General features: G+C 29.6%; 113 protein-coding genes, 2 riboswitches and 2 other annotated features (2 of these 117 running past the window's edge). Of the genes, 94 read left to right on the top strand and 19 right to left on the bottom strand.

The window, feature by feature from the left end:
- Positions 1-77, top strand: partial view of an aminomethyl-transferring glycine dehydrogenase subunit GcvPB gene (gene gcvPB / locus ACUSRV_RS01385; RefSeq protein ID WP_490140117.1) — the 3' end only. Its footprint begins 1,375 nt before the window's first position; only the last 77 of its 1,452 coding nucleotides appear in the window; its start codon lies off the left edge, out of view; the stop codon is at positions 75-77.
- Between the two features lie 47 nt (positions 78-124).
- On the opposite strand, the gene ACUSRV_RS01380 is transcribed toward gcvPB, so the two are convergent.
- Positions 125-748, bottom strand: a complete 624-nt coding sequence (locus ACUSRV_RS01380) for a TetR/AcrR family transcriptional regulator (protein ID WP_490140116.1) — start codon at positions 746-748, stop codon at positions 125-127.
- Between the two features lie 239 nt (positions 749-987).
- Between ACUSRV_RS01380 and ACUSRV_RS01375 the strand changes: the two genes are divergently transcribed.
- Positions 988-5,265 (top strand): acyl-CoA dehydratase activase-related protein, encoded by a 4,278-nt coding sequence (locus ACUSRV_RS01375; protein WP_490140115.1) that lies wholly within the window; start codon positions 988-990, stop codon positions 5,263-5,265.
- Positions 5,266-5,332: 67 nt separating this feature from the next.
- Here ACUSRV_RS01375 and ACUSRV_RS01370 read toward each other — a convergent pair whose 3' ends face one another.
- Complete coding sequence (locus ACUSRV_RS01370; RefSeq protein WP_490140114.1) at positions 5,333-5,686, bottom strand: DUF2512 family protein; 354 nt, start codon at positions 5,684-5,686, stop codon at positions 5,333-5,335.
- Between the two features lie 162 nt (positions 5,687-5,848).
- On the opposite strand from ACUSRV_RS01370, the gene ACUSRV_RS01365 reads away from it, so the two are divergent.
- The 16 genes from ACUSRV_RS01365 (at position 5,849) to ACUSRV_RS01290 (ending at position 23,089) form a co-directional block, all read left to right on the top strand.
- On the top strand, positions 5,849-7,879 hold the full coding sequence (locus tag ACUSRV_RS01365) for a thioredoxin domain-containing protein (RefSeq protein ID WP_490140113.1): 2,031 nt from the start codon (positions 5,849-5,851) through the stop codon (positions 7,877-7,879).
- A 110-nt stretch (positions 7,880-7,989) separates the two neighbouring features.
- A complete protein-coding gene (gene rnhB, locus ACUSRV_RS01360; protein WP_490140112.1) occupies positions 7,990-8,760 on the top strand; it encodes a ribonuclease HII in 771 nt (256 codons plus the stop codon).
- Between the two features lie 101 nt (positions 8,761-8,861).
- Positions 8,862-9,215, top strand: coding sequence for a YraN family protein (locus ACUSRV_RS01355; RefSeq protein WP_490140111.1), 354 nt, complete (start codon positions 8,862-8,864; stop codon positions 9,213-9,215).
- Between the two features lie 10 nt (positions 9,216-9,225).
- Complete coding sequence (locus tag ACUSRV_RS01350; RefSeq protein ID WP_490140110.1) at positions 9,226-10,752, top strand: YifB family Mg chelatase-like AAA ATPase; 1,527 nt, start codon at positions 9,226-9,228, stop codon at positions 10,750-10,752.
- A 76-nt stretch (positions 10,753-10,828) separates the two neighbouring features.
- Positions 10,829-11,854, top strand: coding sequence for a polysaccharide deacetylase family protein (locus ACUSRV_RS01345; RefSeq protein WP_490140109.1), 1,026 nt, complete (start codon positions 10,829-10,831; stop codon positions 11,852-11,854).
- Positions 11,855-11,983: 129 nt separating this feature from the next.
- Entirely contained in the window at positions 11,984-13,081 is a 1,098-nt protein-coding gene (gene dprA / locus ACUSRV_RS01340) for a DNA-processing protein DprA (RefSeq protein ID WP_490140108.1), read from the top strand.
- 33 nt (positions 13,082-13,114) lie between these two features.
- Entirely contained in the window at positions 13,115-15,193 is a 2,079-nt protein-coding gene (gene topA, locus ACUSRV_RS01335; protein ID WP_490140107.1) for a type I DNA topoisomerase, read from the top strand.
- A 150-nt stretch (positions 15,194-15,343) separates the two neighbouring features.
- On the top strand, positions 15,344-16,129 hold the full coding sequence (codY, locus tag ACUSRV_RS01330; RefSeq protein WP_490140106.1) for a GTP-sensing pleiotropic transcriptional regulator CodY: 786 nt from the start codon (positions 15,344-15,346) through the stop codon (positions 16,127-16,129).
- A 149-nt stretch (positions 16,130-16,278) separates the two neighbouring features.
- Positions 16,279-17,541, top strand: coding sequence for a replication-associated recombination protein A (locus ACUSRV_RS01325; RefSeq protein ID WP_490140415.1), 1,263 nt, complete (start codon positions 16,279-16,281; stop codon positions 17,539-17,541).
- 115 nt (positions 17,542-17,656) lie between these two features.
- Entirely contained in the window at positions 17,657-18,427 is a 771-nt protein-coding gene (locus tag ACUSRV_RS01320) for a GNAT family N-acetyltransferase (RefSeq protein WP_490140105.1), read from the top strand.
- Positions 18,428-18,525: 98 nt separating this feature from the next.
- Positions 18,526-19,464, top strand: coding sequence for an ROK family protein (locus tag ACUSRV_RS01315; RefSeq protein WP_490140104.1), 939 nt, complete (start codon positions 18,526-18,528; stop codon positions 19,462-19,464).
- A gap of 154 nt (positions 19,465-19,618) precedes the next feature.
- Positions 19,619-20,062 (top strand): RrF2 family transcriptional regulator, encoded by a 444-nt coding sequence (locus tag ACUSRV_RS01310; RefSeq protein ID WP_490140103.1) that lies wholly within the window; start codon positions 19,619-19,621, stop codon positions 20,060-20,062.
- A 30-nt stretch (positions 20,063-20,092) separates the two neighbouring features.
- Positions 20,093-21,280, top strand: a complete 1,188-nt coding sequence (gene nifS / locus ACUSRV_RS01305; RefSeq protein WP_490140102.1) for a cysteine desulfurase NifS — start codon at positions 20,093-20,095, stop codon at positions 21,278-21,280.
- 15 nt (positions 21,281-21,295) lie between these two features.
- Positions 21,296-21,742 (top strand): Fe-S cluster assembly scaffold protein NifU, encoded by a 447-nt coding sequence (nifU, locus tag ACUSRV_RS01300; RefSeq protein ID WP_490140101.1) that lies wholly within the window; start codon positions 21,296-21,298, stop codon positions 21,740-21,742.
- A 49-nt stretch (positions 21,743-21,791) separates the two neighbouring features.
- Positions 21,792-22,877, top strand: coding sequence for a tRNA 2-thiouridine(34) synthase MnmA (gene mnmA, locus ACUSRV_RS01295; RefSeq protein WP_490140100.1), 1,086 nt, complete (start codon positions 21,792-21,794; stop codon positions 22,875-22,877).
- 77 nt (positions 22,878-22,954) lie between these two features.
- On the top strand, positions 22,955-23,089 hold the full coding sequence (locus ACUSRV_RS01290) for a hypothetical protein (protein ID WP_490140099.1): 135 nt from the start codon (positions 22,955-22,957) through the stop codon (positions 23,087-23,089).
- Between the two features lie 80 nt (positions 23,090-23,169).
- On the opposite strand, the gene ACUSRV_RS01285 is transcribed toward ACUSRV_RS01290, so the two are convergent.
- Positions 23,170-23,589, bottom strand: coding sequence for a hypothetical protein (locus ACUSRV_RS01285; protein ID WP_490140098.1), 420 nt, complete (start codon positions 23,587-23,589; stop codon positions 23,170-23,172).
- A gap of 151 nt (positions 23,590-23,740) precedes the next feature.
- Positions 23,741-23,962: a binding site (T-box leader), on the top strand.
- Positions 23,963-24,034: 72 nt separating this feature from the next.
- Here ACUSRV_RS01285 and alaS point away from each other — a divergent pair.
- The 8 genes from alaS to ACUSRV_RS01245 all read left to right on the top strand — a co-directional run bounded on the left by alaS (position 24,035) and on the right by ACUSRV_RS01245 (position 32,748).
- Entirely contained in the window at positions 24,035-26,680 is a 2,646-nt protein-coding gene (gene alaS, locus ACUSRV_RS01280; RefSeq protein WP_490140097.1) for an alanine--tRNA ligase, read from the top strand.
- Positions 26,681-26,735: 55 nt separating this feature from the next.
- A complete protein-coding gene (locus ACUSRV_RS01275) occupies positions 26,736-26,993 on the top strand; it encodes an IreB family regulatory phosphoprotein (protein ID WP_490140096.1) in 258 nt (85 codons plus the stop codon).
- Positions 26,994-27,003: 10 nt separating this feature from the next.
- Positions 27,004-29,169 carry a hypothetical protein gene (locus ACUSRV_RS01270; RefSeq protein WP_490140095.1) on the top strand — a complete coding sequence of 722 codons (2,166 nt, stop codon included), beginning with the start codon at positions 27,004-27,006 and terminating at the stop codon, positions 29,167-29,169.
- Positions 29,170-29,209: 40 nt separating this feature from the next.
- Positions 29,210-30,160, top strand: a complete 951-nt coding sequence (locus ACUSRV_RS01265; RefSeq protein WP_490140094.1) for an aldo/keto reductase — start codon at positions 29,210-29,212, stop codon at positions 30,158-30,160.
- 8 nt (positions 30,161-30,168) lie between these two features.
- The gene (gene ruvX / locus ACUSRV_RS01260) at positions 30,169-30,594 is read left to right on the top strand and encodes a Holliday junction resolvase RuvX (protein WP_490140414.1); all 426 of its coding nucleotides are present in this window, start codon (positions 30,169-30,171) and stop codon (positions 30,592-30,594) included.
- A 126-nt stretch (positions 30,595-30,720) separates the two neighbouring features.
- Positions 30,721-31,002 (top strand): DUF1292 domain-containing protein, encoded by a 282-nt coding sequence (locus tag ACUSRV_RS01255; RefSeq protein ID WP_490140093.1) that lies wholly within the window; start codon positions 30,721-30,723, stop codon positions 31,000-31,002.
- 131 nt (positions 31,003-31,133) lie between these two features.
- Positions 31,134-32,195, top strand: a complete 1,062-nt coding sequence (locus ACUSRV_RS01250) for an LCP family protein (RefSeq protein WP_490140092.1) — start codon at positions 31,134-31,136, stop codon at positions 32,193-32,195.
- Between the two features lie 109 nt (positions 32,196-32,304).
- Positions 32,305-32,748, top strand: a complete 444-nt coding sequence (locus ACUSRV_RS01245) for a Fur family transcriptional regulator (RefSeq protein ID WP_490140091.1) — start codon at positions 32,305-32,307, stop codon at positions 32,746-32,748.
- A gap of 134 nt (positions 32,749-32,882) precedes the next feature.
- On the opposite strand, the gene ACUSRV_RS01240 is transcribed toward ACUSRV_RS01245, so the two are convergent.
- On the bottom strand, positions 32,883-33,623 hold the full coding sequence (locus tag ACUSRV_RS01240; RefSeq protein ID WP_490140090.1) for a metal-dependent hydrolase: 741 nt from the start codon (positions 33,621-33,623) through the stop codon (positions 32,883-32,885).
- A 224-nt stretch (positions 33,624-33,847) separates the two neighbouring features.
- On the opposite strand from ACUSRV_RS01240, the gene ACUSRV_RS01235 reads away from it, so the two are divergent.
- From ACUSRV_RS01235 to scpB, 8 genes are all read left to right on the top strand, one after another.
- Positions 33,848-35,524, top strand: a complete 1,677-nt coding sequence (locus tag ACUSRV_RS01235; protein WP_490140089.1) for a ribonuclease J — start codon at positions 33,848-33,850, stop codon at positions 35,522-35,524.
- Between the two features lie 98 nt (positions 35,525-35,622).
- Positions 35,623-35,958: a YlbF family regulator gene (locus ACUSRV_RS01230; RefSeq protein WP_490140088.1), complete on the top strand. Its 336-nt coding sequence runs from the start codon at positions 35,623-35,625 to the stop codon at positions 35,956-35,958.
- A gap of 25 nt (positions 35,959-35,983) precedes the next feature.
- Complete coding sequence (locus tag ACUSRV_RS01225) at positions 35,984-36,469, top strand: QueT transporter family protein (protein WP_490140087.1); 486 nt, start codon at positions 35,984-35,986, stop codon at positions 36,467-36,469.
- Positions 36,470-36,574: 105 nt separating this feature from the next.
- Positions 36,575-37,756, top strand: coding sequence for a CapA family protein (locus ACUSRV_RS01220; protein ID WP_490140086.1), 1,182 nt, complete (start codon positions 36,575-36,577; stop codon positions 37,754-37,756).
- Between the two features lie 75 nt (positions 37,757-37,831).
- Complete coding sequence (locus tag ACUSRV_RS01215) at positions 37,832-38,980, top strand: D-alanyl-D-alanine carboxypeptidase family protein (protein ID WP_490140085.1); 1,149 nt, start codon at positions 37,832-37,834, stop codon at positions 38,978-38,980.
- A 184-nt stretch (positions 38,981-39,164) separates the two neighbouring features.
- Positions 39,165-39,764, top strand: a complete 600-nt coding sequence (locus ACUSRV_RS01210; protein WP_490140084.1) for a site-2 protease family protein — start codon at positions 39,165-39,167, stop codon at positions 39,762-39,764.
- 23 nt (positions 39,765-39,787) lie between these two features.
- Positions 39,788-40,504 (top strand): segregation and condensation protein A, encoded by a 717-nt coding sequence (locus ACUSRV_RS01205; protein WP_490140083.1) that lies wholly within the window; start codon positions 39,788-39,790, stop codon positions 40,502-40,504.
- A gap of 5 nt (positions 40,505-40,509) precedes the next feature.
- Positions 40,510-41,067 (top strand): SMC-Scp complex subunit ScpB, encoded by a 558-nt coding sequence (scpB, locus tag ACUSRV_RS01200; protein ID WP_490140082.1) that lies wholly within the window; start codon positions 40,510-40,512, stop codon positions 41,065-41,067.
- Between the two features lie 19 nt (positions 41,068-41,086).
- Here scpB and ACUSRV_RS01195 read toward each other — a convergent pair whose 3' ends face one another.
- Entirely contained in the window at positions 41,087-41,626 is a 540-nt protein-coding gene (locus ACUSRV_RS01195; protein WP_490140081.1) for a helix-turn-helix domain-containing protein, read from the bottom strand.
- A gap of 201 nt (positions 41,627-41,827) precedes the next feature.
- Here ACUSRV_RS01195 and ACUSRV_RS01190 point away from each other — a divergent pair, with 201 nt between their 5' ends.
- The 6 genes from ACUSRV_RS01190 (at position 41,828) to ACUSRV_RS01165 (ending at position 46,699) form a co-directional block, all read left to right on the top strand.
- A complete protein-coding gene (locus tag ACUSRV_RS01190; RefSeq protein WP_490140080.1) occupies positions 41,828-42,487 on the top strand; it encodes a hypothetical protein in 660 nt (219 codons plus the stop codon).
- On the top strand, positions 42,438-42,899 hold the full coding sequence (gene ytfJ, locus ACUSRV_RS01185; RefSeq protein WP_490140079.1) for a GerW family sporulation protein: 462 nt from the start codon (positions 42,438-42,440) through the stop codon (positions 42,897-42,899). Before ACUSRV_RS01190 ends, ytfJ begins: the two co-directional genes overlap by 50 nt.
- 184 nt (positions 42,900-43,083) lie before the next feature.
- Positions 43,084-43,530 (top strand): MarR family winged helix-turn-helix transcriptional regulator, encoded by a 447-nt coding sequence (locus ACUSRV_RS01180; protein ID WP_490140078.1) that lies wholly within the window; start codon positions 43,084-43,086, stop codon positions 43,528-43,530.
- Positions 43,531-43,778: 248 nt separating this feature from the next.
- Positions 43,779-45,251: a leucyl aminopeptidase gene (locus ACUSRV_RS01175; protein WP_490140077.1), complete on the top strand. Its 1,473-nt coding sequence runs from the start codon at positions 43,779-43,781 to the stop codon at positions 45,249-45,251.
- 130 nt (positions 45,252-45,381) lie between these two features.
- Positions 45,382-46,035 carry a hypothetical protein gene (locus ACUSRV_RS01170; protein ID WP_490140076.1) on the top strand — a complete coding sequence of 218 codons (654 nt, stop codon included), beginning with the start codon at positions 45,382-45,384 and terminating at the stop codon, positions 46,033-46,035.
- A gap of 19 nt (positions 46,036-46,054) precedes the next feature.
- Positions 46,055-46,699: a hypothetical protein gene (locus ACUSRV_RS01165; RefSeq protein ID WP_490140075.1), complete on the top strand. Its 645-nt coding sequence runs from the start codon at positions 46,055-46,057 to the stop codon at positions 46,697-46,699.
- 23 nt (positions 46,700-46,722) lie between these two features.
- Here ACUSRV_RS01165 and ACUSRV_RS01160 read toward each other — a convergent pair whose 3' ends face one another.
- The gene (locus ACUSRV_RS01160; RefSeq protein ID WP_490140074.1) at positions 46,723-47,427 is read right to left on the bottom strand and encodes a TMEM164-related integral membrane acyltransferase; all 705 of its coding nucleotides are present in this window, start codon (positions 47,425-47,427) and stop codon (positions 46,723-46,725) included.
- Positions 47,428-47,589: 162 nt separating this feature from the next.
- On the opposite strand from ACUSRV_RS01160, the gene ACUSRV_RS01155 reads away from it, so the two are divergent.
- From ACUSRV_RS01155 to murI, 5 genes are all read left to right on the top strand, one after another.
- Positions 47,590-48,120 (top strand): hypothetical protein, encoded by a 531-nt coding sequence (locus ACUSRV_RS01155; RefSeq protein WP_490140073.1) that lies wholly within the window; start codon positions 47,590-47,592, stop codon positions 48,118-48,120.
- A 222-nt stretch (positions 48,121-48,342) separates the two neighbouring features.
- A complete protein-coding gene (locus tag ACUSRV_RS01150) occupies positions 48,343-48,639 on the top strand; it encodes a hypothetical protein (RefSeq protein ID WP_490140072.1) in 297 nt (98 codons plus the stop codon).
- A gap of 257 nt (positions 48,640-48,896) precedes the next feature.
- On the top strand, positions 48,897-49,862 hold the full coding sequence (locus ACUSRV_RS01145) for a sulfide/dihydroorotate dehydrogenase-like FAD/NAD-binding protein (RefSeq protein WP_490140071.1): 966 nt from the start codon (positions 48,897-48,899) through the stop codon (positions 49,860-49,862).
- Entirely contained in the window at positions 49,855-51,138 is a 1,284-nt protein-coding gene (locus ACUSRV_RS01140; protein ID WP_490140070.1) for an FAD-dependent oxidoreductase, read from the top strand. Before ACUSRV_RS01145 ends, ACUSRV_RS01140 begins: the two co-directional genes overlap by 8 nt.
- Before the next feature lie 228 nt (positions 51,139-51,366).
- Positions 51,367-52,149: a glutamate racemase gene (murI, locus tag ACUSRV_RS01135; RefSeq protein ID WP_490140069.1), complete on the top strand. Its 783-nt coding sequence runs from the start codon at positions 51,367-51,369 to the stop codon at positions 52,147-52,149.
- A 101-nt stretch (positions 52,150-52,250) separates the two neighbouring features.
- Here murI and ACUSRV_RS01130 read toward each other — a convergent pair whose 3' ends face one another.
- On the bottom strand, positions 52,251-54,128 hold the full coding sequence (locus ACUSRV_RS01130) for a sigma 54-interacting transcriptional regulator (RefSeq protein ID WP_490140068.1): 1,878 nt from the start codon (positions 54,126-54,128) through the stop codon (positions 52,251-52,253).
- A gap of 436 nt (positions 54,129-54,564) precedes the next feature.
- Here ACUSRV_RS01130 and ACUSRV_RS01125 point away from each other — a divergent pair, with 436 nt between their 5' ends.
- From ACUSRV_RS01125 to ACUSRV_RS01110, 4 genes are read left to right on the top strand one after another with little or no spacing between them, the layout of a single operon-like run.
- Entirely contained in the window at positions 54,565-55,977 is a 1,413-nt protein-coding gene (locus ACUSRV_RS01125) for a DASS family sodium-coupled anion symporter (RefSeq protein WP_490140067.1), read from the top strand.
- Positions 55,978-56,013: 36 nt separating this feature from the next.
- A complete protein-coding gene (locus ACUSRV_RS01120) occupies positions 56,014-57,153 on the top strand; it encodes an amidohydrolase family protein (RefSeq protein ID WP_490140066.1) in 1,140 nt (379 codons plus the stop codon).
- 44 nt (positions 57,154-57,197) lie between these two features.
- Positions 57,198-58,181 (top strand): hydroxyacid dehydrogenase, encoded by a 984-nt coding sequence (locus tag ACUSRV_RS01115; protein ID WP_490140065.1) that lies wholly within the window; start codon positions 57,198-57,200, stop codon positions 58,179-58,181.
- Positions 58,182-58,217: 36 nt separating this feature from the next.
- Positions 58,218-58,916, top strand: a complete 699-nt coding sequence (locus ACUSRV_RS01110) for an RraA family protein (RefSeq protein ID WP_490140064.1) — start codon at positions 58,218-58,220, stop codon at positions 58,914-58,916.
- A gap of 371 nt (positions 58,917-59,287) precedes the next feature.
- Here ACUSRV_RS01110 and ACUSRV_RS01105 read toward each other — a convergent pair whose 3' ends face one another.
- Positions 59,288-59,740, bottom strand: coding sequence for a helix-turn-helix domain-containing protein (locus tag ACUSRV_RS01105; protein WP_490140063.1), 453 nt, complete (start codon positions 59,738-59,740; stop codon positions 59,288-59,290).
- A 42-nt stretch (positions 59,741-59,782) separates the two neighbouring features.
- Here ACUSRV_RS01105 and ACUSRV_RS01100 point away from each other — a divergent pair, with 42 nt between their 5' ends.
- The 4 genes from ACUSRV_RS01100 (at position 59,783) to ACUSRV_RS01085 (ending at position 63,421) form a co-directional block, all read left to right on the top strand.
- Entirely contained in the window at positions 59,783-60,031 is a 249-nt protein-coding gene (locus tag ACUSRV_RS01100; RefSeq protein WP_490140062.1) for a hypothetical protein, read from the top strand.
- Positions 60,032-60,244: 213 nt separating this feature from the next.
- On the top strand, positions 60,245-61,636 hold the full coding sequence (locus ACUSRV_RS01095) for a [FeFe] hydrogenase, group A (RefSeq protein WP_490140061.1): 1,392 nt from the start codon (positions 60,245-60,247) through the stop codon (positions 61,634-61,636).
- 391 nt (positions 61,637-62,027) lie between these two features.
- Positions 62,028-62,528 (top strand): acyl-CoA thioesterase, encoded by a 501-nt coding sequence (locus ACUSRV_RS01090; RefSeq protein ID WP_490140060.1) that lies wholly within the window; start codon positions 62,028-62,030, stop codon positions 62,526-62,528.
- A 29-nt stretch (positions 62,529-62,557) separates the two neighbouring features.
- Positions 62,558-63,421: a pentapeptide repeat-containing protein gene (locus ACUSRV_RS01085; RefSeq protein WP_490140059.1), complete on the top strand. Its 864-nt coding sequence runs from the start codon at positions 62,558-62,560 to the stop codon at positions 63,419-63,421.
- 65 nt (positions 63,422-63,486) lie between these two features.
- Here the strand turns inward: ACUSRV_RS01085 and ACUSRV_RS01080 are convergent, their stop codons facing one another.
- Positions 63,487-64,179 carry a cyclase family protein gene (locus tag ACUSRV_RS01080; RefSeq protein ID WP_490140058.1) on the bottom strand — a complete coding sequence of 231 codons (693 nt, stop codon included), beginning with the start codon at positions 64,177-64,179 and terminating at the stop codon, positions 63,487-63,489.
- 249 nt (positions 64,180-64,428) lie between these two features.
- Between ACUSRV_RS01080 and ftcD the strand changes: the two genes are divergently transcribed.
- The 21 genes from ftcD to ACUSRV_RS00975 all read left to right on the top strand — a co-directional run bounded on the left by ftcD (position 64,429) and on the right by ACUSRV_RS00975 (position 84,617).
- Complete coding sequence (gene ftcD, locus ACUSRV_RS01075; RefSeq protein WP_490140057.1) at positions 64,429-65,373, top strand: glutamate formimidoyltransferase; 945 nt, start codon at positions 64,429-64,431, stop codon at positions 65,371-65,373.
- A gap of 22 nt (positions 65,374-65,395) precedes the next feature.
- The gene (locus ACUSRV_RS01070) at positions 65,396-66,943 is read left to right on the top strand and encodes a dihydroorotase (RefSeq protein ID WP_490140056.1); all 1,548 of its coding nucleotides are present in this window, start codon (positions 65,396-65,398) and stop codon (positions 66,941-66,943) included.
- Between the two features lie 22 nt (positions 66,944-66,965).
- Positions 66,966-67,577: a cysteine hydrolase family protein gene (locus tag ACUSRV_RS01065; RefSeq protein ID WP_490140055.1), complete on the top strand. Its 612-nt coding sequence runs from the start codon at positions 66,966-66,968 to the stop codon at positions 67,575-67,577.
- Positions 67,578-67,658: 81 nt separating this feature from the next.
- A complete protein-coding gene (locus ACUSRV_RS01060; protein WP_490140054.1) occupies positions 67,659-68,213 on the top strand; it encodes a UbiX family flavin prenyltransferase in 555 nt (184 codons plus the stop codon).
- A gap of 5 nt (positions 68,214-68,218) precedes the next feature.
- Positions 68,219-69,565: a UbiD family decarboxylase gene (locus ACUSRV_RS01055; protein ID WP_490140053.1), complete on the top strand. Its 1,347-nt coding sequence runs from the start codon at positions 68,219-68,221 to the stop codon at positions 69,563-69,565.
- Positions 69,566-69,579: 14 nt separating this feature from the next.
- Positions 69,580-69,843, top strand: a complete 264-nt coding sequence (locus ACUSRV_RS01050) for a BMC domain-containing protein (protein WP_490140052.1) — start codon at positions 69,580-69,582, stop codon at positions 69,841-69,843.
- Between the two features lie 20 nt (positions 69,844-69,863).
- Positions 69,864-70,172, top strand: coding sequence for a hypothetical protein (locus ACUSRV_RS01045; protein WP_490140051.1), 309 nt, complete (start codon positions 69,864-69,866; stop codon positions 70,170-70,172).
- A gap of 11 nt (positions 70,173-70,183) precedes the next feature.
- On the top strand, positions 70,184-70,540 hold the full coding sequence (locus ACUSRV_RS01040; protein WP_490140050.1) for a BMC domain-containing protein: 357 nt from the start codon (positions 70,184-70,186) through the stop codon (positions 70,538-70,540).
- 1 nt (position 70,541) lies between these two features.
- Positions 70,542-70,820: a BMC domain-containing protein gene (locus tag ACUSRV_RS01035; protein WP_490140413.1), complete on the top strand. Its 279-nt coding sequence runs from the start codon at positions 70,542-70,544 to the stop codon at positions 70,818-70,820.
- Positions 70,821-70,841: 21 nt separating this feature from the next.
- On the top strand, positions 70,842-71,231 hold the full coding sequence (locus ACUSRV_RS01030; RefSeq protein WP_490140049.1) for a hypothetical protein: 390 nt from the start codon (positions 70,842-70,844) through the stop codon (positions 71,229-71,231).
- A 12-nt stretch (positions 71,232-71,243) separates the two neighbouring features.
- Positions 71,244-71,516 (top strand): EutN/CcmL family microcompartment protein, encoded by a 273-nt coding sequence (locus ACUSRV_RS01025; protein ID WP_490140048.1) that lies wholly within the window; start codon positions 71,244-71,246, stop codon positions 71,514-71,516.
- A 2-nt stretch (positions 71,517-71,518) separates the two neighbouring features.
- The gene (gene ade / locus ACUSRV_RS01020; RefSeq protein WP_490140047.1) at positions 71,519-73,333 is read left to right on the top strand and encodes an adenine deaminase; all 1,815 of its coding nucleotides are present in this window, start codon (positions 71,519-71,521) and stop codon (positions 73,331-73,333) included.
- A gap of 102 nt (positions 73,334-73,435) precedes the next feature.
- Complete coding sequence (locus ACUSRV_RS01015) at positions 73,436-73,903, top strand: nucleoside deaminase (protein ID WP_490140046.1); 468 nt, start codon at positions 73,436-73,438, stop codon at positions 73,901-73,903.
- A 435-nt stretch (positions 73,904-74,338) separates the two neighbouring features.
- Complete coding sequence (locus tag ACUSRV_RS01010; protein ID WP_490140045.1) at positions 74,339-75,673, top strand: APC family permease; 1,335 nt, start codon at positions 74,339-74,341, stop codon at positions 75,671-75,673.
- Positions 75,674-75,972: 299 nt separating this feature from the next.
- Positions 75,973-77,346, top strand: coding sequence for an APC family permease (locus ACUSRV_RS01005; protein ID WP_490140044.1), 1,374 nt, complete (start codon positions 75,973-75,975; stop codon positions 77,344-77,346).
- 224 nt (positions 77,347-77,570) lie between these two features.
- Positions 77,571-78,428 (top strand): thermonuclease family protein, encoded by an 858-nt coding sequence (locus ACUSRV_RS01000; protein WP_490140043.1) that lies wholly within the window; start codon positions 77,571-77,573, stop codon positions 78,426-78,428.
- Between the two features lie 261 nt (positions 78,429-78,689).
- Positions 78,690-78,938 carry a hypothetical protein gene (locus tag ACUSRV_RS00995; RefSeq protein WP_490140042.1) on the top strand — a complete coding sequence of 83 codons (249 nt, stop codon included), beginning with the start codon at positions 78,690-78,692 and terminating at the stop codon, positions 78,936-78,938.
- A gap of 324 nt (positions 78,939-79,262) precedes the next feature.
- Positions 79,263-79,364, top strand: a riboswitch (purine riboswitch).
- A gap of 350 nt (positions 79,365-79,714) precedes the next feature.
- Positions 79,715-81,046, top strand: coding sequence for a uracil-xanthine permease family protein (locus ACUSRV_RS00990; RefSeq protein ID WP_490140041.1), 1,332 nt, complete (start codon positions 79,715-79,717; stop codon positions 81,044-81,046).
- Between the two features lie 27 nt (positions 81,047-81,073).
- Complete coding sequence (locus ACUSRV_RS00985) at positions 81,074-81,871, top strand: FAD binding domain-containing protein (RefSeq protein WP_490140040.1); 798 nt, start codon at positions 81,074-81,076, stop codon at positions 81,869-81,871.
- Positions 81,862-82,311 (top strand): (2Fe-2S)-binding protein, encoded by a 450-nt coding sequence (locus ACUSRV_RS00980; RefSeq protein WP_490140039.1) that lies wholly within the window; start codon positions 81,862-81,864, stop codon positions 82,309-82,311. The genes ACUSRV_RS00985 and ACUSRV_RS00980 overlap by 10 nt, the downstream gene beginning before the upstream one ends.
- Positions 82,312-82,313: 2 nt before the next feature.
- Positions 82,314-84,617, top strand: a complete 2,304-nt coding sequence (locus tag ACUSRV_RS00975; protein WP_490140038.1) for a xanthine dehydrogenase family protein molybdopterin-binding subunit — start codon at positions 82,314-82,316, stop codon at positions 84,615-84,617.
- A 52-nt stretch (positions 84,618-84,669) separates the two neighbouring features.
- Here the strand turns inward: ACUSRV_RS00975 and ACUSRV_RS00970 are convergent, their stop codons facing one another.
- Positions 84,670-85,503: a peptidoglycan-binding domain-containing protein gene (locus ACUSRV_RS00970; protein WP_490140037.1), complete on the bottom strand. Its 834-nt coding sequence runs from the start codon at positions 85,501-85,503 to the stop codon at positions 84,670-84,672.
- Positions 85,504-85,741: 238 nt separating this feature from the next.
- Positions 85,742-85,906, bottom strand: coding sequence for a hypothetical protein (locus tag ACUSRV_RS00965; RefSeq protein ID WP_490140036.1), 165 nt, complete (start codon positions 85,904-85,906; stop codon positions 85,742-85,744).
- 193 nt (positions 85,907-86,099) lie between these two features.
- On the opposite strand from ACUSRV_RS00965, the gene ACUSRV_RS00960 reads away from it, so the two are divergent.
- From ACUSRV_RS00960 to ACUSRV_RS00945, 4 genes are all read left to right on the top strand, one after another.
- A complete protein-coding gene (locus tag ACUSRV_RS00960) occupies positions 86,100-88,574 on the top strand; it encodes a heavy metal translocating P-type ATPase (RefSeq protein WP_490140035.1) in 2,475 nt (824 codons plus the stop codon).
- A gap of 27 nt (positions 88,575-88,601) precedes the next feature.
- Positions 88,602-89,240, top strand: coding sequence for a hypothetical protein (locus tag ACUSRV_RS00955; RefSeq protein ID WP_490140034.1), 639 nt, complete (start codon positions 88,602-88,604; stop codon positions 89,238-89,240).
- 274 nt (positions 89,241-89,514) lie between these two features.
- Entirely contained in the window at positions 89,515-89,901 is a 387-nt protein-coding gene (locus ACUSRV_RS00950) for a (deoxy)nucleoside triphosphate pyrophosphohydrolase (protein WP_490140033.1), read from the top strand.
- 200 nt (positions 89,902-90,101) lie between these two features.
- The gene (locus tag ACUSRV_RS00945) at positions 90,102-90,791 is read left to right on the top strand and encodes an ATP-binding cassette domain-containing protein (RefSeq protein WP_490140032.1); all 690 of its coding nucleotides are present in this window, start codon (positions 90,102-90,104) and stop codon (positions 90,789-90,791) included.
- 29 nt (positions 90,792-90,820) lie between these two features.
- On the opposite strand, the gene ACUSRV_RS00940 is transcribed toward ACUSRV_RS00945, so the two are convergent.
- On the bottom strand, positions 90,821-91,537 hold the full coding sequence (locus ACUSRV_RS00940) for a DUF434 domain-containing protein (protein ID WP_490140031.1): 717 nt from the start codon (positions 91,535-91,537) through the stop codon (positions 90,821-90,823).
- Between the two features lie 134 nt (positions 91,538-91,671).
- Between ACUSRV_RS00940 and ACUSRV_RS00935 the strand changes: the two genes are divergently transcribed.
- The 7 genes from ACUSRV_RS00935 to ACUSRV_RS00905 all read left to right on the top strand — a co-directional run bounded on the left by ACUSRV_RS00935 (position 91,672) and on the right by ACUSRV_RS00905 (position 99,079).
- Positions 91,672-92,661, top strand: a complete 990-nt coding sequence (locus ACUSRV_RS00935; protein ID WP_490140030.1) for a D-cysteine desulfhydrase family protein — start codon at positions 91,672-91,674, stop codon at positions 92,659-92,661.
- A gap of 95 nt (positions 92,662-92,756) precedes the next feature.
- A riboswitch (SAM riboswitch) is annotated at positions 92,757-92,868 on the top strand.
- A gap of 90 nt (positions 92,869-92,958) precedes the next feature.
- Complete coding sequence (locus ACUSRV_RS00930; protein ID WP_490140029.1) at positions 92,959-95,424, top strand: homocysteine S-methyltransferase family protein; 2,466 nt, start codon at positions 92,959-92,961, stop codon at positions 95,422-95,424.
- Positions 95,417-96,097, top strand: a complete 681-nt coding sequence (locus tag ACUSRV_RS00925) for a hypothetical protein (protein ID WP_490140028.1) — start codon at positions 95,417-95,419, stop codon at positions 96,095-96,097. The genes ACUSRV_RS00930 and ACUSRV_RS00925 overlap by 8 nt, the downstream gene beginning before the upstream one ends.
- A gap of 15 nt (positions 96,098-96,112) precedes the next feature.
- Positions 96,113-96,580 (top strand): S-ribosylhomocysteine lyase, encoded by a 468-nt coding sequence (locus ACUSRV_RS00920; RefSeq protein WP_490140027.1) that lies wholly within the window; start codon positions 96,113-96,115, stop codon positions 96,578-96,580.
- Position 96,581: 1 nt separating this feature from the next.
- Entirely contained in the window at positions 96,582-97,913 is a 1,332-nt protein-coding gene (locus ACUSRV_RS00915) for a Na+/H+ antiporter NhaC family protein (RefSeq protein ID WP_490140026.1), read from the top strand.
- Positions 97,914-98,090: 177 nt separating this feature from the next.
- Positions 98,091-98,684: an FMN-dependent NADH-azoreductase gene (locus ACUSRV_RS00910; protein WP_490140025.1), complete on the top strand. Its 594-nt coding sequence runs from the start codon at positions 98,091-98,093 to the stop codon at positions 98,682-98,684.
- Positions 98,685-98,707: 23 nt separating this feature from the next.
- Positions 98,708-99,079, top strand: a complete 372-nt coding sequence (locus tag ACUSRV_RS00905; RefSeq protein WP_490140024.1) for a NifB/NifX family molybdenum-iron cluster-binding protein — start codon at positions 98,708-98,710, stop codon at positions 99,077-99,079.
- 118 nt (positions 99,080-99,197) lie between these two features.
- Here ACUSRV_RS00905 and ACUSRV_RS00900 read toward each other — a convergent pair whose 3' ends face one another.
- Together ACUSRV_RS00900 and ACUSRV_RS00895 are read right to left on the bottom strand one after the other, a co-directional pair.
- Positions 99,198-99,656, bottom strand: coding sequence for a hypothetical protein (locus tag ACUSRV_RS00900; RefSeq protein WP_490140023.1), 459 nt, complete (start codon positions 99,654-99,656; stop codon positions 99,198-99,200).
- A 150-nt stretch (positions 99,657-99,806) separates the two neighbouring features.
- Positions 99,807-99,998: a hypothetical protein gene (locus ACUSRV_RS00895; RefSeq protein ID WP_490140022.1), complete on the bottom strand. Its 192-nt coding sequence runs from the start codon at positions 99,996-99,998 to the stop codon at positions 99,807-99,809.
- A gap of 133 nt (positions 99,999-100,131) precedes the next feature.
- Positions 100,132-100,392, top strand: a binding site (T-box leader).
- Between the two features lie 67 nt (positions 100,393-100,459).
- Between ACUSRV_RS00895 and hisS the strand changes: the two genes are divergently transcribed.
- The 3 genes from hisS (at position 100,460) to ACUSRV_RS00880 (ending at position 102,570) form a co-directional block, all read left to right on the top strand.
- The gene (gene hisS / locus ACUSRV_RS00890; RefSeq protein WP_490140021.1) at positions 100,460-101,776 is read left to right on the top strand and encodes a histidine--tRNA ligase; all 1,317 of its coding nucleotides are present in this window, start codon (positions 100,460-100,462) and stop codon (positions 101,774-101,776) included.
- A gap of 66 nt (positions 101,777-101,842) precedes the next feature.
- The gene (locus ACUSRV_RS00885) at positions 101,843-102,151 is read left to right on the top strand and encodes a hypothetical protein (RefSeq protein WP_490140020.1); all 309 of its coding nucleotides are present in this window, start codon (positions 101,843-101,845) and stop codon (positions 102,149-102,151) included.
- A 107-nt stretch (positions 102,152-102,258) separates the two neighbouring features.
- Entirely contained in the window at positions 102,259-102,570 is a 312-nt protein-coding gene (locus ACUSRV_RS00880) for a hypothetical protein (RefSeq protein ID WP_490140019.1), read from the top strand.
- A gap of 38 nt (positions 102,571-102,608) precedes the next feature.
- Here ACUSRV_RS00880 and ACUSRV_RS00875 read toward each other — a convergent pair whose 3' ends face one another.
- The 3 genes from ACUSRV_RS00875 to ACUSRV_RS00865 are packed head-to-tail and all read right to left on the bottom strand — an operon-like array spanning position 102,609 to position 105,454.
- A complete protein-coding gene (locus ACUSRV_RS00875; protein WP_490140018.1) occupies positions 102,609-103,385 on the bottom strand; it encodes an ABC transporter ATP-binding protein in 777 nt (258 codons plus the stop codon).
- A 12-nt stretch (positions 103,386-103,397) separates the two neighbouring features.
- Entirely contained in the window at positions 103,398-104,447 is a 1,050-nt protein-coding gene (locus ACUSRV_RS00870) for a FecCD family ABC transporter permease (RefSeq protein ID WP_490140017.1), read from the bottom strand.
- The gene (locus ACUSRV_RS00865; protein ID WP_490140016.1) at positions 104,447-105,454 is read right to left on the bottom strand and encodes a FecCD family ABC transporter permease; all 1,008 of its coding nucleotides are present in this window, start codon (positions 105,452-105,454) and stop codon (positions 104,447-104,449) included. Before ACUSRV_RS00865 ends, ACUSRV_RS00870 begins: the two co-directional genes overlap by 1 nt.
- A 182-nt stretch (positions 105,455-105,636) precedes the next feature.
- Between ACUSRV_RS00865 and ACUSRV_RS00860 the strand changes: the two genes are divergently transcribed.
- Positions 105,637-106,587, top strand: coding sequence for an ABC transporter substrate-binding protein (locus ACUSRV_RS00860; protein WP_490140015.1), 951 nt, complete (start codon positions 105,637-105,639; stop codon positions 106,585-106,587).
- A gap of 67 nt (positions 106,588-106,654) precedes the next feature.
- Here the strand turns inward: ACUSRV_RS00860 and ACUSRV_RS00855 are convergent, their stop codons facing one another.
- Complete coding sequence (locus tag ACUSRV_RS00855) at positions 106,655-107,398, bottom strand: hypothetical protein (RefSeq protein WP_490140014.1); 744 nt, start codon at positions 107,396-107,398, stop codon at positions 106,655-106,657.
- Position 107,399: 1 nt separating this feature from the next.
- Complete coding sequence (locus ACUSRV_RS00850) at positions 107,400-107,921, bottom strand: RNA polymerase sigma factor (RefSeq protein WP_490140013.1); 522 nt, start codon at positions 107,919-107,921, stop codon at positions 107,400-107,402.
- Positions 107,922-108,149: 228 nt separating this feature from the next.
- Between ACUSRV_RS00850 and ACUSRV_RS00845 the strand changes: the two genes are divergently transcribed.
- The 5 genes from ACUSRV_RS00845 to ACUSRV_RS00825 form a co-directional block, all read left to right on the top strand.
- A complete protein-coding gene (locus ACUSRV_RS00845; protein WP_490140012.1) occupies positions 108,150-108,848 on the top strand; it encodes a response regulator transcription factor in 699 nt (232 codons plus the stop codon).
- Positions 108,820-110,994 (top strand): HAMP domain-containing sensor histidine kinase, encoded by a 2,175-nt coding sequence (locus ACUSRV_RS00840; protein ID WP_490140011.1) that lies wholly within the window; start codon positions 108,820-108,822, stop codon positions 110,992-110,994. Before ACUSRV_RS00845 ends, ACUSRV_RS00840 begins: the two co-directional genes overlap by 29 nt.
- Before the next feature lie 23 nt (positions 110,995-111,017).
- Entirely contained in the window at positions 111,018-112,178 is a 1,161-nt protein-coding gene (locus ACUSRV_RS00835) for a M20 family metallopeptidase (RefSeq protein ID WP_490140010.1), read from the top strand.
- A gap of 144 nt (positions 112,179-112,322) precedes the next feature.
- A complete protein-coding gene (gene recQ / locus ACUSRV_RS00830; RefSeq protein ID WP_490140009.1) occupies positions 112,323-114,467 on the top strand; it encodes a DNA helicase RecQ in 2,145 nt (714 codons plus the stop codon).
- Positions 114,468-114,813: 346 nt separating this feature from the next.
- On the top strand, positions 114,814-115,343 hold the 5' portion of the coding sequence (locus ACUSRV_RS00825; RefSeq protein ID WP_490140008.1) for a DeoR/GlpR family DNA-binding transcription regulator. It continues 232 nt past the right edge of the window; only the first 530 of its 762 coding nucleotides appear in the window; its start codon is at positions 114,814-114,816; the stop codon falls past the right edge of the window.

Genomic DNA, 115,343 nt, shown 5'->3' with positions numbered 1-115,343 from the left:
CACCACATAATACTTTAGTAAGAAGAGTAGATGATGTGAAAGCTGCGAGAAATCCAGTACTAAAATGGAATAAGTAGTTTTGTATATTAAACATCCTAAAAATCAAATTGAACAGGTTTGATTTTTAGGGTGTTTTTTTATTGTTTTTTAGTCCTATTACTCCAAACGGACCAAGTAAAAAGAGCTTTGTTAAGATTAATGCCATATCCTTTGGGGATTTTTTCATACCGCTTTCAATCCACTGTTGTACTACTCCTAAATGTGCTGAAAGTACGTAAGAAATAAAATATTCTTCTGGGACCAACATATTATCTTTATTAAATGTTTTTATTAGCGTTTTTTCAAATAAATTAGTCTCTATAAATTTTTTGATTTTATTATGAAATATAGGGTCTCCTTTTGGGCCTAAGATAGCCTTCATAAAATTAGAGTTTTCTTTAAAGTATTCAAAAAGCTTTATCATAAAGGGGAGAGGTTCATTTAGGGCATCTATATTTAACAGATTTATTGAATCAATATCTTTTGTCTGTTCTTGAATTTCTTGTATTACTTCATTTTCAACCTTTTCTAATAAATCATACTTATCTGTGTAGTGAAGATAAAATGTTCCCCTGTTTATATCAGCTCTTTTAGTTAAGTCAGTAATGGATATATCGTTAAATCCCTTTTCTTCAATTAACTCTGATAAGGCATTTCTTATCATCTTTTTAGTTCTTATTGTTCTTCTGTCATTAAGTACTTTTGCCATTTTAATTTCCCCATTTTCTATTTATATTTATAAAATTTAATAGACAGTTTCTTTAATAATGTTCAATAATAAACGTTTTAAGTTGTAATGTTTATTGCGTGAAATCATATATTTATTATAATATACATATAAATAATTAATCAACAAAGTGTTTATAAAGTAATTTTTATTTTATATATAATTTTAAAAAATAAATTAAAAACTAGGGAGGAGAGCACAGCATATTTGCTGTGGAATTTATGAACAATTTATTTCACGTTGGCATTGATATTGGGTCTACAACAGTTAAGGTAGTTGTTTTAGACAGTGAAAAAGAGATAATATATAGTAAATATGAAAGGCATTATTCTGACATTAAGAAAAAACTTCAGCAAATACTACAAGATGCATATAAAATTCTAAAGGATGCACGTTTAACTATAATGGTTACTGGTTCTGGTGGAATGAACATTGCAAATAGTATTGGAGCTTCTTTTACACAAGAAGTTGTTGCATCTACAAAAGCAATAAAAACATATTATCCTAAAACTGATGTAGCAATTGAACTTGGAGGAGAAGATGCAAAGATTACTTACTTTAATGATGGAGTAGAGCAAAGGATGAATGGTACTTGTGCAGGGGGTACAGGATCATTTATAGATCAGATGGCATCTTTGCTAAAGGTAGATGCTATTGGGTTAAACGAATTAGCTAAAAATTATAGTGAGATTTATCCTATAGCAGCAAGATGCGGTGTTTTTGCAAAAACCGATGTTCAGCCTCTTTTAAATGAGGGTGTTGCAAAAGAAGATATTGCCGTATCTGTACTTCAGGCTATTGTAATTCAAACTGTTAGTGGATTAGCTTGTGGAAGACCTATTAAGGGAAATGTAGCATTTCTAGGAGGACCATTGTTTTTCCTTTCTGAGCTAAGAAAAAGATTTATTGATATGTTAAAATTGGAAGAACATCAAATTATTTTTCCAGAAAATTCACAGCTTTATGTAGCAATTGGAGCTGCCTTATCTTCTGTAGATGAAAAGTCATTATTATTTAATTCATTAGTAAGTAAAGTTGAAGAGTTTGGAAATACATCTGAGACTGAATCAAATAGATTAGAACCACTTTTTTATAATAATAAAGAATATGAAGAATTTAAATCAAGACATAATAGAAATCTGGTAAAGAAAAGAAAGTTATCAACCTTTGATGGAGAATGCTTTTTAGGGATAGATGCAGGTTCTACTACTACAAAAGCTGCTCTCATTGATAGTGAAGGTTCACTTCTTTATACATATTACGGAAGTAACGAAGGAAGTCCTATTAATTCTACTATTAAGATACTTAAAGAATTATATAATATATTACCATCAAAAGCAAAAATAGTAAACTCAACTGTTACAGGTTATGGAGAAGGATTATTAAAGTCAGCATTAAATGTAGACATTGGTGAAATAGAAACAGTGGCTCACTACAAAGCAGCAGATTTCTTCTGTCCAGGAGTGGATTTTATATTGGACATTGGTGGGCAAGACATGAAATGTCTAAAGATAAAAGATGGAGTTATAGAGAGCATACTTTTAAATGAAGCTTGTTCTGCTGGGTGTGGCTCGTTTTTAGATACTTTTGCAAGTTCACTTAGTATGAGTATAGAAGACTTTGCTTCAAAAGCTCTAGTTTCAGAAAAACCAGTTGATCTTGGTTCAAGATGTACTGTGTTTATGAATTCAAGGGTTAAACAGTCACAAAAGGAAGGAGCAACAGTAGGGGATATTTCTGCAGGATTATCATATTCAGTAATAAAAAATGCACTTTTTAAAGTAATTAAAGTAAAAAATCCTAAAGAATTAGGAGAAAAAATTGTTGTTCAAGGTGGCACATTCTATAATGATGCAGTTCTTAGAAGTTTTGAAATATTATCTGAAAGAGAAGCCATAAGACCAGATATTGCTGGAATAATGGGAGCCTTTGGAGCAGCTTTAATATCAAGAGAAAGATATGAAGAAGGTTATGAAACAAAGTTATTAAATAAAAGTGAGTTAAATGAATTTGATATAAAAACTAATGTTTCAAGGTGTAGATTGTGCTCTAATAACTGCTTACTAACCATAAACAAGTTTGGAAATGGGGAAAGATTTATATCGGGTAATAGATGTGAAAGAGGATCTGGCAAACAAAGGGGACAGCAATCTTTACCAAATCTATTTGAATATAAATATGAAAGAATTTTTAAATACAACCCTTTATCAAGGTTAGAAGCAAAAAGAGGTACAGTAGGTATACCTAGAGTTTTAAATATTTATGAAAATTATCCTTTTTGGTTTACCTTATTTACCGAGTTAGGGTTTAGGGTAGAACTATCTGACAGATCTTCAAGTAGTTTGTATGAAAAGGGAATTGAAACAATACCTTCAGAGTCTGTATGTTACCCTGGAAAACTTGTCCATGGTCATGTTATGGATCTTGTAGACAAAGGAGCAAAATTTATTTTTTATCCTTGTATTTCTCATGAGCAGAAGGAACAAAAAGATGCAGATAATCATTTTAATTGTCCTATAGTTGTTTCATATCCTGAGGTTATAAAAAATAATATGGATGTTTTAAGAGAAAAAAATATTATATATATAAAACCATTTTTGCCTTTTGACAATGAAAAAAAGATGATAAAGAGATTGTATGAAGAGTTAAAGATGTTTAATATTGATGAAAATGAAATTAAACAAAGTGTAGATAAAGCATATAAAGAACAAGAAACTTTTAAGAAAGATATTCAAAAATCTGGAGAGGATACACTTAAGTTTATTAGAGAAAATGGTCTTAAAGGAATAGTCCTCGCTGGAAGACCATATCATATAGATCCACAAATAAACCACGGCATACCAGAGATGATAAATTCACTAGGAATGGTAGTACTAACAGAAGATTCTATATCTCACTTAGGAGAAATTGAAAGACCAATTAGGGTAGTAGATCAATGGGCATACCATTCAAGGCTCTATTCTGCAGCTAGTTTTGTATCAAAGGAAAATGATTTAGAACTAGTGCAATTAAATTCTTTTGGATGTGGTCTAGATGCTGTTACAGCAGATCAAGTACAGGAAATACTAAATGGAAATTCAAAGGTTTATACAACTCTTAAAATAGATGAAGGAAATAATTTAGGGGCAGCAAGAATAAGACTTCGCTCTTTAAAGGCTACAATTTTGGAAAGAGAAAAAAATGGATTTAAACTTAAGAAGGTAGATAATAAATATAAAAAAATACAATTTACGAAAGAAATGAAAAAAAACAATACTATTTTAGCACCAGAAATGTCTCCAATACATTTTCAATTTGTAGAAGAATCATTTAGACAATCCGGATATAATCTAGTAATTCTGCCATCGGTAGATAATAAAGCTACAGATGTAGGGTTGAAATATGTAAATAACGATGCTTGTTATCCTGCAGTAATTGTTATAGGGCAGATTATAGAAGCTCTACAATGTGGCAAATATGATTTGAATAATACATCGGTTATGATAACTCAAACTGGTGGAGGCTGTAGAGCTACAAATTATATAGGATTTTTAAGAAAAGCATTAAAGGATGCTGGGTTTGAAAATGTACCTGTAATATCACTAAATGCCAATGGAATGGAGAAAAACCCAGGTTTTAAGTTTTCTCTGAATTTTTTAAATAGGGTTATGATGGCCTTGATTTATGGTGATTTGCTTATGAATGTATTGTATAGAGTTAGACCATATGAAAAAATTAAAGGGTCTACTAATGCACTATATGAAAAATGGGCTAAAATAGGCAAAGACTCTTTAAAACGTGCTAATAAAAAGGATTTTAAGGAAAATATTAGTGCTATAGTAAAGGAGTTTGATGAGTTAGAAATAACTAATGTGATTAAACCAAAGGTGGGATTAGTAGGAGAAATACTTGTTAAATTTCATCCAACAGCAAACAATAATGTCGTTAATATAGTGGAGGCAGAAGGTGCAGAAGCAGTAATGCCTGGCCTTACAGATTTTTTATTATATTGTGCTTATAATACTGATTATAAATATAAATATTTATCAGGAAGTAAGCGTTCTCAAATTTTAGGGAAAGTTGCTATTAATATTATTGAGATGTATAGAGATACTTATAAAGAAGCATTAAGTAATAGCAATAGATTTCATCCTCCAAAGTCAATAAAAGATATAGCAAAAGGAGCATCTACAGTTGTTGACTTAGGTCATCAAACTGGAGAAGGTTGGTTTTTAACAGGTGAAATGGTTGAACTTATTGAAAGTGGAGCTAAAAATATTATTTGTATGCAGCCATTTGCATGTTTGCCAAATCATGTAACTGGAAAAGGAATGATAAAGGAATTAAAAAGAGTTTATCCTGGAACCAATATAGTAGCTATAGACTATGATCCAGGTGCGAGCGAAGTAAATCAGTTAAATAGAATAAAACTTATGATTTCTACAGCATTTGAAAATATTAAAAATATTGAAACTTGCGAAGAAGATGAGAAATATAATGTTAAATCATATAGTTTTTAAATAAAGTAAATAAAATAGTATGTTTCAAAAAAATTTGAAACATACTATTTTTAATTTAAAGATATTATTAAGGAACAAATTTATTGTTATTTAATAAGTATCCATGGAAGAAATATTCACCAATAGTTACCAAAATTCCAAGAACAACTAAATTAGTTACTGTAGTATCAAATGTAAAACTCATTAAGTCTAAAATGTATGCAAGAACTACAGCAAGAGCACTATCACCTATAGCTGCACCTATATTTCCTAAGCCAGGTAAAACTAAAAGGTCTCCAATTAAATAATTAGCTATTGTTCCTATTACAGCAAATGCTAAAATCCAGCTAAATGGGTTATTATCTAAAAATCCAAAAGCTACCCAACCTATTATTAAAGTCATTAAAAATTTAAATAATAATGACTTTGCCGTATCGCTCATATTACACCTTCCTTATAAATAAATCTATTCAAATATACCATATAGCAATTTTACTAACATATCTTATGTAATATATATATTTGTTATACATTTAAGCTATATATTAAAAGTACAAATGGGGAATATATATAATAATCTACTAATTAAAAAAGGATGAATTATATGAATAAAAATGAAAAATCAAATAGATTGATTAATGAAAAATCTCCATATCTTTTACAGCATGCATATAACCCTGTTGATTGGTATCCTTGGGGTGAAGAAGCATTTGAAAAGGCAAAAAACGAGGATAAGTCTATATTTTTAAGTATAGGATATAGCACATGTCATTGGTGTCACGTTATGGAGAGAGAATCATTTGAGGATGAAGAAGTTGCAGAAATACTTAATAAACACTTTGTATCCATAAAAGTGGATAGAGAAGAAAGACCTGATATAGACACTATTTATATGACATTTTGTACATTATATACTGGGTCTGGTGGTTGGCCTTTGACTATAATAATGACTCCTGATAAAAAACCATTTTTTGCAGGAACATACATACCTAAATACAATAAATATGGAAGGACAGGAATTATAAATCTTCTTAAAAATATAGAAGAGTCATGGGTAGATAAAAGGCAAGATTTATTAGAATTTAGTGAAAAATTTAAAACTAAAGTAACTAATTATATAGAATTTGATAAATCTAGTGAATTAAAAGATGAGATTATAGAAAAAGCAGTTGATGATTTGAAATATAGCTTTAATAGCAAGTACGGTGGATTTGGAGAAGTTCCTAAATTTCCAACACCTCATAATCTGAATTTTTTAACTAAATATGCATATATTAAAAACGATAATGAAGCTTTAAATATAGTAAATTACACACTTGAATCTATGTATAAAGGTGGAATATTTGACCATATAGGATATGGATTTTCTAGATACTCTACAGATGAAAAATGGCTAGCACCCCATTTTGAAAAAATGTTATATGACAATGCTCTTTTAGCACTTGCATATAGTGAAAATTATTCACTTACAAAAAATGAAATTTATAAAGAAGTAGTAGATAAAATATTTACTTATATATTAAGGGTTATGACATCTCCTGAAGGTGGATTTTATTCAGGGGAAGATGCTGACAGTGAAGGAGTAGAAGGGAAGTTTTATGTATGGACTCCTAATGAAATAAAAGAAGTTTTAGGAGAGAAAGAAGGAGAAGAATTTAATAAAAGATACGATATTACAGAAAGTGGGAATTTTGAAGGAAAGAATATACCAAATCTTATAAACAATAACCTAGATATATCTAGAGAAGAAAAATTAAAATGTAATAACTATATAGATAAATTATTTAAAGTTAGAGAAAGTAGAATTCATCCCCACAAAGATGATAAAATACTTACTTCTTGGAATGGCCTTATGATAGCTGCCTTTACTTATGGTGGAAGGGTTTTGAAAAATAAAGAATATATAAATTCAGCAAAAAAATCAGCAGACTTTATTATTAACACTATGATAGATAAAAGTGGAAGATTGTATAGTAGATATAGAGATGGTGATATAGCTAATAAAGGATTCTTAGAAGATTATACATTTTTTGTATATGGACTTATAGAAATATATCAATCTACATTTGATACAAAGTATTTATCAAAGGCATATGAACTTACAAAAGATATGATAAAATATTTTTATGATAAAGAAAATGGCGGATTTTATATATACGGAGAAGACAGCGAACAATTAATTATGAGACCAAAAGAAGTATATGATGGAGCAATGCCTAGTGGGAATTCTGTAGCCATATATAATTTATTAAGACTTGCACAACTAACTGATGATTTAACTTTTATAGACTATGCTGATAAATCATTTAAAACATTCGGCAACGAAATAGATAGATTTCCTAGAGGATATACTATGTTTCTAAGTTCTTACTTATACAATGTATCTTCTAAAGTAGATGTGAAAATAGTTGGAAGCTTGGAAGAAAGCAAAGAAATAATAGATATGTTAAATAAAAAATATCACCCATTTTTAAATATAATATTGGCTGATGATGGGGAAATAAGAAAATTAAATAAGAGTGTTAAGGATTTATCTAAGATAGAGAATAAACCAACAGCTTATATATGTAAAAATTTTAATTGTCTTCCTCCTATAACTGATATACAACAAATTATAAATACAATATATAGTTAGTTTGAATGATAAATAAATTGTTTAAGGTTAGAGGCCTAAGTCTCTGACCTTTTGTTTTTATTGAAATAATTACATAGTAGATGTTATTATTAATTGAAGGAGATGATGATATGTTTGAAAATAAAAGTGTCAAAGAAATAAATGAAATGATATTAAATATTGAAGAAGATGAGTATTTGAGATATATAGAAGTATTAAAAAACGACAATAGAAAGTCAGTTCAAAATATAGCTATGAAACTTGCAAAAAAATTAGATGCTATGAGAAAAGAAGAACAACGATTAGAATTAATTAGATATTTTGAAAAAGAAGGGCACGAGAAGGGTTATTTATATATAGGAGGTATAGATGAAGCTGGCAGAGGTCCACTTGCAGGACCAGTTGTTGCAGCCGTTGTTGTATTTGATAAATACACTAAAATAGAAGGCATAAATGATTCAAAAAAACTTAGTGAGAAAAAAAGAGATGAATTATTTGAGATAATAAAAGAAAAAGCTCTAGATTATGGAATAGGTATAGTGAATAATGAAGAAATAGATGAGTATAATATACTAAATGCAACTTATATGGCTATGAAAAAGGCTTTAAATTGTCTTAAAAAATCTCCTGATTATTTACTTATAGATGCAGCAACAATACCTAATGTACACATACCACAAAATCCTATAATAAAAGGTGATTCTAAATCAATTAGTATAGCAGCAGCAAGTATATTAGCAAAGGTTACAAGGGATAGTATAATGTATGAATATGATAAAATATATCCCGAATATGGATTTGCAAAGCATAAGGGATATGGAACAGCAGATCACTACAAAGCTATAGAGGAAAATGGTATAACTCCTATACATAGAAAAAGTTTCTTAAAAAATATTTTATAAAGCAAAAAAGGTAGCTACATATAGCTACCTTTTTTATGTATAAATATATATTTAAATAGGAATAATTCAAATTGTAAGATTTATTACAAAGGAGAATATATATGAATAATAGACAAATAGGGGCTATAGGTGAAGATATAGCTAGAAATTATTTAATTGAAAATGGATTTATTATACTAGAACAAAATTATAGAAATAAAATAGGAGAAATAGATTTAATAGCAAAAAAAGAAGATAAAATAGTATTTGTAGAAGTAAAATCTAGAAATAATTTAAATTATGGATATCCATCAGAAGCAGTAAATATGAAAAAACAATTTAAAATACTAAATACGTCTAAAGTATATATATTAGCTAATAAGTTAAATAACAGTAAATTAAGATATGATGTAATAGAGGTCTACTTAAGAGACAATAACATAAATCATATAGAAAATGCATTTTGGAGTAATTAAGGAGGAATAAATGCTAAGTATAATAAAAAGTAGTGGAATAGTAGGAATAGATGGATTTATTATAGATACAGAAGTTGATATATCAAATGGTATACCTACATTTAATATAGTAGGACTTCCTGATGCATCAATAAGAGAATCTAAAGAAAGAGTAAAATCTGCCATATTAAATAGTGGGTTTAATTTTCCAAACTCTAGAATAATAGTTAATTTATCTCCAGCTGATATAAAAAAGGAAGGATCTTATTTTGATTTAGCAATAGCAATAGGTATATTGAAAAATACTACATTAATAGATGATACATTTATAAATGAAAGTTTATTTATAGGAGAGCTATCATTAGATGGTAAATTAAAAAAGGTAAAAGGAGTACTTCCTATTATAATAAATGCTAAAAATAGTAGTATAAAAAGAGTATTTTTACCATCTGAAAATGCAAAAGAAGCTTCATATATAAAAGGAATAGAGATATATCCATTAAACAATCTAAAAGAGTGTATAGAACATCTAAGTGAAAATATAAGTATATCTTCATATATAAATGATAACAACAATATAATCATAGATAACTATAAAGACGATTTTTCAGATGTTAAAGGAAATTATTTTGTTAAAAGAGGGGCTGAAATATCTGCAGCTGGGAACCACAATATTATAATGATCGGTCCACCTGGTTCTGGAAAAACAATGATTGCAAAAAGAGTAGTATCTATACTTCCAGATCTAGAAGAAGATGAAATAATAGAGGTAAGTAAGATATACAGCGCATCAGGGCTTATAGATGGAAATATAGGCATAATGAAGCAAAGGCCATTTAGATCTCCTCATCATACTACAACAAAGACTTCTCTTATTGGTGGTGGAGCAGATGCTAAGCCGGGAGAAGTTGTACTAGCTCATAGAGGAGTTCTTTTTTTAGATGAGATTGCTGAATTTAATAGAAATATACTTGAAACGCTTCGCCAACCTATAGAGGATAGATATATAAATATATCAAGGCTTAGAATGAATTTAAGGTATCCTTGTAGCGTTTTATTTATAGCATCTATGAATCCGTGCCCCTGTGGCTTCTATTTGTCTGATAAAGAATGTAAATGTAGAACACATGAGATAAATAGATATCTAAATAAGATATCTGGACCTCTTTTAGATAGGTTTGACATATTTACAGAAGTAAATCCTGTAAGCTTTGATGAGTTTGAATCTAAGAATAATACTGAAGCTTCAGTTGATATAAAAAAAAGAGTAAAAAGTGCACGTGAGATACAAATGAAAAGATTTGAAAAAGATGATATATATACAAATAGTGAAATAAAAGCATCTCAAATAGAAAAATATTGTATAATGACTAATGAAGCTAAAGACTTTGTAAAAAGTGCATTTAATAAATATAACTTTAGCTCTAGAAGCTATTATAAACTTCTAAAAACATCTAGAACAATAGCAGATTTAGAAAATAGCGATTATATAGATATAAATCATATATCAGAGGCGTTGTCATTTAGAAAAGCATATTATAACTATTTTGGTAAATAATAAAAATTCGTTCTTTTTAATAAAAGAGCGAATTTTTTTTATTTATGTAAATAGGATATAATAAGGGGGGATGAAAATGGAAAAAGTTATAATGATAACTAATGACCTTGATGTTAGAAGTGGACCTGGAACTAATTACGATATAATAAAAACTATTTCAAAACACTCTAAATGGTATGTCAAAGATCATACGGATGGATGGATAAAGTTAGGATCAAGAGAATGGATATGTGCCGAAGATACAAAAATATCTGCTATATTAAAAACTGTTATAACTACAGCCAAACTTTTAAATGTTAGAAAAGAAGGCACTCATAAAGCTCATATAGGTAAAGTATTAAAACAAAATTCTATAGTAGATGTATTAGAAGTAGATAATGGGTGGTACAAAATAGGAAATAATGAATGGATATGTGGTTACTATACTAAAATTTTTACTTCACACTGTGCTGTAAGTACTACACCTTATTCTTGGTATTATATAGAGCAATATAATAATAAAGAACCGGAGATAAAAACACCAATAGACGTAGATAATTACAATTTATATTATGTTGGGAATACCTACGATAAAGTTACATACTTAACTTTTGATTTAACTAATGAAGAAGGATACACAGATGTAATATTAGATACTTTAAAGGCAAATGATGCTAAAGCTACTTTTTTTGCAACTGGATTATATATAAATGAAAACCCAGATATGATAAAGAAAATATTAAAAGAAGGACATATAATTGGAAGTTATTCAAAATCATATAAACCACTTACAGACATGATGAGTGACTTGCTAGAATTTTACGAAGAACTTACAGAAGTTGAGGAAGGTTTTCAAAAACTGACTAATAAAAAGCTAAGTAAAATAATAAGACCTCCTTATGGTATGTATAGTGAAAAAATGTTGTGTTTAATAAAACAAATGGGATATAAAATAATCTTTTGGAGCTTGGCATATAAACATGATAATGTAGATAAAATAAAATCTTCAATTCATAATGGAGCTATAATAAGATTAAATACAGTATGTAATAAAAATGTATTGCAGAATATTATAGATATTATAAAAGAAAAGGGATATAAACTGGATATTTTGGATATATAAAAAATAGAGGTTAAGGCCTCTATTTTTTTCTTGTTTTAAAAAAGGTTTTGAATATTCTCAATGGTAATGTATAATCTAACTTAAAACAGGTATATAATTAATTTGAAAACTAATTAAGGAGAAATAATAATGAAAAAAGACGATATATACTTGTTGTTATGGTCTATAAATGGAGTTGGAAGCAAAACAATAAATAAAATAGAAGAACATGTTGGAAATATAGAATATTTTTTAGATATTTCAGAGAAAGATATATATGAGATAAAAAATATAAATTTAAATACTAAGAAAAATATAGTAAAATATAAAAGTTGTCATTATTTAGAAGAAATAAAAGAAAAACTAAATAAAAGTAATATTAACTATATGACAATAGATAATGAAAGTTATCCAATTAAGTTAAAGAACATTCATAATCCTCCACATGTGTTGTTTTATAAAGGCAATATAGATATACTTAATGATATGTCTATAGCAGTGGTAGGATCTAGAAAACCAACTCCATATGGAGTATGGGCTTCTAAAAATTTAAGTGAGCAGTTATCTAATGCAAATATAAATGTAGTTAGTGGGCTTGCATTAGGAGTAGATTATTACTCTCATGTAGGTTGTATAAAAGGAAAAGCAAAGACGATAGCAGTACTTGGGTCTAGTGTTGATAAACCTTATCCAAAGCAAAATGAACATTTAGCTAAGTATATATTAGATGATGGTGGACTTATAATATCGGAATATAATTTAGATACTCAGGTGACACCTAGTAACTTTCCTATGAGAAATAGAATAATAAGTGGCATTAGCGATGGGGTATTAGTTATTGAAGCAGGAGAAAAAAGTGGATCGCTTATAACTGTAGATTTTGCTCTAGAACAAGGTAAAAATGTATTTGCTCTTCCTGGAAACATAAATTCTGCAATGAGCAAAGGCTGCCATAAAATAATAAAAGAAGGAGCAAAGTTAATAGATAATGTAGAAGATATAATTAATGAATACAATTTGTTTTACAATTCAAAACTAGCAAAGAAAAAAATCGAAAATATTGGTCTGTCATCAGAAGAAACAATTATATTCGATACATTAACTCAATATGGAAACGTTCACATAGATCAAATTTGTGATTATACAAACTTAAATATAAAAAATGTATGTGGAATTTTGAATATTCTAGAAATTAAAGGTATAGTTACAGAATTTAAAAATAAAATATATAGTATTAACTTGCAATAACAATTTGGATAAATTAGTGGGGGTGCAGTTTTAATGGCGAAAAATCTAGTCATCGTTGAGTCGCCTGCTAAAGCTAAGACAATAGAGAAATTTCTTGGAAAAAATCACTATACAGTAAAAGCTTCAGTAGGACATATAAGAGACTTACCTAAAAGTAAACTAGGTGTTGATATAGAAAATAATTTTGAACCTCAATATATAAATATAAGAGGCAAAGGTGATGTTATAAAAGAACTTAAAAAAGAAGCAAAAAAGGCTAAGAAAGTATATTTAGCAACTGACCCTGATAGAGAAGGAGAAGCTATATCTTGGCATTTAGCACATATATTAGCTTTAGACAAAACTCAAGAATGTAGAATAGAATTTAATGAGATAACAAAAGATGCTATAAAAAAGGCTATAAAAAGTCCAAGATCTATAGACCAAGACTTAGTAGATGCTCAACAAGCTAGAAGGGTTTTGGATAGACTATTAGGATATCAAATTAGCCCTATACTTTGGCAAAAGATAAGAAAAGGACTTAGTGCGGGAAGGGTACAATCAGTTACAACAAAGTTAATATGTGATAGAGAAAAAGAAATAAAAGAGTTTGTTCCACAAGAATATTGGACAATAAATCTTATAGCTAAAAACGAAAAAAATAAAAAAATAGAGTTTAAATTTTATGGAACAAATGATAAAAAAATGGAGTTAGAAAATGAAGAACAAGTAAGTGGAATAATAAACCATATAAAAGATAAAAATATAATTATAGATAATATAGAATCTAAGAACAGAAAAAAATCTCCTCCACAGCCCTTTAAGACTAGTATGTTACAACAAGAAGCTGCTAATAAATTAGGTTTCACAACAAAGAAAACTATGAAGATAGCACAAGAATTATATGAAGGTATAGATATAAAAGGAGAAGGCAGCGTCGGGGTTATATCTTATATAAGAACGGATTCACAAAGGATATCAGATGAGGCTACAGAAAAAGTAAGAGATTATATATTAACTGAAATCGGTGATAATTATTACAAAAAACAGGACGAAAAAAAATCTAAATCATCTAATAAAAAAATACAAGATGCTCATGAGGCAATAAGACCTACATCTGTAGATAGAACCCCTGATTCTATAAAGGATTCACTTACAAAAGATCAATATAAGTTATATAACCTTATATGGAGAAGATTTGTAGCTAGCCAAATGGAGGATGCTGTATTTGATGTATTAAATGTATCTTGCCTAATAGGGGATTATTTATTTAAGGCTACAGGGTCAAAACTTAAATTCGATGGATATATGAAAATATATAACATAACAGATAGAGAAGATAAAATACTTCCGAATATAGATAAAGAAAGTATTTTAACAATTGAAGATATTTTGCCAGACCAACATTTCACTCAACCTCCAGCTAGGTATACAGAAGCTAGTTTGGTTAAAACATTAGAAGAATTAGGAATAGGTAGACCTAGTACTTATGCTCCAACTATAGGTACAGTTCTCGCAAGAGAATATGTAATTAAAGAAGGAAGCAGTCTATCTCCAACTGAACTTGGGACAATAGTTACTGACATACTAGAAAATAACTTCCAAGAGCTTGTAGATGTAGATTTTACTGCTCAAATGGAAAACATGCTAGATGATGTAGAAGAAGGAAAAACTCAATGGAAAGAAGTTATATCAGAAGTTTATGAACCTGTAAAAGAGAAAATAGAAGTAGCTTTGAAAACAATAGAAAAAATAGATATAGAAGAAGAAACTGATGAAGTTTGTGAAAATTGTGGCTCTCCAATGGTTATAAAGTACGGAAGATTTGGAAAGTTTATGGCGTGTAAAAACTATCCAGAATGTAAAAATACAAAACCATTAGTAAATAAAACCGGTATAACATGTCCTAAATGTGAAACTGGAGAAATAATACTTAGAAAGTCAAAAAAAGGTAGAGTATTTTATGGATGTTCTAACTACCCTCAATGTGACTTCATATCTTGGGATAAACCAAGTGGAGATATATGTACTGAATGTAGTTCATATATGATAGAAAAGAAAAATAAAAGCGAAACTAAAATAGTTTGCTCAAACAAAGAATGTAAAAATGAAAAAAAAGTCGAAAAAAGCTAAAAATTGTTTAAATTTTATTGATTTACTATTGAATATTCTTCGAAATTGTGATAATATTTCAAATGTATTCAAATGTATAGACAAATATAAAAACTTTACTTGATTATGTAATGAAGATTTCATATAAATTTTATTAGGAGATGATTAACGGTGGCAAGCCAGATACTAGAGAGAACAAGAACGATAAATAAAGCACTACAGGCTATTGGAGGTACTAATGTATCTTTTGATCAGCTGTCAAATGTGTTAGGAGACGTATTAAATTCTAACATATATATATTAAGTTCTAAAGGTAAGGTATTAGGACTTTATTTATTCCATGAAAAAAGCAGTGCACTTGTAGCAGATCCAGAAACTCATGAAAAGAAGTTTCCATTAGAATACACAGCAAATGCCATGAAATTAAATGAAACTCTAGATAATTTAACAGGAGACGAATTATTAAAAGTTTTCCCAAATGATATATCAGGATATGATAAGTATACTACTGTAATACCTATATTAGGTAGTGGACAAAGATTAGGTACAGTGGTATTAGCTAGATTTGATGAAAAATTTAGTGATGAAGATTTAGTATTAGCAGAATACAGTGCTACAATTGTAGGTCTTGAAATATTAAGAGCTAAAGGTGAAGAATTAGAAGATGAAATGAGAAAGAAAGCTGTTGTACAAATGGCAATAGGTACATTATCTTATTCAGAACTTGAGGCTGTAGAGCATATATTTGAAGAGTTAAACGGAAAAGAAGGATTATTAGTTGCAAGTAAAATAGCAGATAGAGTAGGTATAACAAGATCAGTTATAGTGAATGCATTAAGAAAATTTGAAAGTGCAGGAGTTATAGAGTCAAGATCATTAGGAATGAAAGGAACTCACATAAGGGTATTAAATGATAAACTAATGGATGAGTTAAAAAAATTAAAAAATAACAGATAGTTAATTAAGAGGTATCTATATAAGAATTATAGATACCTCTTAAATTTTAGGAAATGATAATTTCCAACTGATAAACTTGAGCAAACGACCATCTTCTCAAGGTGGTTGGCGACATGAGCAAAGCGAATTTTTTGTTTGGAGGGGATTTTATGCCGTTGGCTGATAAAATAAGACCGAATAATATAGATGAAGTAATAGGCCAATCTCATATACTAGGACCTAATAAAATATTAACGAGAATTATAAAAGCAAATCATATAAGCAATATGATATTTTTTGGTCCTCCTGGAATAGGAAAAACAACAATAGCTACTATTATAGCAAAAATTAGTAATAAAAAATTTTATGAGATAAATGCTACAAATTCATCTTTAGAAGACATAAAAAAAATAATATCTAAACTTGATTCTATAGAAAATTTAAATGGAACACTTCTATATATAGATGAAATTCAAAGCTTTAATAAAAAACAGCAACAGTCAATATTGGAATTTATGGAAAATGGAAAGATAACATTAATAGCAAGTACAACTGAAAATCCTTACCACTATATATATAAAGCTATTTTAAGTAGATCTTTAGTTTTTGAATTTAAACCACTACAAAAAACAGATATAATTAAAGGATTAAGCCGTGCAGTTGATATAGTAAGAAAAGATAGTTATATAAATATTAAGTATAATGACAAAGCACTTGAAAATATTTCCGATTCTTGTGATGGTGATATGAGAAGGGCACTTAATATATTAGAACTAGCTATATATTCTACAAGGCCTGATATTAATAATATTGTACATATAAATGAAGAAGTTATAAAAGACTGTACACTAAATAAAACCTTAAATTATGATAAACAAGGAGAAAGCCATTATGACATACTAAGTGCTTTTCAAAAGTCAATAAGGGGTAGTGACCCAGATGCATCTATTCATTATTTAGCAAGACTTGTTAAAAGCGAAGACTTAGTAAGCATATGTAGAAGAATTTTGGTTATAGCATGTGAAGATATTGGGCTTGCATATCCAAATGCTATAACTATAGTAAAATCATGTGTAGATAGTGCTATGCAATTGGGTTTTCCAGAAGCTAGAATACCCCTTTCTCAAGCTACTATACTTTTGGCTACGTCTCCAAAGTCAAATTCAGCATGTTTAGCTATAACTAAAGCATTAGATGATTTAGAAAATAATTATATTTCAGATATACCTACACATCTTAAAGATAATCATTATTCTGGTGCTAATAACTTAAAAAGAGGAATTACATATAAATATCCTCATAATTATAAAAACAATTATATAAATCAACAATATATGCCTGACAGTATAAAAGATGAAATATACTATAACCCAGGGGATAATAAGATGGAACAAAATATAAAAAAATATATTGAATTTTTAAAAGAAACGTAAAAGGTCCTAGATTTAGGGCCTTTTTATATTTCTTTTAAAAAATTTATAGAATTTATGCTTAGGCTAGTACATAAAATTTATAAATATACTTTTAAGCACTCAAGGGGGATTTCTAATGATAATTAAATTAGATCAAAGCTATCATGAAAGATTAATGGAATATATAAAAAAAGAACCAGAAATAAATCTGTTTATAATAGGAGATATTGAAAATTATGGATACGATAATTATTTTCTTACTGTATGGGGTGAGGTCGATAGAAGAGGAAATATTATAGGTGTACTTTTAAAATATTTTAATCATATTATATTTTATTCAAGAGATAAATACGATTTAAAAGGTTTTTATAATATAATAAAAGAATTAGAATTTGATGAAATAAGCGGAGAAAAAAGTATAATTGAGCCGTTTAAAAATATGTTTAAATTTAAAAAAACTAGGGATGCATTTTTTTGTAAAATGGATAGTGATAAAAATTTAAAGGGTTTCGAAGAAAATAAAAATATAAAAAAAATAAAATTTAATAACCTAAATAAAATATCAAAACTATATAGTGATATTGATGAATTTGATAATATGAGTATTGAAGCAATAAAGACAGGTCTAAAAAGTGGAAGAGGATATTGCATAGAGCAGGATGGAAAAATAATTGCTATGGCTAAAAGTACAGCAGAAAATAGCTGTTCTGCAATGATAGTGGGAGTAGGGACTCATCCAGAATATAGAAATAAAGGGTATGCAACATCTTGTATGGCTGTTTTATGTAGAGAACTCCTAAATGAAAATAAAACACTTTGCCTATTTTATGATAATCCAAAAGCAGGAAGGATATATAAGAAGCTAGGATTTAAAGATATTGGAATATGGAGAATGTATAGTTTATAGGTCGCAAAAGCGACCTATTTTTATTGACAAAAATATACACATATGTGAAAATTTAAACATAAGATAAAACCAGTAAACTATAAGGGAGAGATATTATAGTGTATCGTATAGGAATAGACGTAGGTGGTACAGGAATAAAAGCTGGAATAGTGGATTATAACGGAAATATAATTGCAAAAGGTGAATACAAGACAAATATTGAAAGTGGATTTGATAATATAGTAAATGATATAGCAAATTTGGTAAAAAAAATAGTTGTAGAAAATGGACTTATTATGAAAGATATAAAATCTGTTGGTCTTGGAATACCAGGAACTATAAATAAAAAAGGAGAGGCAACTTGTGTAAATATTAATTGGAATAATGTTCCTCTTATAAATAAGTTAAAAGAACTTCTACCTAACATACAAGTATATGCGCAAAATGATGCAACAGTTGCTGCACTTGCTGAAACTAAGTATGGAAGCATGAAGGGTACTAATATAGGGATAATGCTAACATTGGGAACAGGAGTAGGTGGAGGAATAGTAATAAATGAAAAAGTATTTTCTGGAGCACACGGTATAGCCTCGGAGTTTGGACATATGATAATAGGAGAAAATTTCTATAATTGTAATTGTGGAAATAATGGTTGTTTTGAAACCTTTTGTTCTGCCACGGCTATAATAAAATATGCACAAAAACTTATAAATGAAGGAAGAAAAAGTATAATATTAGAAAAAGCTAATAATAATATAAACTGTATAGATGCGAAAATTGTATTTGATTCTTATAGAGAAAATGATGAAGTGGCAATTGAGATTATAAACAGATTTAAAAATTACTTAGCTATAGGTATATCAAATTTAGTTCATTCATTTGATCCAGAAGTTATATCCCTAGGAGGAGGAGTATCTAGGGCACATGATATAATATTAGATGGATTAGAAGAACTAGTAAAAAAACATATAATATTTGAAGATGTTGAAATATCAGACATAGTAATAGCTCAGTTTGGGAATGATGCAGGTATAATAGGGTCTTCAGTGTTAAGCTAAAAACAGAATAAAATATAATTTTTGAAGTTTGACAAAAAACGTTTTTAATTGTTAATTTTAATGTTGACAATTTTGGTAGGTTATACTATACTTTATTTTGTAAAGCATACTAAACCGGTCGAGATTTAACAAATTAAGTGAAGAAGGTGGTCAAATGAGGCTATCAACCAAAGGAAGATACGGCCTTAAAGCAATATTTGAACTAGCTCTAAATGAAAGTAGTGGACCAGTTCCGCTTAAACATATAGCACAAAAACGAAATATATCAGAGCAGTACTTAGAACAAATATTTGCATCTTTAAGAAAAGCAGGATTAGTAAAAAGTATAAGAGGTGCCCAAGGGGGTTATTTATTAGGAAGAACTCCTGATAAAATAACTGTTGGAGACATAATAGTTGTACTGGAAGGACCTGTTGCACCATCAGAATGTGTACTTGATTCTGAAAACTGTTCAAACTCAGAAGAATGTGTAACTAAAGTAGTATGGGAAAAAATAAAAACTAGTATTGAAGAAGTTATAAACTCTATAACTTTGCAAGATATGATAGATGATCACATGAAAAATCAAAATAAAGACAACTTCAATTATATGATATAAACAAATATAATAGACAAGGGGATGAATTTAATGGAACAAAAAAGATTATATATGGATTATTCTGCAACAACTCCTATGAAAAAAGAAGTATTAGATGTTATGATGCCCTATTTAACAGAAACTTTTGGAAACCCATCAAGTTTTCATTCATTTGGTAGAGATGCAAAAAATGCAATAGATAAAGGTAGAGAACAAGTAGCAAATCTTATAAATGCAGATCAATCAGAGATAATATTTACAGCTGGTGGTACAGAGTCGGATAACTGGGCTATAAAAGGTGTAGCTTTTGCTCATAAAGATAAAGGAAATCATATAATAACAACTACAATAGAACATCATGCTGTACTTCATACTTGTGATTACTTAGAAAAGTATCATGGATTTGAAATAACATATTTAGATGTTGATTCAAAAGGAATGATAGACCTAAAGCAATTAGAAGAAGCTATAACTGATAAAACTATATTAATAACTATAATGTTTGCTAATAATGAAATAGGTACTATACAACCTATAAAGGAAATAGGAGAAATAGCTAAAAAGCATAATATAATATTCCATACAGATGCTGTTCAAGCTGCAGGAAGTGTAAATATAGATGTTAAAGAATTAAATATAGATTTAATGAGTATGTCATCTCACAAGATATATGGTCCTAAAGGTATAGGTGCTATGTATATAAGAAAAGGAACAAAGCTTCAACAATTCGTACATGGTGGTTCTCAAGAAAGAAAGAGAAGAGCAGGAACAGAAAATGTAGCAGCTATAGTTGGATATGGAAAGGCTGCAGAAATAGCTAAAGAACATATGGACGAACATATAGAAAGATTAACTAAGCTTAGAACTAAGTTAATGAATGGAATACTTGAAAAAATACCTTATACAAGAATTAATGGTAGTTTAGAATCTAGATTACCTGGAAATGCAAATTTCGCATTTGAATTTATAGAAGGTGAAGGCATACTATTAATGCTAGATATGTTAGGTATTGCAGCATCAAGTGGATCTGCATGTACATCTGGATCATTAGACCCATCACACGTATTAATGGCAATAGGTTTACCTCATGAAATAGCTCATGGATCACTAAGACTTTCAATTGGTGATTTTACAACAGAAGAAGATATAGATTTTATAATAGAAAATCTTCCTCCTATAATAGAAAGATTAAGAAGTATGTCACCATTATATGAAAAAGCAACTAAAGAAAATAAATAGTAAGGGGTGCTAATTATGCAATACAGTCAAAAAGTTATGGACCATTTTATGAACCCTAGAAATGTAGGGGAAATAGAAAATGCAAGTGGTATAGGTGAAGTAGGAAATGCTAAATGCGGTGATATAATGAGAGTTTATTTACAAATAGAAGACAATATTATATCTGATGTTAAATTCAAAACATTCGGATGTGGTTCAGCTATAGCAACTTCAAGTATGGCAACTGAAATGATAAAAGGAAAGACTATAGAAGAAGCTTTAAGATTAACTAATAAAGCTGTTGCTGATGCACTTGATGGTCTTCCACCAGTTAAAATGCACTGTTCAGTTCTTGCAGAACAAGCTGTTAAAGCTGCATTAATAGATTATGCTAAAAATCACAATGTAAATATAGAAGGATTAGAAGATGTAGTTATAGATGATGATCACGATCATCACCATGATCTTGAAGAAGAAGAATAGATTTATTACCCGGGGGAAATCCCGGGTTTTGTTTTTGGAGGTGTGAGTTATGAAAAAAAGAGTTATGATAGGAATGAGCGGTGGAGTTGATAGTTCTGTAGCAGCTTATTTATTAAAAGAACAAGGATATGACGTTATTGGTGTAACTATGAAACTGTGGGAAGACGATGACGACGACCTTATAGAAAACGAAGGTGGATGTTGTTCCCTTGCAGCTGCAGAAGATGCAAGAAGAGTTGCAGAAAAAATAGGCATACCATTTTACGTTTTGAATTTTAGAGAGCAATTCAAAGATAAGGTAATAAGCAATTTTATAGATGAATATTTAAAAGGAAGAACTCCAAATCCATGTATAGCATGTAATAAATATATAAAGTTTGATGAGTTTTTCAAAAAGGCACGTCAAATAGGATGCGATTATGTTGCTACAGGACATTATGCAAAAGTAGAATATGATGAAAGTATAGATAGATATTCACTTAAAAAATCTGTAACTATAGCTAAAGATCAAACTTATGCTTTATATAATTTAAATCAAGAGCAGTTAAAACATACAATACTTCCACTTGGATATTATAATAAGGATCAGACAAGGGAAATAGCTAGAAAAATAGGAATAATAGTTGCTGATAAGCCTGACAGTCAAGAAATATGCTTTGTTAAAGATAACGATTATGCAAATTATGTTAGAAGAAATACAGATAAAAAAATAGAAGAAGGCTATTTTGTAGATACTAAAGGCAATATACTTGGAAAACACAAAGGTATAGTAAATTATACCATAGGTCAACGAAAAGGACTTGGAATAACATTTGGAAAGCCTATGTTTGTAGTAGATATAAACTCAGCAAAAAATACTGTTGTACTAGGTGACCATGAAGAAGTATTTAGTAGTGAACTTATAGCTAAAGATGTGAATTTTATACCTTTTGATGAAATAAATGAGCCTATAAAGGTTCAAGCTAAGGTAAGATATTCAGCAAAAGTATCAAATGCTACAGTTTATAAAGAAGATAAAGACAAAATAAGAGTTGTATTTGACGAACCTCAAAGAGCTATAACTCCAGGACAATCTGTAGTTATGTATCAAGATGATATTGTAGTAGGTGGAGGAATAATAGAAAAAAGTTTGTAAAATATGAAAATTTTATGCAGTATATATAAGTTAGTCCTACAGATAATAATATTAATATCTTGAGAGGAGGGCAACTTATGCGCAAAATGATTACAAGTGCAGTAATTGGCGCTGCTACATATGGTTTTTTAATGTCAGCAGCAAATACTAAAGTAAATAATAAGAAAAAAATGTTTTCAAGAGGATCAAAAAGAAGAAGACCTATTATATAAAAAGGAGTGGCAAATTGCCACTCCTTTTTATATAATAGGTTTGTTTTTCAAGGTTGTTGGCGACATTAGTAAAGCAAATTTTATACTGCTCTTGTACCTATTTGGTTTATACATACTTCTTTTATGCCAAAGCAATTTATAAATAATAACTTTTCCTTTTCAAATATTCTAGTTGATATCTTAAAAAATGGAAATAATGTAAAAACAGTAATATTATTGTTTTTAATTTTAAAGTTATTTTTAACTTTAGTTATTTCTTTGTATATACTAAAATCTATTAAAGTAGCTAAAAGTTCGTAAAAGATATAAATAAGAACCATATAAATATTATATTTTTTTGTAGCTATTATATCAGTCAACAAAAATATGTAGGTTGTACATAAAGTTAATAATGGAATTGTAATTTTCATTCTATTATTTTTACTATTAAAAGATATGAACCCATAAAAAAGTATTCTAGATAATGCACTACATAAAATAAGACTTATAAAAACACCCATTATGTCACCTCCAGTATTAAAATCTTTTATACCAATCTAATTATACACTTATTTTAAAAAAAATAAAATAAATCGAGTGATTTACAGGTATAGTATTGATTAATTGTGCAAAATCTAGTAATATAACTAATATAAAATTACAATTTTTGAGAAAAATGCTATGAAAAGGAATAGTAAATTATCTGATATCTTACAGAGAGAAGACTCATGGCTGAAAAGTCTTTAGAATAGGGTATTTGAAGCAGCCTTAGAGCAGCAACTTTGAAATTAGTAGAAGTTGCCGGTAGTTCCGTTATAACGAAGGTTTTGTACCAGAGATACTGCATTTTGCAGTAAGTAGGGTGGTACCGCGAGATACAAACTCGCCCCTATATTATATAGAGGTGAGTTTTTTTGTTTTTGTTAAAAAGATAATATAAATATTACATGAATGGGAGGAAATAAAATGCAAAAGATGAGTTTAAATGAAATAAGAAGTAAATTCTTAAATTTCTTTGAATCTAAAAATCATTTAGCTGTTGGAAGTTATCCACTAGTACCTCAAAATGATAAGAGCTTATTACTTGTGAATGCAGGAATGGCACCTCTTAAACCATATTTTATGGGCAAAGAAGAGCCACAAAATAAAAGAATGGCCACTTGTCAAAAGTGTATAAGAACTGGTGATATAGAAAATGTAGGTAAAACGGCAAGACATGGGACTTTTTTTGAAATGTTAGGAAACTTCTCATTTGGAGATTACTTTAAAAGAGAATCTATAGAGTGGGGTTGGGAATTTATAACTGAACATCTTAATATGCCACAAGATAAGATATGGGTTTCCGTGTATCAAGATGATGATGAGGCTTTTGATATATGGACTAAAGAAATAGGAGTACCAGTTGAACGTATGGTTAGACTTGGAAAAGAAGATAACTTCTGGGAAATAGGTGTTGGTCCTTGTGGTCCATGTTCAGAGTTATATTTTGATAGAGGAGAAAAATACGGATGTGGTAGTCCTGATTGTAAGCCAGGATGTGACTGTGATAGATTCTTAGAATTTTGGAATCACGTATTTACTCAATTTGATAAAGATGAAGAAGGTAACTATAATAGATTACCAAACCCTAATATAGATACTGGAATGGGCCTTGAGAGAATAGCTTGTATAATGCAGGATGTTGACTCTATATTTGAAATAGATACTATAAAACACGTATTAAACAGCATTGAAAAAGTATCAAGTAAAAAATATGGAGAAGATAAAAAGACAGATGTATCTATAAGAATAATAACTGACCATATAAGAGCTGTAAGCTTCTTAGTTGCAGATGGAGTATTACCATCTAACGAAGGAAGAGGATATGTTTTAAGAAGATTACTTAGAAGAGCATCAAGACATGGAAAGTTACTAGGAGTTAAAGAACCATTTTTATATGAATTAGTAGATGAAGTTATAAAAGTAAGTGGAGATGCTTATCCGGAGTTAGTAGAAAAGCAAGACTACGTTAAAAAGGTAATAAAAATAGAAGAAGAAAAGTTTAATGAAACTATAGACCAAGGAAGCGAAATACTAAACTCATATATAAGTGAATTAAGGGATAATAATATTAATGTTTTAAGTGGAGAAAATGCATTTAAATTATACGATACTTATGGTTTCCCTATAGATTTAACTAGAGAAATCTTAGAAGAAGAAAATCTTTCAATAGATGAAATTGGATTTAATGAGGAAATGCAAAAACAAAGAGAAAGAGCTAGAAGCGCTAGACAAAACAACGATATTGATGGATGGAAAGAAGATACACTTTCAAAACTAGATAAAAGTATAAAAACAGACTTTGAAGGATACAATAATTTCCAAACTTTGGGTACAATAAAAGCTATAGTTAAAGATAATGAAATAGTAGATAGTGCTAAGGTAGGAGATGAAGTTGTAATAATACTTGATAAAACTACTTTATATCCAGAAGGTGGAGGTCAAGTAGGAGATTGTGGACTTCTTGTTAATGAAAATGAAGATATAGTTGTACAAGTAAAAGAAACTAAAAAAGGACCTAATGGTATCATACAACACATAGGCATAGTTAGATCTGGAATTATAAATACACTAGAGACACTAAATACGAAAGTAGATGAAACTACTAGAATGGCTAGTGCTAGAAGTCACTCAGCAACACATATACTACACAAAGCACTTAAAGAAGTACTAGGAGATCATATACAACAAGCAGGGTCTCTTGTTACTCCAGAAAGACTTAGATTTGACTTTACCCATTTTGAGGCCATATCTAAAGAGGAATTACATCAAATAGAATCTAAAGTAAATGAAGTAGTTATGAAAGGTCTTGATATATCTTCAGATAACATGACTATAGAAGAGGCTAAGAAAAAAGGTGCTACTGCATTATTTGGTGAAAAATATGGTGATAATGTAAGAGTTGTAACTATGGGAGATTATTCTATGGAATTATGTGGAGGAACTCACTTAAAAAATACAGCTCAAGTTGGATTATTCAAAATACTATCTGAAAACGGTGTAGCAGCAGGAGTTAGAAGAATAGAAGCTATAACTGGGATGGGTGTATATAACTATATGAGTGAAAAAGAATCAACTATAAGTGAAATATGTTCTCTTCTTAAAACTAAAGAAGACAATATATTAAATAAGGCAAAATCTATAGTTGATGAAAATAAGGAATTAAATAAAGAATTAAATGAAATGAAGACTAAAATTAGTTTGCAATCAGCAGGAGATTTACTTGATAAAAAGATTGTAGTTAAAGGAGTAAACTTAATATCTACAAAGTTTGAAGGCATGGATATGGATACACTTAGAACTACAGCAGACAATATAAGAGATAAGATGAATTCAGGTGTTGTAGTAATTGCAAATATAGCAGATAATAAGGTTAACTTTGTAGTTACAGCAACTAAAGATGTGCTAGAAAAAGGAGTTCACTGTGGAAACATAGTTAGAGAAATTGCTCAAATAGCTGGTGGAAAGGGTGGAGGTAGACCTAATATGGCACAAGCTGGAGCACCGGGTGTATCTAATGTAGATGAAGCTCTAAGTCATGCAGCATTAGTACTTGAAAGTCAAGTTAAGTAATTTGGGGAGCGTTTATACGCTCCTTTTAATCATAATAAAATAAGGGGTGTTATTTATGGATAATAATATGGATTATACTATGAAATTTGAAGCTGTAAATCAAGAAAAAGTTACAGTTGAAGAAGTTATACAATTAGTTCACCAAGCACTAGTAGAAAAAGGATATAATCCTATAAATCAAATTATAGGATATATATTATCAGGAGATTCTAGTTATATAACAAGTCATAATAATGCTAGATCTATAATTAAAAAATTTGAAAGAGATGAGATCTTAGAGGTTATATTACAGGAATATCTAGATAAAAGGTAGGTTAAAAATTATGAAGAAGAAGCTTTTAGCAGTACTTATAGTATTATTTACATTATTAAATACAACAACGAATTTAGTATATGCTAAGCCTAAAGAAAAAGTTATAGTTATAAATATGAATAGAACTAGTCTTACACAATTTATGGAAATACCTTATTTAAATAATGAATTGTCAGAGCGTGGATATGTAGGGCTTATGAATATAAGAGGAGACCAAGGAACAAGTGATAAAAGAGCATATGCAACCATAGGAGCAGGTTCTCGTACCAACATGAATGATGAAGAAGTTATAGACTTTGAAACTGTTAATGATGATAATAAGGTGTTGTATGAAAGTAGTGTTGGACAAAAGGCAGGGTATATAAATAATATAAGTATAAACAACTATATAAAACAAAACGTTGAAGAAGGAGAATATGCTTCAACCTTAGGTTCACTTGGGCAAGCTTTAAAAGAAAATAATTTAAGTGCAGCAGTTATAGGAAATGCAGATATAGGAACTGAAAAAGAAGAATTAAATAGAGATATAGCCTTAATGGCAATGGATAATTTCGGTAGAGTTCAAAAAGGTAATGTAGACAATATAAATGTTGAAGATAACAGAATGCCATTTGGTATAAGAACTGATTATCAAAAATTAGTTTCAGAAACTAAAAACTACTATGATAATAGCGATGTTGTATTTGTTGAATTAGGAGATACTTATAGATTAGATTTATATAGAGATTATTTAAATGAAAAAACTTATGCTAAAACCAAAAAGGAAATATATAATAATATAAGTAATTATTTAAATGAATTATCTAATATTACAAATCCAAATGATAAGATTTATATAGTAAGTTCATTTCCTGGTGATTTAGACTATAAAAACAAAAGAAGATTATCACCAGTATTGTTATTTGATGGTCAAGAAAAGGGATTATTAAGTTCAGCTACTACAAGAAGAGATGGTGTAATTGGAAATGTAGATATAGGTGTAGATATATTAAATAACTTTGGCATAAAATCAGATAAGATGATTGGTAGAAGTTTTGAAAAGATAGATAACGATGACAACATAAATTTCTTAAATTCAGAGTATGAGAAAATTGTATCTGTAGCAGGTATAAGGATGTATATAATAAATACATTTATAGGTAGTGTTGCTATAATGTGGCTAGTTGCCATGGCTGCAATGTTTATTAGAAAGAAAATACCTAATAACAAAGTTGTGTTTAAACCATTGAGAGAGATAATTAAGTTTGGTTTAATAATGCCATTTGTATTTTTAATATCTCCTTTATATAACTTTAAAACTCCTCTAACTATAACCTTAGGTATAGTAATAACTGCAACCGTTGTATATTTAATAGGTATAAAATTATTAAAAAATGACATAAAACAAATGTGTTTATATTCATTTTTAGCAATAGCAGCTATATTAATAGACGCATCGACTGGTTCTTATTTAATGCAAAATGGTATAATGTCTTATGATGCAATAGTTGGAGCTAGATATTATGGTGTAGGAAATGAATATGAGGGAATAACTATAGGTGCTACTATATTTACATTAGCTGCTTTACTAAATTATAAAAAGATACCTAAATGGACAGTAATGGTATTTTCTCTTATAACTTTATTTATAAGTGGATATCCTGGCATGGGAGCAAATGTAGGAGGATCTATATCAAATACTGTTGCCTTTTTATTTTTTATACTTTTAATATACGATATAAAGTTAGATTTAAAGAAAATAATATTGTTAGGTATAATGGCAATGGGAGCAGTAGGAGTTTTTGCTGTAATAGATATAGTTGCAGGAACTCAGTCTCATTTATCAGTATTTATAAATCAAATATTAGTTCAAGGGCCAAGTGCTATAGTTCAGACTTTTGCTAGAAAAATAGCTATGAATGTTCAAATAGCCCAGACTAGTTCATGGAGTAATATATTGTTACTTGCTATAATTATAATAGTAGTGATGATGTTTAAACCACCTACTCATCTCAAAAATTTAGCTAATAAATATCCATATATATTTAAAGGATGGATAGCATCACTAGTCGGATGTATAGTGACGTTATTAGTAAATGATTCAGGAATAGTAGCAGCTGCGACAGCCATAATATATGTACTAATTCCGTTATTAGTTATTACAATAGACATATCTGTTTTAAACAAAAATGATTAGTCAGGAAATTTCCTGACTAATTTTTATGGAGGAAGCTGTTATGGATTATAAAATATTAGGAAAAACTAATTTTAAAGTATCAAAAATGTGTTTTGGTGCCCTTACAATAGGGCCATTACAAAAAAATATGAGTTACAAAGATGGAGCTAAAATAATATTAGAAGCTTTAAATAATGGAGTTAATATTATGGATACGGCAGAGTTATATGGAACATATGGCCATATAAACGAGGCATTAAAAGATTTTGATAGAAGTAAAGTTCATATAATAACTAAATCATATGCATACGATATAAAAACTGCAGAAGAAAGCTTATTTAAGGCTTTAAAAGAAATGAATACGGATTATGTAGATGGATTTTTGCTTCATGAGCAAGAAAGTGAACACACTTTAAGAGGCCACTATGAAGCATTTGAGTATTTTATGAAAATGAAAGATAAGGGATATATAAGATCAATTGGTATATCAACTCATAATGTTGCTGCAGTAAAAGCAGCATCTAAAATACCAGAAGTAGATATAATTCATCCAATAGTAAATAAAGCAGGTATAGGAATACACGATGGAAACATAGATGATATGTTAGATGCTATAAAAGTTGCTAAATCCAATAATATAGGTATATATGCTATGAAACCCTTAGGTGGAGGTAACCTTATAAAGTCATATGATGAAGCATTAAATTTTGTTCTGAATTTAGATTGTATAGATTCTATAGCTGTAGGTATGCAGTCTATAGAAGAAGTACATGCAAATATATTAAAATTTGACAATAAAGAAATACCTGATAATATAAAAGTAAAGCTAAATAATCAAACTAGAGAATTGCAAATACAAGATTGGTGTTTAGTTTGTGGAAAGTGTGTTAAAAATTGTAGTCATAAAGCTCTTACAATAGTAGATAATAAAGTAGTAGTAGATAAAGAAAAATGCGTACTATGTGGATATTGTTCTAAATATTGTAAGGATTTTTGCATAAAAGTTATTTAAGGAGAAAAATTATGATAGGACGTATAATGGGTCTTGATGTAGGAGATAAAACTATAGGTGTTGCAGTTAGTGATTTATTGGGATATACTGCGCAAGGTATAAAAACTGTAAGAAGAGAAAGTATAAAAAAGGATATGGAAGAACTAAAGAACATTATAAAGGAAAAAGAAGTTATAAAAATTGTTTCAGGAATGCCAAAGAATATGAATGGAACTTTGGGGCCTCAAGGAGAAAAGGTAATAAAGTTTTGTGAAAAACTAAGAGAAGAAACAAATTTAGAAGTAGAATTTTGGGATGAGAGACTTACAACAGTTGCAGCGCAACGTTCTTTAATTGAAGCTGACGTAAGTAGACAAAAAAGAAAAAAGGTTATTGATATGCTTGCTGCAGTGTTAATATTACAAGGTTATCTAGATAGGCAAAGCAATTATTAAAAATATATTTGAATATGTATTTATTAAATTTCACATAATAAATATAAACATTTTTCTAAAAACTATATAAAATTTTAATGCAATGGTATATAATGTATTTAAATATTTAGATATGAGGTGAATATAATGGACGAGAACACAGTAAAATTAATAGATGAAGAAGGAAAAGAGCATGAATTTGAAGTTATAATGACTTTAGAAGCAGAAGATAAAGAATATGCTATATTGATGCCTTTAAATGAAGATGAATCAGAAGGTGCTTTAATATTTAGAATAGAAAGCGACGAAGAAGGAGATCTTCTAGTTCCAATAGAAAGTGATGAAGAATACGATACTGTTATAGCAGTGTATGAAACATTAATGGAAGAAGAAGGATTAAACTTTGACGAAGATGAACACGAACATTAATAATTATATATTTTGTGTACATAAAAGACTAACTTTAAGTTAGTCTTTTTTTAATTATAACCTTTGTTATAAATTTCTAAAATTAGGTTAGAATAACTACTATAAAAATTGACAAAAAGGTAGTGATATAATTGAGTAAATTTAAACGTATATGTATAATCATGAGTATAGTAGTTATTATAATCCCTCTTATTACATATGCTTATACCTTTAGCAAAATAAAATCATTTAATACAGAGAATATAAAGCAAACATATTTAAATAAAGAATTAGAAAAAAAGGATGATAGTAAGGTTGTAAATATAATTACAAATCAAAAAGAAGTTATAAATACAAAAGAAGAGGAAAATCTTAAAACCTATAAAGATGTAAATGGTATAACTAATATATTACTTATAGGTATAGATGCGAGAAATAAAAATGAAAAAAGTAGATCAGACACAATGATGATTTTAACAATAGATAATTTGCATAAAACATTGAAGTTAACATCACTAGCTAGAGATACATTAGTTAATATACCTGGGCATGGCTACGAAAAATTAACTCATGCACATGTATATGGAGGGGAAAAACTATTACTTGAGACTATAAATAAAAACTTTAAATTAAATATAAAAAGTTATGCAGTTGTAAATTTTCAATCATTTATAGATATAATAGATACGCTAGGTGGAGTAGAAGTGGATGTTGAAAATACAGAAATAGAGCATCTAAATAAAGTAATATCAGTTTGTTACGACTTTAGTGGAAAAGGAACAGAAGAAGAGCCTATAGAATATATATCTAGCATTGGAATTCAAAATTTAAATGGATATCAAGCTTTAGCCTATGCAAGAATAAGATATAATGACAGTGCATTTAAAAGAGATGAAAGACAAAGAGAAGTTTTACAAAGCTTAACTAAAAAAATATCACAAACTTCTATGACAAAATATCCACAACTTATAAAAGACGTATTAAACCATGTTAAAGTTAATATATCACCTGGTGAAATAATGAAATTAGCTCTAATAGCACATAAGATGGGAAGCTATGATATGAAGCAGCTTCAATTCCCTCTTTCAGAGTATAGAAGTGATGCTAAAGTAAGATTCAAAGAAAATGATATCTTAGTAATAAAGTGGGATAAAGTTAAAAATATAAACAAACTTCATAATTTTATATACAAAGAAGGCCAGGACTTTGAATAAAAGATGCGTATTATGCGCATCTTTTTGTTTATTATATATTGACATTATTGTAAAAATTTATTAAAATACAATTAATAAAGATTATCAATTGAAAATGTAGGTGAAAATTATGAGCGCTATGGATATATTAAAAGAAAGACTTCAAAAGACTGGATTTAAAATAACTCCTCAAAGAAGAGCTGTAGTTGAGATTTTACTTCAAAATAAAGATAATCACCTTAGCAGTGAGGAAATATATGACTTAGTTAGAAAAGATTGTCCAGAGATAGGACTTGCTACTGTATATAGAACTATGCAATTATTAGATGAGATAGGGGTAATTTCAAAACTTAATTTAGATGACGGTTGTATAAGATACGAACTAAGTTTAGATAAAGAAGATAATCACAATCACCATCATTTAATATGTAGAGGATGTTCTAAAATAATGGAAGTAAAAGACGATTTGTTAGAGTCTATAGAAAGCAAAATTGAAGAGACGTATGGGTTTAATATAATAGATCATGACGTAAAATTTTATGGATTATGTCCAAGTTGTAAAGATAAAAAATAAAGCTCTCTTTTCTAAGAGAGCTTTTTTTATTACAAGAATATTATAATTTACCTGGTCTTTGGATAAATTATAATATTCAACTTGAGAAAGGCCCCATATTTCCAAGGTCGTTGGCGACATGAGTAAAGCGAATTTTACACATATATTTTAAATGTATAAAAAACTATTAATAATAAAATTAATACATAAAATACTTCAAGTATGTTGCTAAAAAAATTTCCTACTTTTAAAAAACCTAGAGATATTTTTTTATTAGATAATGGATAGAATATAGGTATACCCATTTTGGTAAATATATCACCTAAAAATAGGTGTGACATATATCCAATACATCCGAAAAAAGCAAGATCTTCTATGTAAGTTATTATTTCTATTTGTTTTAGTATTATGTATGTCAAAACAACAGCAACAATACTGTGAGAGATTCCCCTATGTTTTAGCCAAGGGAATAAAGCTAATAAAGCAGACAATAAAATAAAGGCAATAGGTAGCTTTATAATATATAACACATATCCCATTGTTAAACAAAGTGATGATAATAATATCTTTCTTAAAAAATCATGCTTTAACTTTAAATCTACAATTACTATTGCTATAAACGTTACAATTGAACTAAAAAATAAATTTTTATTTATAGACATAGCTATAAAAAAAATAAGTAAATTTATAGCATATAAAAAACAACGATATATAAATTTAGATGTTTTATGATTTAGTATAGTATTAGAGATAGTTGAATTAGCGCTATCCATATCAGGTATTAATGAACATACAACAGCAACAGCAAAGGTTAAAAAATTAAGAGGTCTTTGAGAAAGTACAGATGCTTCAATTGTAGTTAATATACCTATAGTTAGATGAGTTGTACCACGCATGATATCCTCCTTATTTAGTATAACTTGAGAATATCAAAATTAAAAATATTTGTCAAAATATATAATTTGTCAAATTGACTCTATTTATGTAACTTGAATTGATATTAAAATATTTTGCTATTTATGATACAATTGTAATTAAATGGTAAAATGTGCGTGATGTATATATTTTATTAATTTAGTCGGAATGTATTTGAATAAAAACTCAATGTAAAAAGGAGATGATGATATTGTTTAAAAAGTATGCCAATAAAATCAAAGTTATGGCTTTAGGTGGTTTAAATGAGATTGGTAAAAACATGACTGTAATCGAGTATAAAGACGAAATAATAGTTATTGACTGTGGACTAAGCTTTCCAGAAGATGAGATGCTAGGCATAGATATAGTTATACCTGATGTAAATTATCTAATAAAAAATAGAGATAAGATAAAAGGTATATTTATAACTCACGGACATGAAGACCATATAGGAGCTCTTCCTTATGTACTAAAAAAATTAGATGTTCCTGTATATGGAGCAAAACTTACTTTAGGGTTAATAGAAGTTAAATTAAAAGAGCATAGGCTGAATAATGTAAATTTAAATGTAGTTAGCCCTAGGGATAAAGTGAGCTTCCAAAATCTACAAGTTGAATTTTTAAGAGCTACTCATAGCATACCTGATGCTTTTTCTTTAGCTATACACACAGATCAAGGTATAATATTCCATACTGGTGATTTCAAGGTAGATTTAACGCCAATAGGTGGAGAAATTATGGATTTTCATAGAATATGTGAATTGAGTAAAGAGGGTATATTACTTTTATTAGCTGACAGTACAAATGTTGAAAGACCAGGGTCAACTAAATCAGAAAGAACAGTAGGAGCAACATTAGATGAGGTATTTAGAAAAGCTAGTTCAAGTAGAATAATAGTAGCTACATTTGCATCAAATGTACACAGAGTACAACAAGTGGTAAATTCTGCTCATAAGTTTAATAGAAAAGTAGCAGTATCAGGAAGATCTATGGTAAACGTTGTAAATGTTGGTATAGAACTAGGATACCTAAATATGCCTGAAGAAATGTTAATAGACTTAAATGATATAAATAAATATGACGATAATGAATTAGTTATAATAACTACAGGATCTCAAGGAGAACCTATGGCAGCACTTTCTAGAATGGCTGCAGGCGAACATAAAAAACTAGAAATAAAACATGGAGATTTGATAATTCTATCATCAAGTCCAATACCAGGAAATGAAAAATCAGTATCGAAAGTTATAAACTCTTTGTTTGAAAAAGGTGCTGAGGTTGTATACGATGACATGGCAGATATCCACGTTTCAGGTCATGCTTGTCAAGAAGAATTAAAGCTAATTCATAGATTAACTAATCCTAAGTTCTTTGTTCCAGTCCACGGTGAATATAGACACTTAAAAAGACACGTTGAACTTGCTGAAGAATTAGGAATGCCAAGTCAAAATATATTTATATTAAATAATGGAGATGTATTTGAACTTGATAGAAATTCAGCCAAAATATCAGGCCATATACCGACAGGAAATATATTAGTAGATGGACTTGGAGTTGGAGATGTTGGGAATATAGTTTTAAGAGATAGAAAACATTTATCTGAAGATGGACTTATGATAGTTGTAGTTACTATATCTAGAGAAGATGGTAGAGTACTTTCAGGACCAGATATTATATCAAGAGGGTTTGTATATGTTAGAGAATCTGAAGATCTAATGGATAATGCAAAAACAGTTGTAAAAAATGTTTTAATTGATTGTCAATCTAGGAATATAAAAGAGTGGGCATATCTTAAAAACAGTATAAAAGATAACTTAAGAGATTATTTATATCAAAAAACTAAGAGAAATCCAATGATATTGCCAATAATAATGGAAGTATAATAACATAGTTTATACAAGAGTGAATATAATATAATTGTATTCACTCTTTTTTATTAAATAAAATTATATATGTTTAAAATTTCGCTTGGAGGGATATTATGAATATATACGATAGTGCACATCAATTGGCAAGGACTATAAAGAATAGCAATGAATATAAGGAATTTAAAAAACATATGAGGGAAGTAAAAAAAGATAAAAGAGCATCAAAACTTTTAGAGGATTTAAGAAATAAGCAATTGGAATTACAAAGATCTCAAGTTTTAGGTGAACAAATAGACCAAAATAAAATAAATAAGTTAGAAGAACTATATAAAATAGCTTCTTCAAATCCAAAACTTTCCTATTATCTTCAATCTGAATTAAGATTTATGCAGACAATGGAAGATATAAATAAAATATTAGCAGAGGCAGTAGAGGTTGATTATAAATAATAAGCTAATTAAAAGGAGACTTTATATGGATAAACAAATGATAGATAGTAGATACATAACCAAAGCAGGAATAATAGCAGCATTATATATAGTTTTTACATTAATATTTGCACCTATTAGTTATGGCCCTGTTCAAATAAGATTTGCGCAAGGTTTAATATTACTTGCATTAATAGAGCCAGCAGCAATACCTGGAATATTCATAGGATGTATTTTTGCTAATCTTTCAAGTCCATTTGGTGTTGCAGATGTATTTCTAGGCTCATTTATATCATTAATAGCAGCTTATTTAACAAGTAATGCTCCTAATAGATGGTTAGGAGTTCTACCTCCGGTTATACTAAATGGATTTTTAGTTTCAGCATATTTAGTTGTATTAGCACCAAGTGTATTAGGAGAAAGATGGGCATATTGGCCTACGGTAGGGTCTATAATAATAGGAGAACTTATATCAGTAGGAATAGTTGGCAATGTAGTTTTAGAGGCTTATAAAAGAATAACAAAAGAATAATTTATAGTCTGGCATATATTGCTAGACTTTTTTTGTATAATTTATTTTGAAATGAAACATTACTAAGTATAAGTATATTTTTAAATAAGCTTATAGGAGGGTGACGTGAGAGTAATTATTTTAACTATAATACTATTTTTTTTGAATTATGACTTAGTATTATCAATAGATAAACCCATAAAAGAAGATAATGAAATTTTAATAGATATAAGTGCTGTAGGAGATATAATAATACACAGTAGTCAACTTGATGCACAATACGATAGAAATTCTAAAAAATACGACTTCCATAATAACTTTAAGTATGTAAGTAATTATATAAAAAAATCTGATTTATCAATAGCAAACTTAGAAACTACCTTAGCAGGAGAAGAAAATGGATATTCAGGATATCCAAAATTTAATTCTCCAGATTCATTGGCGGATGCACTTAAAAAGTCTGGATTTGATTTAATATCAATTGTAAATAATCATACATTAGACTATGGTATACAAGGTTTTGAAAGAACTATAGGTGTACTAGAAAAAAATAAATTAAATCCTTTAGGAATTAAAAGAAAAATAGATGATAAAAGATATGAAATAAAAGACATAAAAGGAATAAAAGTAGGGATTATTTCTTATACATATGAAACACCATCTCTAGATGGGTATAAAACTATAAATAACATAAAAATTCCACATGAAGTTAAAGATTTAATGAATACTTTTAATCCAAATAATCTAACTAATGAAATACCAAAGATTCAAAGTGAAATACAAAATATGAAAAAAGATGGAGCAGAACTTATTATATTTGTAATTCATTGGGGAAATGAATATAATTTAAAGCCAAATTATAGTCAAAAGATTTTAGCTAAGGCTCTTGCAAATAGTGATGTAGATATAATATTAGGTTCACATCCACATGTTATACAGCCTGTAGATGTGGTAAATTCTAATAATAGTAATCACAAGACGTTAGTTGCTTATTCAATGGGAAATTTTTTATCTAATCAAAGGTTTGAAATGACTGGAAGTACATATACAGAAAATGGAGTTATACTAAATATAGAAGTTAAAAAGAATTTAACTACAAAACAAGTTAGTATAGATAAAGTCAGTTATAAACCTACATGGGTATACAAATATTATAATAATGATGATGGTAAAATTGTATATGAAATATTACCTGTATTAGACTGCTTAAAAAGTTATGAAAAATTTAAGATATATGATTCAGAAACTCAAACTCGTATACAAAAATCTTTTAGAAATACAAATAGAGTAATAAACTCAAATTATTAAAATGTTCCAGTTCGTATAAAATTTGAACAAAAGTGTAAAAATATTCTTAAATACAAATAGCGAGAGGTGAAAAGCATGAAAAAAATAATGAGTATGATTGTGGCATTTGCAATTGTAATATCTTGCACTACTGTAACATTTGCAAAAGACCAGGCGACATTGAACTTAGCATCTCAATCAGCAGTGCTGATGGATGTAGGAAGTGGGCAAGTATTGTTTGAAAAAAACTCTCATGAAAAGCTTCCACCAGCTAGTGTTACTAAGGTAATGACATTATTATTAATATCAGAAGCTTTAGACAGTGAAAAAATAAAGTTAACTGATAAGGTTCAAATTAGTGAAAGAGCAGCAGAAATGGGTGGAAGTCAAATATTCCTAGAGCCTGGAGAGATACAAACTGTTGAAAATCTGATTAAAGGTATAGCAGTTGCCTCAGGGAATGATGCTTGCGTTGCAATGGCTGAATATGTAGGTGGAAGTGAAGAAAGCTTTGTTAAAATGATGAATGACAAGGCTAAAGAATTGGGAATGAAAAATACTAATTTTGTAAATACAAATGGACTTCCAGTAGAAAATCATTATACAACAGCTAACGATATAGCTTTAATGTCAAAGGAATTATTAAAACATGACTCTATGCATAAATACTTAACAACTTGGATGGATGAAGTAGTAGTAGGTAAAAAACAAGCTAAAATAGGTCTAGCAAATACTAATAAATTAATAAGACATTATCAAGGTGCTACAGGAGTAAAAACAGGATTTACTCAAGAGGCTAAATATTGTTTATCAGCTGCAGCTAAAAGAGGCGATACTCACTTAGTAGCTGCTACATTAGGAGCAGCTACATCTAAAGAAAGATTTAATGATGCTTCATCTTTACTAAACTACGGATTTGCAAATTATGAAAGCGTTAAACTTTGCTCTAAAGGAGATTTATTAGCTACATTAACAATGGATAAAGCAGAAAAAAATAAAGTTAAATTAACAGCTAAAAATGATTTAACAGCTTTAATAAAGAAAGGCGAAAAGAAAAATTTCACTAAGAAAGTAACTGTAAATGAAAATCCTAAGTTGCCTATACAAAAAGGTGAAAAGGTAGGAGAAGTTAAAATTTATAAAGATAAAAAGCTAGTAGGAAAAGTAGATTTAGTAACAAATAAAGAAGTTAAAAAAGCTGGATATATTAAAATGATAGAAAGATTATTTGATTCAATGATATAGCAAAAAAGGTCTAGTATTTATACTAGACCTTTTTATTTGAGCAACGGACCTAGTTCTCAAGGTCGTTAGCGACATGAGCGTAGCGAATTTTTTATTAGGTGGTTTAACGAATTTTATAGTTTTGCATAAACTATTTTGATATAATATAGTTTATACAAAAAATGTAATATTAGGAGAGATTTATATGGATATATTGATTAAATATTTAGTAATAATACCTGCTATATTAGTAGCTATATCGGTGCATGAATTTGGCCATGCAGCAGTTGCATATATGCTTGGAGATTCTACAGCAAAAGATTCTGGAAGAATGACCCTAGATCCACTAAAACATATAGATCCTATAGGTTTTTTAATGCTTATAATTGCTAGAATAGGATGGGCGAGACCTGTACCTGTAAATCCAAGGAATTTCAAACATGAAAGATTAGGAAATATATTAGTATCCCTTGCTGGATCTTTTTTTAATATATTAACAGCAATATTGTTTATATACATTATAAACTATCAAAATATAAATATATTTGCATTAAACCAAATGTTAGAAGCTATGGTAATGTATAATATAGGATTTGGTGCTTTTAACTTACTACCTATACCTCCTCTAGATGGATGGGGTGTAGTGTCATCATTATTGCCTAGAAGCGCTAGCGAATTTGCATATAAGTTTGAAGGTATAGGCTCTATAATTCTTATAGTATTAATATTTACAAATACATTTTCAATATTATTAAATCCTATATATGGAGTAATAAATACTATAATATCTTTTGTTGTGATATAGATTTAGATAGGTGGTAGCAAATTATGAAATACAACATACATTTACAGATTTATGAAGGTCCGCTAGATTTATTATATGATCTTATAACAAAGCAAAAGATAGATATAAAAGATATATCTATTTTTGAAATAACAAATCAATATATAAGTTATTTGGATACCATGGGAAAAATGGATTTAGAGATAACTAGTGATTTTATAACTATGGCATGTAAGCTTCTTGAAATAAAGTCTAAGTATTTACTTTATAAACAAAGACAAGATGAAGTAGAAGAAGATCCTAGAAAAGAGCTTATGGAAAAATTAGTTGAATATAGAAAATTTAAAGATGCTTCCCAATTTTTAAAGGATAGAGTAGATTACAGTGTAGATATATTTTATCGCAAAAAAGAAGAAGTATTAATTGATGATAAACCTGATTTATCTAATTTAACTTTAGATGATTTAATGAATATGTTTCCTAAAATTATAAAAGTAGAACAAAATCAAGAAATAAAAGATGAAAACTTAAAAAAAATATACAAAGCTCCTATTATATCAATAGAGAAAAAGATAAACTATATTAGATTTATTATGAATAAAGAAGATAAAGTTTTATTTAGGAATTTAATAAAGATAGAAAGTAAGGATGAAATAATAGCAACATTTCTATCAATGCTAGAACTTATAAAAACTAAAGAAATAGAAATACTACAAGAAAATTTCTTTGAAGATATAATATTAAAGAAAAAGAAAGAGTGATATTAATGAAAAGAGAAGATATAAAGTACATAATAGAAGCTATTATGTTTTCATATGCAGAGCCGATATCAGTAAAAGAACTAAGGGATATAATAAATCCAGAGTTTGATGTAAGAGAAATAGAGATTATGTTAAACAATCTTATAAATGAATATGTAGAAAATAATAGAGGTATGCAGATTATAAGGCTAGAAGATAAATACCAAATGTGTACTAATAAATTGTATTCAGATTACATAAAAAAAATTCTGGAGCCACAAAAGAAAAAAACAATAACTCAAGCGACATTGGAAGCTTTAACTATAATAGCTTATAAACAGCCGATAACTAAAGTAGAAGTAGATGAAATAAGAGGCGTTAAAAGTGATAAAGCTATATCAACTCTTAGTGAGTATGGCCTTATAAAAGAAGCTGGAAGGCTTAATAAAATAGGAAAACCTATATTATATAAAACTACTGATGAATTTTTAAGATTATTTAATATAGAAAAAATAGAAGAACTTCCAAATATAGAAGGCTTTGAAGCAGATATTAATAATAATTTAGATAATCAAAAGAGCTAGGATTAAATATCCTAGCTCTTTAAAATGATGGAGGTGTAGATACCCATATTATGGATGCTACTTTATCCGTATGATTAACTATATAATGGTCTTTATCGGGTTTAAAGTAAAAACTTTCTCCTTTTTTCACCTTATATTTCTTCTTATCTATTATTAAAGTAACGGCACCTTTTGTAACATATCCAAATTCCTCACCTTGATGAGGATAATCCTCTTGAGACATTCCACCTGGCTCTATTTCTATTAATATAGGCTCCATCATATTCTTTTGAGCAGTAGGTATAAGCCAGTGAATTGTGTGTTTTAATTCTTCGTTTATTGATTCATATATATCATCTTTCTTATAAACAACTTTTTCTTCTTCTTCTTCATTAAAAAAACTTCTTAAGTCCGTACCTAAAGCTTCTAATATATCCATTAAAGTAGCTATAGATGGAGATGTCAAATCTCTTTCTATTTTAGATATAAAACCTTTAGTTAAATCACATCTTTGAGCTAGCTCCTCTTGTGTTAATTGATTTAACGTCCTTAATCTGTAAATTTTCTCACCTATTTTCAATCCGATCAACTCCTATTTAGGAAAAAGAATTTATTAATAGTAAACTTTATGTTTACTCACTATTGATATAATAAGTCAAATGGCGGTTTGTGTCAATATACACATGAATATTTTTGATTTAATAATAAAATAATATAATCTTTTTTATTTCTATAAATGAATTTATAGAATATATTTCTAATTTTAGAAGATAATATATATATGGAAATCAATACAAGTATAAAAATAATTTTAATAGTTATAGGTATTATAATAGGACTAGTTTCAAGACAACACTATGTAATATTAATAAGAACAGAAAATAATAAACATAGTGTTAAACTAATTTTTAGAGGGTTATTTAATCTTTTAGAATTTCATATTCCAATATATCCAAGAAGGCGTAGAAAGGAGAAGCTTGATAAAACCTATAGATTAATATGGTGGATAGAACATAATATTGGAAAATTAGCCATAAGAACTCATCTAGATGATATAAGAGATTTAAAAAGATTAAAAAAGCCAATTAAAAAATTAGACATAAATGAATTTATATCAGATATATATTTTGCAAATGAAGAAATAGAATTGACAGTTGGAGTATTCTCAGCCATAAATGCTTTATATGCATTTTTATATGGAAAAGTAAAAAGTAAAAAGATCAAACTAACTGTAACTCCTGGATTTGATAGAAATGAAATAAAAGGACTAGTACAAATTGATTTATATTCAAGAACAATACATATACTAAGGTTAGCAATGGTTGCGGCTAAAGTTTTTAACTTTAGAATAGGACTAATTAAACTAAAAGAAATAGAAGGTGGTGTTGAAGGTGAACAACGCAACAAACTCGATAAAGAGCTTAATGGACACAACGCTTGATACTATTAAAGGGGTAATAGATGCAAATACTATTGTAGGAGATCCAATAAGAAACAATAATACAATAGTAGTTCCCATATCAAAGATAACAATAGGATTTGGTATAGGTGGTGGAGAATACTCCAAAGGATATGACAAAAAAGAAAATATTACTAATCAAGAACCAGGATTTGCAGGGGGTAGTGGAGCAGCTATATCTGTACAACCAGTAGCATTTGTAGTTGTAGAAAATGAGGAAACTAGACTTATGAGTTTAGACCATAATATAAATATGATAGATACAGTTTTAAATATAACTCCTAAGGTTATAGAAAAACTACAGAACATGAAAAAAGGAAAGCAAACTGAAGAAAATGTTCAATGTGATGTACAGACATCAGATGCAGAGGATATAAACCACGATATTAGATAGATATATAAATTATTTATAAATATTAATCGCCGAGGAATTGCCAACATTAGTTTTATCCGTTGGCAATTTTTGTTGTAGCTAGTGGTTTCATTGACAATTAAATCATTATATGATAAAATATTTTATTGAATAAAATGTTTTAATATGAAATGATTTAAGTTTTTTAACTATAGGAGTGAAAAATATGGCTACTAACACAGATATATCAAAGGAACTATTAGAAACTACTAGAAAGTTTCATTGTATGGCTAAAACTGTAATTAATGAATATAACAAAACTATGAATCCTTTTTTAACAGATAAACAATTTCATGCTTTAATATATATACAAAATTCAGGCAAAACAGAGCTTAAAAATTTAAGTAAATTAATGAATGTATCTACATCAAGTTTATGTATACTTTTAAATAAACTTGTAGATAGTGGGTATGTATATAGGGAAGAAGATAAAAAAGATAGAAGGAATACATTTTATGATATAACAGATGATGGATTAAAAATATTAGAAATTGAAAGAGTAAATAGATTTAAAATACTAAATGATAAAATAGATAAGTTATCAGAAGATAAAAAAATAAAGTTTCATGAAACTTTATTAAATTTAAAAGAGATAATGGATGAAATTTTTTAGAATACTTTGATAGTCTATAGCTTTGTTTAAGTATAAACTGTTTTAATATACTATTTATATTATTAGCTACTATACTAAATTAGTTATGCTTAAATTAAAAAATTGTCAATAAAGAGGTTATCCCTAGGGTAACCTCTTTATTATTAAAGTGATCGGAAAAATTTAGTAATATTATTCATAATAAAAGGATATAAAATTAATATATTGAAGTAATATATATGGGAAATTTTTATATAAGGGGGATAATAATGGAAATAAAGGTTTTAAACATAGGTGAATATAGTCAAAATAATAATACATTGGCTATGTTAGTTTTTGAAGGGGACAGCATATCTACAAACTTAGATGAAAATACTTCAAAACTAATAAGTTTATTAAAAGAAGAAGATAAATTTAATGGTAAATATAGGCAAGTTGAAACTATAAAAACAATAGTAAATGATAAAATAAAAAATATAATATTGTTAGGTCTTGGAAAAAAAGAAGAATTAGACAATGAAAAATTAAGAGTAGTATCAGGTATGACTATTAAATATTCAAAGAAATTAAAATCTAAGAAATTAGATTTAATAATGCCTAACCTTGAATACAATATAGAAAGATATTATTCAGCAATAACAGAAGGATTAGTTCTTGGAAATTATAAGTTTGATAAATACAAATCCGATAAAAAAGATGAATCTATAAATGATTTATCATTTATAACTCACGAAAATGTAGAATCTGTACAAAATGGATTAAAGGAAGGATATATACTTGGAAATTGTACTAAATTAGCTAGAAGTTTAGTTGATGAACCTGCTAATTTTATGTATCCAGAGATATTGGCAAAAGAAGTAGAAAAGATAGGAAAAGAACATGGATTTGAAGTAGAAGTATTTGATGAAGATAAAATAAAAGATCTAGGTATGAATGCTTTCTTAGAAGTTGCTAAGGGGTCAAAGCATTCTCCAAGATTTATAATTATGAGGTACTTTGGAAATAAGGAAAATGAAAAAGATATATTTGGTCTTGTAGGTAAGGGATTAACTTATGATTCAGGTGGATACTCTATAAAGCCAACTAGTTCAATGCTCGATATGAAAACTGATATGGCTGGAGCGGCATCTGTTATAGGCGCTATGTGCGCAGTTGCTGAAAATAAGTTAAATGTAAATGTAGTTGCTGTAGTTGCAACTTGTGAAAATATGATATCTCATAAGGCATATAAACCAGGAGATATAATAAATTCTATGGCTGGTAAGACTATAGAAATACTAAACACAGATGCTGAAGGAAGATTAACTTTGGCTGATGCTGTGCACTATATAATAGAAAAAGAAAATGCTACTAAGATTATAGACATTGCGACACTTACAGGGGCTGCTCTTGTAGCACTTGGAACAGTTACAACTGCTGTTTTATCAAACAATGATAAGTTCTATTTAGAACTTGAAAATGCATCTAAGATAACTGGAGAAAAAGTGTGGAGATTACCTATGCTTGATGAATATAAACAAGAAATAAAAGGAACTTTAGGTGATTTAAAAAATACAGGTGGAAGATATGCTGGAACTATAACAGCAGGACTTTTTATAGGGGAGTTTGTTCAAAATAAGCCTTGGATACATATGGATATAGCGGGAACAGCTACGTCAAGTAAAGATGAAGGATACTTAGCAAAAGGTGCAACAGGAGTGGGAGTTAGAACATTGTATTATATGGCTAAAAATATGAAATAAATTTATAAACTGCTGATTAACATTAGTCAGCAGTTTTTTGATTACAAGGATATTATAATTTATTCTGTCTGTGGATCAGTTACAATATGATATAATTATCCGTATAAATAAGAGTTTGGGGGATAAAAAGGTGGAAGTAAGTACTTTTGAAAATTTGAATGATGAAAATGAAAATATATACAATGATATGGTTACTTATATTAAGTTATGCAAATTAACTAAAAAAGACAAAAAAAGGTGTATTGATATTATATTAAATGAGTTTCTTGATATACAAAATAAAAATAAAACTATAGATGAGGCAATAGGTATAGACTATAAACAATATTGTGAATCTATTATAAACAAAGTTACCCAAAATACCTCTGAAATTGATTATTATCTAGATAAAATGAGGGAATTCGTAGTATCACTATCTTTAGGGGTTGGAGCTTATTATTTTGTACAAAGTTTTTTGTACATAAAACATAAACATGAAATACCTTTAAACTTACAAATAAGCTCGAGTATGTTATTACTTATATCATTAGTTGTAATCATGATGTATATAGCAATGTATTCTATAAATAAAGAAACCAAAAAAAGATGCTTTGATGTTAATAAAAATTTTATAAAAAATCAAGGGGCTATAGTACTAACAGTATCAGCTTCTATCTTATTTATAATATTAAATGTAATAACGAAAATAATCCCTAATATTATTATAAATATACCCATATATATAATTATAGGACTACTTTTAATTATGTATTTAATACCACACATATTAATAAGTAAAAAATAAAGTTTTAGGGGGCTGATTTATGGGGAAAGTTTCTTATAAAGAACTAAATCTAAAAAACCAAGAAATGTACATAGCAATGGAAAGATATATAAGATGTAGCAATATACTAGATTTTTATAAAGAAGAATGTATAAAGAAAGTATCTGAAATTGTATTTAAGATTAATAAACAACATAAATATGTAGAAAATGTTATAGGAGATCCTAAAGCTTATTGTGATGAAGTTATAAACCCATACAAAGAAAAAACATCTAAATTTAGTATATTTATAGAGTATCTAAAAAAGTTTTCTCTAATTTTAAGCATATTTACTTTGATTATATCATTATTAGATCCTTTATCTAAGGTAAATTTATATGGTATAACAATTATAACTTTGACTATTTTATGTTCTATAAGTATAGATTATGTAAATAGAATAGAAGCAGAAATGATGCTATTTTTAACTTTGAAATCACAAAAGATAGAATTTAAAAATATAAAATATAAGATTTTAACTACTACAATGGTTATATTATTGTTTATGTCTGTATTTTTTACTAAAGATTCATTAGTAAATATAAAGACTATAATACCTGTTTGGAGTATATGCTTATTATCAATAGGGAGTTATATATATAGCAAGGTATACACAAATAGATTGACTAAAGAACTTAAACTTTAAAAATCATGAAAAGAGGGCACTAATTAGCACCCTCTTTTTCTATTTGGCATAAATTGTTTAGATATAAGTGTAGTAAGACATATAAATAAAGCTATGAAGCTTGCTGTGTATAAAGGTCCTGAAATATATATAAAATCTAAGGTAGACTTAATTAAGTATCCGTAGTTTGTTTTACATATTATATTTATAACTAATACTATACTGAAATACAATGTACATGCTATTAAGTTATCTTTTAATGCGTATTCATTTATTTTGAATTTTCTAACTTCTGCTAAATACAATAATGTATATATTATTAAACAATGATAAATTATTGAAGAAAAATTAATAAAGTGAGGAAAGTTAAATTGACCCATATCAGGAAACATAAAGCTGCCAATACATGAGATAATACCCCATGAAAATGCTATGTTAAACAAATGATATTGCTTAAATAACAGTATTATTATGAGCAAATATGTTACTATCCTACCTATGCCTATTGGTAAATGTAAATTAACATCATACCTTCCTATTCCTATGAAAAAAAGCTGATTTAATATAAGATCTCCAATAAATATAAAAGCAATAACCTTTTCAACCATATAGGCATGTGGTAATAAATTTTTAGTAAGGATAGGTACAAAATATAAAAATGCTGCTATAAATAATAGTATATATAGGTGTGCAGGAGAGAAGTAATTAAAATGGACACTTTCTATGTTACTTCTAAACAAATACTCCATAAAATCCCCCCAAGTTTTAAATTTAGTTATTTATATATAAATATATTCATTTAACAATAATTTGATATTATTAAATATAAATATATTAATAAAAAATAATATAAAGCATATAATAGATTTATTTTATGAAGGCTATAATAATATTAAAAAGGAGTATAGTTTATGAAAAATATTATTTATTTAATGACAATAGGCATTCTTTGTATAATACTTACAGGATGTTCTATAGAAAAGGATATTCAAGGTAATATAGGTAATAAAGAATTAAACTCCTATGTTGTTTCAGAAAAATACAAGTCTATACCGATATACGATAAAGATACTAATAAAATTGTAGGTCATGGTTATAAAGGATTTTCTTTAAATATAGATATGAAAAAGGATGATAAGGTATATTTTGAAATGCAAACAAGTGATGGTTTACAAAAATCCTACTATATTCCTATTAAATACCTTGAAAAAGGATATAAAGAGCCTTTTGTTGTTATAACGATAATATCTAGTGATGCAATTGTTATAAATAAAAATTCACCAATATACGATGATGATGGCAATATAATAGCAGAATTCAACGAAGATTTAGGACCAATGAGATATATTCAAAAAACAGATAAAGGATATCAATTTACTTTGGCAAACAATTTAGTTTATGTAAAAGAAAGTGATATTAAAGGTATAATAAAGGTTGATTAATAATATAAAAAGAGAAGTTAAAATTTAACTTCTCTTTTTATATTATTAAGTTCTGCTTATATAAGCCAAGCATTCTTAACTAATTTATAAATTTTGTTTTTATCCTCAATATTTTCATATATAAAACATAGTATATAATAACACCAGATAAATTTAGGACTAACTTAAAAGAATTAACAAGAATTATTAAAGTTATTCAATATGAATATTTGGGGTGATGTAGTGGCTATATATCAGAGAGAACAATTTGTAATCGTAGCTGTAGCTAATGGATTTATTGCAATTAATACTAAAAAGGAAAATTGGAAGGATTCACATACTCATCTACATTCATTTAATGCCGCTAAAACTGCTATTGATTTAGTTATAAAAAAGAAAATTCCAAAAGAAAAGAGTTTCTATTATCTTAGGAGCTTAATGAGACTATCTGATGATGAGAAGTATGTAGAGGAAATTAAAAATCTTATAGAAGTAAAAAAATCAAAGGGAAAAAAACTATCTTATAATAATAAACAATAAAAAAGAGTGCAAATTTAAATTTGCACTCTTTTGCCGGGCCTATCTTACTTATTACTTAAGTCCAAGTCTTTGTCTTTTGTCTATTATGTGCACTTACATAGCTTTTATAGATTCAAATAGATCATCTCTTTACCAGTTATTAATCTTCTTACTTAATATTTAATTTAAATAGTAACAAATTTAGCTAATAACAATAAATTAATAATATAAGGTAAACATTTTGACCCTAAATTTTATCTCAGAAGGAAGTGTATTAAATGGAAAAAATGAATAGACAGATATGTGTAGACGCAGGGAGTGACTATTGTCCATGTCATCTTGCTGCTACAGGAGACTGTGTGTTATGTCCAATGATGCAAGGTAAGGAGTTTTGTGACTGTTTATGGCAAGGGGTATGCATATACAACAACTTCATACACAACAACAACACTATTAATGAGGAAAGAACAGATATACTATGCGATATATTAGATAAAAAACAAATAGAAGAAAATCTATATCAACTGGATATAAAATTGCCTAAAAAACTATGCATGGATCTTATTAATCCAGGATCTTATGTACTTTTAAGAGCGGCAGATAAAAAAGATGGCAAATTTAACACCCCTATATCCGTAATGAATGTAGATACGTCTAAAGATATATTAACTGTAGTAGTTAAAACTGTGGGAGTTAAAACAAAGAATATAATAAATCATGACAAAATATGGATAAGAGGGCCTTTTAGAAATGGAGTATTTGGGATTAAATATCTTAAATTAACTAAGGATTGTAATACTGTAGTCGTAGCTAAAGGTCTATCACAAGTTACTATAGTAAAAACTATAAAACAATTATTAAAAAATAATAATCATGTAGAAGTGTTTATAGACAACTATAAGAATCCAATTGAAGATGTGGTTAAGTTAGTTCTGTCAATGGGTGTAAATATTCAGTTTATAGACTTTGAAAAAGATAGTTATATGATAGAAGACTATATTAAAAGAAATGACGTTAAGCTAGTATTTTCTGCAAGTTTCAATAATTTCAATAAAAAGATAATGCAAATTGTTGATAAAGTTGATGAAGAAATAAGGCTTGTTATAACTAATAATAACTTAATAAGTTGCGGAGAAGGTATATGCGGCGCATGTACAGTTAAGATAAATGGGCAAAGATTAAAGTCTTGTAAAGCACAAATAGAACCTAGGTATTTTCTAAGGGAGGTTGTAAATAATGGCTAAAATTATTGTTATAGGTGGGGGATGGGCTGGTTGTGCAGCTGCTATATCTGCGAAAAAGGCTGGAGCTGATGTTGTAATTCTTGAAAGAACGGATATGCTTTTAGGTCTTGGGAATGTTGGTGGTATAATGAGAAATAATGGAAGATATACTGCTGCTGAAGAAGTCATAGCATTAGGGGCTAGAGAGTTATTTAATATAACAGATAGTTATTATACTCACAAAGATATAGATTTCCCGGGGCATAAACATGCGACAATATATGATGTTACCAAAATAGAAACGCCAATTAGAAACATAATAAAGGATATGGGAATAGAAATAAGATTTTTTTCTAGAGCGGTTAATGTAAATATTGAAAATAAGAGAATAGTTTCTATAGTTTTAGAAGACGGAGATGTTATAAATGGTGATGCTTTTGTAGAAACTACAGGATCTACAGGACCAATGGGCAATTGTACAAAGTATGGAAATGGTTGCGCTATGTGTATATTAAGATGCCCATCATTTGGAGGAAGAGTAAGTATAAGTTCTAAATGTGGTATAGAGGATATGATAGGAAGAAGAAACACAGGAGAATATGGCGCATTTAGTGGCTCTATAAAGTTATTGAAAGAATCATTAAGTGAAGAGATTCAAAGAGAGTTAAATGAAAAAGGTTCTGCAGTTATACCACTACCTCCTGAACAAATAAACAATGCAAAATTAGATATGAAAGTGTGTCAACAGTATAATCTTCCTGAATTTGCTGAGAATATAGTTCTAATTGATACTGGCCATGCAAAGCTTATGGCACCGTTTTATCCTATAGAAAAATTAAGAAAAATACCTGGATTTGAAAAGGCATTAATAGTTGATCCCTATTCAGGGGGCAAAGGGAACTCTGTAAGATATTTCTCTACAGCTCCAAGAGATAATTATTTAAGAGTAAATGGAGTAGATAACTTGTTTGTAGGTGGAGAAAAAAGTGGCTTTTATGTAGGGCATACAGAAGCTATTGTAACTGGAACACTTGCAGGACATAACGCCGTAAGATCTGCCATAGGTATGTATTTACTACAACTTCCAACTAATACTTTGATAGGAGACTTTATAAGTTATTCTAATTCTGAGATGAATAAGGTAGATGGAGATAAATTGAAGTTTACTTTTGCAGGAAGTGTATATTTCAATAGAATGAAGGAACTAGGACTATATACTACTGATAGTGATGTAGTAAGAGACCGAGTTAAAAAGACAGGTCTTGAAAATATATTTGATAAAGTGCTTGTTAAATAAGCTAAAAGGCTGTTTCTATAACAGCCTTTATTTAAGTTAGGCTATGTTTTAAATCAATGTTGAAATTTAGAAATGTATAAATAGATTTAATTAATTTAGATATAATGATATAGCTAATATATGGTTTAATCGTTTATTAATACATAGTTGTATAAAATTACGAATGAAATAAAACCTCACACATGTTAAAATAATATATAGATTTTAGTAATTGGAGGAATAGAAGAAATGAAAATAGGTTTTTTTGATTCAGGTATCGGAGGTATTACTGTATTGTATGATACATTAAAAGTGTTACCTAATGAAGATTATATATATTATGCCGATACATTAAATGTTCCATATGGACCAAAATCCAAAGATGAAGTAAAAAAGTATATTTTTAATGCTATAGATTTTATTAGCAAACAGGGAGTTAAGGCTATAGTTATTGCTTGTAATACTGCTACAAGTATAGCAATCGAAGAGTTAAGGGCTAAATACAGTATTCCAATTGTTGGTATGGAGCCTGCTGTAAAACCTGCTGTTGAGAAAAATACAGATATACATAAACGAGTTCTGGTAACTGCTACAGAATTGACTTTAAAGGAAGAAAAGCTGAATAGTCTTATTGCCAAATTAGATAACAAACATGTTGTTGATTTATTACCTCTTCCAGGCTTAGTCCAATTTTCGGAAAAACTTGAATTTAACGAAGAAATAGTGTTACCTTACCTTAATGAGCAGTTACTTAAATATGATTTAAGTAACTATGAAACTGTTGTTTTAGGGTGTACTCATTTTTCTTACTTTAAGGATATGTTCAGAACATTATTTCCATCACATGTTAATATAATCGATGGAAACATTGGCACTGCAAAAAATCTAAAAAGAATTTTGAAAGAAATGAATTCCTTAAATGAAGGTAATGGTAATATTACTTTATATAATTCAGGTTGCAAGATCGAGGATAAAGCTGAGCTAGATAAATACAATAGACTATTCAAACGACTAGATACCATTAACGAATAAAATTAATTTTGAAAAATTAAAAGCCCTATATACAAGAGATGACTTAATTATTGTATGTATATAGGGCTTTTGTTGTATCAAGAAATTGATATATTTATCTACTACATCTTCTTAAGTCTGCGCCATAGGGTTGTATAACTCATTCCAAGTTCCTTTGCAGCCTTAGTTTTATTACCATTGTATTTTTTTAGTGCATCTTTTATCAATTGATTTTCTATTTTTATAAGCTCTGGAGTGCTATCACCTTGTTCTTCAGAGAATTGTTGAAGAAACTTTTTTTCTGAATTATTGGAGTTTAAATCTAAAACATGGGAAACCAAATACTCATCAATAATATTATTTTCACACATCACAATAAGTCTTTCTATAATATTTTGAAGATGTCTTATGTTTCCGTTATAAGGTAAACTACCGAGAATAAGAAGCGCTTCATCTGAGATTTTAATATTTGGAGCGTTGTTAGAAATAAACTGCTTAACTAGCAAAGGAATGTCTTCTCTTCTTTCATCTAATGAAGGAAGCTTTAAATCTAAAACACATAGACGGTAATACAAATCCTCTCTAAATTCATTTTCTTCAATTCTTTCTAATAGATTTTTATTTGTTGCACTAATTATTCTTACATCAACAGGTATAACCTTGTCATCACCAATTCTTATAATTTCCTTTTCTTGAATAACTCTTAGTAGCTTTACCTGTATGTCTTGTGAAGTTTCTCCAACCTCATCCAAAAAAACAGTGCCATTGTGTGCTAATTCGAATATGCCTGCTTTTCCTTCAGGTCTTGCCCCTGTAAATGCTCCCTTAACATAACCAAAGAGTTCACTTTCTAATATACTTTTTGGAAGAGCTGCGCAGTTTATGGCAACAAATGGTTCATTGCGTCTATTACTATAGTTATGAATACTCTGAGCAAAAATTTCTTTACCTGCTCCAGAAGGTCCCGTTATTAAAATAGTGCTATCGGATTTCGCAAACTTCTTTGCCTTTTTTATTGTGTTAGATAGTATTTCGCTTTTACCTATTATATCTCTGAAATTCTTTTTAGCTACATGTCCTTTTGTGTTTAATTTTTTACGTATTTCTTTTTCAGCACTCTGAACGTAAGCTGATTTTTGTATGCTTGCAACTGCTCCAAAAATTTTACTATCAATTTCTAATGGGCGACTGTTTAGTATCAATGAATTATTTCCTATTTCTAGTAATTCATTATAGGTAGTAGTGCCATTTATTATTGTATCCTTAACTACTGACAGATTAACTATATTATCTATTAAAAGATTGTTGTTTTCATCAGTTATTAACTTCTTAGCTTTATCATTTATATAGCTAATCTGGGAATTCTGATCTATACCAATAATACCTTCAGTTGTAGAATCTAAAATTTGTCTGATAGTTTCATAATTTTTTCTTCGTTCTAATTCAAAGTCGAGAAAAGATATTGCTTCATTTAAGGCTATTTCAAGAGATGTTTCATCAACTTCTATCATTACATTTTTAACTCCATATTTTTTAGCAGCACTTGCTACGGTAATACCTCCAATAAATACTTCAATGCCATCTTCTGAATATTTTTTGACAACTTCATCAACAGCAGATACAGACTCAGGTTTTATGAGTAAAAAATTTTCTTTTGAAATATTTTTAAATTTTGCTGCTACATCATAAGCCAAATCAAAGCCTATATAAGCTATTTTATTTGAGTATTGCTTTGCCTTTTCTAATGAAAAATACATATCTTCATAGGTATAACGGACATCCATTAAAATAGTATTTATATTCTGGCGCAAAAGACTTAGGTTTTTCCCTCGGGTAATAATTATTTTAGTACCTTCACTAACAAATTGTCTTGCTATTTCAACAGTCTTATCTCCAGTAGACTCTAAGATTGGATAACTTAGTTTCTTCTTTTTCAATAGCTTGCTAAATTTTTGGGTAAAATCTTCAGATGAAGATAAAATTAAAATATCCTTATTCATTTGGGTATCATCTCCAATATTATCTATTTAATCATACTAAACTGCAATTATTGTATTTCAAAATGAAATAAAATGAAATAATAACTATTTCACTTTGAAAGTATACATTATAAATTATTTAAAAACAAGCTTTATATTATGATGAAACTTTTATCATATTGAAAATAATTTTATTGACTATTAAGCAAAGGATTGCGGAGATTAGGCGGAATTTCAATATAAAAATAAATGTAATAAAAAATCAAACTTATTTTTTTAGTAATTTTAAAATACTTGGCACGCAACTTGCTCTATTAATAAATGTAAAGTTCATCGATGAAAACTTTAGGCGCCTAATTAAGGAAAACGATTTAATTATAGGAGTGATGTACAGAATAAGTAGTTAGTTTAAAACAAAGAAAAATTAGGAAAAACAAATAAATAAGGAGGAAAAGAAATGGATAAAAAGACTCTATTAAAATTATTGCCTGTTATCTTAATACCTCTAGTACTTTGGATAACACCAACGCCAGCAGGACTAGAGCAAGAAACATGGCATGTTGTTGCACTATATATAGCTTTACTATTAGGTTTGGTAGTTAAACCTTTCTCAGAACCTGTTATTACGTTGATTATTGTTGGGATTGTATCGATGCTTATGGGGCCTGAAATACCTTTAGCTGGTTACGGAACTGAAATGGTATGGTTCATTGTAATGGTAACTATTGTATGCGCAGCTTTTGTTAAAACAGGGCTTGGTAAGAGGATTGCATATAATTTACTTACTAGATTTGGAAAGACTTCATTAGGATTAGGCTATATTATGATGTTCGTAGATTTAATATTAAGTCCTGCTACAGGATCAAATATGTCACGTGCATCAATTGATTATCCAATATTTAGGAATATAGCAGAAAGTGTTGGGTCTACACCTGAAAAGGATCCACGTAAACTTGGTTCATATTTAACAATGCTAATGTATGTAGTATCTATGTCTACAGCTACGTTGTTCCTAACTGGAATGGCTACAAATGCTATTACTGTATCTCTAGCAAAAGAAATGTTAGGTGTGAACATAGATTGGATGACATGGTTTAAGGCAGCAGTTGTTCCTGCTGGATTAGTCTTAGGTCTTGGTCCAATTATAGTATATAAGCTTTATAAACCGGACTTAACAGATCTTGGGGATATTAAACCACAAATGAAAAAAGGTCTTGAAGAAATGGGCCCTATGAAGAGCGAAGAAAAAATATTGGCATTTTTATTTCTTTTAGCCGTTTTAGGTTGGATGTTTGGATCTAAAATTACATTCCTAGATTTAGGGATGCAGGTTGTAGCGTTTGTATTCTTAGCCCTTACGTTATTATTTAAAATTCTAGATTGGAATGATGTTATCTCGCAAAGAGGTGCATGGAATACTTTTGTATGGTATGGGGCGTTTTATGGAGTTGCAGCAACATTAGCAGATCAAGGGTTCTATACTTGGCTTGCGGATGTACTTGACAAAACTTTAAATCTAGGACAATTAAATGGATTGCTTGTAACGATTGTTCTACTTTTAATAAGTCTAGCTGTTAGATATTTCTTTGTATCAAACAGTGCCTTTGTTGCATCCTTCTATCCTGTCTTATTTGCATTAGCTTTAACTACACAAGCCAACATTATGGTAGTTGCATTGCTACTAGCATTTTTCGCAGGATATGGTGCACTATTGACACACTATGGAAACGGTGCAGGAATTTATACCTTTGCAACAGGATATTGTAGCCAAAAGGATTTCTGGAGAATAGGAACAATCATGGTAGGTGTAGCTCTAGTTATATTCTTAGTGATTGGTTTACCATATTGGAAGTTAATTGGAATTTGGTAAATATAAATTAACTATAAACTATAAAAGGAGAATGAAATGTTAGATTTATTAATCATAAATGGTCATGTCATTGATCCTAAAAATAATGTAGATGAAGTAAGGCCTGTAGCCATATATGGTGGAAAAATAACAAAATATGAGGAAGGCGAAGAAGCAAAACATATAATCGATGCAAAGGGGAAATATGTATTCCCTGGCTTGATAGATGCTCATGCACATATGTTTGAATATGGTACAGATATAGGGTTGTTCCCTGATGTTGCTTATATTCCAACAGGTGTTACTAGTGCTATTGATTTTTCTGCTGGGGTTTCCAATTATCAAACTTTCAGAAAAGTGGTTATTGAACAAAGTAAAGTTAGAATCAAGAGCTTCCTCCAGGTGTGTTCAGCTGGGCTTGCTACAACAAGCTATCATGAAAATATTAATCCAAAATATTTTAATCGTGAGAAGATGGCGAGAATCTTCAATGATCATAAGGATAATGTAATAGGACTAAAAATTAGAAATGGTGAAGAAATAGCTGATGGACTTGGAATTAAGCCATTAATTGCAACAGTAGAGGTGGCAGAGAAAATTGGATGTCCAGTGCAGGTTCATTGTACGAATCTTCCAGTTCCAACTTCAGAAGTTTTAGACATCCTTAGACCAGGTGATATTTTTCAGCATGTTTACCAGGGTGTACAAAACACAATTATAGATGAAAATGGGAAATTACGTGATTGTGTTCTAGAAGCTAGAAAACAAGGGATTATTTTTGATACTGCTGAAGGTAGAAAACATGCTGACTTTGAAGTAATGACAAAGGCTATGGAACAAGGTTTTATAGCTGATATGTGTAGTACTGACCTAGTTTTAGCCAGTATGTATAGAAGACCTATTTTTTCACTTCCAAACCTAATGTCTAGATACTTATGTATGGGTATTAGCTTAAATGAAGTAATTAAGATGACAACAGAAAGACCAGCAAAGCTTATGGGCATGGAAAATGAAATCGGTTGTCTATCAGAGGGTGCATATGCAGATGTTGCTATTTTCGATATTGTGGATAAAGACCAATTATATAGAGATTGGAAAGGTTCCACGTTCTTAGCTAATAAATTGCTTAAACCAGAAATGACTATTAAAGATGGTTATATTATGTACTGTGCACCAGATTATATTTATGAAAACTAAAATAATAAAAGACTAAATTTAAAAACAACAAGGAGGAGATTGAGATGGGATATAAAATTTTATTACCACAAGAAATCATGCAAGAAGGTAGAGATTACCTAGAAAGCAGAGGACATGAGCTTATTACAGGAAGTGGTATGGAAACGGAAGATATTATTAGAGATATTAAAGGTATAGATGCTATGGTAGTACGTCTTTCTAAGATTACTAGAGAAGTATTTGAAGCAGCTGATAAATTAAAAGTTATTGTAAGACATGGAGCTGGTTTTGATACTGTTGATTTACAAGCAGCTAAGGACCATAATGTACAAGTACTTTACTGCCCGACAGCAAATAGTATGTCTGTTGCAGAAGTAACAATGATGTATATGCTTTACTGCTCAAGAAATTTTACAGTGGTAAGAAGAGACTTTATTGATGATTATTATAAGGCTAAATTAAGAACACCTAAGTGTGAACTTGATGGAAAGACTGTTGGTATTATTGGATGCGGTAACATCGGTTCAATTGTAGCTAAAAAATGTATGCACGGCTTTAATATGAAAGTTCTTGCATATGACCCATATAAGAAGAGAGCTGATTTCCCAGAAGGTGTAGAAGTAGTAAGAGATATTGAAAGAATTTACAGAGAAAGTGATTTTGTTTCTCTTCATTGTCCAACTACTAAAATATCTAAAGAGTTTGCTGGAAAGAAACAATTTGAAATGATGAAGCCAACAGCATTCCTTATTAATGCTGCTAGAGGTGCTGTTGTAAATGAAGTTGAACTTTATGAAGCATGCAAAAACAAAGTGATTGCTGGTGCAGGGTTGGATGTTCTTCAACAAGAGCCAGTTGATCCTAAAAATCCAATTTTATACTTAGACAATGTTGTTATAGCACCACACATTGGTGCAGCTACAAAGGAAGCAACTGATAGAGCATCACTTCATTCTGCTATTGGTATTCATGAAGTGTACGAAGGCAAACAACCAACATGGCCTGTTAAAGTAATAGATTGGAATACAGCTGAAACTTTTGAAGACTAATTTAAAATTTATCATAAGAAAAAGGAGATAATCAATATGCCAGTAGGAAATAGAATATTTTTAAAGAGAGAACTTCCAGACCCAGAACTAGTAAAAGAATTTAGTGAACTACCAGCAGCAAATGTTGCAGATGCTATGGGACGTTTGTGTGCAATTCATTCAGATATAAAGTTAATGTCAAGTCCAACAAAGAAGATGTGTGGAGTAGCTTTAACTGTAAAATCTCGTCCTGGTGATAACCTTGCTTTACACAAAGCACTTAATATAGCAGAAGAAGGCGATGTAATTGTGGTTTCAAATGAAGGTGACAGAAGCCAATCAATAATGGGTGAGATTATGTACAAATATCTTTCTGATTATAAAAAGATTAAAGGTATTGTAATTGACGGACCTATAAGAGATATTGACGTAATATCAAAATGTGAAATGCCAATCTTTGCAACAGGAACAACTCCTGGTGGCCCTTATAAAGAAGGTCCTGGTGAAGTAAATGTGCCAATTGCTTGTGGACATATATCTGTTAATCCAGGAGATATAATTCTTGGAGATGCTGATGGAGTAATTGTAATTCCTAAAAATGATGCGGCACAAATACTAGATAAAGCGAAGGCTATTGCAGCAGGAGATGCAGCAAAGGTTGAAGCTTCAGCATCAGGAACAGTTAATAGACAATGGGTAGATGATTTACTTGAGAAAAAAGGTTTTGAAGTCATAGATGGCATGTATAGACCTTAATAGAATTATTTAGATAAGTTCATTTTATTCACTGTCCTCCAACTTATGGAGGGCATAGTGGATAAGTGAACTTATTTTTTATTAGAATATATAAATTTGTATGGATGATATTTTAAAGGTATTACTAAAATTTAATACTTAATCTTCGTATATTACGCAATAGTTATAATATAGCGAATACACCAGAGAAGAGAGCGTTATTTAAACTAATAGGAAAATTTAAAGTGAAATTTTAAGAAGTATTAAGTTTATCGCCTTTTAAAATTGACATATCAGATGGAAAAGCATTAAGTCTATTTACTATAACATATAAAAAGATCTCTTTATTTCACGGTTTAAAAATAAAGAAATCATTTTTTTGTATATTAATACTATAATAAATTATATTTAGATAAATTTTTTTCTAATTTATAATAAGTAATTATACTCATTATAGAACCACTTTCCCATAAACCATAACCTCTCTCAGAAATTCCTAATAATTTGGCTGCATCTCTTTTCGTAAAATTATTTTCTAGTCTCCAATTAAGGAGCTTGTCTTTAAAGCTAGATGACTCAAGTAAAAATTTTGAGTAACCTTCATTACATAAAAATTTAATATCTAAAACTTTTGATAATTTATTTATAGAATCTAATGTAGGATAAAAATTATCACACTCATAAGAGCCTATCATACCATGGTTTATATCAATCTTATTGGCAAGTTCAAATTGAGATAATCTCATAGATAATCTAAGTTTCTTTAACCTTTGTCCAAATGTATCTTCAGGTAAATCGCTATAGTCATAAAACTTATGACTAAACTTTGCATCTAGCGAGGCCACGCAGAAGCTATTGTAACAGGAACACTTGCAGGGCACAACGCAGTGAGATCTGCCATAGGTATGTATTTACTACAATTACCAACTAATACACTAATAGTAGATTTTATAAGTTATTCTAATTCTGAGATGAACAAGGTAGATGGGGATAAACTTAAGTTTACCTTTGCAGGAAGTGTATATTTTAATAGAATGAAAGAACTAGGATATTATACCACTGATAGCGATGTAGTAAGGGAAAGAGTTAAAAAGACTGGACTTGAAAATATATTTGATAAGGTGTTAGTTAAATAGGTATCTAGAGGCTGTTATTATAACGGCCTCTATTTTTATTGTTAATTATATGACAATGAAGTTCATTTACAATTACAAAAAATAATGATAAAATCTAAAATGACAAAATATAATAAAAAAACGTGAAAAAATACAAAATGCAAACAAATACGAAAATTTATAGTTTGTATAAGAAAACGTTAACCTTGTTTGAAAATAAAGGAGATATGATTTATGAAACATTTATACTTAGAAAAAGTTGTACCAATAGAGCCAGACAATCCTGCTATAAAAATAGATTATGATAAGTGTATAAAATGCGGTCTTTGTAAGCGAGTGTGTGAAAAAGAAATTGGCGTTGCAAATTACTTTGATTTAGAAGAAACTAAAGATGTCGCAGTTTGTGTATACTGTGGTCAATGTGCAGTAGCATGTCCTGTAAAAGCAATAACACAAGTAGAAGATATAGATAGGGTTAAAGAAGCCATAAACGATCCAGAAAAAATAGTTGTATTTTCAACAGCTCCAGCAGTACGCGTTGCATTAGGTGAAGAATTTTCAATGGAAGCAGGCTCATATGTTCAAGACAAAATGGTAGATGCACTTAGAAAACTTGGTGGGGATTACGTATTTGATGTTACATTTGGAGCAGATATGACAATAATGGAAGAATCAAGTGAGCTACTAAATCGTATAGATAAAAACGAAAATATACCTCAATTTACGAGTTGTTGCCCATCTTGGGTTAATTTTATAGAAACTTTCTATCCAGAATTGATACCAAATTTATCAACTACGAAAAGCCCAATAGCAATACTAGGAGTCACTATAAAAACTTATTTTGCTAAAAAACAAAATTTAGATCCTTCAAAAATAGTAACTGTTACTGTAACACCATGTACTTCCAAAAAGTATGAAATAGATAGACCTGAGATGAATGACTCAGCCAAGTTTAATAATATAGATGAATTAAGAGATAATGACATTATAATAACTACTCAAGAACTTGCATCTTGGATAAAAGAAGAAAAAATTAACTTTGAAAATCTAGAAGGAAGTGAGTTTGATAATTTATTAGGACAAGGAAGTGGAGCAAGTATTATATTTGGAAATAGTGGCGGTGTAATGGAAGCTTCAATTAGAACTGCATATTACATAGAAACTGGAGAAAAACCACCGAAAGAACTATTAGAATTTACTCCAGTAAGAGGTTTAGATGGGGTAAAAGAAGCAAGTGTCATAATTAATGATAAAAAGCTAAATCTAGCAGCAGTTCAAGGTACAGCTAATGCGAGAACATTAATAGAAAAGATGAAAAATAAAGAAGTTGAATATCATTTTATAGAAGTTATGACATGTAAAGGTGGATGCATAGGTGGAGCAGGTCAACCTAAAACAAAAATTAGAGTTACTGATGAAATAAGAAATAAAAGAATTGATAGTTTGTATAAAAAAGATGTTGAAATAAAAGTAAAATCGAGTTATGAAAATCAAGATGTTATAAAAGTGTATAAAGATTTTTACGAAAACCCTATGTCTCGTATATCATATGAACTTTTACATACACAGTATGATTCAAAAGCTCATATGCTAGGTGAAAAAGAGGACTTAGAGGATATAATATAATATGTATTAAAATAATAACGTATATATTAATAGTTGGAAGCTTAAGTAAAAAAAAGAAATAGTATGCAAGTGATTAATGTATACAATATGTGGTATATAAAAAGCTGTAAAATGTGCCCTATAGAGTAGGCAGTTAATTAAAAGTTCTACTCTATAGGTTACACTGAAAAGAGAAAGATTGTTTATTTCTACTTAGTAGCAAGTTCAAACTGAGATAATCCCATAGATAGGATAAAATACTTGTTAAGTAGATACTCAAAGGCTGTTATAATAACAGCCTTTTTTGTATGTAATTAGAACAAATTAATATGATATAATTAATTATATTTATTAGAACCTTGAGTGCTGTTTATAACAGTTTTTAATTTTATAAGATAAAGGAGTTTTACAAATGACAAATAATATTTCTTTTTCAAGAGCTGAAACATGTTTAATAATGGAGCCTGTACATAGTAACCTCTATGGTAATGTCCATGGGGGAGAACTTATGAAGGTTATGGATAATGTTGCAGGATTAGCAGCATTTAAACATGCAAAAGGTACCGTTGTAACTGCAAGAGTTGACGAAATTGTATTTCATAAACCAATACATATAGGCGATATTGTCACATGCATTGGGCAGGTAGCATATGTAGGTAAATCTTCAATGCAAATTATGGTAAGTATAATAGCCAGCAAGATAGATGATTATTCACAGCCTGAAGTGGCAATGACAGCATTAGATTGTTCACATCCTGAAGTAGCTATGACAGCATTTTTTACTATGGTTCATTTAGTGGATAATAAACCAGCTGAAGTTCCAAGATTAGTTATTAATACTAAGGAAGAAGAGGAACTTTATAAACTTGGCGAGAGAAAGTATTATGAAATAAAATCAAAATATAAAGGTTAACATTATTTAAAAACATGGAGTGAATAAATATGATATATCAACATGGATATAAACATAACAAAAAGCTATTTGAGAATCTAAGAATTGACTGCAAAGAATGTTTCGGACTTTGTTGTGTCGCACTGTATTTTTCTACTTCGGAAGGTTTCCCAATAGACAAAGAGGCAGGGAAGCCTTGCCTAAACTTACATTCAGACTTTAGCTGTTCTGTTCACAAAAACCTTAGGAAACAGGGACTCAAAGGTTGCACTGCTTATGACTGCTTTGGAGCAGGCCAAAAGGTAGCTCAAGTTACATACAAAGGAAATGACTGGCGACAAGCACCAGAATCGGAAAAGCAAATGTTTGAGGTTTTTCTTATTATGAGGCAACTTCATGAAATGCTATGGTATCTGACAGAAGCAATTACACTGGAACCAGCTTCTTTTATCAAAGATCAACTGAGCTCTATGATTAGTGAGACAGAGCGTCTTACTCATCTCAGTCCAGATTCTATTATAGGACTTGATGTAGCAGCACACAGAGCTGACGTTAATGCATTACTTATACAGACAAGCGAACTAGTACGAACTAAATTCCGTAAAGAGCAGAAGACTCCTTCAAAACGTCAGAAGAATATTGGTCGAGGATTAGATTTTATTGGCTCAGACCTTAAAAAAACTAATCTAAGAGGAGCAAATTTAAGAGGTGCATTTCTTATTGCAGCAGACCTTAGGGGAACTGACTTAAGTGGTGCAGACCTTATTGGCGCTGATTTGCGAGATGCTGACATCAGAGGAGCAAACCTAACAGATAGTATATTTCTTACCCAAGCCCAAATTAACACCGCTAAGGGCGATTCTAATACAAAGTTGCCGGTGGCACTAGTTCGTCCAACATATTGGGATAAATAACGGATACAAAAAAGGCCCTTAACTCACAATGGGTGAGGTAGGGGTCTTTATAATTATCTACAATTTTATTCTTCAACTAAAGCTACAGCTCGTATAGGAGAGCCAGAACCAGATCTAATTTTTAGTGGAAGACCAAAGTATAAAAATCTTTTATTAACAAGTTTGTCTAAATTACATAGATTTTCAGAATTAGTGATATCGTATTCACCACAAACTAAATGCCCTGAAAAGTCTAAATCATCAGTATGATCTATTGCTGGTGCATCAACCCCTATATTTACTACACCTTGTTGAGCTAACCATTTAGCTGCATTGTAACTTAGTCCAGTATACTCTTTTTGCCACTTATCAGTACCGAAATTTCTATCATAATGGCCAGTATACATAAGAACTATGTCACCCTTTAGTATTTCTTGTCCTGAATTTTTTACTGCCTTTTCCAAGTCTTTTGGCTCTATGTATCTTGATGAAGGAACATTAGACAAGTCTATGCATATAGCACTTCCCCAGAAGTACTCAAGTGGCATATTTTCTATAGTAGCCCCACCTGGTTTATATTCCGAAACTGCATCACAATGAGTACCACCATGTTCACTTATAAGTAAGTTTCTAGCTGAGAACCCTAAAGTTTTACTTCCCGTAGCTTTCATGTTTTCATCATGAGTCATATTAGTCATTATAAATGTATTTTGATGCATAGGAAAAACAGACATACCTTGAAATATTTCTTGTGATAAATCAATTAATTTTAACCCCATATTTTTTCCTCCTGAAAACTGTATAAAATTTTTCTTTTTATAGTTATATTCCTGAGCTTGTCAAAATATAATTTACAAATAGTTAAATTCACAAAAAATTTTCTAATTAGTACAAATATTATTTTTTATAGTTATATTCTCGAGCTTGTCAAAATATAATTTATAAATAGTCAAAATCATAAAGGTTTTCTGACTAATTATTTTACATATTTACATAAAAAAGTACAAAAAGATTAGGAGGTTATTAAAATGTCAAAAAAACAATACATATTAGCTGTACCAAACTTCAGTGAAGGAAGAAGAACTGAGATAATAGAGGAAATTGTAAATGAAGTGAGAGATTTTGAAGGTGTAAAGTTAGTAAGCTATGAACCAGAGCATGACTTTAACAGAACTGTTGTAACTTTAATAGGAGAGCCAAATCCTTTGAAGGAAGCTGTAGTGAATATGGCTGCTAAAGCTATAGAACTTATAGATATGAGAGAACAAAAGGGTACACATCCAAGAATAGGATCACAAGATACTATACCACTATTCCCATTTAAAGACATAACTGTAGAAGAATGTGTTAGTTTAGCTAAGGAAATAGGTGAGGAATTACATAAAAAAACACAAGTACCAGTATTCTTTGCAGCAGAAAATGCAAGAAATGAAGAAAGAAAGGCTTTAGCTTATATAAGAAAAGGTCAATACGAAGGATTAAGAGATTTATTAAAAGAAACTAAAGACGATCAATTAAGAAGTGAAGAATATTGTAGCAGAAAACCAGATTTAAGTGTAGATGGATTATTAAGTGAAACTGCTGGAGCTACTATAGTTAGTGCAGAAGCTGAAGGGTTAACAGCTTATAATATATTTTTAGGAACTGAAAACTTAGATATAGCTAAGAACATAGCTAAAGGTCTTAGAGGACCGAGTGGTGGATTTAGCACAGTTAGAGCGGTAGGAATACGATTCCCAGAAAGACAAGGAGTAGTAGTTTCAATGAACTTGCTGGATTGTTCAAAAACACCTATGTATAGAGCATTTGAATTTGTAAAAAGGGAAGCAGAAAGATACGGGGTACCTGTTACTGGAACAGAATTAGTAGGACCAATAAAGTTAGATTATATAATAGATTCATTTGAATACTTCTTTAGATTAGAAGGATTTAGAAAAAGCCAAATATTAGAAACTCATTTAATGGATATTTAATAAAGATAAGGGGTGTAAAAATATGTATGATGTAATAGTTAAAAATGCAAGGATACCTCAAGGTGATGACACAGTACTTACAAATATATTAGTTAAAGATGAAAAAATAGCAGGATTTTTAGATTGTATAGAAGGTGTTGAGGCAAAAAAAATAATAGACGCAGAGGCGAACTTAACACTTCCCGGCTGTATAGATTCTCATACTCACTTTATGTATCAAGGATTCCCACACAGAGAAAATTTCCTAACAGGAACAGCTGCAGCAGCAACTGGCGGGGTTACTACTATAATAGATATGCCATGTTGTTCAGTTCCTTCAGTAAGAAGTATCGAACAATTAGAAACTAAGCTTTCACTATGTGGACCACAAGCAGTAGTTGATTATGCTATGTGGGGTGGAGTTACTGGTGAAGATGTAAGAAATGGTTGGCTACATAACGTACAAGAACAAGCAGATTATGGAGTAGTAGCATTTAAAGCATATATGACTCCATCAGTTCCAACTTTCCCAAGAGTTACGGACCCTGAAATGTATGAAGCTTTTAAAGCTGTTTCAGAAACTGGACTTCCGGTAGGAATACATGCAGAAAACTTCGCAATGTGTGATTTCTACGTAAATAAGTTTAGAGAAGAAGGAAGACTTGATGGTCCAGCTTGGGCTGAAGCAAGAATGGAACTTGCTGAAAAGGTAGCAATAGAATTAGGTATAAGCTTTGCTGAAGCAAGTGGAGCTAGATTACATATAGTTCATATGAGTACTGGAATAGGGGCTAAATTAGTTGGAGACGCAAAGAAAAGAGGTTTAGATGTAACTAGTGAATCTTGCCCTCACTACTTAACATTAAATTATCAAGACGCTATGACTAAGCACGGAGCATGTGCAAAAATAGCACCACCCCTTAGAACTAAAAAAGATAATGAACTTCACTGGGAAGGAATAAACAACGGAAGCATAGACTTTGTAGCTACTGATCATGCTCCATATGAAATAGAAAGCGAAAAAGCTAAAGAAGGTATGAATATATGGACTGCATTCCCAGGTATACCTGGTGTTGAAACTATGGTACCAGTAGTTGTAAGTGAAGGATACAACAAAGGCAGAATATCTTTAAGCAAATTAGTAGATGTATTATCAACTAATGCTGCTAAGCACTACGGATTATATCCAAAGAAAGGTGCTTTAAACATAGGTTCAGATGCAGACTTTACAATAATAGATTTAGATAAAGAATGGACTATAAAAAGAGAAACTATGGTTTCTATGTGTGGATATACTCCACTTGAAGGAATGGAATTAAAAGGGAAAATAGCTAAAACTATAGTTCGTGGAAATTTAGTATACCAGGACGAAGAAACTGGAATACTTGGGAAATTAGACAATTATGACGTTGTATTTAATAATCCAGAAGACTTAGAAAGTAATGAATATAAGGTAAGCTATAGAAAACAACATCCAGAAGTAATACTTGATCATGTTAAAAATATAAAAGGAATAATGGTTAAGCCTGGATTTGGTAACTTTGTAAAAAGACAACAAATAATGAAATTAGATAAAACTATAAAATATTAAAAATACAAGGGGGAAATATAAAATGGCAAGACATGGAATCGTTGTTATAGATATGTTAAATGATTTTATAGGAGAAAAAGCTCAATTAAGATGTCCAGGAGGAGAAGAAATAATTCCAAACTTACAAAAGTTATTTAAGTGGGTAAGAGAAAGAAATGCACAAGGACTTGATGATATACAATTAATACACGTACAAGAGGCTCATAGAAAAAATGATGCTGACTTTAGAGTTAGACCAAGACATGCAGTTAAAGGTACTTGGGGATCTGACTTTATACAAGAACTTTATCCAGAAGGTGAAGAATATACAATTCCTAAGAGAAGACACAGTGCGTTTGCACATACTGATTTAGATTTATATTTAAGAGAAGAAAATCTAGATACGGTAGTAGTAACTGGTGTTTGGACTAATGTATGTGTAAGAAGTACTGCATCAGATGCGTTATACAATGCATATAAAGTTATAACTTTAAGTGATGGAGTTCATTCTAAAAATGATGAAATGCATGAATCTGGTTTAAGAGATTTAAGCATATTTACTAAAGTTATGACTATAGATGAATATATAGATGCATGGGAAAAAGGACTTGATCCATGGGTTGGCGGTGGAGACACTCAAAATAAGGTAGAGTAATACTTGACTTTATACAAAAGGAATATAATATAGAAGACTGCCTCCTCTGGGAGGCAGTTACTATAAAAGGGGAAGAGAACTATGAAGATTATAGTAGGCGTATCAGGTGGGAGTGGAGCTATTTATGCACTTGCTCTTTTAAAAGCTCTACAAGATATGAATATAGAAACACACCTAGTAGTATCGAATATGGGTGAGTATGTTGTAAACCATGAGTGCGGTGTAACTTTAGAAGAATTAAAAAAGATGGCTACATATTATCATGAAAATCATAATCTAGCTGCATCCATAGCTAGTGGTTCTTTTAAAACGGATGGGATGATTATAGTTCCTTGTTCTATGAAGACTTTAGCCTCAATATCAATGGGTCTATCAGATAGTTTACTTACAAGAGCGGCAGATGTGGTTATAAAGGAAAAAAGAAAATTAATATTATTACCAAGAGAAACACCACTTAATTCTATACACTTAGAGAATATGTTAAAACTTTCAAACTTAGGGGTAACTATAATGCCACCATCACCTGCTTTTTATCATCATCCTCAAGATTTATCTGATATAGTGACTTCTATAGTTGGAAGAGCACTAGATCAAATAGGTATAGAACACAATTTATTAAATAGATGGGGAGAGTAAGATTTATGGAAACTCAAATGCTAAGATCTACTCTAAAAAAATTAGATAAACTAAATTATTTGAAAACTTGCGATAAAAAGGTAGATATAAAATTTGAATTAGGTGCTATATTAAAACATTTTGATAATGAAGTGCCTATAAATTTTAAAAATATAAAAGGATATGATATGCCAGTTGTAGGCGGAATCTATGGCAATAGACAAATATTTTATGATTTGATGGGATTAAATAAAGATAATCGTATATTTGAATTTATGTATGCTATAGCCAATCCAAAACCAGTAAAGATTGTAGAGAATGGTCCTATAAAAGAAAATATAATAACTAGAAATATAGATATACAAAGAATGTTTCCAATTCCTACATCACATGAAAATGACTCATCAAGCTTTATAACAGCAGGTATGCTTATAGTGAAAGACCCTGAGACAGGGGATACTCATATGGCTGTTAGAAGATTTCAAATAAATGATAAAAACATTATAAGTGCATTAATATCCGGAGCATCTCCACATTTAAAAGAGGCATTTAGAAAGTGTGAAGAAAGAAATAAACCTCTAGAATGCGCAGTAGTTTTAGGTTATGATGCAGAGTATTTAATAGCTTCTCAAATAAGTTCATCTAAGTATGGACTTGATAAATACAAAGTATATAGTGCTCTAAAAGGTGAACCACTAGAGTTAGTAAAATGTCACAGTGTTGATATAGAAGTACCAGCATACTGTGAGATTGTATTAGAAGGTGAATTAATACCTAACAAAAGGGAAATAGAAGGACCTTTTGGTGAACTTATGGGATATTATGGAGAAATAGCTCCAAATCCTATAATGGAAGTAAAAACTATAATGCATAGAGATAATCCAATATTTCAACATGCATTTCCATGTAGAGAAGAACATTTGGCAAATGGACTTATAAGAGAAGTAGAAATATATAGCTCATTAACTGGGATAGTAGATGTAAAAGATGTTAATGTAACAGTTGGTGGAGGTTGTAGATTACATGCAATAGTATCAATAAACAAGAAAAATGAGGGCGATGGCAAGAGTGCTATAATATCTACTCTTGGAAGTAGCAAGGATGTAAAACATGTTGTCATAGTAGATGATGATGTAGACATATATAATTATAAGGATTTAGAATTTGCATTAGCATCTCGTGTTCAAGCATCACAAGATGTAGTTATAATACCTAATGCATTAGGATCTGGACTTGAAGCCTCACATGTATATAAGGGGCTAACTGATAAAATGGGGATAGATGCTACAAAACCAATAGGAGAAAAAAGTGAATTGTTCGAAAGGGCTATTGTTCCTGGATATGAGGATATCGATATAGAAAAATATTTTTAAGGTGGGAATAATTTATGAAACAAGCAATCGGCATGATAGAAGTTAAAAGTATGATAGCTGCTATACAAGCTGCGGACACCATGGTTAAATCAGCTGATGTAAAACTTGTTGATATAGAATTAGTTGGTTCAGGAATTGTAGCAGCTATAGTAACAGGTGATGTAGCAGCAGTACAGGCAGCAGTAGACAATGGGACCTGCGCTGCGGGAAAACTTGCTGAAATAATTTCAACAAATGTAATAGCAAGACCTCACGATGAAGTAAGTAAAATATTATAAGCTAAATGGTGGTGAAATAAATGGCTAATCCACTAGCTACGGTAATAATGAGTAATATATCAAAGAAAGTAGTTAAGGATAAAAGTTTTAAAGCTTATGAAAGTAACTTAATAAAAGTTGATAATATAAATAAAAATGAAGAAGAACTCTTAAAAGGTATATTAAATAAAAATATAAAACAAGGCATAAAGGCAATTGAATCAAAGAAGCCTTTGATGAACTCTTTAGAAAATTTAATTACAAAAAATAATAATATAAGTAAAGAAATTCCAAAGAAAAATACAAATAAATCTAAAGCTATGGTTCGCTTAGAAGATTTAATTAAATAAGGGGGAATAACATGAGATCAGCCCTAGGTATTATAGAAGCTATAGGACTAACTACAGCAATAGCAGCACTAGATTCTGCAAGTAAAGCTGCAGATATTACTTTGGTAGGATATGACAAAGTAATAGGTGTTGAAAAGTCAGTTAGTGTAGCTATTCACATAGCAGGAGAAGTAGCAGCAGTAAATGCAGCAGTAGAAGCTGGTGTAGCTGCAGGAAATAGAGTTGGAAGAGTAGTAGCAAGTCGTGTTATACCAAGACCGCATGAAGAAATAGATTTTTTAATAAAGGAATTTGAAAAAAACTTAAAAGAAAATAAAGAAAGAAAAGAAGCAAAAAAACAACAAAAAGAAGATAAAGGGGAGGAATAATATTATGGGTCAAGCATTAGGAATGATAGAAACTAAGGGGTTAGTAGGAGCTGTTGAAGCAGCTGATGCAATGGTAAAGTCTGCCAACGTAACTTTACTAGGATATGACAAAATAGGGTTTGGATTAGTTACTGTTATGGTAAGTGGAGATGTAGGAGCGGTAAAGGCTGCAACAGATGCAGGAGCAGAAGCAGCAAGAGCAGTAGGAGAACTTCACTCAGTTCATGTAATACCAAGACCACACTCAGAAGTTGAAAGAGTAATGTTAAAAAGAGATTAATAAAGAAAGTAGATGTTAGATATGAACAAACACAATCTAACTAAAAACATATTAAACAATATATCTAATAAAATTCTAAGTAAAAATAATAACACAAATCATACAACTTCTATAAAACCAGTTAACATATCAAATAACCAGTCACTTATAGTAATTCCAGTTAATAATGATCAAATAAATGAAGTTTTAAAATATCTACAAGATAAAGGTGTAGTAGAAAATACAATTCAAAATAACAAAGTTCAAGATATAAATAATGAAGCTCCAGAGAACTTACCTAAAAAAGTTATAACTCAAAATGACTTATCAAAGTTAAATACAAAAGAACTTGTTATAGATAAAAATACAATTATTACTCCTTTGGCCAAAGATACAGCAAAAAAGTTAGGGATAAAAATAATTAAGTATTAGGGGCGATATTTTATGAATATAGGCAGAGTTATTGGTACGGTAGTAGCGACAAGAAAAGATGATACATTAGTAGGATGTAAACTTATGATTACACAGCCACTTACAATTAAGAAAGAAGCAAAAGGAGAACCACTTATTACTGTTGATACTGTTGGAGCAGGCATAGGAGAGTTGATAATTTATACTGAGGGAACTGCTGCAAGAAACGCAGCAAGAAAAAGAGAATCATCTATAGATGCAGCTATAGTAGGTATAGTTGATAATATAGATGTTTGGGAGGAATAAATTTGTTAAATGTAAAAAGCATAAAACAAGCTATGGAATATAGAGAACTTATAGATGTACTTATGAGTGGTAAGAATTTTGCAGATGTTGTACTTTACGGTGGAAATGTAATAAACGTAATAACTAAGGAAATATATACTGCAGATATTGCTATAAAAGGTAAATACATATTGTTAGTTGGTGATAGTGAATCTCTTATTGATGAGGATACTGTAGTTATAGATGTAAGAGGAAAATATTTATCTCCAGGGTTCATAGATTCACATATGCATTTTGAAAGTAGTATGCTTACAGTTACAGAATTTTCAAGACTATCTATACCATCGGGAACTACTACACTTATTGCAGATCCTCATGAAATAGGTAATGCATTAGGTCCTATTGGAATGAAGGCTATGGCTGATGAAGCAAATCATGTTCCAAATCATGTTAGATTTGTAGTTCCAGCTCTTACACCTGACTGCCCAAGCTTAGAAACAGCAGGAGTAGATGTAACATCAAAGGATATGGAAGACCTTTTAAATTACAAAAACATAATAGGTATAGGAGAACTTCAAGGGTTCAGTAATGCAAAGCATGTATATAGAAATACTCCAGAAGTTATAACTGATCTTTTAGCATCAACAATGTATGCAAAGAGTATAGGAAAAGTAGTTGATGGTAATGCACCGGAACTGTTTGGAAAAGAACTTGCAGCACATATAGTTTGTACTGGTGGAAAATGCTCTTGTCACGAAACAACTACAAAAGAAGAGTGTGTAGAAAAGTTAAGACAAGGGGTATATGTATTCATGAGAGAAGGTTCTACTCAAAAGAATATGGCTGAATGTATAAGAGCCGTGACAGAAGAGGGACTTGATTCAAGAAGATGTATACTAGCAACTGATGATATGGTTGCTGAGGACTTAGAAAAATTAGGTCATATGAATGAAATAGTAAAAAGAACTATAAAACAGGGTGTAAGTCCAGTTGAAGCTATCCAAATGGTTACAATAAATCCTGCAACTTATTTTGGCCTTGAAGATAGAGGGGTTTTATCTCCATCTAAAATGGCAGATATAGCTATAATAAATGATTTAGAGAATATGATTGTAGAAGGTGTATTTATAGAAGGGAAATTAGTTGCAGCTAAAGGCAAACTTTTAGTTGACCTTCCTAAATATACATATCCAAATAGTGTTAAGAATTCAGTAAAAAGAAATTTATTAAAAGAATCAGATCTAGAAATAAGAAGCGATAAATCTAGAGTAAGAGTAAGATGTATAGAAGCTATACCAGATCAAAACTTAACTGGATGTATAGAAGAAGATGCTAAGGTAAGTAGAGGAATAGTAGAAGCAGATACTCAAAAGGATTTATTATATATAGCTTGTATTGAAAGATATGGAAGAAACAACAATATAGGGAAGGCTTTTGTAAAAGGTTTTGGACTCAAAAAAGGAGCATTTGCAGAAAGTGTAGCCCATGACACACATAATATAATTGTTGTGGGAACCAACATTAAAGATATGGTTATTGCAGTAAATAGAGTTATAGAAATGGGTGGAGGACTTTGTGTAGTAAATAATGGTAGAGTACTAGATGAAATGGCCCTTCCTGTAGGTGGACTTATAACAGATGAACTTACAGGTCAAGAAGTAAGTGAGAAAATAGCTTCTTTGGAAAAAATAACAAGAGCTGACTTAGGATGTACTATACATGCACCATTTATGCATTTATCATTCTTAGCATTATCTACAAGTCCAAAGTGGAAAATAACAGATATGGGATTGATAGATGTTAATAATTTTACAATATTAGAACCTGTAATAGATTAAGTAAGTTTGTATATCCTATTGCTAAACTTGAGCAAGGTCCCATCTAATCGTTGGGGACATGAGCGTAGCGAGTTTTATTTTAATAATTTAGGGGGTAGTAGTATGAATAAAGAGTACATGAGAATGTGTATCGAGGAAGCTATAGCTGGTGTTAAAGCTGGAGATGGAGGGCCATTTGGGGCACTTATAGTTAAAGATGGGGAAATAATATCATTGGTTCATAATACTGTATTAAGAGACAATGATCCAACTGCACATGGTGAAGTAAACGCAATAAGAGCAGCTACTAAAAAATTAGGAAGATTTGACTTAAGTGATTGTGAATTATATACTTCAGCAGAACCATGCCCTATGTGTTTATCAGCTATAATGTGGGCTGGAATAAAAAAGGTTTATTATGGATGTACAGCACAAGATACTGAAAATATAGGCTTTGCAGATAAGTTTATATATGATTATATAAAAGGTGAAACAGAAACTAATCCAATAGAGTTAGAAGAATTATTAAGAGCAGAATGTTTAGACGCCTTCAAAGAGTGGTCAGTAAAAGACGACAAAATACCATACTAAAATATAAAAATAAAGGCTGTTATTATTACAGCCTTTATTTTTATATTTTATTTCTAATATTGTAATTTAATTATCAATAAACCTAATGTTTTGAGAAATTAAATTGTTATTGCAGGGTAAACAACTGCGTGATAAAATCAAAATATGTCGAAGAAAAGGTTTTTTAGTAAGAATATAGAGAAATATAATGTTATATTGTAATTAAAAGTTAAAATAATAACATCCATACAAAAGTGTGTATTTTCAGACAATTGGGCGAATTAATTAATATCAAAAATAAGTGTTGTTTTAAATAAAAACACTATTGCAGATTATATAATAACATGATAAAATCAAAATATGTCGAAAGACAACGTTTCCTAGGATAATATGTATAAAGATATACATCTTATACGTGCAATCATAATTAAAATAATCACAAGAGGAGGACTTGACATGAGCACAAAAACAAGCACACAAGGCTTACAAAAGACATTAGGTTTTGCCGCTGCTTTATCTACAGTTGTAGGTATGGTTATAGGTTCTGGAGTATTCTTTAAGCCTTACGCTATGTACAATGCTACAGGCGGAGCACCAGGATTAGGAATGATAGCTTGGGTAATAGGTGGAATTATAACAATAGCTGGAGGTCTTACTGCAGCTGAAGTATCAGCAGCAATACCAAAAACTGGCGGTATGATGACTTATTTAAAAGAAATATACGGAGAAAAATGGGGATTCTTAACTGGCTGGATGCAAACAGCTTTATTCTTCCCTGGAACAACTGCGGCACTAGCAGTTATATTTGCAACTCAAGTAGTTACATTATTAGGATTAGATACAAATAATATGAGTTTAAAAATAGGAGTAGCTATAATAACTATACTTCTAATAGCATTCTTAAATACATTAGGTTCAAAGATGGGTGGTACTATACAAACAGTAGCTACTGCAGGTAAATTAATACCGCTTGCTTTAATAATAATATTTGGATTTGTTAAAGGTAATGGTAACCCTATAATGTCTCCAATAATTGGAGAAAGCGTAAGTATGGGTTCAGCATTAGGACAAGCATTAATAGCTACGTTATTTGCTTATGATGGATGGATGAATGTTGGTGCTATAGCTGGTGAAATGAAAAACCCAGGTAAAGATTTACCAAAAGCTATAATAGGTGGTTTATCATTAGTTATGGCAGTATATATACTTATAAACTTAGCTTATTTATGGGTTATGCCAGCAGATCAATTAATGTTGACAGAAACTCCAGCTGCGGCTGTTGCAACAGCTATATTTGGACCAGTTGGTGGTAAGATAATAGCTGTAGGTATATTAGTATCAGTATTTGGTGCATTAAATGGATATTTATTAACAGGACCAAGATCTCCTTACACTTTAGCTACTGAGAAAATGTTACCAGGAAGCAACTGGTTATCTAAAGTAAATGAAGGTGGATCTCCAGCAAATGCTACTTGGTTCATAGCTATATTATCTTCAGTATATGCTTTAACAGGAAAGTTTGATTTATTAACAGATTTAACAGTATTCATAATATGGATATTCTATATAATGACTTTCGTTGGTGTTATGAAATTAAGAAAAGATCAACCAAACTTAGTAAGACCATATAAAATACCTCTATATCCAATAACTCCAGCAATAGCTATAATAGGTGGAACTTATGTAGTTGTAAATACATTAATGTCTCAACCTACAAATGCTATAGCAGGATTAGTTATAACATTCTTAGGATTACCTGTTTACTCATATATGAAAAAGAAAAATGCTTAATATTTAAATTAAGAGCCTTGGTGTATACCAAGGCTCTTTTTGTATAAAATTTCTATGCAAATTTTGACTCAGCAGTACTGAGTCTATTTGTATATTCTCGATAGTTTGGTATTTATTTAACATAAACATTCAATATTCGGTAAATAACAAATATTGTGAAAATTAATATTGCAGATTAAATATTATCGTGATAAAATCAAAATACATATATGGATAACGTTTTCTAACAGGGGGAGGTATAAGAAAACATAACTGTATATTCGTAATTATACTTATATAATTAACAGGGGGACTACTAAATGAGCACGAGAACAAATACTTTAGGATTAAAAGAGCAATTAAGTGCAAAAACAGGTACTCAAGAATTAAAAAAGACATTGGGTTTTGCGACTGCTATATCTACTGTTGTAGGGATGGTTATAGGTTCAGGGGTATTCTTTAAACCTTATGCTATTTACAATGCTACAGCTGGAGCACCAGGAGTAGGGATATTAGCTTGGATAGTTGGTGGAATCATAACAATAGCTGCTGGACTTACTGCAGCTGAAGTATCTGCAGCAATACCAAAAACTGGCGGGATGATGGTATATTTAAAAGAAATATACGGAGAAAAGTGGGGATTCTTAACTGGTTGGATGCAGACTGTTTTATATTTCCCAGGAATGGTTGCTGCACTAGCAGTTATATTCGGCACTCAAGTATCTGGATTATTGGGGTTAGGTGTAGATAATATGACTGCAAAAGTAGGAATAGCTATAGCAGCTATAGTCCTATTATCATTCTTAAATACATTAGGTTCGAAAACGGGTGGTTCTATACAAACATTAGCTACTGCAGGTAAATTAATACCTCTTGTTTTAATAATAATATTTGGATTCATAAAAGGTGAAGGCAACCCTGTAATGTCTCCGATGGTGGGAGAAGGCGTAACTATAGGAACGGCCTTAGGGCAAGCCTTAATCGCTGTATTATTTGCATTTGAAGGTTGGATGAACGTTGGTGCTATAGCTGGAGAAATGAAAAACCCAGGCAAAGATTTGCCAAAAGCTATAGTTGGTGGTTTATCGTTGGTTATGGCAATATATTTAGTTATAAACATAGCTTATTTATGGGTTATGCCTGCTAATGAATTAATGATGACACAAACTCCAGCTGCTGCTGTTGCTACTGCTATATTTGGAGAAATTGGTGGGAAATTAATAGCTGTAGGTATATTAATTTCAGTATTTGGAGCGTTAAATGGATTCATATTAACAGGAGCAAGAATGCCATATACTTTAGCTAGTGAAAAAATGTTACCAGGAAGTAATTGGTTCTCTAAATTAAATAATAATTTAGTTCCTGCTAATGCTACTTGGTTTATGGCTATATTAGCTTCAGTATATGCTTTATCAGGAAAGTTTGACTTTTTAACAGATTTAACAGTATTCGTAATATGGTTATTCTTTATAATGACTTTCTTTGGTGTTATGAAGTTAAGAAAAGATCAACCAAACTTAGTAAGACCATACAAAATACCATTATACCCAATGGTTCCAATAGTAGCTATAATAGGTGGGTTGTATGTAGTTGTAAATACATTAATAACTCAACCTAAAAATGCTATATTAGGATTACTTATAACATTCTTAGGATTACCGATTTACTCATATATGAAAAAGAAAAATGCTTAATACATAAACTAAGAGCATTGGTATATACCAACGCTCTTTTGTAAGTGTGCTAAGTGACTAATATTATATAAAATGATATAATAAAAGAAGAAGCTTTGTACTAATAAGCTTCTTCTTTTATTTTGTATTTTATATATATTAATAGAAAGTTTTAACTAGTTTATATATTTATTTATATAATAATATAACAACATTTATTGCAGAATTTGCAAGGGGGAAGAAATATGACATCGAAGTTAAAAAGTTTATTGTTTTTATTAATTGTAATATTGGGATTAAATATAACTGCTTGTTCAAGTGATGATAATTACACATATGATGAACAAAAAACAGTTATTAGCAACATTACTGATGATGAAAACACATTAGAAAGTGAAGAAATAGAAGACATCACAACAGAAGATACAACTAAAGTAGAGGATGAAACTAAAAGTAATACAATTTATAGTATACCTAAAAATGCTAGAAAAGGTATAGTTATAGACTCAATAGATGGTGACACTATAAAAGTTAAATTTGAAAATGAGGATGTAGAATCAATAAGAATACTTCTTATAAATACACCTGAAAAAAATGAAAAGTTTGGGACTGAAGCATCAAATTTTGCTTATCAAAAACTAAATAACAAAACAGTTTATATAGAGCCAGATGTAGAAAATAGAGATAAGTATAATAGATTACTAGGGTACGTTTGGTATGAGGAAAATGGACAACTCAAGTTGTACAATAGGGAAATTATATTAGCATCCTTATCCAAAGTTGCATATATATACGATAGTAAAAAATACTTAGATATTTTAAATAAAGCTGAAGAAAGTGTTAAATATAATAAACTAAACATATGGGAAAAAGAAGGTTATGCTACTAACAAAGGTGATAAATACGATATGAGTGTATATGAAAGTAATTCTTCTAGCGGTAGTTCTAGTGACTCAAAAAATTTAGTATATACAACAAGAACCGGTAGTAAATATCACTTAGATAAAAACTGTAGAGGACTAGCTAAGGCAAATGAAATATTTGAAGATTCAAAACAAGAAGCTATAAATTCAGGGTTGAGTTTATGTGGATATGAAGATTAATAAAAACAAGAGAGCTAATTCAAAGCTCTCTTGTTTTATAAAAAAATTCAATATTTTATTAGCCTAAAAAATAAACTACTTATACTTGTTGCGAAAAAATATTTTTGTGAACTAATTGATATAGATAAGGCTATATGGAGAAGAATAATAGAAATATATAAAAATATTTAGTTAAAATTAAAGGAAAGAAATTAAACTATAGAATTTTGGGTAAAAATTATGATATAGTTATACTTTTTTAGTAATAAGGGAGTGTGAAATATGGGTATAGATAAAAAAATTATAAACTTACTAAGTCAGATACATATACTGTCTTTTGAAGATGTAATCGCAGCCAAAGAATTTTTAGAATCTGAGGACTATGAATCAGCATTAAAACATTTATGTTCTAGAATACATGAGGAAAAATTATTTATCTCTAGGGAAACTTATGATTTAATAAAAAGAATAGCGGAAGAGTTAGATATAGAACCGTGGATATGGGATGATCTAGAGTTTTTAATTATGTAAAATATAGGTTGTTTTAATAAATTATAATAAAGATTCTTTATATAATAAACTATGTATATTTTTTGCACTTTGGCAATATAATTTAATATAAAAGAGTACAAGCTGAAGGGGTGGAAATTATGTATACTGTTAAAGTATCAGATATAAAGGAACCAATAATATTTAAAGGAAAATTTTCAGAACTAAAAAAATATCTTAAAGAATTAGAAGAAAAGTATAAAAATAAAAGACAGTAACCTTGCTTATATAAGATAGCAAGGTTATTTTTATTAAATAATACATTGACAAAACACGAATGTTTTGATAAATTAATATACAAGATTCAAATTAAAAACTAAATATGCTCATATATCCTCGGTAATATGGACCGAAAGTTTCTACCAGTACACCGCAAATGTACTGACTATGAGCAAATTATTATAGGAAAATGTCTATTTTGCAGATTTTCAGGTTTGTTTTTAGTCTGAAAATGTATAAATAGTTAAAAAAGACCTATATAATAATTTTGCTTATAGAAAATTATTATATAGGTCTTTTTTAATGTGAATATTATTGTAATAAAAGTTATAATTTAGAAAAAAACAGTGTTTATACGAACTATTTTAAAAAAATAAATAATAAAATACATAATAAAACGATACAAACAATATAATTTGATAAAAATATTCTGTTATTTATAAAAAATATGTTATAATGTATTTAATTTAATAATACACGAACAATAAACCACAATATACGTTTAATGTTAACGAAAATAAATTATTGGAGGAATTAAAATGAATAAAAAATCTCAAAACTCAGTATATGAGTTAGATGGTATACCACCATTAAAGACAGCAATACCTCTTGGAATTCAACATGTTCTTGCCATGTTTGTAGGAAATGTAGCACCACTAATAATAATATCCAGTGCACTTGGCTTACCAGTTTCGGAAAAAACTTTCTTAATTCAGTGTGCAATGTTTGTTGCCGGAGTTGCAACATTAATTCAATGTTATCCTATAGGGCCAATAGGAGCTAGACTTCCTATAGTTATGGGAACAAGTTTTGCCTTTGTTCCAACTAGTTTAATTATAGGAGCTAAATATGGTATGGAAGGAATACTAGGAGCGTCGTTAGTTGCTGCAATTGTACAAATAGCAGTTGGAGTAAGCCTAAAACACCTAAAAAAATTCTTACCACCATTAGTTACAGGTACGGTAGTTTTATCTATAGGTTTATCACTTTTACCAGTAGGAATTAATTACTTTGCTGGAGGGGTAGGCTCTTCTGATTTTGGATCATCATCAAATTTATTATTAGGAACTATAGTTTTAGTTACTATAATATTTTTCAAGCAATTTACAAAGGGATTAACTAGTATATCTTCAATACTTATAGGATTAGTTATAGGTTATATTGTGGCAATACCAATGGGTAAAATAGATTTTTCGGAAGTAATGATGGCCTCTTGGATATCTATTCCTACGCCTTTTAAATATGGATTTGAATTTCATTTAGATGCAATACTTCCTATGGCATTTTTATATATAGTTTCAGCACTTGAAAGTATAGGTAATATATCGGCAATAACCAAGGGTGGAGCAGATCGTGAACCTAGTGCAAAAGAGATTTCAGGCGGAATAATAGCAGATGCAGTAGATAGTATAATAGGAGCAGTATTTAATGTACCACCAAATACGTGTTTTGGTCAAAATGCGGGTATTATTGCTATGACAAAGGTTATAAATAGATTTGTAGTTGCAATAGGTGGAGTATTCTTAATTTTAGCTGGGATATTTCCTAAACTTGGAACTATAGTTGCATTAATGCCTCCAAGTGTGCTTGGTGGAGCTGCGGTAATGATGTTTGGAATGATATCTATAAGCGGGATAAATCTTATAATGAGTGAACCATTAGGTGAAAGAAATAGTGTTATAGTTGCCTTGGCCTTAGGAGTAGGTGTAGGACTTAGCCAAGTACCTGGTGCGTTAGAAAAGATGCCCCATATAATACAATTAATATTTGGTGAAGCTGGAATAGTTCTAGTAGCTTTAATAGCTATAGTTCTTAACATTGTGTTGCCAAAAGATAAAGAAGAAGAGCTTAAGGATGTAGCAAATTTTTGATAAAAGACATACCAAGGGGGAATAAGAATGTTTACAGTATTAGATATAGTCCAACCTCAAAGTATACAAGAAGCTTATGATATGCTGATGAAAAGAAAGAGTAATACAGTAATTGGAGGATCTACTTATTTAAGAATGGGTTGCAAGAAAATAGGAACTGCAATTGAATTATCAAAGCTTAATCTAAATTATATAAAAGAAGATGAAGATTATATAGAAATAGGAGCTATGACTACTTTTAGAGATATAGAAATAAGTCCTATTTTAAATAGATATTTTAATGGAGTTTTGACAAAATGTGTGCGAGATATAATAGGAGTTCAATTTAGAAATGTAGTAACTGTTGGAGCTAGTGTATTTTCAAAATACGGCTTTTCAGATTTATTAACAGCTTTATTATCGTTAGATACAGAAGTAGAACTTTATAATAATGGTAGAATTACGTTAGAAGAATTTTTAGAAAGTCATTATGAAAAAGACATATTAACTAAAATATATATAAAGAAAAATAGTAGAAAATCAGTATATACTTCTATGCGAAATTCAGCAAGCGATTATGCAATAGTAAATGTAGCTGTTTCTAAAAATGATAATAATTGGAATATAGTGGTAGGGGCTAGGCCAAGAAGGGCTAGTGTTGCAATTAATGCATCAAAATATATTTCAAGCGAGGAATTGAGCGATGAAATCGTAGAAAAAACAGCTCAAATAGCATGTGAAGAATTATCTTTTGGAAGTAATATGAGAGCAAGTGGAAATTATCGGAAGATTATCTCTAAAGTTCTTATAAAAAGAGCTATCGAGGAGGTAATAAAATGCAAATAGAAGTTATATTAAATGGAAAAAAGACTAAATTAGAAATAAATGGCGATGATTACCTAGTAGATGTTCTAAGGAAAGAAGGAAACCTTAGTGTGAAAAGAGGGTGCGATACGGGATGTTGTGGACTTTGCACTGTATGGATAGATAAAAAACCTACATTATCTTGTGCTACACTTGCTATTAGAGCAGATAAAAAAGAAATAACTACAATCGAAAGTTTACAGCAAGAGGCTTCAGAATTTGCAGATGTTTTAGTGAAAGAAGGAGCAGAGCAATGTGGATTTTGTAGTCCTGGATTTATTATGACTGTACTTGCAATGAAAGATGAACTTATAAATCCTACAGAAGAAGATATAATTCACTATTTAACAGGTAATTTATGTAGATGTACAGGATACATGGGACAGCTCAGAGCAGTGAAAAAATATCTGGGGGTAGCGTAATTATGAATATAGTTGGTAAGAGTATACCTAAAATAGATGGAATGGCTATATCCACTGGAAAGCCAGTATATACAGATGATTTATCAAGTAAAGATGCATTGGTTGTAAAAATTTTAAGAAGTCCTCATGCTTTTGCAAAAATAAAATCTATAGATACTTTAAGGGCAGAAAAACTTGAAGGTGTTGAATGCATACTTACACACAAAGATGTTCCTAATACTAGATTTACATTGGCTGGACAAAGTTATCCAGAACCATCACCATATGATAGATTAATATTAGATGAAATAGTTAGGTATGTAGGAGATGAAGTTGCAATAATCGCAGCCAAAGATGAGAAAACTGCAGTTAAAGCTATTAATATGATTAAGGTTGAATATGAGATTTATGAGCCTGTATTAGATGCAAATACTGCTATAGGACATAAATCAATAGTTCATACAGAAGACTTACATTGTAACTTTGATATAGGTATGAAAAAGGAAAAAAACATAGTATCTACTCATAAAAGTGAAAAAGGAAACATAGAAGAAGAAATTAATAAATGTGATGTAGTAATTGAAGAAACTTATGAAACTCAAGCTCAAGCTCATTGTATGATGGAAACTTACAGAGCTTACAATTATTTAGATCATATGGGAAGATTAGTTGTAGTAAGTTCTACGCAGATACCATTTCATGTGAGAAGGCACCTATCTCGTGCTCTTGATATACCTGCAAGTAAAATAAGAGTTATAAAGCCTAGAATAGGTGGTGGATTTGGAGGAAAACAAACTGCCTGTGTTGAAATATTTACAGCTATTGTTACGCTTAAAACTGGCAAACCAGCAAAGCTTATATATACTAGAAAAGAAACTTTCAGCTCGACTACAAGTAGACATCCTATGCAAATAAAAGTTAGAATGGGTTCAGATAATGAAGGTAATATAAAGGTAGTTGATATGTATGCTTTATCGGATACAGGAGCATATGGAGAGCATGCATCTACAACATTCGGGCTGGTTGCAGAAAAAACCCTTCCACTATACAATAAATTAAATGCTTATAGATTTATGGGAAATGTTGTTTATACTAATAAAACACCATCAGGGGCATTTAGAGGATATGGAGCAACACAAGGATGTTTTGCTGTAGAGTCTACAGTTAATAAATTAGCATCAAAGTTAGGTATTGACCCTATAAAGTTAAGAGAAAAGAACCTTATAAAAGAAGGAGAAACTTCTATTGCTTATAATAAAAATATAAATAGTTCTACTTTAGATAAATGTATAGAAAGAGGAAAAGAACTTATAGGATGGGACAATAAATATCCTAGTAGAGAAGTGACACCAAACAAGGTTAGATCAGTAGGAATGGCTATTACTATGCAGGGTTCAGGTATAGCTGGGATAGATACGGCATCAGCACAAATAAGACTAAATGATGATGGGACATATACACTACTAATAGGTTCTACAGATATGGGTACAGGAAGTGATACAATTCTTGCTCAAATGGCATGTGAAGTTTTGGAAACAGGGTTAGAAAATATAACAGTTGTTGCTGCTGATACAGATATATCTCCATATGATCCAGGTTCATATGCTTCAAGTACTACTTATGTTACAGGAATGGCAGTTGTTAAGGCATGTGAAGAGTTAAAAGAAAAAATTATAGAAGCTGGATCAAATTTACTAGAATTATCTAATAATAACGTTGAATTTAGTGAAGGTTTAGTTATAGATATATATAATGAAAATAGTATATCAACTAAAGAAATTGCAGTAACCTCTATTGTAGGGCCACAAAACTCTCAGTTAGTTGGAAATGCAACCTATGGAAGTCCTGTTTCACCACCTCCATTTATAGCAGGATTTGTTGAAATTGAACTTGATAAGGAAACTGGGAAAATAGAATTAATAGACTACGTTGCTGTAATAGACTGTGGAACGGTTATAAATAAAAACTTAGCAAGAATACAAGCAGAAGGCGGAATAGTTCAAGGTATAGGTATGGCTATGTATGAAGATATTAAGTTTGATAATAAAGGAAGGTTAGATAGTGACACTTTTATGCAATACAAAATTCCTTGTAGAAAAGACGTTGGAAATATAATAGTAGAGTTTGAAGAAAGTTTTGAACCAACAGGTCCATTTGGAGCAAAATCTATAGGAGAAATTGTTGTAAATACTCCACCACCAGCTATAGCACATGCTGTTTATAATGCAGTTGGAGTCAATATAAATACTCTACCGATAACTCCAGAAAAAATACTTATGGCTATAAACAACTTAGATAACATAAATGAATATAATTATGCCATATAAAAAAATTGCCACTTACTTTGGTGGCAATTTTTTTATTACAAGGATATTATAATTAACGAGAAAATATATTTATTAAATTTTCTATATTGTTTTGGTGTGCTGAGTCTTTTTGACTATTACTATGTCTAGTTGAATTTAAAAAATGTAAGTCAACATGGCCGCTCATATCATTTCCCTTTACAGCATCAAAATTTATACCTTTTCCATAACCATCACTTCTACTGTCTACAGTTACATTAGCTGGCTTATCTTCTCTACCTGCATGTGGCATAGCACTCATAGATGCTATTATCTTCTTGTTATCTATATGTACAATAACTGGTCTTCTTGCCCAACTAAATCCACCCCATACTTTTTTAATCTTTTGAGTATCTTCTTTTGTTAGAGATTCGATATCAGCATGATTTGATCCATATGTTCTTTTTACATTAAAAGTTGTTCCTGTTTTGTAGTCTTCTATCATAAAAGTTGAACCCCTTGGAACCTCACTTTTAGCAATTGACCAATCAATAGCAGTTGCACTTTCTCTAGATACATTAGTTCCCCTATTTGGGGTGTAGTTATTTGATTGACTTTCTTGAGTTGAATTTTCAAATAGCTTATTTAAAGTATTCTTTCCAGCTATTCCATCTGCTTGAAGTCCAGAGGCCTTTTGAAATTTTATTATAGAACTTTTAGTTGAACTACCATAATAATTAGTAGTTTTAGATATGTTTAAATATCCTTTTTCTTTTAGTTTATTTTGAATAGCATTTACATCTCTATTACTCATTCCGTATTTGTATAAATTTAATTTAAAATTATATGCAGATGCCATATTTACATTAGAAAAGGTTATCATACCCGACAGTGCTAATATGTAAAAAATTTTTTTAGATATTTTCATTAAATTTTTCCTCCTGTAGTTGAAAATCAAAATTGCCTATGTATTAAAATATAAAAATAAGCAAAAAAAAATAAAACCAAGAAAAATTGTTGGTTTTTGTAATCTTTCTGTAACCATATTGTAACATTTGAATAAATCTTTTTCAATAATATAACAGTATGTATATTTTTCCAGGTTATTGATATATTACAAATCAATGGTAAAAGCCAGTATCAAAAGATACTGGCTTTTTATAATATTAGTCGAAACAATCCTCATCAACACATATTAATATTAATATTAATATTAAGAATGGTATCCAATCAGATAGACATATTTCATCCAAAGTATCTTGGAATACTAAGAATAAGAAAAATAATACTATTATCCACCAACCATTGAAATCGTTAAAAAAGTTTGCCATAATTCTACCTCCACAGATGTAAGTTTTTGAAGATTTGCTAACCTTCTAAGATATAATATGAAGACAAATAAAAATTTGTTACTATACTTTTTTCTTCATAAAAAACACATAAAATAATTATATTCTAAAAACATAAAAAACAGTTTACATATACCCCTCAAGGGTATATTATAGATATATAGGAGGGTTGATTATGAGCAAAGAACAAGTAATTAAAGTAAGTGGCATGACATGTGCAGCTTGTGCTAAAGCTGTAGAGAGAGTTACAAAAAAATTAGATGGGGTAGAATCTGCTAGCGTAAATATAGCTACTGAAAAGTTAAATATAAAGTACGATAGTACAAAGTCTACTTATGAAGATATAAAAGGCGCAATAGAAAAGGCAGGGTATGGAGTTTTAGAAGAAGTGAAAGCTAAGGAAGTAATAATCCCTATAGGGGGAATGACATGTGCAGCATGTGCTAAGGCTGTAGAAAGAGTAGTGAAAAAATTAGATGGTATAGAAAATATATCTGTTAACATGGCAACAGAAAAAGCATCTATAAGTTATAATCCAAGTAAAGTAAGGCTTTCAGAAATAAAAATGGCAATAGAAAAAGCTGGATATAAGGCATTAGAAATAGAAAATAAAAGTTCTGTAGATGAAGATAAATTAAGAAAAGAAAAGGAAATAAAAACTTTATGGACTAAGTTTATAATATCGGCAATATTTGCAATACCCCTATTTTATATAGCTATGGGGCCTATGCTAAAGCCACCGTTTCCACAGCTTCCAGTACCTACTATTATAGATCCTATGATTTATCCACTGAATTTTGCATTAACACAGATATTATTGTCAATACCTATAGTTATAGCAGGAAATAAGTTTTATACAAGTGGAACAAAGGGCATAATAAATAAAAGTCCTAATATGGACTCATTGGTGGCTATGGGCACATCAGCTGCTATAATATATAGTTTATATTCAACGTATAGAATATATATTGGAGAACTTATTGCTGTAGATAATATGTATTTTGAAACAGCAGGTATAATAATAACTTTAATATTACTTGGAAAATCACTTGAGGCAGTTTCAAAGGGAAGAACAAGTGAAGCTATAAAAAAACTTATGGGTCTAGTGCCTAAAACAGCAATAATAATAAAAGATGATAAAGAAATAGAAATACCTATAGAAGAAGTTGAAGTAGGAGATGTAATACTAGTTAAACCAGGTGCAAAAATACCTGTTGATGGTGAGGTTATAGAAGGTCACACTTCAGTAGATGAGTCAATGCTTACAGGAGAAAGTATACCTGTTGAAAAGAACAAAGGAGATAAAGTAATAGGTGCAAGTATTAACAAAAATGGATCTATTAAATTTAAAACTACAAAAGTAGGAAGTGATACAGCACTTGCACAAATAATAAAACTTGTGGAAGATGCTCAAGGATCAAAAGCCCCTATAGCTCAAATGGCAGATATAGTATCTGGTTATTTTGTTCCTATAGTATTTGTAATAGCGACTTTATCAGGTCTAGCTTGGCGTTTAAGCGGAGAAAGCATAGTATTTTCACTTACAATATTTATAGCAGTATTGGTTATAGCTTGTCCTTGTGCATTAGGTCTTGCAACTCCAACAGCAATAATGGTTGGTACAGGAAAAGGTGCAGAATATGGTGTTTTAATTAAAGGTGGAGAAGCACTTGAAAGTGCTCACAAAATTAACACTATAGTATTTGATAAGACAGGTACAATAACTGAAGGAAAACCGGAGGTTACAGATATAGTAGTAACTGATGTTGTAGATGAAAACACACTTTTAAAGATTGCAGCAAGTGCAGAAAAGGGATCAGAACATCCACTTGGTGAGGCAATAGTTAAAGCTGGAGAAAAAGAAAGTTTACCAATTCTTAAGGTAGAAAAATTTAAAGCAATACCAGGACATGGTATAGAAGTTGAAATAGAAAACAGCTTAATATTATTAGGAAATAGAAAATTAATGGTAGATAGAAATATCTCGTTAGAAAGTTTAGAAAATGATTCAGATAGATTGGCTGAAGAAGGTAAGACTCCTATGTATATAGCAATTGACAATAAATTAGCTGGTATTATAGCAGTTGCAGACGTTGTAAAAGAAAGTAGTGCAAAGGCTATACAAAAGCTACACGAAATGGGAATAGAAGTTGCTATGATAACAGGGGACAACAAAAAGACTGCAAATGCAATAGCAAAACAAGTTGGAATAGATAGAGTACTTGCAGAAGTACTTCCTCAAGATAAGGCAAATGAAGTTAAAACACTTCAATCAGAAGGAAAAAAAGTAGCAATGGTTGGTGATGGAATAAATGATGCTCCAGCACTTGCACAAGCAGATATAGGTATAGCAATAGGTTCTGGTACCGATGTTGCCATGGAGTCAGCTGATATAGTACTAATGAGAAGTGATTTAATGGATGTTCCAACAGCTATTAAGTTAAGTAAAAGTACAATAAGAAATATAAAGCAAAATCTATTCTGGGCATTTGGATATAATGTTATAGGTATACCTATAGCAGCAGGTATACTTCATATATTTGGAGGTCCACAATTAAACCCAATATTTGCAGCAGCTGCAATGGCATTAAGTTCAGTATCTGTTTTAACTAATGCGTTAAGGCTTAGAGGTTTTAAGCCATATAAATAAAAAATAAAAATTCAATGAGGTGGCAATATGAAAGTAAAAAAATTAGCACTAGGTATATCTGTATTAACTTTATCTATAGGATTAGTTGGCTGTAAGGCGACTGATTCAGTTGCCAAATATGGAGTAGAAACATTTGGGGCAATGGTAGAAAAAAATAATGTATATTCAGAAGATAATAGTTGGGCAATAGACGCTCCTGATAAAACTAAATTTAATATGAGTAAAGATTTTAGTAACAATGTGGATTTTGTTATCAAAATGGATGCTCAACCATTTATTAATAGTGGATTAAATGTATCAAAACTTCCTAAATCATATGTGTATAATGATAAAGATAAAACTATAAGTATTGAGTCAAATATAGGAGACACAAAGTTTGAAGGTGATAAAGCTACTTCTACAGATACGCTAAAGGATATAGTAGATAATCACAGAGATGTACTTGGATATCATACTAAGTTAAAACACTATGGATTAGATTTAGATAACGGAAATAAATTTGAATGGGCAGATGATATGGCTACAAATGATAAAGATATAGTATATGTATTAAATCCAGAGCCTTTTATAAAAGCTGGAGTTGATCCTAATAAAATAGATGGATGGGCCTATGCAAAAGTAGAGGACGATTATAAATTATTAAAACCTTTTGATATAGTAAAATAAAAATGAGGCTGATCTAGAGTAGATTTGAAATACTCTAGATCAGCCTCTATTTAATTAAGTTAGGTAAATCATCTAAAACCAACTTAAGCTAGGAGTATAGATAAAATAATCAGCAGTAATTATATTGTATAGTAAGTGTGCCTTTATTAGTAATGGTATTGCAAAATTTAATATATAATATAAAAAGGTTAAATGTATAAGGGAGGGGCTTTGTGGCAATATAGTGTATTATTCATATTATAATACAAACCTATTCAATAAAAGGAGATTCAGAATGTTAGAAGTTGTAGCTGCTATAATTATAAATAACGAGAATAAGATACTAATAGCCAAAAGAAAGGCATCTCTGAAATTTGGAGGTCTTTGGGAGTTTCCAGGAGGGAAGGTAGAAAAAGGAGAAGCTTATGAAGATACAGCAATAAGAGAATTAAAAGAGGAAATGGATATAGATATAAAAGTAGTAGAATATTTTGGAGAAACAATATCAAATGCTAACGATAAATTCATAAAGCTTATAGGATTTAAATGCATAATAATAAATGGAGATATAAATCTTACTGACCATAACGAGTATAAATGGGCAAGTAAAGATGAATTAATAAATTATAAATTTACCCCTGCAGATAAGTATTTTGTATATAAATTAATAGATGAAAATTAGTAAAATATCAAAAATATATTATTTTATTTTTAATAATACTGTCTCAAAATAATCTTAAGTATAATACGGAGATAGTATTATTTTTTGTGTAAATTTTTATAAAGGCTTGAAATACTAAGGCTAAAAGGAGATAATAAATATATATTGCAAAATAGTATGTAATCTAATTAAAATAAAGGTTAGTAGGGGGTAGTTAAGAATTGAGTCATTGTATATTAGACATCGATGATTTATCTATTGAGGGTAGTGAATTTAATATCGAAAAGATAAGCTTAACTATAAATAAGGGGCAGATACTAGGCCTTTTGGGGCCAAAGGGGTCTGGAAAAAGCAAAATAATAAAGTCAATACTAGGACTTATAAAATATAATTCAGGAAAGATTTTAATAGATGGAATAGAGCGCAAAAAAGATAATGAATATGTTAAACAATATATAGGATATGTTTCACAAAATATATCTTTATGTAATGATATTAAGTGTATTGATTTTTATAAATTTGTAAAAGAATACTATAAAAATTGGGATGATATTTTATTTTCAGCATTAATAGATGAATTTGATTTTGATTTATCTAAAAAAATTGAAGATCTATCAAGGGCAAATTTAGTTAAATTGCAACTGATAATAGCTATAAGCCATCATCCTAAACTTTTAATAGTAGACGAAATACCATCCGATATTAATCCATTGGTAAAAAATCATATTTTGCAAAGAATAAAACTAGTAGTGAAAGAAGAGCGCTGTTGTGCATTACTCATATCTGATAAAACTGATGATGTATATAAAATAGCTGATAAAGTTAGTTACATAGATAAGGGGAGAATAGTTATGAAAGGTACTAGACGGAATTTACTAGATAGCCATAAGGGTCTAACAACAATTTATTAAGGGAGCCTAGTAATAGCCCCCTTTGTTTATTATATGGAGAGGTTTGCAATCCAAGCATCATTTACATAGTCATTAACTATTTTACTTGATAAATTAAACCAACTATTACACTCGTCAAGTATTATAGAGTCTCCAGTTACAACTCTTTCCATTTTAGAGAGTATAATATCAGCATTTGGTACTAGTTCTACCTCAACAGGTATACCCCAATCATAAGAGTGTTCTAAAATTTTACTTTTTAATCTTCCTGAGTTTGAAACAGGTGAATCAAGAAAAAATTTAGCTTCAGGAACATAAAGTTCTTTAAATGTTTTTCCAATAAGTTTTAGAGCTTCATCAGTTTTATCTATAATTCTATATGTTCCTCTCAAACCTGCCAAATCTCTTAAAACTCCATCAGTTCCGAGTATAAGTAAGCTTTTTGAAAGCGCTACTTCAAGAGTTATTATAAGGTTAAAACCATCTATATATAAACATCCATCTTTACAAGCCTCAAAGGAAAGCATGTTTGATTTTCTTTCTTCACACTGAATGGTAGAAGAAGTTGCCCTTTTTAATGCAGTTCTTTGTCTTGCAGTAAGTTGATAATGTCCCCCAACTAAATCTACTATTGAACTCATTTTGTAGCCTCTATCTAATAACCATCCAACCTCTTGTTGTGCAATCTTGAGTTTTGAAATAGAATCGTCGGAAAACCATTTATAATCCTCTGCATCAAAGCCTCTTCTCGTTGTTTTTTGTGACAAGATCATTTCTCCTTCCATTTTCTAATTATCTTTATTTTTCCGCTTGATAGCAAGTACATACAACCTTTATGTGATTTTTTTAGAAATTTTATAATATAATTGTAAAGGAAATTATTTATATAGGGGGGATAAATATGGCGAATATACCTAATTATATTGCACTTGCAAACCTACCAACAAAAATTGAAAAGCTAGAAAGGTTATCAAAAGAGTTAGGTGGCCCTAATATTTATATAAAAAGAGATGATCAAACTGGGAATGAGATTTCTGGAAATAAAGTTAGAAAATTAGAATTTGTAGTCAAAGAAGCACTAGATCAAGGCTGTAATTTACTAATTACTTGTGGGGGAATTCAATCTAACCATGCTAGAGCAACAGCGGCTGTAGCAGCAAAGTTAGGGATATCATCCTATTTAGTCTTAAGGGGAAGTAAAGATGATGAAGTTGAAGGAAACTATTTTTTAGATAAATTACTAGGAGCTCATATAAAATTAATAACACCTGATGATTATAAAAACAAAAGAACTGAAATAATGGAAGAAATTAAAAATTCAATGACAAAAGAAGGATATAAACCTTATATAATTCCAGAGGGAGCTTCAAATGGACTAGGAACTTTTGGATATTATAAGGCTATGAATGAAATATGCAAACAGGAAAAAGAACTTGGAGTAAAATTTGATACAATAGTTGTGTCGATTGGCTCTGGAGGCACATATAGTGGGTTGTTCCTAGCTAATAAAACTCTAAAAAGAAATACAGAAATAGTTGGAATTAATATATGTGATAACTCAGAACATTTTAAAGATATAATATACGATATTTTAAATGAAAGTATTGATTATACTGAGGAAAAAATAAAATTCTCAAGAGATGAAATTAATATATTAGATGGATATGTAGGAAATGGATATGCTTTGAGTAGACCTGTAGAGCTGGAATTTATATATGAATTTTCAAGAAAACAAGGTATTATACTTGATCCAGTGTATACAGGAAAAGCAATGTATGGTCTAGTAGAAGAAATAAAAAAAGGAAAATTTAAAGGATCAAAAAATATTTTATTTATTCATACTGGTGGATTATATGGGTTGTTTCCTAAAAAAGACTTATTCATATTTTAATTAAAATATGAATTTAAAAAATTTATAATCATATTATTGACAATAAATTAATATTAATATATTATAAATCTATCGCAAAATTTAATATTAAAAACTTCTTATTTAGAGAGACGGAGGGAATGGCCCTATGAAGTCTCGGCAACCATCAAACAATCTGTTTGAAAAGGTGCCAATTCCAGCAGAACAATTTGTTCTGAAAGATGAGAAGAAGACTGCAGTCGTATTATGCGTATAATTTTAAGGTCTTCTCTATTCATCTAGAGAAGGCCTTTTTTAGTTTAAAAAAGGGGTGATAAAATGGGGAAGAAGATATTGGAAAGGGTTTTGGTATTTGATGGGGCAATGGGTACAATGCTTCAAGAAAGAGGATTAAAGCCAGGAGATTGTCCTGAATTTATGAATATATCCAGTCCAGGAAAAGTAGGAGAAATACATAAGGCTTACCTAGAAGCAGGTGCAGATGTAATTACTACTAATACTTTTGGGGGAAATAGAATAAAGCTAGAGGAATATGGATTAGAAGAAAAGGTAGAGGAAATAAATAAAAAAGGGGTAGAAATTGCAAGAGAGTTAGCAATAGAAAAAAATGGATATGTCGCTGCATCAGTAGGACCAACAGGCCAGTTTATGAAACCTCTAGGAGATAAATCTTTTGAAGAATTGCATACAATATTCAAAGAACAAATTAGTTCATTAGCTAAAGGAAAACCAGACTTCATTATTCTTGAGACATTTAGCGATTTAGGAGAAATTCGTGCAGCGCTTTTAGCGGCAAAAGATGTTTGTAATATTCCTGTTATTTGTTGCCTTACCTACGATGGGATAAGAACTTTAACAGGTGTAAGTCCTTCAAGTGCAGCAGTTATATTAGAAAGCTTAGGTGCATCAGCTGTTGGAGCAAACTGTTCAGGAGGACCAAGAGAATTATTTTCAGTAGTAAAAGAATTGTCTGAAAACACAACATTACCTGTTTTAGTCCAGCCAAATGCAGGACTACCAAAACTAGAAGGTGGGTGTGTATCTTATCCACTTGATGATAAAGATTTTATAAATGCTATTGAGCCATATTTTGATTTAGGAATAACATTGTTTGGCTCTTGTTGTGGTAGTACTCCAAAACATACAAATGCATTAAAAAACACATTAACACATTATGATATACCGAAGAGAAATATAAAAGTAACAAGTACCTTAGCAAGTAGGGAAAAAGTAGTAAAGGTAGGAGGCAATTATATTCCAAAAATAATAGGAGAGAGAATTAATCCTACAGCAAGAAAAAAGTTAGCACAAAGCTTAAGAGATAATGATTTTGGAATTTTACAAAAGGAAGCTTATGAACAAATAAATAGTGGATCTCATTTATTAGATATAAATATAGGGACACATGGAATTGATGAAAAAATTACTATGGAAAAGGTAATTCATCTTCTTCAACAAAATGTTGATGTACCACTTGTAATTGATACTACAGACCCAATTGTTTTGGAAGTAGCACTTAAAAATTATCATGGAAAGGCATTAGTCAATTCTGTAAATGGAGAAAAAAAAAGTTTAGAGACTATATTACCTTTGGTAAAAAGATATGGAGCAGGGGTAATTGGTCTTACCTTAGATGACGATGGAATACCAAATAATGTAGAAACGAGACTTAAGATAGCAAAGAATATAATAAAAAAATGTGAAGAATACAATATACAAAAACAAGATATTTATATAGACGTTCTTGCTTTAACTGTTGGTACTGATGATAATGCAGCAATAGACACTCTTAAAGGCTTAAAAAAAATAAAAGAAGAACTTTGTGTAAATACTGTTTTAGGAGTAAGTAATGTTTCTCATGGTCTTCCAAATAGAAATAAGATTAATAAATCTTTCCTTGCTATGGCTATTTTAAACGGACTGGATTTAGCTATTTTAAATCCACTTGAAGAAAATATTATTGAGACTTGGGAATCAGCGTCTTTATTATGTGGTAGAGATTCAAATGCTAGAAACTATATAGAGAGAAATAGAAAAGTATTTACAAATGAAGGACGAAAAGCAGTAGATATATCTGTAGATACTATTAAAGATTTAGTAATAAGAGGCTCATATGAAATTACTAGTATAGCTCAAAAACTACTTAATAATGGAGTGTCACCTATTACTATTATTAATGAAGGACTAATTTCAGGGTTGAAGGTAGTAGGAGATAAATTTGAAGCAGGGGAATATTATTTACCTCAACTTATGCTCAGTGCAGAGATAGCTCAAAATACATTTGCTTTACTTGAAAATTATCTAGGGGACAGCAATAGTTTAAATAAAAAAGGTACTATTGTAATTGGAACTGTAAAAGGTGATGTACATGACATAGGAAAAAATATGGTAGGGGTTATGTTAAAGCCTTATGGGTATAAAGTAGTAGATTTAGGGAAGAACGTGCCAAAGGAGATGTTTTTAGAAAAAGCCATAAAAGAAAATGCCGACTTTGTAGGACTCAGCGCTCTTATGACAACTACAATGACAGAAATTCCAAACACTATAGAATATATTAAAAATTCTTTGCCAGATATTAAGATTATTGTAGGGGGAGCTGCAGTAACGGAGGATTATGCAAAGTTATCAGGGGCAGATGGATATAGTGGAGATGCAGTTGGGGCAGTGAAGCTAATAGAGACATTAACAGAAAGTAGGAAACAAAAGGGAGTACACATTTTTCCAATGGGGGATATAGATTTAGTTCGGAATTTATTTGAAGATGGAGATGTTTATAATGAATAGCAATTGTATTATAGTTCCTTTAGATATAGAAAGCATTTGTGAAAGCACACCAGAGTTAAAAGGTGCAAAAGAAGAAGTAAAAAAACTTAAAAATTACATTTATCCAAAGGTATATTGGAAGGATTTAGATATAAAACATATAAACAATGGTCAAATAGTAATAGATGTAAAAGATGAAGAATCAATAATTATAAAAAGTTCATACCTATGTGAAGGATTATATAAATGTCATAAGATAACTATAGCTTGCGCAACAATAGGAAAAGAACTTCCAAGTTATAGTAAAACATGTATGGAAAATGGCGAGAGCTATAGGGGTGCAGTTTCAGATATGTTAGGTTCTTACTCAGTAGAAGGACTAATTGAAAAGTTTAATAAGTATCTTTATCAAAGAAATATTATAAAAGGAATATATGCTACACCTAGGTTTAGTCCTGGATATGGAGATTGGGATTTAAAAGATCAACAAGAGATTATATCTTTATTAAAAATCAATTCAGAAATTGAAGTAAATGAAAATTATATGTTAAGTCCAGAAAAAACCATTACAGCACTTATTGGATGGTCCTTTTATCCAAGGGATTTAAAATATCCAAAAGGGGAAAAGAAAAAAGGATTATGCCAGAGTAAAAATAGCTGCGAATACTGTAAAACTTGGGCTTGTAAAAAATAAAAGGGGGATATGAAAATGAATAAAATAATTGTAGAAAGCTTTACTATGGACCATACAAAGGTAATTGCACCTTTTGTAAGAAAGTGCGGAAGAATTGAAACTCCAAAAGGAGATATTATATCTAAGTTTGATTTAAGATTTATGCAACCAAATAGTGACACTATGCCAACAGGAACTGTCCATGGCCTAGAACATTTACTAGCTGGATTTTTAAGAGAAGAATTAGATAATGTTGTAGATTTATCTCCAATGGGATGTAGAACAGGATTTTATCTAATATTAGTAGGAGATAGAGAAAAAGATGAAGTTTTAAATGGGCTGATCAATTCCCTAGAAAAAGTATTAAATGCAGAGGAAATACAAGCAGCAAATGAAGTTCAATGTGGAAATTATAGAGATCTTTGCTTATTTGGAGCAAAGGAATATTCAAGAGATGTTTTGAAAAAATTAAAAGAAAAATATGAAGTTAAGGAGGAAAGTTAGAATGAAAAATACTGTAAAAAAAGGAAATCCATTAGCATTATTACCTTTAGGAATATTCTTGCTTTTATTTATTGGAACAGGAATCATAGCAAAGGATTTTTATAAAATGCCTGTGCTTGTAGCATTTTTAATATCTGCGGCATTTGCTCTTTTGTTAAATAGAGAAGTGAGTATTTCAAAGAAAATAGATATATTTTGTAAGGGTGCAGGAGAGGCAAATATAATACTTATGTGTATTATATTTATATTAGCAGGTGCATTTGGAAACGTAGCAAAAGAAATGGGTGGTGTAGATGCAACGGTAAACTTAAGTTTATCAATACTACCTCCTAATCTTTTGATTGCAGGATTATTTGCTATAGCATGTTTTATATCTTTATCAATGGGAACTTCTATGGGTACAATAGTTGCACTAGCTCCTATAGGAATTGGAATTGCAGAAAAAACTGGTATCCCAATGGCTTTAGTATTAGGGGCAATTGTTGGTGGAGGAATGTTTGGTGATAATTTATCTATGATTTCTGATACAACAATTGCAGCAGCAAGAACTCAAGGATGTGATATGAAAGATAAGTTTAAGGTAAACTTTATAATAGTTCTACCAGCAGCTATAATAACTGGTATAATTCTCACACTTATGACATCAGGATATAATGGAGTTGTAGGTGGAAGTTATACTTATGATATAGTGAAGGTATTGCCTTATTTAGCAGTACTAGTTGCAGCTTTATTTGGAGTAAATGTATTAGTGTTACTTGGTGGTGGAGTTGTATTTGCAGGTATTGTTGGAATGGCTTCTAAATCATTTGATTTTTATGGATTTTTAAACGCAACTGGTCAAGGTATGATTGGAATGGAAGATTTAGCTATGATTGCAATGGTTGTAGGTGGAATTGTAGAACTTATTAAGTTTAATGGTGGAATTGACTTCTTACTTTATTTTATAACTAGTAGAATTAAAAGTAAAAAAGGAGCAGAGTTTGGAATTGCTGCCCTTGTAAGCATAATAGATTTATGTACTGCTAATAATACTATTTCTATTGTAATGGCAGGGCCTTTAGCAAAAGATATAGCAGATCAATATGATATTGATTCAAGGAGATCAGCAAGTATATTAGATATATTTTCTTCTTGTTGGCAAGGAATTATTCCTTATGGAGGTCAGGTTTTAGCAGCAGCTGGATTAGCCTCTGTATCACCTATTGAAATACTACCATATTTACATTACCCTGCTCTTATGGGAATGTTTGGGATACTTGCTATAGTATTTGGTTACCCAAAACTAAAAGATAAAAAAGAGATAGGTATACAAACAAAACCAGTTAATAATTAAATGTAAGTATTTTTAAGTGCAAAGATTAATCTTTGCACTTTTATTTTTGTGTAAATGTTTATAATACCATACTAAAGGGTATTATTTTAAAAACATAATTTTAAAATAAATATTTTTTTAAATTATACAAAAAATAGTCTAGAAATTAATAAAGTCAAATTAAAAGGAGAAATACCAATGAGTAAAGTATTATATATTAAGGCAAATCCTAAATCTGATTCAGAATCAAACACATTTAAATTATCAAATGTATTTTTAGATGAATACAAGAAAAGCAATCCAAATGATGAAATAATAACACTTGATTTATACAAAGAAAATATTCAGCCTTTAAATCAAGAAAGATTGCATGAAATGTTTTCAGGAGAAAAGGGAGATTTATACAATCATGCTAAGTTATTTGCAAGTGCAGATAAGTACATAATTGCAGCTCCAATGTGGAATCTAAGTATACCATCTATTTTAAAAGCATATTTTGATTATGTATCTTATGTAGGAATTTCATTTAAATATACAGAACAAGGGCCAGTAGGATTACTTGAAAACAAAAAAGCTGTTCACATTGTATCGAGAGGTGGAGCCTATGATCGAGAGCCTGCATCGGAATTTGAAATGGGAGATAGATATGTGAGAACTATTTTAGGATTTATGGGAGTACAGGATATTCAAACTCTAGCATTTGATCTTACAAATGTATTACAAGGAGAAAAATTAGAAGAAGCAAGAGAAAAAATTAATGAACATGCAAGAAAAATAGCAAAAGAATTCTAAATAAATATATGGAGGAGATATATATGATAGTCGCTATACCAAATAATGAAAATATGGTTAATCAACATTTTGGAAGAAGTACAAGCTTTATTATTGTTACTATAGATAACAAAGAAATTAAAGATATAAAAGAGGTTTCAACTGCAGAATTTACTCATCAACATGGTGCATTAGCTAAAATGTTAATAAGTAATAATGTTAAAGTAGCAATAGTAGGAGGAATCGGAAAAGGAGCTTTAGATGCCCTTGATAATTCAGGAATAGAAGTTATAAAAGGAGCTTCTGGAGAATATAAAAGCATTTTAAATGAATTTATTAATGGAACATTAGAATCAAAAGATGTTGTATGTAATCATAATGGAGAACATCATGGAGATCATCATCACCATCATTAGAAAATAAACATAAGAGGTCCCGGGTTGAAATAACTAGGGACCTTTTATAAAATATATACAATAACATTCATATTATATATTAACATAAACAAGAGCATTGAATTAATTTTCAATGCTCTTATCTTAAAAAAATATTTTCAATTTCAATCATTGCTTTATCAGCATTACGTAATTTTTCTAGATTTTTACTAACTGACTTAGTATCTCCACTAGCTGTTGCTAAGAGTATATCGCTAAATGCCTCATTATATATCTCAAGTGTTTCTTTTAATTTATTATGAACGTCTCTGTATTTTTCAGGTACTTTATCATCAGAGAAATTAAATGTTTTTAGATACTCTGATCTTTTTTGTATGGCAATTGTATTATCTGATAAGTACTTTATGTCAGGCTTAAATACTACAGGATACTGATTTCTTAGCTTATTTAAATCATTAATAAATTGAACTACATATTGTTTATATTCTTGTTCCTCAGGACTATCTACTGAATATATATTTTTATAGTTAAAGGTTATTGTAAATATTATTATTAAAGTAGCTAAGACAAAATATATATATTTATTTTTAAAAATCATAAAAATTCACCTTCTTTTTGAGATTTATATATAGTTTTAACAGTATATAAATTTTATATTAATAAAATATATATAAAATAAAAGGAACTATTTCATTAAAAGAAATAGTTCCACTTTAGTATTGAGATTAGTTAAAATATACTTATATATTTACATACCATCTTTACATTCAAGCATCTGTAAACATTCAGATATACCTTTATCCATTTTTTGAGCACATTCAGCCACATGTTGTCCGCCTTTTGTAGTAGCCATTTCAGATACCTTATTTGCTGCAAATGCAGAATTAGAAGAAGCTAAAAGTGCCATTCCAACTAGAGTTATAGATAACAACTTTTTCATAAATTCACCTCCTGTATATGTTTTAATTAAATTATAGTAGGAAGTTATGAAGAAATTATGTAGAAAAATAAATATCACAAAAAATAATGGACAGAATAGTATAAATAGTATAAAATAAAAAAATAAAAATATTTAAAAAGCATTGATGAGAAAAAGTAGAAATATATTTTCTTTTACAGAGAGTTCCCGTTTGGTGAGAGGGGCATTAGAACATATTTTGAACACGTCTTTGAGCTAGGCACCGAACCCTTTTTAGGTAGTAGACTGTCTCGGAATCCTGCACCCGTTATAGTGCTAGAGTATAAACAATTATTTGTCGTACTCGAAGAGGTTGATATCGCAAGGTATCAATAAATAGAGGTGGAACCACGTGAGTAATACTCCCGTCCTCTAGCTATAAGCTAGAGGCGGGAGTTTTTTGTTGTATAAATTAATTAAATTATAATATAGGAGGAATTAAAATGAAAAATCAAACTATTAAACCATCAATTTTGCCAGGATTTATGGAATTATTACCATCAGATCAAATATTATTTAATAATATGATGGATATTATAAAAAAGAACTATGAAGGAAATGGCTTTGTTCCAATGGATACACCTGTTATAGAAAAAACAGAAATATTGTTAGCTAAAGGGGGCCAAGAAACAGATAAGCAAATTTATAGATTTAACAAGGGAAGTAATGATTTATCATTAAGATTTGATTTAACAGTTCCTTTTGCTAGATATGCAGCACAATATATGCCACAGTTAACTTTTCCTTTCCGCAGATATCAAATAGGGAAGGTATTTAGAGGTGAGAGAAACCAAAAAGGTCGTTATCGTGAATTTTATCAATGTGATATAGATATTATTGCAAATGGAGAGTTAAGTATAATAAATGACGCTGAAGTTCCAAGTATAATTTATTCTATATTTAAAGAGTTTGGACTTGAGAATTTTAAAATACGTATAAACAATAGAAAAATTCTAAATGGTTTCTTTGATTATCTTGGAATTAATAATATAGGAGCTGTTTTAAGAATAATTGATAAAATGGATAAGATAGGAATAGAAGCTGTTGAAAATGAGTTACTAGAAATAGGAATAGATGATTCTAGTGTTGAAAAAATAATTAATTTTATTGATATAACTGGAAGTACTGAAGAAATACTAGATTCCTTAAGCAGATTAAATGTTGAAAATGATACCTTTAGTAGTGGGTTAGATGAACTTTCTGAGGTTGTTAAATATATGGGTTATTTCGGAGTTTCAGAAAAGAACTATATAATAGATTTAAAAATAGCTAGAGGTTTAGACTATTATACTGGAACTGTTTATGAAACAATTCTAGATGATTACCCAAGTATTGGTTCGATATCTTCTGGTGGGCGTTATGACGATTTAGCAGGATATTATACTAACCAAAAACTACAAGGTGTAGGTATGTCTATTGGATTAACTAGATTATTTTCTCAATTAAAAGAACTAGGCATTTTAAAAGAAAATAATCCTTCATCACTTACAAAGGTTTTGGTTGTTCCAATTGATGATAATATGGAATATTCTATAGGGGTTTCTAGAAAATTAAGAGAGAGCAACATAATTTCACAGGTATATTTAGAAAATAATAAGATATCAAAGAAACTTAATTATGCAAATAAATTGGGTATTCCATATGTAATACTAATTGGAGAAGAAGAAATAAATGATAATTTATTAATACTTAAAAATATGCAAACTGGAGAACAAAATAAATTATCTTTAGAAGATATTATAAAAGTTATTAATGAATAGAAGAATAATACTAATTAACTAAGGATAATCTAAGATATGATATTTTCATTATCTGGAGGTTATTATATGAATATAAAAAACATAACATGGGAAGACGTCCTAATAAATAAAGGTATTGATGAGTCTACAGTAAAATCATTTATCGGATTTATAGCTTGGGATGAAAATGAGATGTTTTCTAAATTAGGTGAAGAAATAAATGATGTGTTAAATGGGTATGAAGGAAAAGTAATAGCTAACGATGTTATATGTAATAAGTATAAAAGTTTGGGAATATTATTTTTTAGCACAGATATTTCAGAAGAAATTGCAAATAAGGTATTTGAAGTAATTCAAGATTATGAACATAATGAAGTATATAATATGAAGCAGTAAATAAAGGCCCAGTTATGGGCCTTTATTAATATAATAAAAAATATAATAATTATTTTATTATATTAATATAATTATTATTATAAGGTTTATTTAAGGAGGTAAAATATATGTCCTTATGCAATGTTCCACCAAATGTTCTTGCAACGGTAGCAACTATTATAGGGGTAGGTCTCGCTAAAAATCTAACTCCTGAAGAACAAAACTCAGTAGCAGGTTTTTTACAAAGTATAGGGCAGACGATGGAAACGGTAAATTCACAAGTTGCACTAATAGAATCTGAAAAATGTATAGGAAAAGAAAATTCTAAAGAAACTATTAATGAAGATAACAATATAGATGAAAATAAACAAATAAAATCAAAATTAGAAGAATTAGAAAACCAGGTAAATTTACTTAAAAAACAGTTAAACTATAAATAAAGGATACTAGTTATTTTAATAAATAGTATCCTTTATTATTATGCTTGATAAGTTATACATGTAGGAGTATTGAATACTGGGCAAGGAACAATTTTAGAATCTATGTCAAACACATCTTTTATAAGTTTTTCGGTTATTATTTTATCTGGATGACCCTCATTATATACTTGTCCATCTTTTATAGCCACTATATGATCTGCATATCTACACGCCAAATTTATATCATGAAGTACCATAACAATAGTTCTATTTGAATTTTTATTTAAGTCTCTAAGTAAATCAAGTACTTCTATTTTATATTTTATATCTAAGTGGTTTGTAGGCTCATCAAGTAATATTATATCTGTTTCTTGTGCAAGTGTTAGTGCAATCCAAGCCCTTTGCTTTTGTCCACCAGATAAATCAGATATTTTTTTGTTTTTTATGTCATATATTCCTGTGTTTTTGAGTGCATTATCAACAGCTATTTCATCTTCCTTAGACCATTGATTAAGCCAGGTTTGATATGGATATCTTCCTTGTTTAACAAGATTAAATATTGTTAAATCATCTGGTGCAGTTGGGCTTTGTGGAAGTATTGAAAGTTCTTTTGCTATTTTTTTAGAAGAAGATGTAAATACATTATCTCCATTTAATATAACTTCACCTTTAATAGGTTTTAAAAGTCTTGCCATTGATTTTAATAAAGTAGATTTACCACAACCGTTACTGCCAAGTAATATTGTTATTTTCCCTTTTGGGATAGTTACATTTATATCTTTAAGTATAATATTATCTTTATATCCTAAAGTAAGATTTCTCGATTCTAAGTTCATAAATTCACCTTCCTATTTTCTCTTAGACCATAGTAAGTATATAAAAAACGGTGCTCCAATCCCTGCAGTAAATACTCCGACTGGTATATCAAGGGGAGCAAACAATGTTCTTGCAGCTAGATCCGATAAAACAACTATAATTCCTCCAACTAAAATTGATTGAGGTAGTATATTTTCAAAAGAAGAATTTGTAAGTTTTTTACATATATGAGGAGCTACAAGCCCTACAAATCCTATACCACCACCTACAGCTACAGCTCCACAAGCTAGAGTGGTGCTAAGTATTAATAATAAAAATCTTTTTCTTTCAATAGGAGTTCCAAGCCCTATTGCCAAAGAATCGTCTAAGTTTTGAACATTTAAATCTCTAATAAAAACTATACTAACTAAAGCAAATATACTAAACCATATAAAAAGTAATTTAAAATGGTCCCAGTTTGTGCCGTATACCGAACCTGTAACCCATATATTACTTTCTGCTATAAAAATAAGAGGACCATTTATTATAAGTATTGATGTTAAAGCTTTTGCAGCTCCTGAAACTGCGATACCAATAAGAATCAATCTATATGGAGTAACTCCATTTTTAAAAGATGTAAAATAAATAAGTATAGAAGCCAAAAATGCACCTAAGAAAGTGAATATAGGCATATAAAATACACTTACTGTTAATGAGTTATTAAATGGATCTGTAAATAAAGTTAAAAATACTAATGCACCTACAGAACCTCCACTAGTTATACCTATTAAATCAGGAGATGCTAGAGGATTTTTAACCATACCTTGAAGTATAGCACCGGATAATGCAAGTGATGATCCAACTAGAAATGCAACAAGTGTCCTTGGAAGTCTAAGGCTTTTAATTACAAAATCTTTAGTAGGTTCTCCAATTCCTATTAAGCTTTTAGCAACATCAATTACAGAATAATTTGTTTGGCCTATACTTAAACTAAGTAGTATAGATAAAACTGAAAGTAATATTAAACCTAAAAATACAGTTAAAGATTTTTTTTCATATAAGAAAGAAAAATTATCTCTTCTAAATACTAAAAATTCACTCATTATCTATTTTCCGCCTTTCTAGCTATATATATGAAAAATGGAGCGCCTATAAATGCAGTTATAGCTCCAACTGGAACTTCCTTCGGGAATATTATAAACCTTGCTCCTATATCTGAAAGTAATAAAAATATTGCTCCTAGTAATATGCTATAAGGCATTATCCACTTATAATCGTTACCAACTAAAGATCTTGTAACGTGAGGGATAATAAGTCCTACAAGAGTTATAGGCCCTGCTATAGCAACTGATGAGCCAGATAATAAAACTACGACTATTCCGACAATAATTTTAAATATACCTATATTAAGGCCAAGACCTTTGGCGATTTCTTCACCTAATGAAAATATATTTAGTTTTTTTACTAATGATAAAGAAACAATTAAACCAACTATTATGTATGGAGCTACTTGAAATAAATAGCTTAAATTTCTTCCCTCAACTGAACCTGTAAGCCAAAATAATATATCTTCCAAAGTTTTTTGATCTTTATATAATACTCCTTGAGTTAGTGATAAAAACAAAGCAGATGTTGCAGCACCAGCTAAAGTTAAGTTTATTGTTTCAACATCTCCTTTAAGCCCACCAGCTATTGCATATACCATAAATGCTGAAAATGCTGCGCCTATTAAAGCTACCCATACAAGTGAACTATATCCTATAGTAGGAAAAGTACTTAGCGCTAAGACTACTAAAAATGATGCTCCTGAGTTTATACCAAAAATACTCGGTGATGCCATTGGATTTCTTGTAAGTGCTTGCATAAGAACACCGGCAACTCCTAAGCTTGATCCTACAAATAATGCTATTAAAGCTCTTGGAACTCTAGCTGTTTTAATAATTAGATGACTATTGCTTCCATTGAAGTTTGTATAAGCATCGATTAAAGTATTTAAGTTTGTATCTGTATATCCTAATAGGATGCTGCCTAATATAGAAAAAACTAATATTATTAGTAAGATTACAATTCCAAGTGATAGAGTTATATCGCTTTTCGCTAATGCTTTCAATGTCAAACCCCTTCCTATGTATATATTATAAATCTAATATACATAATGATGAAATGATATGTCAACAATTAATGAAATTTATTATCAATTATTAATAAAAACTATTTACAGCTTTGTAAAAAAATGTTATTATCATTTTGCAAGGCGAACGATAATCATTATCAAAAGGAGATGTACATAAAATGAAGTTAAGAAAATTATTAACATTTGCAACTGTATGCGCATTATCATTTGGACTTGTTGCATGTGGCGCAAAAGAAACTAAGGAAGCTGATAGCTTAAATGCTAAAGTTATAGAGCATGCAATGGGAAAAACAGAAATAAAAGGGGATCCTAAAAAAATAGTAGTGTTAACTAACGAGGGAACAGAAGCACTGCTAGCACTTGGTGTAAAACCTGTAGGAGCTGTTCAATCCTGGACTGGAAAACCTTGGTATAGCCATATAGAAAAAGAGATGGAAGGCGTGAAAAATGTAGGACTAGAAAGCCAAGTTAACTTAGAAGAAATAGCAGCACTCCAACCAGACTTAATAATAGGAAACAAAATGAGACATGAAGATATATACAAGCAATTATCTCAAATAGCTCCGACTGTATATTCTGAAACATTAAGAGGAGAATGGAAAAACAACTTTACTTTCTATGCGAAAGTATTAAATAAAGAAGAAGAAGGTAAAAAACTTATAAGCGAATTTGACAATAAGGCTAAGGAAATATCAGAAAAAGCAAAAGATAAACTTGATACTGAAATAACTATGCTTAGATTTATGCCTGGAAAAACTCGTATATACTTGGAAAATAGCTTCTCAGGTATAATATTAAATCAAATAGGATTTGCTAAATCAACTATGGAAGATCCAAGTAGTGAAAACTTCGCAGTAGAAATAGGAAAAGAAAGATTACAAGAAGCTGATGGAGATGCTATAGTATATTTCACATATGATCAAGGAGACGGTCAAGGTTCACAAAGAGAAGAAGAATGGTTAAACGATCCATTATTTAAGAACTTAAATGCAGTTAAAGATGGGCAAGTATTTAAAGTTGATGATGCAATATGGAATACAGCTGGAGGAATAAAAGCTGCAAACCTTATGTTAGATGATTTAGATAAATTAATAGATAAGTTAAAATAAACTATAAATCCTTATAATAAAAATTTTACTCAAAACAAATACCCCCTTGGTAAAGGGGGTATTTTTATTAATCTATTATTTTAAATTCCTTAAGCATATTGTAAAATCTTGCACCATGTCCTTCAGAAGCTTCTACAAAATATTTTTGTGTTATTTTAAATGTACCGCCTCTATTATTTTCCATTAAATAATAATTAATTACTGCATCTTTAGAGTTAGAACCAGCTCTAGTGCTAATCAAAATCCCAGTTACAGGTTCGTTAACTAATCCTTTGTTTTCTACTGTTTCGTATTTTACTTTAATATCTTTTTCTATTTCTGAAGCTAAAATATGAGGTCTTTTATCAGCTACTTGTTCGATTGTCATGGATACTTCAGGGTAGTTTTCTGCTTTGCTTATAGGAGTAATTATATCTTTTCCTTCAACAGATTTCATATTGTACATATCTTTATCATAGTAAATTATATAATTAGTTGTATTTTCACTTAATTTCATATTAGTCTTTTCGCCCATACCTTCAATTTGTTGTTCAACGACTTTATTAGGTTCAAACAACTTTTTTATACTATCAATTGCTGCATCTCCATATGGTGTTGTGGCTACAAGACCAATTACCAAAGCAGCAGCTATACTGCCATATTTAATAAAATTATATTTATTTTTAGTTTTCATTTTTAAGTCAATCTCCTCATTGTCAATTTTATTTATTTCTTTTTCAATATTATTCCATATAGCATTTTTAAATTCTTTGATATCATCTGTACCTTTTAATAAAGCATCTCTTATCTTTTTGTCATGATTATTAAGCATATTATTCACCCCTTTTAATACTTTCTAGTAATTTTTTAAGTTTCTGCCTACCTTTATACAATCTTGATTTAATTGTATTTACATTTACTCCCATAATATCTGATATTTCGGCTTCACTAAATCCTTCGATGTACATTAAAAGTATAGGTATTCTGTTGATATCTTCAAGATTTTCAATTGCAGTATATAAGTATTCATGGTTGTTATCACTAGTATTATCTTTTTCGTAATTTGTTGAAGTGAAATCATCGATTAAGATTACTTTAGAGCTTTTGCTAAGTATTCTATTACATTCGTTTATTAGTATATTATAAAACCACGTTTTAAATGGTTTATTAATATCGTAGCTATCTATATATTTATATACTCTGATAAATGTTTCTTGTACTGCATCAGCGGCATGAGATTTATCTTTAGTAACTGCAAAAGCAACTCTTAGCGCATACTCAGAATATATATTGTAAAGTTCTTCAAATGCTTTTTTATCCTTATTTTTTATTGTTTTTAGGAGCTCCTTCTCCACGATGACACCTCCTCAGTGACAGCTGTCTTTGAATTTTATTTTCACTATATATACCTTTTTAATCTTGCAAAAGTTTTTGAGTTTCAAAAAAAACTTATAATAATATTATTTTGTACAAATTGTAAGAAATTCTTAAGATTTATAATAATTAATTTGTAAGATTTAGATAGTATTATAAAAATATAGAAAGTCTACAGTGGTATAATACGTAGTAGGAGAGTGATAAATATGTACAATAACATACTAGTTGTGGATGATGATAAAGAAATAGTTGAAGCTATTGAAATATATTTGAAAAATGAAGGATTAAATATATTGAAGGCTTATGATGGGCTAGAGGCAATAGAAATACTAATGGAAAAAGAAATCCACCTTATATTAATGGATATAATGATGCCAAAAATGGATGGGTTAAGAGCAACACTTAAAATTAGAGAAGAAAAGAATATACCTATAATACTTATATCTGCTAAATCAGAAGATACAGATAAGATATTAGGCCTTAATATGGGAGCAGATGATTATATAACAAAGCCATTTAACCCACTTGAATTAATTGCAAGGGTAAAATCTCAACTTAGAAGATACATAAATTTAGGAAATTACAAAATTAACGATAAAGATGTATTAAAAAGTGGAGGATTAGTTTTAGATAAAAACACAAAAGAAATTAGTGTTGATGATGAAACTATTAAAGTTACTCCTATTGAATTTAAAATACTAGAGCTTTTACTAGCTAATCAAGGCAGGGTGTTTTCCATTGACGAAATATACGAAAGAGTCTGGAACGAGCCTAGTTACAATTCAGAAAATACAGTTGCAGTTCATATAAGGCGAATTAGAGAAAAAATAGAAATAAATCCTAAAGATCCAAAATATTTAAAGGTGGTGTGGGGAATTGGATATAAAATCGATAAAATTCAATAAATTAAAAGAAAATAAGAACTATAAAGTTATAATACTATTAATTATGTTTATTTTGACATCAACTTCAATTATATCTATTGGTGATGTATTAAATAAAAAAGATGTATTAATAAAAAATTACTATGAAAGTAGTATTTTTTACGATGGATTTAGCTCTGTTGTTAATAATGTAATTTATTTAGGTAAAGAAATTGATGATCAAGATATTAATGCTAAATCTGAAGAATTGAATAATAAATTAAGTGAAGAATTATCAAATATAGATAGTGAATACTACAGTCAAATTGAAAATGCTAGGACTAGCAACAATATAGAGTTAGAGAAAAGTATTTTAGAAGAAAAAAATAAGAAAATAGAAGAAACAAAAACAAAATATACAAAAACAGATGAAGAAATAAGAAGTGTTGTATTAGATGAAATAAACAAAGAAAAGCAATCTAAAAAAGGATTTTTAAGAGGAGAAGATAACGTAAAGTACATTGTTGTAAATGAATACACAAAAGAAATATATACAAATACAAGTTACAAAAGCTTAAGTGAATTTACAAATGAATTTAATAATTATCCTTATTTTCTACAACTTTATGGTTTTAATCAAAGTTATAAACTAGAAATAAATAATAAAAAGGTCACAGATCCTAACGTTTATGGAAGAATATCAGATTCTATATATTCAGGTGGATATGAAAATGTAAATGCATACTTTGCAATACCAAGCAAAATAAAATATCAAGATTCTATATATAATAGTTATCAAAACTTTAACAATGAAAAGATTTCATTAGTAATTGAAAGTGCAATGTTTTTAGTTTCTATAACTGGCTTAATATTGTTGTATAGAGAATACAAAAAAGTTAGAGAAAAAAAGACAGATATTGAAGAAAAATATTTTAATATATATAACAAAATCCCTTTAGAAATTAATCTGTTTTCAATATTAGTAGCCTTAGTGGTACAACTATCTACAATAGCTAAGTATAAAAATCTCAGTATAATAACTGTATTAGTAGGTTCTTTAGGAATATTATTAGTATATAGTTTTAGTGTGTATATTAAAGAGACTAATAATAAAAATGATGTAATTGAAAATAGTATAACAAGTAAGCTCCTAAATCCTATAATACAGTCTTATCTCATAAAATCAATAGGCCAAAAGTGGTTTATAACTTTTGCTATATTTGTATTATGCCAATTTGGAATAGTTTTTATTATTGCAATAGGAACTGGATTGGGTTTACGCTGGTTAATAGCATTTGGGGGAATAATTTTTATCATAAACTTTCTATTTTATTTATACACTACAAGAAAACTTTCTTATCTTAATAAAATAATTATAGGAACTTCTCAAATTGCAAAGGGAGACACAAATTATAAAATAGAAGTTATTAATAAAAGTAGTTTAGGCGAACTTGCAGAAAATATAAATAACATTAAACAAGGATTAAATAAAGCATTAGAAAATGAAATGAAAAGCGAAAGAATGAAGGCTGAGCTTATAACAAATGTGTCTCATGATTTAAAAACTCCGCTAACATCTATTATAAATTATGTAAATATTTTAAAAAGCGAAGATTTAAAACCAGACCATGTTAAAGACTATGTAAATATACTTGATAAAAAGTCTCAAAGACTTAGGATTTTAATAGAAGATTTATTCGAAGCATCAAAAGCAACAAGTGGAGCTATGGAATTACAAATATCTAAGGTAGAAGTAACCCAACTATTAAGACAAAGTTTAGCTGAAATGGAAGAAAAAATAAATGATTCCACCCTTGATTTTAAGGTTAATATGCCAAATGATAAAATATATATTATGGCAGATGGAAGAAAGCTTTGGAGAGTTTTTGAAAATCTAGTTTCAAATATATTAAAATACTCCCTAAAAAATACAAGGGTATATATAGACGTTACACAAAAAGATGATAATATATATATATCTATGAAAAACATATCGACCTATGAATTAAATTTCGACCCGAAAGAAATAACAGAAAGATTTAAAAGAGGGGATGAATCTAGAAATACAGAAGGTTCAGGGCTAGGCCTAGCAATTGCAAAGAGTCTTGTAGAACTTCAAGGTGGAAAATTCCATATTGAAATAGATGGAGATTTGTTTAAAGTAACATTAATTTTAAAAAGTATATAAAAAGTAAGGAGTAGGTGTAACTAATGAAAAATATTATTTTAGAACAACTTACAAAAATACGAGAGGGCATGTGGAATATAAATGATTTTATGTATCATAATCCAGAGCTTGGAAATGAAGAGCATAAAGCAGTAGAAAAACTTACTAGTTTATTAAAAGATCATAATTTCAATGTAGAAATAGGGGTTGCAGATATACCTACAGCATTTCGTGCTATATATGAAAGTGAAATATCTGGGCCTTCTATAGCATATCTTTGTGAATACGATGCGCTTCCACAAATTGGTCATGGTTGTGGACATAATATGATAGGAACAATGAGTGTAGGTGCATCAATAGCATTAAGTAAAGTAATTGATAAAATAGGTGGAAGAATAGTAGTTTTGGGAACACCTGCTGAAGAAACTGATGGCGGAAAAGTATATATGGTAGAAAAGGGTATGTTTGATACAGTAGATGTTGCAATGATTCTACATCCTGGAAGTGAATCTACTGAAAGTGGAGAATCACTGGCTATGGACGCAATTCAATTTGAATTTAGAGGAAAGGCAAGTCATGCTGCTGCTTACCCAGAAGCAGGAATTAACGCATTAGATGGAGTTATACAAACTTTTAATGGAATAAATGCATTAAGACAACACATTAAGTCTGATGTAAGAATTCATGGAATAATTAAAGAAGGTGGAGTTGCGGCAAATATTGTTCCTGACTATGCTGTAGCACAGTTTTATGTAAGAGCAAAGGATAGAAAATATCTTGATGAGGTTGTAGAAAAGGTGAAAAATATTGCAAGGGGAGCATCTCTTATGACAGGCGCTACTCTAGAAATAAGTAACTATGAAATAAGTTATGATAATTTAAAAACTAATAAGACTTTGTCTGAAGTATTTACAAAAAATCTTAAAGATGTTGGAGTAAGTGAAATAAAAGAACCGAGATCAGGTTTTGGTTCTATTGATATGGGAAATGTGAGTTTAGTTGTACCTGCTATTCATCCATACATTGGATTAGATTGTCCAGATGTAGCTTCACACTCAAGGGAAATGGCAGATATGACTGTTAGTGATATAGGTCATGAAAGGTTAATTCAAGGATCAGCAGCTTTAGCATATACAGGATATGATATCATAACTGACGAAAATTTACTAAGTAAAATAAAAGAAGAATTTGAACAAATTAAATAAATTTACTATATAAAGGTGCTCCTTTGCATAACTTGTGCAGGGGGGACCTTTTTTCTGTTGTTAATTTCAATTGTTTTCTTGTATCTTTTGGTATGCTAATTGGGTATAATTTAAGAAGAACTTAACATAGAAAGGAAGTATTTAATGAAAGAAGCATTACTTATTTTACAAAAGTACTATGGATATAGCGAATTTAGAAAATCACAAGAAATTGTAATTAATAATATACTATCTAAAAAAGACACTGTGGCTATTATGCCAACTGGTGGAGGTAAGTCTATTTGTTATCAAGTACCAGCACTACTATTTGATGGAATAACAATTGTTATATCTCCACTTATATCTCTTATGAAAGACCAAGTAGATAGCATAAAAGACCTAGGAATAGATGCAGAGTATATAAATAGCTCACTATCTAATAATGATATATTAGGTATAATAGAAAAATTAAAATCTGGAGAAACAAAGATTTTATATGTTGCTCCAGAAAGACTAGAGTCATTTGAGTTTTGCAACCTAATGAAAACAATAGATATATCGCAAATAGCTGTTGATGAAGCCCACTGTGTTTCTCAATGGGGCCATGATTTTAGGACAAGTTATAGATATATATCAAAGTTTGTAAATATGTTACCTAAAAGGCCAATAGTTACAGCATTTACAGCTACAGCTACAGGAGAAGTAAGTGACGATATAGTAAGACTTATTGGACTTAAAAATCCAGAAGTTTTTATATCAGGGTTTGATAGAGAAAACCTAAAAATTAACTCGTTAAAAGTAGGAGATAAATTTAGACATATATCAAATTATATACAAGAAAATAAGGAACAATCTGGCATTATATATGCTTCTACTAGAAAAGAGGTAGACAGTATTTATGAAAAACTAGTTGAAAATAACATATCTATAGCTAGATATCATGCAGGATTATCTGATAGTGAAAGACAACAAAATCAAGAGGATTTTGTTTATGATAGAGTAAATGTTATGGTTGCTACTAATGCTTTTGGGATGGGAATAGACAAGTCAAATGTAAGATATGTAATACACTACAACATGCCGAAAAACATTGAAGCATATTATCAAGAAATAGGTAGAGCAGGTAGAGATGGAGAATTAAGTGAATGTATGTTGATGTTTTCTCCTCAAGATGTAATCACTCAAAAGTATCTAATAGAAATGAATATAAACTCAGATGAAAGAAAGGTTAATGAATATAAAAAGCTTCAACATATAGTTGACTTTGCTCATCATAATAGTTGTTTGAGAAAGTATATACTAAATTACTTTGGAGAAGAAGTAGAATATGAAGAATGTGGAAATTGTAGTAACTGTATTAGTGAAGGAGAATATGTAGATAAAACTTTGGATACTCAGAAAATACTATCTTGTATATATAGAATGAAAAAAGACTTTGGAGTAAATATGATAGTGGATGTTTTGAGAGGGTCTTCACAGAAAAAAGTTAAACAAAATAGATTTAATGAGTTATCAACTTATGGAATAATGAAAGACTACTCAAAGGAAGATTTGTCAAACTTTATAAATACATTAATATCACATGGATACCTAGGATTAAAAGAGGGAGAATTTCCAACTGTGGAGTTAAATAATAGGTCTTTAAACATTTTAAAAGGACAAGAGACTGTTACTTTAAAAGAGTTTAATAAGATTAAAAAATTAATTGTTAATAATGATTTATTTGATATATTAAGGGATTTAAGAAGAGAAATAGCAGTAAAAGAAAATGTACCTCCTTATTTTGTTTTTAGTGATTCTACTTTGAAGGAAATGAGTAATAGATACCCTGTAAATAGAGAACAAATGTTAGATGTATCAGGGGTTGGAGATGCAAAGTTTGAAAAATACGGACAATACTTCGTAGAATCTATTTCCTGTTATGTAGATGAAAACAATATAAACTACAAATGGGAATTCAAAGGAAAATCTAAAATTGAAATAGATGGAGATAAACTCAAAACTCATGAAAAAACAATGAATTTATTAAAAGAAGGCATGAGTATAAAAGAAGTTGCAAATGAAAGAGAACTTACTATAGCTACAATAATAAGCCATATTACAAAATGTATAAGCGAAGGAAACCTTTTGGATTTGGATATTAACTTTGAAGAATTGTTCACTAAAGAAGAGGAAAAATTAATTTTAGAAGCCATAGATAAAGTTGGAATGCAAAAACTAGGAGCTATTAAGTCTTCGTTGCCTAATGAAATTACTTACGACAAAATAAATGCAGTAATACTAAACAAAAAGAGATGCCTAATTAATTAGGCATCTTTTAAATTGGGGAAATTGTTAAATTAAAGAGGGAGTGAATTTAAATATTTTAAATTCTATTATATATATACCTCTTAATATAAATATCAAACATTAAATTTCAAAAAATTTAAAAGTTTATTTATATAATATATTGAGATTAAAGTAAAAGGCTCATGTTATGAAAATTGTACATGAGCCTTTTTATTGAAAATTAACACAAACGAACATGAAAACGATTCCGGTGTTCTTACTGTTAAATAAATAATCTTCTGTAAACTACTTGTTTTTTGATAAATAGTAACATATAATTTAAACAAATATGAAAATAAAATAACACAAAATAACAAAGGAGACAATAATGTTTCAAATAGAGAGACAAACAAAAATATATAAATATTTATTAGAAAACAAAAAGGCAACTGTAAATGATTTGGCAGAATACTTTGACGTTACTCCAATGACCATAAGAAGAGATCTTGTAAAGATGGAAGAAGATGGATTAGTAGCAAGAACATTTGGTGGAGTAATGCTTAAGTCTAGCTTGGTTACAGAGCTCCCTTATAATGAAAAAGAAAGTTCGTATATAGAGCAAAAAAAGAAAATAGCAAAAGCTGCAGCAAATCTTGTAAAAGACGGTACTAGCTTAATTTTAGATTCAGGAACAACTTGCATGGAAATTGCAAAGCTTATATGTGATAGAAAAGATATAAAAGTTGTAACTAACGATATAATGATAGCCGCATATCTTATGCAATACGAAAATATAGATTTATACTGCACAGGAGGTAGGGTGCAAAGTAATGTTGGATCATGTATAGATGATAATTCAAGAAATTTCTTTGAAAATATAAATGTTGAAGTTTGTTTTGTAGGAAGTAGTGCAGTACA

The sequence above is a fragment of the Sporacetigenium sp. TC11 genome (genome assembly GCF_058146105.1).
The sequence above is the reverse complement of the archived record's forward strand: the minus strand, read 5'-3'. Positions and strand labels throughout refer to the sequence as shown.

Bases quoted from the DNA above. Each gene is read 5' to 3' on its own strand.
- ACUSRV_RS01225 (WP_490140087.1), top strand. From the start codon at position 35,984: ATGGATAAACAAATGATAGATAGTAGATACATAACCAAAGCAGGAATA.
- ACUSRV_RS01000 (WP_490140043.1), top strand. From the start codon at position 77,571: ATGACATCGAAGTTAAAAAGTTTATTGTTTTTATTAATTGTAATATTG.
- ACUSRV_RS01230 (WP_490140088.1), top strand. From the start codon at position 35,623: ATGAATATATACGATAGTGCACATCAATTGGCAAGGACTATAAAGAAT.
- ACUSRV_RS01215 (WP_490140085.1), top strand. From the start codon at position 37,832: ATGAAAAAAATAATGAGTATGATTGTGGCATTTGCAATTGTAATATCT.
- ACUSRV_RS01115 (WP_490140065.1), top strand. From the start codon at position 57,198: ATGGGATATAAAATTTTATTACCACAAGAAATCATGCAAGAAGGTAGA.
- ACUSRV_RS01015 (WP_490140046.1), top strand. From the start codon at position 73,436: ATGAATAAAGAGTACATGAGAATGTGTATCGAGGAAGCTATAGCTGGT.
- ACUSRV_RS00905 (WP_490140024.1), top strand. From the start codon at position 98,708: ATGATAGTCGCTATACCAAATAATGAAAATATGGTTAATCAACATTTT.
- murI (WP_490140069.1), top strand. From the start codon at position 51,367: ATGAAAATAGGTTTTTTTGATTCAGGTATCGGAGGTATTACTGTATTG.
- ACUSRV_RS00910 (WP_490140025.1), top strand. From the start codon at position 98,091: ATGAGTAAAGTATTATATATTAAGGCAAATCCTAAATCTGATTCAGAA.
- ACUSRV_RS01050 (WP_490140052.1), top strand. From the start codon at position 69,580: ATGAAACAAGCAATCGGCATGATAGAAGTTAAAAGTATGATAGCTGCT.
- ACUSRV_RS01205 (WP_490140083.1), top strand. From the start codon at position 39,788: ATGAAATACAACATACATTTACAGATTTATGAAGGTCCGCTAGATTTA.
- ACUSRV_RS01210 (WP_490140084.1), top strand. From the start codon at position 39,165: ATGGATATATTGATTAAATATTTAGTAATAATACCTGCTATATTAGTA.
- ACUSRV_RS00955 (WP_490140034.1), top strand. From the start codon at position 88,602: ATGAAAGTAAAAAAATTAGCACTAGGTATATCTGTATTAACTTTATCT.
- ACUSRV_RS01145 (WP_490140071.1), top strand. From the start codon at position 48,897: ATGGAAAAAATGAATAGACAGATATGTGTAGACGCAGGGAGTGACTAT.
- ACUSRV_RS01190 (WP_490140080.1), top strand. From the start codon at position 41,828: ATGGAAATCAATACAAGTATAAAAATAATTTTAATAGTTATAGGTATT.
- ACUSRV_RS00885 (WP_490140020.1), top strand. From the start codon at position 101,843: ATGAATATAAAAAACATAACATGGGAAGACGTCCTAATAAATAAAGGT.
- ACUSRV_RS00965 (WP_490140036.1), bottom strand. From the start codon at position 85,906: ATGGCAAACTTTTTTAACGATTTCAATGGTTGGTGGATAATAGTATTA.
- ACUSRV_RS00980 (WP_490140039.1), top strand. From the start codon at position 81,862: ATGCAAATAGAAGTTATATTAAATGGAAAAAAGACTAAATTAGAAATA.
- ACUSRV_RS01355 (WP_490140111.1), top strand. From the start codon at position 8,862: ATGAATAATAGACAAATAGGGGCTATAGGTGAAGATATAGCTAGAAAT.
- ACUSRV_RS01275 (WP_490140096.1), top strand. From the start codon at position 26,736: ATGGATAATAATATGGATTATACTATGAAATTTGAAGCTGTAAATCAA.
- ACUSRV_RS00895 (WP_490140022.1), bottom strand. From the start codon at position 99,998: ATGAAAAAGTTGTTATCTATAACTCTAGTTGGAATGGCACTTTTAGCT.
- ACUSRV_RS01285 (WP_490140098.1), bottom strand. From the start codon at position 23,589: ATGGGTGTTTTTATAAGTCTTATTTTATGTAGTGCATTATCTAGAATA.
- ACUSRV_RS01160 (WP_490140074.1), bottom strand. From the start codon at position 47,427: ATGGAGTATTTGTTTAGAAGTAACATAGAAAGTGTCCATTTTAATTAC.
- ACUSRV_RS00970 (WP_490140037.1), bottom strand. From the start codon at position 85,503: ATGAAAATATCTAAAAAAATTTTTTACATATTAGCACTGTCGGGTATG.
- ACUSRV_RS00960 (WP_490140035.1), top strand. From the start codon at position 86,100: ATGAGCAAAGAACAAGTAATTAAAGTAAGTGGCATGACATGTGCAGCT.
- ACUSRV_RS01325 (WP_490140415.1), top strand. From the start codon at position 16,279: ATGCCGTTGGCTGATAAAATAAGACCGAATAATATAGATGAAGTAATA.
- ACUSRV_RS01380 (WP_490140116.1), bottom strand. From the start codon at position 748: ATGGCAAAAGTACTTAATGACAGAAGAACAATAAGAACTAAAAAGATG.
- mnmA (WP_490140100.1), top strand. From the start codon at position 21,792: ATGAAAAAAAGAGTTATGATAGGAATGAGCGGTGGAGTTGATAGTTCT.
- ACUSRV_RS01155 (WP_490140073.1), top strand. From the start codon at position 47,590: ATGAAAAATATTATTTATTTAATGACAATAGGCATTCTTTGTATAATA.
- dprA (WP_490140108.1), top strand. From the start codon at position 11,984: ATGAAAAAAGACGATATATACTTGTTGTTATGGTCTATAAATGGAGTT.
- ACUSRV_RS01165 (WP_490140075.1), top strand. From the start codon at position 46,055: ATGGGGAAAGTTTCTTATAAAGAACTAAATCTAAAAAACCAAGAAATG.
- ACUSRV_RS00870 (WP_490140017.1), bottom strand. From the start codon at position 104,447: ATGAGTGAATTTTTAGTATTTAGAAGAGATAATTTTTCTTTCTTATAT.
- alaS (WP_490140097.1), top strand. From the start codon at position 24,035: ATGCAAAAGATGAGTTTAAATGAAATAAGAAGTAAATTCTTAAATTTC.
- ACUSRV_RS00900 (WP_490140023.1), bottom strand. From the start codon at position 99,656: ATGATTTTTAAAAATAAATATATATATTTTGTCTTAGCTACTTTAATA.
- ACUSRV_RS01175 (WP_490140077.1), top strand. From the start codon at position 43,779: ATGGAAATAAAGGTTTTAAACATAGGTGAATATAGTCAAAATAATAAT.
- ACUSRV_RS01125 (WP_490140067.1), top strand. From the start codon at position 54,565: ATGGATAAAAAGACTCTATTAAAATTATTGCCTGTTATCTTAATACCT.
- ACUSRV_RS01095 (WP_490140061.1), top strand. From the start codon at position 60,245: ATGAAACATTTATACTTAGAAAAAGTTGTACCAATAGAGCCAGACAAT.
- ACUSRV_RS01375 (WP_490140115.1), top strand. From the start codon at position 988: ATGAACAATTTATTTCACGTTGGCATTGATATTGGGTCTACAACAGTT.
- ACUSRV_RS01255 (WP_490140093.1), top strand. From the start codon at position 30,721: ATGGACGAGAACACAGTAAAATTAATAGATGAAGAAGGAAAAGAGCAT.
- ACUSRV_RS01090 (WP_490140060.1), top strand. From the start codon at position 62,028: ATGACAAATAATATTTCTTTTTCAAGAGCTGAAACATGTTTAATAATG.
- ACUSRV_RS01240 (WP_490140090.1), bottom strand. From the start codon at position 33,623: ATGCGTGGTACAACTCATCTAACTATAGGTATATTAACTACAATTGAA.
- ACUSRV_RS01085 (WP_490140059.1), top strand. From the start codon at position 62,558: ATGATATATCAACATGGATATAAACATAACAAAAAGCTATTTGAGAAT.
- ACUSRV_RS01045 (WP_490140051.1), top strand. From the start codon at position 69,864: ATGGCTAATCCACTAGCTACGGTAATAATGAGTAATATATCAAAGAAA.
- ACUSRV_RS01060 (WP_490140054.1), top strand. From the start codon at position 67,659: ATGAAGATTATAGTAGGCGTATCAGGTGGGAGTGGAGCTATTTATGCA.
- ACUSRV_RS01270 (WP_490140095.1), top strand. From the start codon at position 27,004: ATGAAGAAGAAGCTTTTAGCAGTACTTATAGTATTATTTACATTATTA.
- ftcD (WP_490140057.1), top strand. From the start codon at position 64,429: ATGTCAAAAAAACAATACATATTAGCTGTACCAAACTTCAGTGAAGGA.
- ACUSRV_RS01070 (WP_490140056.1), top strand. From the start codon at position 65,396: ATGTATGATGTAATAGTTAAAAATGCAAGGATACCTCAAGGTGATGAC.
- topA (WP_490140107.1), top strand. From the start codon at position 13,115: ATGGCGAAAAATCTAGTCATCGTTGAGTCGCCTGCTAAAGCTAAGACA.
- ACUSRV_RS00990 (WP_490140041.1), top strand. From the start codon at position 79,715: ATGAATAAAAAATCTCAAAACTCAGTATATGAGTTAGATGGTATACCA.
- ACUSRV_RS01080 (WP_490140058.1), bottom strand. From the start codon at position 64,179: ATGGGGTTAAAATTAATTGATTTATCACAAGAAATATTTCAAGGTATG.
- hisS (WP_490140021.1), top strand. From the start codon at position 100,460: ATGAAAAATCAAACTATTAAACCATCAATTTTGCCAGGATTTATGGAA.
- ACUSRV_RS01235 (WP_490140089.1), top strand. From the start codon at position 33,848: ATGATATTGTTTAAAAAGTATGCCAATAAAATCAAAGTTATGGCTTTA.
- recQ (WP_490140009.1), top strand. From the start codon at position 112,323: ATGAAAGAAGCATTACTTATTTTACAAAAGTACTATGGATATAGCGAA.
- rnhB (WP_490140112.1), top strand. From the start codon at position 7,990: ATGTTTGAAAATAAAAGTGTCAAAGAAATAAATGAAATGATATTAAAT.
- ACUSRV_RS00880 (WP_490140019.1), top strand. From the start codon at position 102,259: ATGTCCTTATGCAATGTTCCACCAAATGTTCTTGCAACGGTAGCAACT.
- ACUSRV_RS01010 (WP_490140045.1), top strand. From the start codon at position 74,339: ATGAGCACAAAAACAAGCACACAAGGCTTACAAAAGACATTAGGTTTT.
- ACUSRV_RS00920 (WP_490140027.1), top strand. From the start codon at position 96,113: ATGAATAAAATAATTGTAGAAAGCTTTACTATGGACCATACAAAGGTA.
- ACUSRV_RS00935 (WP_490140030.1), top strand. From the start codon at position 91,672: ATGGCGAATATACCTAATTATATTGCACTTGCAAACCTACCAACAAAA.
- ACUSRV_RS00875 (WP_490140018.1), bottom strand. From the start codon at position 103,385: ATGAACTTAGAATCGAGAAATCTTACTTTAGGATATAAAGATAATATT.
- ACUSRV_RS01365 (WP_490140113.1), top strand. From the start codon at position 5,849: ATGAATAAAAATGAAAAATCAAATAGATTGATTAATGAAAAATCTCCA.
- ACUSRV_RS01245 (WP_490140091.1), top strand. From the start codon at position 32,305: ATGAGCGCTATGGATATATTAAAAGAAAGACTTCAAAAGACTGGATTT.
- ACUSRV_RS00835 (WP_490140010.1), top strand. From the start codon at position 111,018: ATGAAAAATATTATTTTAGAACAACTTACAAAAATACGAGAGGGCATG.
- ACUSRV_RS01025 (WP_490140048.1), top strand. From the start codon at position 71,244: ATGAATATAGGCAGAGTTATTGGTACGGTAGTAGCGACAAGAAAAGAT.
- ACUSRV_RS00855 (WP_490140014.1), bottom strand. From the start codon at position 107,398: ATGCTTAATAATCATGACAAAAAGATAAGAGATGCTTTATTAAAAGGT.
- ACUSRV_RS01040 (WP_490140050.1), top strand. From the start codon at position 70,184: ATGAGATCAGCCCTAGGTATTATAGAAGCTATAGGACTAACTACAGCA.
- ACUSRV_RS01030 (WP_490140049.1), top strand. From the start codon at position 70,842: ATGAACAAACACAATCTAACTAAAAACATATTAAACAATATATCTAAT.
- ACUSRV_RS01005 (WP_490140044.1), top strand. From the start codon at position 75,973: ATGAGCACGAGAACAAATACTTTAGGATTAAAAGAGCAATTAAGTGCA.
- ACUSRV_RS00915 (WP_490140026.1), top strand. From the start codon at position 96,582: ATGAAAAATACTGTAAAAAAAGGAAATCCATTAGCATTATTACCTTTA.
- nifS (WP_490140102.1), top strand. From the start codon at position 20,093: ATGGAACAAAAAAGATTATATATGGATTATTCTGCAACAACTCCTATG.
- ACUSRV_RS00975 (WP_490140038.1), top strand. From the start codon at position 82,314: ATGAATATAGTTGGTAAGAGTATACCTAAAATAGATGGAATGGCTATA.
- ACUSRV_RS01265 (WP_490140094.1), top strand. From the start codon at position 29,210: ATGGATTATAAAATATTAGGAAAAACTAATTTTAAAGTATCAAAAATG.
- ACUSRV_RS01345 (WP_490140109.1), top strand. From the start codon at position 10,829: ATGGAAAAAGTTATAATGATAACTAATGACCTTGATGTTAGAAGTGGA.
- ACUSRV_RS00995 (WP_490140042.1), top strand. From the start codon at position 78,690: ATGGGTATAGATAAAAAAATTATAAACTTACTAAGTCAGATACATATA.
- ACUSRV_RS00925 (WP_490140028.1), top strand. From the start codon at position 95,417: ATGAATAGCAATTGTATTATAGTTCCTTTAGATATAGAAAGCATTTGT.
- ACUSRV_RS01120 (WP_490140066.1), top strand. From the start codon at position 56,014: ATGTTAGATTTATTAATCATAAATGGTCATGTCATTGATCCTAAAAAT.
- ACUSRV_RS01290 (WP_490140099.1), top strand. From the start codon at position 22,955: ATGCGCAAAATGATTACAAGTGCAGTAATTGGCGCTGCTACATATGGT.
- ACUSRV_RS01130 (WP_490140068.1), bottom strand. From the start codon at position 54,128: ATGAATAAGGATATTTTAATTTTATCTTCATCTGAAGATTTTACCCAA.
- ACUSRV_RS01320 (WP_490140105.1), top strand. From the start codon at position 17,657: ATGATAATTAAATTAGATCAAAGCTATCATGAAAGATTAATGGAATAT.
- nifU (WP_490140101.1), top strand. From the start codon at position 21,296: ATGCAATACAGTCAAAAAGTTATGGACCATTTTATGAACCCTAGAAAT.
- scpB (WP_490140082.1), top strand. From the start codon at position 40,510: ATGAAAAGAGAAGATATAAAGTACATAATAGAAGCTATTATGTTTTCA.
- ACUSRV_RS00950 (WP_490140033.1), top strand. From the start codon at position 89,515: ATGTTAGAAGTTGTAGCTGCTATAATTATAAATAACGAGAATAAGATA.
- ACUSRV_RS01310 (WP_490140103.1), top strand. From the start codon at position 19,619: ATGAGGCTATCAACCAAAGGAAGATACGGCCTTAAAGCAATATTTGAA.
- ACUSRV_RS01180 (WP_490140078.1), top strand. From the start codon at position 43,084: ATGGCTACTAACACAGATATATCAAAGGAACTATTAGAAACTACTAGA.
- ACUSRV_RS00845 (WP_490140012.1), top strand. From the start codon at position 108,150: ATGTACAATAACATACTAGTTGTGGATGATGATAAAGAAATAGTTGAA.
- ACUSRV_RS01350 (WP_490140110.1), top strand. From the start codon at position 9,226: ATGCTAAGTATAATAAAAAGTAGTGGAATAGTAGGAATAGATGGATTT.
- ACUSRV_RS01110 (WP_490140064.1), top strand. From the start codon at position 58,218: ATGCCAGTAGGAAATAGAATATTTTTAAAGAGAGAACTTCCAGACCCA.
- ACUSRV_RS01140 (WP_490140070.1), top strand. From the start codon at position 49,855: ATGGCTAAAATTATTGTTATAGGTGGGGGATGGGCTGGTTGTGCAGCT.
- ACUSRV_RS01370 (WP_490140114.1), bottom strand. From the start codon at position 5,686: ATGAGCGATACGGCAAAGTCATTATTATTTAAATTTTTAATGACTTTA.
- ACUSRV_RS00985 (WP_490140040.1), top strand. From the start codon at position 81,074: ATGTTTACAGTATTAGATATAGTCCAACCTCAAAGTATACAAGAAGCT.
- ACUSRV_RS00930 (WP_490140029.1), top strand. From the start codon at position 92,959: ATGGGGAAGAAGATATTGGAAAGGGTTTTGGTATTTGATGGGGCAATG.
- ACUSRV_RS01065 (WP_490140055.1), top strand. From the start codon at position 66,966: ATGGCAAGACATGGAATCGTTGTTATAGATATGTTAAATGATTTTATA.
- ACUSRV_RS00860 (WP_490140015.1), top strand. From the start codon at position 105,637: ATGAAGTTAAGAAAATTATTAACATTTGCAACTGTATGCGCATTATCA.
- ACUSRV_RS01055 (WP_490140053.1), top strand. From the start codon at position 68,219: ATGGAAACTCAAATGCTAAGATCTACTCTAAAAAAATTAGATAAACTA.